Genomic DNA, 108409 nt, shown 5'->3' with positions numbered 1-108409 from the left:
TGCGGCAGCGCAAGCGTCCGCGGCGGAGCCCGCGGAGCATGGCGCGGAGCCGCAAGGCGCTCGCCCTGGCGCGGCCACGGGCGGCAGCACAGCCTCATCCGGTAACTGGCTGGGCCAGATGATGAAATGGATGGGCGTCGACTATGAGAATCAATTGTCGAAGCAATTGAAGGTCCCGCCCTCTCAAGGGGCTGTTCAGCCTCAGGAGCAGGATGCTTCAATGGTGGTCAGCGGCAATGGCAACGACAGCGGGGTTGCAGACGAGCCAATCGCTGCACGCAGTCCACAGGGCTCTGCGGATGCGCTAACACGCCAACAGCCGGCAGAAGGTCGCCAGGAGACGCGTCAAAGCTCGAATGCCCAGCAAGCGGCAGGGCAACAGTCGGACCAGGCTGAAGCAGCTGCGCCTCTCGACAAAGAGCAGAGAACGGTCCATACCGAGCGATCCCGCGAGTTGCCAGTGACACCGCAACAGCTGTCACCGGACAGGGTGAGCGCGGATGATGCCAAGCCTGCAGCGCAGGAATCGCTAAAGAGTACGCTGCTTGCCATTGCCGCATCCAGCGACGCACCGCCTGCTTTGCGCGAGACCGCGCAACAGCTCGTCCAGCAGATAACGGGACAGCAGCTGCTGTTATCCCCGGAACGAAACGGAGCCGTTTTCTCCCATCTGACGATGTTTGTGCCGCTTACCGGCCCGGATGGGAATCAGACCGCTTCCGTTCATATTCAGACGAGAAGAGGGCGGCAAGGCCAGCTGGACGCTGAGAATTGCCGTTTGTTGTTCGATTTGTCGATGAAGACTTTAGGACCTACCTTGGTTGACGTGAATGTCATGGACAAAATCGTCAGCTTGACGTTATGGAACGATCATCCTGCAATAGCTGCGCTTGTAGATTCCTCCCGCAATGAAATAACGGCAAGTCTTAATCAGGCGGGCTATCAGCTCCTATCCCTTCGCGCTACTCCAACAAGAGCGGATAGCGATGAGGGAGAAGGGGTTAAACGGATCATGCCGGATCCGGCTCAATTCGTGAACACGCGTTATAAAGGAGTCGACATACGGGCATGAGTTCGGAACAGAAGAACGGTAAAGAGAAGAGGACGGTTAAAAAGGCCGTAGCGTTGAAATATGAGCCCGGCGTGCACAAAGCGCCGGTCGTAACCGCTAAAGGGAGAGGTTATTTGGCGGAGCAAATATTGGAGCAGGCGGCAGAGCATCAAGTGCCAGTGCAGCAGGACTCTTCGCTTGTGGAAGTATTGTCCAAGCTGGATGTCGATCAATCGATACCGCCCGAGCTTTATACGCTGGTCGCCGAGATCCTGAGCTTTGTTTATCGTTCCGATCAGAGAGCGAGGGATTTGGATGAGTGAGGACCGCAGAAGGCATACCGGGCTGGCCGGCGAAACGGCCGCTTGCCAATATCTCGAGAACGGCGGATATACTGTCATTGAGAGGAATTGGCGCTGCCGATCCGGAGAAATCGATATTATCGCAACCATCGATGATACGCTTGTTTTTGTCGAAGTAAGAACAAGAAGAGCGGGAGGTCGATTCGGGACGGCGGCCGAATCCGTAGACCGGCGCAAGCAGCAGCAGGTGGCGCTTGTCGCCCAGGTGTATTTGCGAATGAGACATTTAACCTATCCTCCCATGCGGTTTGACGTCATTGCTGTCACCATGAACCGCGATGACTCCATCGGCGAAATTAAACATGTAAAAGCGGCTTTCTAACCGGTAGAAAGCCGCTTTTTGCTTTTATATATCAAGTCTCCGGTATTGAATCGCTTCCGCCACATGCACATCCTCCACGCAGTCACTGCCTTCCACATCCGCGATGGTTCTCGCCAGCCGTAAAATACGGTCATACGCTCGCATGCTTATATTCAGCACCGTAAGCGCATGATCAAGCAGCTCAAATGCTTCCTTCTTCATTAAAATAGAGCGCCTCAGCGATGTTCCGGACAGCCGTGCTCCAGGTTTGAGCCCGAGCTCTTCATCCCGTCTTTCTTTTCTTGTCCGTGCCTCAAGCACAAGCTGCCTCATCCGGGAAGAACTCATTTCGGCAGGGATTTCCGCATTGCCTTCCCGTTCAATCGGCCTGGGAACCTCGAGCTGGATATCGATCCGGTCAAGAAGGGGGCCGGACATCTTGCTTTTGTATTTGGCAATTGCGGAATCACTGCAACTGCATCGTTTCTCGGCCGTTTCATGGCCAGCATACCCGCATGGGCAAGGATTAAAGGATACAGCCAGCATAAGCCTGGCCGGAAAATGAAATACGGCTCTTGACCTTGCTATGGTGACGATCCCGTCCTCCAATGGTTGACGCAATACTTCAAGTACGGTTCGGGAGAACTCCGGAAGCTCGTCCAGATAAAGCACGCCATGATGGGCGAGGGTGACCTCGCCGGGCTTCGGCACCGAACCGCCGCCTATGAGCCCTCCGGCCGATATCGTGTGATGCGGCGAGCGGAAGGGAGCAATCCTGATCAGACCTTTAGCATCGGTAGACAGCTTGCCTGCCGCGCTGTAAATCTTGGTCACTTCCAGCGCTTCTTCTTCGGTAAGAGGAGGCAGGATGCCGGGGAGTCGGCGGATCATCATGGTTTTGCCGGTTCCGGGGGGGCCCGCGAACAAGATGTTGTGTTTCCCGGCTGCGGCAATTAACAATGCGCGCTTGGCCTGCTGCTGCCCGTATACATCGCTGTAATCCCCTATATCAACCGCATGCTCTTCAGCCGCGGCGGCAGAAGCAAGCTGCCTGCTGGCAGCGGCGTCAAACCGGATGTCGGACCAAGCTTCAGAGCCCTTATGCTGGGTTAGAAGCTCTTTGAGATGGGTTACCGCATACAACTCCATCTCCGTTATCCAAGCGGCTTCCTTGGCATTTGCCAGAGGCAGCAGCACCTTGCGTATGCCGGACCGCTTGGCTTGCTCGATCATGGCCAAAACGCCGGGCACGGGACGGATATCGCCATTCAAGGACAATTCTCCGATCAGCATCGATTGCTCGAATGGCTTCGCTTCAAGTTGACCGCTCGCGGTCAGAATACCCGCCGCGATCGCAAGATCGAAGGCGGTGCCTTCCTTGCGCAAATCCGCCGGAGCCAGATTGACGGTAATGCGTTCCAGCGGGAAAGCGAATCCGCTGTTCTTAATCGCTGCGCGGACCCTTTCTACAGATTCCCTGACGGCGGGGTCGGGCAGGCCAACGACGCTGACCTGCGGCAAACCGTTGGCTATATCGACTTCCACGGAAATTTCTTTACCTTCAACTCCAAGAACGCTGCTGCTATGCATTAAACTGAACACAAAAAAAAGCACCTCCAAAAATAGGATGAAGGTGCTTCCTTACGTCCGAATCTCGTTATATAAAGTTATCGTTAAAGCCATCATAGTGTAAAAAAGACAAGTCTGTCAATATTGGAAAAACAAGTATGAATTCTTCAAGAAATTAGGGCATACTACAGGAGTCCGTCGGTGATTTAATCTCATTTTGAGATCAAATCCATATCAAAAAACCGAAACCCGAAGGGTCGAAATATGGCATAAATAATGCTACAATGATTAAGGTTTGTGTACATATGACTGAAGTTGAGTCTGTGAAATGGAGGATTTCTAACAATGAATATCCATGAGTATCAAGGCAAAGAGGTCCTGAAACAGTACGGCGTTGCTGTTCCAGAAGGAAAGGTAGCTTTCTCCGTTGACGAAGCGGTAGAAGCTGCGCAAGCACTGGGTACCCCAGTGGTAGTAGTAAAAGCGCAAATTCACGCTGGCGGCCGCGGTAAAGCGGGCGGCGTTAAAGTAGCGAAAAACATCGATGAAGTTCGTGCGTATGCCAGCGAAATTCTTGGCAAAGTGCTCGTTACTCATCAAACAGGCCCGGAAGGTAAAGAAGTTAAACGTCTTCTTATCGAGCAAGGCTGCGACATCAAGAAAGAATACTATGTAGGCGTTGTTATCGACCGTGGCACTGGCCGCGTAACCATGATGGCTTCCGAAGAAGGCGGCACGGAGATTGAAGAAGTAGCAGCTCATTCGCCTGAGAAAATCATCAAAGAAGTCATTGACCCGGCAATCGGTCTGCAAGTATTCCAAGCGCGCAAGCTTGCTTACGCAATCAACATTCCTGGCGAGCTTGTTAACAAAGCGGTTAAATTCATGATCGCTCTGTACAATGCATTCGTTGATAAAGATTGCTCTATCGCTGAGATCAACCCGCTTGTTGTTACCGGCGACGGCAACGTTATGGCGCTTGACGCGAAGCTGAATTTCGACTCCAACGCTCTGTACCGTCACAAAGATATCGTGGCGCTGCGCGACCTGGAAGAAGAAGATGCGAAAGAAATCGAAGCATCGAAATATGACCTGAGCTACATCGCGCTTGATGGCAACATCGGCTGTATGGTTAACGGCGCTGGTCTTGCGATGGCTACAATGGACATCATCAAATACTACGGCGGCGACCCTGCCAACTTCCTTGACGTAGGGGGCGGCGCTACAAAAGAGAAAGTAACTGAAGCGTTCAAAATCATTCTGTCCGACGAGAACGTAAAAGGTATCTTCGTTAATATCTTCGGCGGCATTATGCGTTGCGACGTTATCGCTGATGGCGTTATCGCAGCTGCGAAAGAGCTTGGCCTGGACCGTCCGCTCGTTGTAAGACTGGAAGGTACTAACGTTGAGCTTGGCAAAAAAATGTTGAACGAATCGGGATTAAACATTGTTGCGGCTGACTCGATGGCAGACGGCGCACAAAAAATCGTTAATCTCGTCAAATAGTACGAATTTATTAACGGGGATGTGAAATTCGATGAGTATTTTGGTTAACAAAGATACAAAAGTAATCACTCAAGGGATTACAGGCGCAACTGGCTTGTTCCATGCGAAAGGCGCATTGGACTACGGTACGCAAATGGTAGGCGGCGTAACTCCTGGTAAAGGCGGCACTAACGTCGATATCACACTGGAAAACGGGAACGTTGTATCTCTTCCAGTATTCAATACAGTTGAACAAGCGGTAGCAGCTACTGGGGCAACAGCATCGGTTATCTATGTGCCGCCTGCGTTCGCAGCAGACTCGATCATGGAAGCGGTAGATGCTGGCCTTGATCTGGTTATCTGTATTACGGAAGGTATTCCAGTACTTGATATGGTTAAAGTAAAACGCTACATGGAAGGCAGCAAAACGACTCTGATCGGTCCTAACTGCCCAGGCGTTATTACTCCTGACGAGTGCAAAATCGGCATTATGCCGGGTTACATCCACACGAAAGGCCATGTAGGCGTTGTTTCCCGCTCGGGAACTCTGACTTACGAAGCGGTTCACCAGCTTTCCACTCGCGGTATCGGTCAATCGTCCGCAGTAGGTATCGGCGGCGACCCGGTTAAAGGCTCCGAGTTTATCGATATCTTGAGCCGTTTCAACGATGATCCGGACACTTACGCGGTAATCATGATCGGCGAGATCGGCGGTACAGCAGAGGAAGAAGCTGCTGAGTGGATCAAAGCGAACATGAAGAAGCCGGTTGTCGGCTTCATCGGCGGCGCTACAGCTCCTCCGGGCAAACGCATGGGTCATGCGGGCGCTATTATTTCCGGCGGCAAAGGTACGGCTGCCGAGAAAATCGCTACTTTGGAAGCGTGCGGAATCAAAGTTGCTCCAACGCCTTCCGACATGGGCTCGACGCTCGTATCGGTGCTTGAAGAAAAAGGCCTGCTTGAGAAATGCACCACTGGCGTTGCTCAAGCCTAATCGTTTAATAGCATATTAATGAAGCAGTAAAGGTAAGCAACCTTTCAATGCCCGTTTTGGGCTTGAAAGGTTGCTTTTTTTTTCATAAAATTTCGGGTTGACTTGCATTCTTTTGCCATGTAACGCACAATAGGAAAGAATGCAGGCTGACCTCCCCAGAGGAGAGGGCGGCAAGAATGACGCTAAACGTTGATAAATGTAAGCAGATGGTTATCATGCTCCACGAATGTTCGGGCATAGGATGGCATACCGTTCAGAAAGCGGTTGCCCATAAAGCTTGGGAGCGCCTGGATGGCAATAGCGCTTTCGATTGGACGGCAATCGGTTTTGGACGGGCGCAAGCAGAGGCTGCGGCCAGACGATGGCAAGATCCTTTTGATTGGCCAGAGTCGCCTTATCTCCGGGCTCGGGCGCTTGGTGCAGCAGTGATCACTCCGTATGACGAGGCATATCCAGAAGAGCTTCGACGGATACCGCAGCCGCCATGGGTGCTGTATGCTCTTGGGAACGTTGAGCTCTTGAAGAGACCTTCGATTGCAATGGTAGGGACCAGAAATCCCAGCGCCTATGGCAGGCATACCGCGTTAGCGCTGTCTGAGGAGCTTTCTAGGCGTGGTTTGACCGTCGTGAGCGGTCTTGCCAGGGGGATTGACAGCAAAGCGCATGAAGCGGCTTTGCGGGGCCATGGAAGCACGATTGCCGTACTGGCTAGTCCGGTTGATCTTTGTTATCCGCCCGAGAACCGATCGCTCTACCAGGAAATTATACGGGAAGGGCTAATTCTGTCGGAGTCTCCGGTTGGCTCGCCGCTTCATCCGGGAATGTTTCCGCTACGCAACCGGATCATAGCGGGTTTATCGCTGGGGACGATCGTTGTGGAAGCAGCGAAGGGAAGCGGATCGCTTATTACGGCAGACCAGGCGCTCGAAATGGGGCGTGATGTATTTGCCGTACCCGGACCGATCTCATCGCCCAAGAGCGAGGGGCCTAACAGTCTGATCCGCGAAGGAGCGAAGCTGGTCAGCAGCGCCGACCATATTCTCGAGGAATACAGCTGGCTTGAAGAGAAGCTTGCGGCACTGACAAAGCCTAAACAAGCGGCCGTCGCCGCGGCAAGCATGAATGCCGAGGAGCAGAAAATAATCGATTTACTGCGCGATCGTCCGCTTACAATTAACGAATTGCACCAGCTTACGATGATCCCTTTTGGACATTTAAGCGCACTTCTGATAAATTTATGTATAAAACGGAAAATCGAACAACAGCCAGGGGCAGTTTATATAGCGTTGTAACATGTAGGGAGAGAGGGGGCGCCTAATGTGGCAGATTCATTAGTAATCGTAGAATCACCGGCCAAAGCAAAAACGATCGGCAAATATTTGGGCAGCAAATATATCGTTAAAGCATCGATGGGCCATATTCGCGATTTGCCAAAAAGTCAGACTGGCGTCGAAGTGGAAAACGGCTTCCAGCCGAAATATATTACGATCCGAGGCAAGGGCAGCGTATTAAAAGAGTTGAAGGACGCCAGCAAAAAGGTTAAACACGTCTTTCTCGCAGCCGACCCCGATCGCGAAGGAGAAGCGATCGCATGGCATCTGGCTCATTATCTGGAGCTGAACGAGTCGGATACCTGCCGTGTCGTATTTAACGAAATAACGAAGCAAGCCGTTAAAGATGCTTTCAAAACGCCTCGCAAGATCAATATGGATCTTGTGAATGCCCAGCAGGCCAGACGTATTCTTGACCGCCTTGTCGGTTACAAGATTAGTCCGCTCTTGTGGAAGAAGGTTAAGAAGGGCTTGTCCGCGGGACGCGTACAATCCGTATGCGTGAAGCTGATTATCGACCGGGAGAACGAGATTGACGCATTTGTTCCGGAGGAGTACTGGTCCATCACGGCAAAGCTTACCCAGCAAGGCGTTCCGTTTGAAGCAAAATACCATTCCATTAAGGGCGAGAAGCGGGAGCTCCACAACGAAGAGGAGATGCAGGCGATTCTTGCAGCCTTGTCTGGCAATCAGTTCAAGGTAGCCGAAGTAAAAGAGAAAGAACGTCTTCGCAACCCGGCTCCGCCGTTCATTACGAGCTCCTTGCAGCAGGAGGCAGCACGAAAGCTTGGATTCCGTGCTTCCAAGACGATGTCCGTGGCCCAGCAGCTGTATGAAGGCGTTGAGCTAGGCAAGGAAGGGACTGTCGGTCTCATTACCTATATGAGAACGGACTCGACAAGGATCTCACCGGTTGCCCAGGAAGAAGCGAAGGAATATATTGAAGGAAAATACGGCCCGTCGTTCTATCCGGAACAGCCGCGCGTCTACACGAAGAAAAACAGCAATGCGCAGGACGCCCATGAAGCGATCCGGCCGACATCGACGCTCCGCGACCCGGAATCGATGAAGCCGTTCCTTTCGCGGGATCAGCTTCGCTTGTATAAGCTGGTATGGGAACGTTTCGTATCCAGCCAGATGGCTTCCGCCGTGCTTGATACGATGACGGTAGACCTTGCTTCCGGCGACGTCACTTTCCGTGCGAGCGGTTCGAAGATCAAGTTTGCCGGCTTCATGAAGGTTTACGTGGAGGGCAATGACGACGGCACGGAGGAAGAACATAAATTCCTGCCGCCTTTTGCAATCGGTGATGTCGTGAACTCGGATTCCATCGAACCGAAGCAGCATTTCACTCAACCGCCGCCGCGTTATTCCGAAGCAAGATTGGTTAAGACGCTGGAGGAGCTTGGCATAGGACGTCCAAGTACGTACGCGCCGACGCTGGAAACGATCCAGAAACGCGGATACGTAGCGATCGAAGAGAAGAAATTCATTCCAACCGAGCTGGGCGACCTGGTCAATCAGATGATGGAGGAATTTTTCCCGGAAATTCTGGATTCCGAGTTTACGGCGAAGATGGAGACGGATCTTGACCATGTAGAGGATGGGGTGGAGGACTGGGTTAAAGTCCTTTCTAACTTCTACGAATCTTTCGAGAAGCGGCTTGAAGTCGCCGAGGAAGAAATGAAGGAAGTCGAGATTCAAGATGAGGTTTCGGATGAAATCTGCGAGAAATGCGGCCGCCATATGGTGTTCAAGATGGGGCGCTTCGGCAAGTTCCTTGCCTGCTCCGGCTTCCCGGACTGCCGTAACACGAAGCCAATCGTCAAGGATATCGGCGTAACTTGCCCGAAATGCGGCGAGGGCAAAATCATCGAGCGACGCAGCAAAAAAGGACGGATCTTCTACGGCTGCGATACTTATCCGACCTGCGACTACGTGTCCTGGGATAAGCCGACAAACAAGCCTTGTCCGAATTGCGATTCGATGCTTGTCGAGAAACGCAACCGCAGCGGCGCGAAGCTGCAATGTCCGAATTGCGATTATTCGGAAGAAATCACCGAAGACGAGCAAGAACAAGCCTAAACTAAAGAAACAGATGCGGCCACACGACAGTCCTCCCTTACGCAGGGAGGACAGCTGTGTTTTCACTGCCGTGTTAGCATATATTGGAGGTCTTTACATTGTCAGTTCAACAACCAGTCATCGTAATCGGAGCAGGTCTAGCAGGAAGCGAGGCAGCTTGGCAGATCGCATCCCAAGGTGTACCCGTCATTTTGTACGAGATGCGTCCAGAGACCAAAACGCCTGCCCATCATACTAAAAACTTTGCGGAGCTCGTGTGCAGCAACAGCTTGCGCGCCAATGGCCTTGCTAACGCCGTAGGCGTGCTGAAAGAAGAAATGCGCCGCCTGAACTCTCTTATTCTCGGCAGCGCGGATCGTCACGCCGTACCTGCAGGCGGAGCGCTTGCCGTTGACCGCGACGGTTTTTCCGGGGAAGTAACGCGTCTTCTTCATGAACATCCGCTTGTAGAGGTTCGCACGGAAGAAGTAACGGACATTCCGGAAGACAGCATTGTTGTCATCGCAACAGGCCCCCTTACTGCGCCTGCTCTGTCCGAGAAGATCCGTACCTTGCTTGGCGAAGAATATTTCTACTTCTATGATGCGGCAGCTCCGATCATCGAGAAAGACTCCATTGATATGAGCAAGGTCTATCTGGCATCCCGTTACGACAAAGGCGAAGCGGCATATCTGAATTGCCCGATGACTGAAGAAGAATTTGAGATTTTCCACGAGGCGCTGACGACAGCGGAGACCGCTGCGTTAAAAGATTTCGAGAAGGAAGTTTATTTCGAAGGCTGCATGCCGATCGAAGTAATGGCGAGCCGCGGCAAGCAAACCGTGCTCTTCGGACCTATGAAGCCGGTTGGTCTTGTTAACCCGCATACCGGTAAACTTCCGCATGCCGTGATCCAGCTTCGCCAGGATAATGCGGCCGGAACCCTCTATAACATGGTAGGCTTCCAAACGCATTTGAAATGGGGCGAGCAGAAAAGGGTATTCTCCTTGATCCCGGGCCTTGAGAATGCGGAATTCGTGCGATTTGGGGTTATGCACCGCAATACCTTTATTAACTCGCCGCGGGTCATGGAGCCGACTTATCAGCTCAAAAACCGCAGCACCCTATTCTTTGCTGGTCAGATGACGGGCGTAGAAGGTTATGTGGAGTCCGCTGCTTCCGGCCTGATTGCCGGCTTTAACGCAGCGAGACTGGCACGCGGTCTTGAACCTCTCGTACTGCCGGAGGATACAACGCTGGGCAGCATGGCGCATTACATTACAACGGCGGACTTCAAGCATTTCCAACCGATGAACGCGAATTTTGGCTTGTTCCCGCCGCTTGAGAACCGGATCCGCAACAAGAAGGAAAAGAACGAAGCGATTGCGAACCGTGCGCTGGATAGCCTGGAGCGCTTCAAGAAGGAACATTTCGATCATCTGAACGTATAAACAGTCGAATGCTGCACCGCTTGAGGGGCAGCACAACCGTATATATTTGAACTTAATAATCTGCGGGCTATAGGAGGGCGAAGAGATGGAGATGGAATTTCACGCCACCACGATTTGCGCGGTGCGTCACGAAGGTAAAGGAGCAATTGCCGGAGATGGACAGGTAACCTTTGGAAACAGCGTCGTGATGAAAAATAAAGCGAAAAAAGTTCGTCGTTTGTACCGCGGGCAAGTCATTGCGGGCTTTGCCGGTTCGGTTGCCGATGCGATTACGTTATTCGAGAAGTTTGAGGCAAAGCTGGAGGAGCATCACGGAAACCTTCAGCGTGCGGCCGTTGAGCTGGCAAAGGACTGGCGTACCGACCGCATTCTCCGCAAGCTCGAGGCGCTTATGCTGGTTATGGATCAGACCGGATTGCTTCTAATTTCCGGTAACGGGGAAATTATCGAGCCGGATGACGGCATCTTGGCTATCGGCTCGGGCGGCAACTATGCTCTCTCCGCCGCAAGAGCGCTGCAGAAGCATGCTCCCCATATGGAAGCAAAAGATATCGCAAAAGCAGCGCTGGAAACGGCTGCCGACATATGCGTTTATACGAATCATAATATTATTGTAGAAGAAATTGGTTGAAGCGGAGGAGATATCATATGGTAAATCAAGCTTTTACCCCTCGTCAAATCGTAGCAGAGCTCGATAAATATATTGTGGGACAAAAGCCCGCAAAACGATCTGTCGCCATTGCACTCCGTAACCGCTATCGCAGAAGCATGCTCGACGAGACGCTTCGCGATGAGATTGTTCCAAAAAACATTCTGATGATTGGACCTACCGGCGTAGGCAAAACGGAAATTGCGCGACGTCTGGCGAAATTGGTCAAGGCTCCTTTTATTAAAGTAGAAGCGACCAAATTCACCGAGGTAGGTTATGTCGGCCGTGATGTAGAATCGATGGTGCGGGACCTGGTAGAGACGGCAATCCGGATGGTAAAGGTAGAAAAGACGGAGGCTGTTCAGGATAAAGCGGAGAAGCTCGCTAATGAGCGGCTCGTTACGCTGCTTGTCCCTTCTAAAGTAAAAGAGAAGCAATCCAAAAACCCGTTCGAAATGCTGTTTGGCAATCAGCAAAACAATAAGGAAACGGTCGAAGAGCCTGAGCACGATAACGTTATTATCACCAAACGCTCGCAGGCGCGTGATGACTTGGCCGCTGGCAAACTCGAGAACGAAATCGTAGAGGTTGAGATTGAGGATAATACCCCGACGATGCTTGATATGCTTGGCGGTCAAGGACCGGATGGCCTAGGCGGAATGAACATGCAGGAAATGCTGGGACAATTCATGCCGAAGAAGACCAAGAAGCGCAAACTGCCTGTTAAAGAAGCCCGCAAAGTACTCATTCAGGAAGAAGCCAACAAGCTTATCAATATGGATGACGTCATTGCCGAGTCGGTCTCCCGCGCGGAGCAGTCCGGTATCATTTTCATCGACGAGATTGATAAAATCGCAAGTCCGTCGAGAGGCAATGGTCCCGATGTGTCCCGCGAAGGCGTTCAGCGCGATATTCTTCCAATCGTGGAAGGATCCACGGTCGTGACGAAATACGGGCCGGTAAAAACGGACCATGTTCTGTTTATTGCAGCCGGTGCTTTCCATGTAGCGAAGCCGTCCGATCTGATTCCCGAGCTTCAGGGACGTTTCCCGATCCGGGTGGAATTAACGTCGCTTAGCCTGGAGGATTTCGTCAGCATTCTGACCGAACCGAAAAACGCTTTAACGAAACAATACGCAGCCCTTCTGCAAACGGAAGGTATTACGATTGAATTTTCTGACGATGCCATTAAAGAGATCGCTTCGATCGCAGCCGATTTAAATCGCAATACCGAAAATATAGGTGCCCGCAGACTTCATACCATATTGGAGAAGCTGCTTGAGGATCTCTCCTTCGAAGCACCGGATATTACCCTTGACCATATGGTCATAACTCCCGAATACGTGCGTGAAAAAGTGGGAGGCATTGCGAAAAATCGCGATTTGAGTCAATATATATTGTAGTGAAATGTAGTTGGGATGAGCTTTGGGAGGCTTTGGAATGACTTTACTTACAAAAACAAGAACGTTGAACCGGCTGCTGCAGCGAGCAGCCGGCAAAGCGCTCAATTTCAGAGAGATGGCTGAGGTATTGTGCAGTACCATACAGACCAACGTGTTTGTGGTCAGCCGTAAAGGAAAGGTTCTAGGCTGCGCAGCCGTGAATCCTTATGATCATGACACGCTTCGTTCAATGTCTGTAGAAGAGCTGCGCTTTCCGCAAGTGAGTAACAGCCTATTTCTGGACATGCAGGAACCCGTAACAAACGTTGCTCCGGATACGGGGGTCTATGAGACTTTCCCGGCGCTTGGCGAACAAGAAATCATGACTGTAGTACCAATTACAGGAGGAGGAGACCGTCTCGGTACGCTTGTTCTGACACGCACGAACGGCTCCTTTGATGATGACGATCTTGTGCTGGCCGAATACGGTTCGACAATTGTCGGCATGGAAATTTTGCGTGAACGCGCAGAAGAGGTTGAACAGGAAGCGCGCAGCCGTGCGGTTGTTTCGGTTGCGATTGGCTCGCTATCCTTCAGCGAGCTCGAAGCGGTCGAGCATATTTTCGAGCAGCTGGAAGGGAAAGAAGGCCTGCTTGTTGCTTCTAAAATTGCGGATCGGGTAGGTATTACAAGGTCCGTTATCGTTAATGCCCTGCGCAAGCTGGAAAGCGCCGGCGTTATTGAAACTAGGTCGCTGGGGATGAAAGGGACCTACATCAAAATTTTAAATACCCAGCTGCTTCAGGAATTGGAAAAAATTAAGCAATAATTTCCTGGGACTACCATCCTATCGGAAATTCATCGAAAAGCCCTATCTTGAAATTAAAGATAGGGCTTTTTTCTTATTGTAATATTTTGGACAATTGTTGAATATTATCATGTCGGCAAAACTCGACAGTATCGTCTCATTTTTTTCATAATTTAATGTCGAACAAAGAAGGAATGGTTCGCAATCTGTTGAATACTTTACTAAGATCTTCTAATTGAAAGTGGTGACACAGGAACGTGAATCTATTGAATGGCACATCATTTGGGCGATTGGAAGGCGCGCTCAAGGCTGCAGAATTGCGACAAGGGGTCGTAGCCAATAACATCGCAAATGTCGACACTCCAAACTTCAAACGTTCGGAAGTTTTGTTTGAAGAGCTTCTCAGTCAAGAGATGGGAGGACAAACCGTCCTTCAGGGCAAGCGGACGAACGAGGGTCATATTCCGATAGGCAGGACCAGCGGAATAGTCCCAACCGCACAGACACAGACCGATAACTTGTCCGAAATGAATAACAATGAGAACAACGTCGACATCGACCGCGAGATGTCTTTGCTCGCTAAAAATCAACTCAGCTACAATTTTTATATTCAGCAAATCAATCATGACGTGAAGATGATGAAGACAGCCATTGAAGGGAGATAACAGGAAGTGAGAATTTCTAGCAGCTTCGACGCCAGTGCTTCCGCACTAACCGCACAGCGTTTGCGAATGGACGTTATTTCCTCAAACATCGCGAATGCTGAAACAACCCGCGCCGGTTACGTGAATGGCCAATTCGTTCCGTATAAACGGAAAATGGTCGTACTTGAACCAATGACGCAAAACTCCTCTTTCTCCGATCTGCTGAACAAGCAGCTTGAAGGGACTTCCGGAGCACAAGGTGTAAAGGCAACTAGAATTATCGAGGATCAGTCGCCTACCAAGCTTGTCTATAATCCAACTCACCCGGACGCGGATGCGGACGGATATGTCCATATGCCTAACGTTGATGTGGCGAAAGAAATGGTTGACATGATTTCGGCTTCTCGTTCATACGAGGCCAATGTAACAGCTCTGAATGCGTCTAAAGCCATGTTTACAAAGGCGCTGGAGATTGGGAAGTAAAGTAAAATAACGATGACGGAGGGACGGGCATGATTCAACCGTTGCAACTTAATCCCGCACAAGCCGTTAACAAGCTGCTTGAAACTGCGAAGCCGCAGCAGCAGGCAACACCTGCTGAGTCGATGAATTCTTTCGGGCAATACTTGGAGAGCGCACTTAATAGCGTGGATGCACAGGAAAAAGAGGTACATAAGTTAAACGATAAATACTTAATTGGCGAGGTTGATGTTTCACAGGTCCTCATCGCAACTCAGAAAGCAGAGCTTAGCTTACAGCTGACAACACAAATTCGCAATAAAGTCATTGATGCGTATCAAGAAATTATGCGAATGTCGGTGTAATGGGGCTTTCGAACTAGACAGAAGCTGGGTGAGGTGACAACGTGAACGAAAGAATCGCCCAATACCGCCAAAGACTTACGCAGTTTTGGGGGCAGATGGGCAAAAAACAAAAAATAGGGCTGGGGGCATCCATTGGTGCATTGTTGTTAACAATCGTGATTTTGACTTACATATTCACAAGAACGGATTACGAAGTAGCATTTCAAAACCTTGACACCACAGATGCGGCAGCAATAATGACTTATTTGGACGGAAACGGTATTCCTTATAAATTAAGCGCGGACGGTCAGAGCATCTCGGTACCTAGCGCGGTAGCGACGAGAACCCGGGTTGACGTTGGTTCACAGGGTCTTGTGCAGAACGGATCGATCGGATTCGAAGCTTTTGAAGGCGGAAGTGCTTTCGGACAAACCGAGAATGAATTTAACGTGAAGTACATTAACGCTCTAAACGGAGAGGTGCAGCAATTACTGAACCGGATGCAAGGCGTGCAGAGCTCGAAAGTACTCATCAACCTTCCGAAGGAATCGGTATTCCTGACTCCGGAAGAGAAGGAACAGGCATCCGCCTCCATCATGATGAACTTTACGCCGGGTTACCGTCCAAGCCAGCAAGAGGTTGACGGTTATTACAATCTGGTGAAGACGGCGGTTCCGAAGCTTGCGATTCAGGATATCACGATCTCTAGTCCGCAAGGCGAGCTGGTTTCCTCCGAAATCGACGGCAACAAGATTGGCGCTGCAACCGATGCTGCGGAAAGCCACTTCATGATTCAACGGAAGTACGAAGCCGAAGTGAAGAAAAATATCCAGCAGTTCCTGGCTCCGATGCTTGGAGACAATCTCGTTATCAGCGTTGCAAGCAGCTTTAACTTCGACAAGAAGGTGACTCAGGAGAATCTGGTCAGACCGCTTGAGAACAACAACAATAACGGCATTATCGTAAGCGAACAACAAGACAACAGCACAACAACCAATGGTTCGGCTAATGCAGGCGGTGTCGCCGGTACGGGAGAAACGGATGTACCCGGTTATACGGCAACGGATAATACGAACGGCTCTTCCGAGCAAAACTCGCGGGTAACCAACTATGATTACGACCGCATTAACAATCAGATTGAATCCGCACCGTACCAGCTGAAGGATTTGTCGATCAGCATCGGTGTTGAACAGAGCAAGCTCACGGATCAATCCCGGCAAGAGTTAACGAATTTCCTTAGCTCACTTGTCCGCGCGCAGCTGGCTGATTCCGGTCAAGATGTTAATGATGACGCAATGATTGCGAAAAAGGTTACAATTCTCGGTCAGAATTTCGCGGCAACGGATGCGGGAACTTCTTCCAGCGGTCTGTCGATGCAATGGGCGATTGGACTTGGCGCAGCGGCGCTTGCTTTGATCGGCGGTCTTGCCATTATGCTTGTCCGCAGACGCAGAAAACAAGCTGAAGAAGCGGCAGCAGCCGAAGCAGCCGCGTTGATGGAAACACCGGCTAAACCGGAATTCCCTACAATTGATTTTGAAACAGTTAACAATGACAGTCAGGCAAGAAAAAATCTCGAAACACTCGCCAAACGCAAGCCGGAAGAGTTCGTCAACTTGCTCCGCACCTGGCTTGTGGATGAATAGAGGTGGCTCCCGTGGCAAAACCGCTTAATGGATTAACCGGTCGGCAAAAGGCGGCGATTCTGCTTATTACGCTCGGGCCAGAAGTATCCGCCCAAATTTTCAAACATTTGAGAGAAGAAGAGATCGAACAGCTTACTCTCGAAATTGCCAATGTCCGCAAAGTAGACAGTGCGGAGAGAGAACAGATATTGAGCGATTTTCATCAAATCTGTCTGGCGCAGGAATATATTTCGCAAGGCGGTATCTCGTACGCGAAAGAGATTTTGGAGAAGGCGCTTGGCGAACAGAAGGCTGTTGAAGTCATTAACCGTTTGACGGCTACGCTTCAAGTCAGACCGTTCGACTTTGCCCGCAAGGCTGAACCGACGCAAATCCTTAACTTTATCCAAAACGAGAACTCGCAGACAATCGCGCTCGTCCTATCGTATCTGCAGTCCGAGCAATCCTCGCATATTTTATCGTCCTTGCCGCAAGAGAAGCAGGCGGACGTTGCCCGCAGAATTGCCTTGATGGACAGTACTTCGCCTGAGGTTATCAGTCAGGTTGAACGCGTTCTCGAGCAAAAACTCTCTGCTACGGTAACACAGGACTATACGAATGCAGGCGGCATCGATTCGATCGTTCAAATTTTGAACGGCGTAGACCGCGGTACGGAACGAACCATTCTGGATGCTCTCGAAATCGAAGATCCGGAATTGGCGGAAGAAATCAAAAAACGCATGTTCGTCTTCGAAGATATCGTCAATATCGACAACCGTTCGATTCAGCGCATTATCCGCGACGTGGAGAATGCCGATCTTCAGCTCGCCCTCAAGGTGGCAAGCGAGGAAGTGCGGGAAGCGATCTTCCGCAACATGTCGAAGCGGATGTCCGATACGTTCAAGGAAGAAATGGAATTTATGGGTCCTGTCCGGCTGCGTGACGTTGAAGAGGCTCAGACCCGTATCGTCGCTACGATTCGCAGGCTAGAAGAAGCCGGTGAGATCATCATCGCCCGCGGCGGAGGAGATGATATCATTGTCTAATTTGATAAAGTCTTCAAGCGTAATCGCGCTTGATCAGCTGAAACAGCTCTATTGGCTTAACAAACATGCTGCTGAGCAAGTAGCGGTGACCGAAGAGATTATTGAAGAGGCAGGCCCGGATGAAGAGACCATCTCCATTCGCGACCAGATCATCTCGGATGCACAAATTTTTGCAGAAGAACGTATTCGCGAAGCAGGCGAACAAAGCGAGCAAATGCTGGCAAAAGCCGAAGCCGATATCGATGCCTGGTGGCTTGAGAAACGGCTGGAAGATGAAAGGCATTTCGAAGCTTCCCGTCAAGCAGGCTTTGAGCAGGGTTATGCTGAAGGCCAAGCGCATGCCGAGCAGACTATGCGGCAGGAATGGGAAAGCCGTCTGGAAGAAGCCAATGCCGTTCTGAAATCCGCTTACGAGATGCGAGAGCAGATTATTCAAGAGGCTGAGCCTTTTCTGGTAGAGCTTAGCGTCTCTATCTCGGAAAAAGTAATCGGCAGACAGCTGTCGGAAGCGCCTGAAATGGCACTTGAACTAATCCGCAAAGCATTGTCGAGGCGAAGGGAACAAGGCGTTATCGCCCTATGCGTTGCTCCGGGGCAGCTAGCTTTTGTCCAGGCGGCAAGGGAAGAGCTTAATCTTGTTATCGACTCGCAGGCTGAGCTTCAGATTATTCCCGACGCAACGGTCAAAGATTTCGGCTGCGTCATCCGTTCCGCTTACGGAAGCATAGATGCGCGGATTGATACGCAATTGTCCGAGATCAAGCGCGAGCTTGTACAGCTTGCCAACCAAAGCCATGAAGAACGGAGCATCCCGGATGAACGGTATTAAACTGGACAGCTCCAAATATATGGACCAGCTTCGTCATCTTGACCCTATACGCGTGAACGGCAAGGTCACGCAGGTTATCGGTCTTACCGTGGAATCGGAAGGACCGGATGCAAGCATCGGCGATGTCTGCCTGATCTACCCGGCAAAAGGTGCCAAACCGATTAAAGCCGAGGTCGTAGGCTTCCGTGATAATAAAGTCATTCTAATGCCTTTGGGCGAATTGCATGCGATAAGCCCGGGCTGCGACGTTGTCGGGACCGGAAAGCCGTTATCGGTGCAGGTTGGTTCCGAATTGCTTGGCAAGGTGCTTGACGGTTTGGGGCAGCCGCTTGACGGATCTTTTTTGCCGAGCCGCATGCAGCATTACTCGACCCACAATGAGCCTAGCAATCCGCTTGCGCGTCCCCGGGTACAGGAGACTTTGAGCATTGGCGTCCGCGCGATTGACGGTTTGCTTACCGTTGGCAGAGGCCAGCGCGTAGGTATTTTTGCAGGCTCGGGCGTCGGCAAAAGTACGCTGCTTGGCATGATCGCCCGCAATACTTCCGCTGACGTCAACGTCATTGCATTAATTGGCGAACGCGGCCGCGAGGTGCTCGAATTTATCGAGAAGGATCTTGGTCCTGAAGGACTTGCCCGCTCGGTTGTAATTGTAGCAACCTCCGATCAGCCTGCTCTAATCCGGATTAAGGGAGCTCTTATCGCAACTTCCATTGCGGAATATTTCCGCGACCGCGGATTAAACGTCATGCTGATGATGGACTCGGTTACCCGTTACGCCATGGCGCAGCGCGAAGTTGGCCTTGCCATCGGCGAGCCGCCTGCCACTAGAGGCTACACGCCTTCCGTATTCGCAACACTCCCCAAGCTTCTGGAACGGGCGGGAACAGGGCCTAACGGCTCGATTACCGCATTCTATACCGTTTTGGTTGACGGCGACGACATGAACGAACCGATCGCCGACGCGGTGCGCGGCATATTGGACGGTCACATCGTGCTTAACAGGCAGCTAGCGAATAAAGGGCATTTTCCTGCTATCGATGTTCTGGCGTCTGTCAGCCGCGTCATGAAGGAAATCGTGACGGAAGAGCATCAGGAAGCAGCAAATCAGTTAAAGATGTTACTCTCTGTTTATAGAGATTCGGAAGACCTCATCAATATAGGGGCGTACCAGAGGGGTACAAACGAAAAAATTGATACGGCCATCGAAAATATTGACGCAATCTATCAATTTACAAGGCAAAAGACAAACGAAAAGGTCACTTTGGCCGATTCAAAGGAAAGATTAATTCAGGAATTCCACGGGAGATGACGACGGGTAAATGGCAGCCTTTCGATACGCTTATCAAAAAATCGTAGACTTGAAGTCAAGCGAGAAGACGCAGGCTGAGTGGCAGCTATCTTCCGCAATTGGTGTTCTGCAGGCGGAAGAACTAAGTCTTTCGGAGCTGCGGACGAAACGGGCAGAATGGGAAACCAAGCAGCACGAGAGCTCGAGTGAAGCTGTTTCTCTCGCTGAGCTGCAGCTGATGCAGCATTATCTGGAATATTTGGATTCCTGCATATCAAGCAAGCTTACGGATGTCAGGCAGGCTGAACGAAAGGTTGAATACAACCGGACAAACCTCGCGGACCGAATGAAGGATGAGAAGGTTTGGCTTAAAGCGAAAGAGCATGCCAAAGACCGGTTCCGGCATGTAATGCAGATCAAGGAACAGAACGAGCTGGATGAAATGGCTACCAACCGCTTCAAGGTATCCCTTCCATCATGATCTGCGGCGCAAGGTAAAGGGAGTGAATGACAGTGTCGGATATGGAAATGGAGAAGCAGGGGTACAGCGGCTTCGAACGGTTGATGTTTTTTATGACGCCGATCTTGTTTACGATAGTCCTTTTGGGCGCGTTATATATTTTGTTTAATACGGAAACCCGTAATCAAATGCTGGAGATCGGCAACTCGATTCCCTATCTGAAGGATGTACTTCCCGATCCAAAGACAGCTGACGGAAAAGCTAACGACGACCAGCTGAAATCGGCCAACATGAGCCGTAAGATCGATGAGCTCCAGGCGCAGCTGCAGGAGAAGGAAGCCGAGCTTGCCCAAACCAACCAGACGAAGGCAACCCAAGAGCAGGAATTAAAAAGCATGCAGGATCAGATTGATTCGCTTAAGTCTTCTAATGAAAAAAAAGCAGCGGACGACGCCGCTTATCAGGCGAAAATCCAAGAGCTTGCGAGCATGTACAGCAAAATTACCCCAAGTAAAGCTGCTCCGATTCTGCAAAGCATGACCATGGATGAAATGGTGCTTGTCTTGGATTCCATGAGACCGGACGACAGAGTTCGGATTCTGGAAAAAATGAACCCTCAAACGGCGGCCGACGCAACGATGGCGCTGAAGGATACCGTAACGGCGAAGGATAGACAGATTGCCGCGCTGCAGGCTGAGCTGAAAAAAGCCAAGCCGACGGAAACCAAGCAGCCTTCCTCGCAGCTGAGCAGCAATCAATTGAGCGCTACATTCGCAGCAATGGATGCCAAAAGCGCAGGGGAACTGTTAATTAAAATGGCGGATATCAGCCCAAGTAAAGTTATCCGCATTCTGAATACCGTGGATGACAAGACTCGTTCCGGAATTTTGGCGGAAATGTCCGGCATTAATCAAACGATTACCGCTCAGCTGATGTCTAAGCTCATGGCAGGCAGCTAAGAGAGAGGAGGTGAATCAATTAATGGAGATGATCATTCCTCAAGCCGCAACGCCGGCACCAGCCGCGACTGCAAACAACGCATCGACTCAAGCGAAATCCGGCGGAAATGACAAATTTCAAAAGACGCTTGCGACTCAGATGAAAGGCGACAAAGGCGCTTCGGATAAAACCGGCGCAGCTTCGTCTGCGGCGGATAAGGCTGACAACGCGCAGCAAGCCGCTTCCGGCAAGGAAGCGCAAGCAACAAAGGATGTATCGGTAAACAATCAGACTGCAACAGGCGGAGCGGCAGCTGCGGCTGACACTGCTGCCGTAACGGACTCGGATGTTCTGACCGATGCAACGGCTGACCTGATGGAAATCATCGATCAATTGCTCGCGGATCTGGAAAAGATCAAGTCGGATTTGTCCGCCCCATCGGCTGATAGCCAAGATCAGGATACGTCGGAGCCAGCTTCCATGCTGGATCAACTGCAGGCTTTGCTTGCACTGCTAGGGATTCCGATGCCGGTACAGCTTCAGACTCCAAAGGGCGACGCTTCCAATCAGCCGCCCGCAGGGGATCAGAATTCGAATCAGCAGCTGGCCGCAATCGTAAGTAAGGTTCAGGATTCCTTGCTGCAGCTTCAAACGGCAATGCAGGAAGGGACCATGAAGCAAATCGGACTTCAGGAGCCGGTTCAACTGATTGGACAACAGCTTGAGGCTTTGCAGCAATTCGTCCAAAAGCAGAAGGACTTGAGCGTTCGCACCGAGACGCCGGTCGTATCCGCAGAGCAAGCGCCGGAAATCACGGTTACAGCTGCTGCCCCTGCAATATCCGTTCATTTGCAGCGATTAACAGAACGCGCGGTACATCCGGTTGCGCTAGCGGCGACAACCGATCAGCAAGTTACGAAGGAAGAGACGGAAGCGTCCGGCGAAACGGACGAGCAGGTACCTACCGTAACAGCCGGCCAATCGTTTGCTGATGTCATTCGTCAAACGGCGCCCCATGCAGCAAAGCTAACCCCCGTTGTCCAAGCGTCCGTTCCGGTTACCGATTTCGCGGATAACATGAAGGATTTCATTCAAAAGCTGGACATCAAGCATGGCAACGGCATGTCGGAAGCGACTATTCAGCTATTTCCCAAAGAGCTTGGACAGGTTGATGTGCGCATAACGATGCATAACGGACAACTTACGGCATTGTTCCATGCCGATAACGCAAGCGCTAAGGATGCGCTTGACAATCAAATGGCGCAGTTAAGAGTTGCTTTGCAGCAGCAAGGCTTGTCGGTCGACAAGCTTGAAGTAACGTACGGCCAATCGGCCGCGCATTTATCCAACGGCCAGCATGGTCAAGGAACCGGTCAACAGGCTTTTTCCAATCAAAATAAATCCAAAGGCGACGGGTTGCAGGAGGATTTTGAGTCTGATGTTGCCGAGCAGCAGGCGATACAGGATTTAGGCTACGGACGAGCCGTCAATGTGACGGCATAATCAAAAGCTCCTTAGACGGTACGCGTGTAGGATGGAGGTGAGTTTATGGCGACAGTATCTTCGAAAGTCATGTGGCCGAATTACAGCACTTCGAACGTAAAGGCCGCTGGCAAGGATACCGACAAAAATGCGTTAGGCAAGGATGCGTTTCTGGAATTGCTCGTGACCCAGCTGAAAAACCAGGATCCGCTGCAGCCGCAGGATAACGCAGCGTTCATTACGCAGATGGCTCAGTTTACTTCCGTTGAGCAGCTGATGAATATGTCGGATCAGCTTTCCCTGCTTAATCAAAATCTGGGCACGGCATCTTCGATTATCGGAAAAACCGTTTCCTGGTACGAGCTGGATGACGCAGGCCAGACCAAGCTGATGTACGACACGGTCAATTCCATCGTTTCTCAGGACGGTACTTTGTATGCCAAATTTACGGATGAAACGATGATTAAGCTTAGCGATGTCGTGACGGTATCCGATAAAGCACCGGAAGCTAATCAATCCGGCGACGGTAGTGAAGAGACCACCGGGAGCACGGAGGGAACGGCGGATACAAATTCAAGTTCAAGCGAACAGGAAGATGGTTCCGCATGAATGACGGAGTGAAAATCAGCCATCTGTTTCCTGTCGGCACGCCGCCACTGACCGGTGCCAAGAATGCGGCAACGCGTCCGCAGCAAGCCGGCGGCTTCAAAGATATGCTTGATGCCAAGGTGCTTAAATTCAGCCAGCACGCGGAAGTGCGGATGAAGCAGCGAGGAATTCAGCTGCAGCCGGAATCGTTGACCAAGATTATGAACGCGGTGGATGAAGCCGAGTCTAAAGGCGCAAAAGATTCTTTAATTGTAATGAAAGACATTGCGATGATCGTAAATGTCCCCAGCCGGACGGTAGTGACGGCGATGGACGGCAAGCAAATGCAAAGCAATGTGTTTACGAATATCGACAGCGCGGTGATCTTGAGCTAGGGCTGGACCGCTAAGGGGGCCCTTTGGCTGCCGACCGACTGAAGCAGCCATTACGCAAGAGATCCGGAAGTCCATTTCTTTTTAGGAGGAGTTATATAAATGCTTAGATCCATGTATTCCGGCGTATCGGGTATGCGCGGTTTCCAGACAAAGCTTGACGTAATCGGCAACAACATCGCTAACGTTAATACGGTAGGATTCAAGGGCGGCCGCGTTATGTTCAGCGATATTCTGAGCCAGACCACTTCAGGTGTTACCGCGTCTCTCGAAGGGGAGCAGGGCGGCGTCAACGCGAAGCAGATTGGTCTTGGCGTAACCATCTCTTCGATCGATACGATCCATACGCCGGGCAGCGCGATGACGACAAACGTGCCAACCGACCTTCGCATTGACGGAGACGGCTTCTTCGCGGTATCGGCCGGAGGGGATTCTCCTACTTATCTGACGCGCGCGGGCAACTTCACCTTGGATGGCAACAGACAGCTCGTTAATGCCGACGGCATGTTTGTTCTTTCCTCCGACGGCGAGCCAATCGTGCTCGGAGAGGATGTAACCTCCTTCTCGATCGGTCAAGACGGATCGATTCTGGCGGTAACGGCGGACGGTACGGAAGCCGTCGCGCAGCTTGGGGTCGTAAAAGTGGTTAACCCGAGCGGTCTGGAAAAAGTAGGCGGCAACCTGTACCGGGTAACGGCCAATGCCAATCCGGACGGCCAGTTCGAGATTGTAACGGCGGATGATGCTGAACTTGGCACGGGTGCCATTATCGCGGGCCAGCTGGAAATGTCGAACGTCGACCTGACGAACGAATTCACCGAGATGATCGTTGCGCAGCGCGGCTTCCAGGCGAATTCACGCATCATCACCACATCCGATGAGATTTTGCAAGAGGTCGTTAACCTGAAACGTTAATAGCTTCGCGCAATAGCCATCGGTCATGACTGAAGGGGGCTGTTATCAGCCCCCGAATCAGCGAGGGGGGAGCTTATGATTACCGTAACTCGATTGAATGGCTCAAAGCTGATGATTAACGCTCTTCTTATCGAATTGATAGAAGAAACTCCGGATACGATCATAACGCTCACTACGGGCAAGAAGTTTATCGTAACGGAGAGCGCAGCCGAGCTGGTACAGCTAATTCAGAGTTATATTCGTTCAATCGGCGTTCTTGCAGCGACCCAGAAGATCGAACATACGGAGGGTCCATAGAGATGAAAAAAATGTTGCCATGGCTAGTCACAACCTTGCTAGCAATTACGCTGATCGCAATTGTATCCATCATCATGTACAAATCATTTTTTAACGACACGGATAAGCCCGATCCGGAAAAGGCACCCGTTACGGTGAAGCATCTTTCCGCGGACGAGCTGGTATCCGTTACATCCGAGCTGAAGGATTTCAAACGCAACCTGAAAGATTCGGACTATGTCGTAGTAATGAGCTTTGCGTTCCAGCTGGACAGCAAGAAGACAAAGGAAGAGTTCGACAAGATCCTTGAAATTGAAGTAAGGCCAATCATTAACCGTACCGTTGCCGATTTGACGGCAGCTGAGCTTAACGGCTCGCAAGGCGAGGATATGCTGGAATCGAAGCTTCTGAACTTGATTAATCCGATTCTGCCGGAAGGCAAAAAGCTGGTTAAAGTGGAAATTACGAATTTTATCATGCAGCAGTTATAAGCTTGTTGCCGACATTCCTTGAAGGGGGTGAGAGAATTGGTTGATGTACTATCGCAGAATGAGATAGACGCGCTGCTGGCTGCTTTGTCATCGGGTGAGATGGATGCGGATGAGCTGAAAAAAGAAGAGGTTACGCGAAAAGTTAGAGTCTATGATTTCAAGCGCGCTACTCGATTCTCGAAGGATCACATACGAAGCTTAACACGCATACACGAAAACTTCGCGCGATATTTGACAACCTATTTCTCAGCGCAGCTTCGTACGTTCGTTCAGATCAATGTCGTGCAGGTCGAGCAGCTGCCGTACGATGAATTTATCCGCTCGATACCGAAGATGACGATTCTGAACATATTTGAAGCGGAGCCGCTGGAAGGGCGCATGGTGCTCGAGGTTCATCCTAACGTTGCTTATGCGATGCTGGACAGAATGCTCGGCGGGCAGGGGATGGCGCCTTCCAAGATCAACAATCTGACGGAGATCGAGACCATTATTATGGAACGGATTTTCGCCAGGGCGTTTGAAAGCTTGCAGGAAGCATGGAAGACGATCATAGATATATCACCTCGTCTGGAGGCGCTGGAGACGAATCCGCAATTCATGCAGATTGTCTCGCCAAACGAAACGATCGCATTGATCTCGCTTAGCACGAAGATCGGAGATACGACGGGGATGATCAATTTATGTATCCCTCATGTCGTTATCGAACCGATTATGCCGCGGTTGTCTGCTCACCACTGGTTTGTCTCCCAGAAAAAAGAGAGAATTCCAGAGGAAGTCGAAATGCTGGAGCAGCGCGTAAGCAAAGCGAAGCTCCCAATCGTTGCCGAGCTTGGCGAATCGGTCATTACGATTAAGGAATTTTTGGGTCTCGCGGTAGGTGACGTCATTTCGTTAAATAAACCGATAGATGACGGCCTCCGCATCAAGGTTGGCGAGAAGCTGAAGTTTATCGGAAGTCCGGGCTCCGTCAAGGATCGGATAGCCGTGCAAGTGGATCAAGTTGTCAGCGAAGGAGCGGAAGAAGAAAATGACGAGTAAAGATTATTTATCGCAAGAGGAAATAGACGCGTTGCTTAATCAGACAGCCAGCGAGCTCGCCTCATCGCAATCGCAGGCTTCCGAATATCAGCTGTCGGACTTTTTGTCTTCCATCGAGCAGGATGCTCTGGGGGAAATCGGCAATATCACGTTTGGCAGCGCGGCAACGGCTTTATCTACCTTGCTAGGCAAGAAAGTCGATATTACGACGCCTCAGGTTACCTTCATTAAACGCGAGGATCTTGCGAACGAGTTTCCCAAGCCTCATGTGGCGGTCAGCGTACAGTACGTAGACGGCTTCCAGGGGATTAATTCGCTAGTGATCAAAACAAAGGACGCGCAGGTCATTGCCGACCTTATGCTCGGCGGAGAAGGGGATGTAACGCTTCAGGAGCTGAACGAGATTCATATCAGCGCCGTTCAGGAAGCGATGAACCAGATGATGGGTTCCTCCGCGACATCGATGTCTACGATTTTTAACCGCTTCGTTAATATTTCGCCTCCGGGTATCGACATTCTCGATGTAGACAGCGGCGGCGGAATGGGACAGCTCCCGCCTGAAGACGTGTTTATCAAAATCTCTTTCCGATTGACGATTGGAGATTTAATAGATTCCACCATCATGCAGCTTCTGCCCGTACCGTTTGCGAAGCAGATGGTTGCGATTCTGATGGGGGACGTTGAGGAAGAGATTGCGGCTACTCCGGCTCCTGCGCCTGCGCCAACACCGGCACCGGCGGCAGCGGTAACGCCAGCTCCTGCACCGGCTCCGCAGCCGGCTTACCAGGATTCGTACCAGCAAGCTCCGGCGGCAGCGGCATCGCAATACAATCAGCCGTATAATCCTTATCAGCAAAGCGCGGCGTTCGACATTCCGATGCAGCCAATGGGTCCTCAGACCTATGGTCACGCGGCAAACCGAAACGTTAATGTTCAGCCTGTACAGTTCGCCAACTTCAATCAAGCGCCATATGTGCAAGCAGATGAGACAAACCTCAATTTACTTCTCGACATACCGCTTAAAGTTACCGTAGAATTAGGTAGGACCCAAAAGCAAATTAAGGATATTCTGGAATTGTCCCAAGGCTCCATTATCGAGCTGGACAAGCTGGCCGGCGAACCTGTCGACATCCTGGTGAACAACAAGCTGATTGCCAAGGGTGAGGTTGTCGTCATTGATGAGAACTTTGGTGTACGGGTAACGGATATCGTAAGCCAATGGGACCGCATTCAAAAATTGCAATAATACTCTAGGAGGAAAAAAAGATGGCAAACCGCATTCTAATCGTAGACGACGCAGCATTCATGCGCATGATGATCCGAGACATTCTGACAAAGAACGGCTACGAGGTCGTCGGGGAAGCGCAAGACGGCGCACAGGCGGTAGAGAAGTACAAGGAGCTTAAGCCTGACCTGATTACGATGGACATCACGATGCCGGAGATGGATGGCATTTCCGCGCTGAAAGAAATCAAAAAGCTGGACGGCAATGCGAAAGTGATTATGTGCTCCGCGATGGGCCAGCAAGCGATGGTTATCGACGCGATCCAAGCCGGCGCAAAAGACTTTATCGTTAAACCATTCCAAGCTGATCGCGTAATCGAAGCGATTAAGAAAACGCTTGGCTAAGCTATGCTTACATATGCTACGAGATTAATTTCCTTGACTGCGGTTGGCGTTGCTGTACAGCCCGCCTTCGCCGCGGCAGCGGGTAGCGGGAATGACGAGAGTCCAATGGCTGGCAGTACCGGCAGCTACGCGGGCAGCGTGATCTGGGTCATTGTCTCTCTATTTATAGTTATCGGCTTAATTGTATTACTTATTAAATTTTTGTCTCAGCGTAATCGCATGTGGGGAACTAACCGTGCGGTTCGCTCTCTCGGAGGGGTTGCGCTGGGGCAGAACAATTCTCTTCAGGTTGTAGAGCTGTCAGGCCGGTTGTATGTGGTGGGTGTAGGAGAGAACGTGACGCTCCTCGACAAGATTGACGATGAGAAGCAAGTGCAGGCCATTCTTGCTTCGCTAGACAGACAATCCCATGCAGCCGGATGGTCGGCAAACACAATCTCTGATTTTCTTAAGAGGTTCCGTAAAGAAGAGTCGCGCAAGGGAGAGGACCTGACGGAAGAGCAGTGGAACATGCAGGAATCCTCCTTCCAAAGCTTGCTGAATCAAAACCTCAGTAAGCAGGCTGACCGCAGAGAGCAGCTGGAGTCGCTTCTGAAGGAATCCAAACATGATGGGGATGACAATGAAAAATAAATGGTGGATTTCGATCGTCACCGTACTGCTGGGGGTTATGCTGCTGCAATCGCATGCGTTTGCGGCCGATCCGCTGCCAAATGTCGATATCAGCATCGGTGATGGAAGCGAAGAGCCGGGAACCAGCGCTTTGTCGCTCCTGCTTCTAATAACGGTATTAAGCATTGCGCCGGCAATCCTGGTACTTATGACAAGCTTTACCCGGATCGTCATCGTACTTGGATTCGTACGGACATCGCTTGGCACGCAGCAAATGCCGCCGAACCAGGTTCTAATCGGGCTGGCGATGTTCCTGACCTTTTTCATTATGGCTCCGACCTTCTCCCAGGTAAACGAAGTGGCTTTGCAGCCTTATCTCAAGGGTGAAATCACGCAGACCGTGGCGCTGGAGAAAGCGGCGGATCCGATGAAAAAGTTTATGATCTCGCATACGAGGGAGAAGGATCTGCTTCTGTTCCTCAACTATACGAAAACGGAGAAGCCGGAGAAATATCAGGATATCCCGATTACCGTTCTGGTGCCCGCCTACGCGATAAGCGAACTGAAAACCGCATTCCAGATGGGCTTTATGATATTCATTCCTTTCCTGGTCATCGATATGATCGTCTCAAGCACGTTAATGGCGATGGGGATGATGATGCTGCCGCCGGTCATGATATCCCTGCCGTTTAAGCTTCTGTTGTTCGTGCTGGTGGACGGGTGGTACCTGATCGTCAAATCATTGCTGTTAAGCTTCAACACGTAATTATGACAGGGAGGAACGTTCAATGAGTGCTGATTTCATCATCGGATTGGCCGGACAAGCCATCAGTACCGTATTGAAAGCCAGCGCGCCGATGCTCGTTCTCGCTCTAGTCGTCGGATTGATCGTCAGTATTTTTCAAGCGACTACCCAAATTCAAGAGCAGACGTTAGCTTTTGTGCCAAAAATCGTAGCGGTCTTTGTATCCCTGATTATATTCGGGCCTTGGATTCTGAATGTAATCGTCGATTTCACTTACAATCTGCTGAACAACTTGTATAAATACATCGGATAGGTTGTGAACGGAAATCATGGATCAGATCGTGGAGTACTTCCCTATTTTTTTGCTTATTTTTTGTCGAATGACATCGTTTTTCGTCGTAGCTCCGCTGTTTAACATGCGTGGCATACCAAGCACCTTCAAGATCGGACTTGGCTTTTTTCTCTCCCTTATTGTCTTTATGACCTATGGGCTGAAAGAGAAGACGGTACCGATGGATGCAGAGTACATTCTGTACATATTCCGGGAAGTCCTCATCGGACTTCTGATGGGGTACATCGTTTATCTCTTTATGACGGTTGTGCAAACAGCCGGCGCACTGATGGATATGCAAATCGGTTTCGCCATGTCAAACGTTATTGATCCGATGACGGGTGTCTCGGCTCCGCTGCTCGGCAACTTCAAGTACATGCTGCTTATCATGGTGTTTCTGGCCGTTAACGGGCATCATTATCTGCTCACCGGATTGATGGACAGCTACAAATGGATGCCTTTGTCCAACGAATTGTTCAGCAGGATTTACGATGGAAGCATAACCGATTTCCTGTCGCGGGCGGTAGGGAACGCGTTCCTGCTGGCCATGCAGGTTGCGGCTCCGCTTGTCATAGCGATGTTCCTGACGGACGTAGGCCTTGGCTTCCTGGCAAAGACGGCTCCTCAATATAACGTGTTTGTTATCGGGATTCCGCTTAAGCTGCTCCTGGGACTAGGATTATTGATCCTGGTGCTCCCCGGTATATCCGCGATATTCGAGCGGCTGTTTGCCATCATGTTTGACAACCTGGAGCAATTGTTTGGCATTGTGCAACAAACCGAAAGCAAATAAGGAGGCTGCAACGTTGAGATCTTACTATCTAGAGCTAGACTTGCAGCTGTTTAGTCAGGAAAAGACGGAAAAAGCAACGCCGAAGAAAACGCAGGAAGCCCGCAAGAAAGGGCAGATCGCCAAATCCAACGATTTGCCAAGCTCCATGATTTTGCTCTTTACCTTTGCTACCTTTGCGGCTTTAGGCAGCTACTATAAGACGAGGATTATGAGCGTGTTCCAGGAGCTCTTTGATAATTGGCTGACGATGGATGTCACGACGGCGAACATTATGCCGCTGTTTAACAAGCTTGCGGTCGACATGCTAATGTTCCTTGCGCCGATTTTCGCTATCGTAGTGATCGTGGCGATTTTGGGAAACGTCATGCAGTTCGGATTTCTACTTACGGGCGAATCGCTTAAGCCGAAGTTCACCAAGCTGAATCCAATTAACGGGTTTAAGCAGATATTCTCGATGCGAACGGTAGTTGAGTTTCTAAAAAGCATATTAAAGCTCTTAATCATCGGCATCCTGGTCTATCGGGCGATTTGGGGCGATTGGGACAAGATTTTAATGTTATCGAGTCTATCGGTCCAGCAAATCTTTGCCTTTACTGCCGGATTAACGGTCAAGCTTGGATTAGAGACCGGAGCGGTGCTTGTTATACTGGCTTTCGCCGATTATATGTATCAGCGTTACGAGCATGCCAAGAGTCTGAGAATGTCCAAGCAGGACATCAAGGACGAATACAAGAAGTCGGAGGGCGATCCTCTCATTAAAGGCAAAATCCGCGAAAGGCAGCGCCGGATGGCGATGCAGCGGATGATGCAGGAGGTGCCTAAGGCCGACGTGGTTATTACGAACCCAACCCACTTTGCCATTGCGTTGCAGTATGATGCTTCCAAGATGGAGGCTCCGGTCATAATCGCAAAAGGGATGGATCACTTGGCGCTCCGCATTCGCGAAGTTGCCAAGGAACATGGCGTTGTCATGATGGAAAATAAGCCGCTGGCCAGAGCGCTTTACGAACGGGCCGATATCGGCGATTCGATTCCTGCCGATTTGTTCCAAGCCGTGGCGGAAGTATTGGCGGCTGTTTATAAAATGAAAGGCCGGGTTCGATCATCATAATTGAGAGGGAGGAGACAACATCATGAAAGTGAAAGATATTGCTATCTTAGCTGGGATTATCGGCATCGTACTCATGATGGTCATCCCTATACCAACACTGCTGCTGGATATTTTGCTCATCCTGAACATTTCGATCGCGCTCATGATTCTGCTGATTGCGATGAATACGAAGGAAGCTCTCGATTTCTCTATCTTCCCTGCAATCCTGCTAGTGACGACCTTATTCCGGCTTGCGCTAAACGTATCGACAACACGCAATATTTTGTCGCACGGCCATGCCGGCGAGGTTGTACAGACGTTTGGGTCCTGGGTAGGCGGAGGGCAAATCGCGATTGGCTTCGTCGTATTTCTCATCCTAGTCGTTGTACAGTTCATCGTTATTACGAAAGGTTCGGAGCGGGTAGCGGAGGTTGCGGCCAGATTTACACTCGACGCGATGCCCGGCAAGCAAATGAGCATTGATGCCGACCTGAACGCGGGACTGATCAATGAACAGCAGGCGCGTGAGCGCCGATCGAAAATCGAAAGAGAAGCGGACTTTTACGGCTCCATGGACGGTGCAAGCAAATTCGTCAAGGGTGATGCCATTGCTTCCATCATTATCTTGCTTATCAACCTTATTGGCGGTTTCATTATCGGGATGGCCATTCACGGAGACAGCTTTAGCGATGCTCTGCAAACCTACTCGATTCTTACGATCGGTGACGGTCTGGTCAGCCAGATTCCAGCCCTGCTTATCTCCACAGCAGCTGGCCTGATCGTAACCCGTGCCGCTTCGGACGGCAACTTCGCGCAGGACGTTACAACGCAGCTCCTTAAATACCCGAAGCTGCTTTATATTGTGGCTGGAACAATCACTTTGCTCGGCGTATTCACGCCAATCGGCATTTTGCGTACGATCCCTTTTGCCGCCTTGCTCTTGTTCGGTGCCTGGAGGATGCAGCAATCCATTGCCAAGCAAATGCAGCAGGAAGAGCTTTTGGAGGAGGAGCAACAGATCGAAGAGGTGCGAAGTCCCGAAAGTGTCATCAGCTTGCTGCAGGTTGATCCGATCGAATTCGAATTTGGCTATGGTCTTATACCGCTGGCGGATACGCAGCAGGGAGGAGACTTGCTTGACCGGATTATTATGATTCGCAGGCAATGCGCCCTTGAGCTTGGACTTGTAGTGCCGGTCATCCGGATACGCGATAACATACAGCTCAAGCCGAATGAATATGTCATCAAGATTAAGGGGAATATCGTTGCTCGCGGCGAATTGCTGCTAAACCATTATCTTGCGATGAGCCCAGGCTTCGAAGACGAGTCCGTAATCGGAATCGAAACGACCGAACCGGCGTTTGGACTTCCGGCGCTCTGGATCGATGAAGCCATGAAGGAGAGAGCGGAAATCTCCGGATATACCGTTGTGGATCCGCCTTCCGTCGTGGCAACGCATTTGACGGAAATTATTAAGCGTCATGCGCATGAGCTGATTGGCCGCCAAGAGACCAAGGCTCTGGTAGAGAATGTGAAAGAGTCTTACCCGGCGCTTATCGAAGAACTTATTCCTTCCATTTTATCGATAGGCGATTTGCAGAAGGTACTAGCCAAGCTTTTGCGTGAGAAAGTGTCGATCCGGGATCTGGTCACGATCTTCGAATCGCTGGCGGATCAAGCCCATTATACGAAGGACCCGGACATTCTTACGGAATATGCCCGGCAAGCGTTGTCGAGGCAAATTACGCAGCAGTTCACTTCAACGGGTAATATGTTAAGGGTTATTACCGTAGGTCCTGCGCTTGAGAAGAAAATCGCGGAGTCGGTTCAGCAGACCGACCAGGGAAGCTATATTGCGCTTGACCCTGTAGCAACGCAGCAAATCTATCAGAAGCTCAACGAGCAAGTGTCGCGCCAAATTCAATCCGGCCAGCATCCCGTTGTACTGACTTCGCCTACCATTCGCATGTATCTGAGACAGATTGTGGAACGGACCATGCAGGATGTACCGGTACTGTCGTATAGCGAGCTCGAGCCTAACATCGAAGTTCAAAGCGTAGGGGTGGTGAATTTATGAGAGTAAAACGTTATGTGGTGAACGCCTTGCCGGAAGCCCTGCCGATGATTCGGAGCGAGCTTGGTAAAGATGCCGTCATCCTGAATACGAAGGAAGTCCGGATCGGCGGATTCATGGGAATGTTCCGGAAGAAAAAGATGGAGGTTATAGCCGCAATCGAGTCGGGAGCAGCCGCGCCAACTGCAGCAACCCAGCCGAAAAAAGCGGCAGCAGAGGTCCAGCAGGTTGTTCGTGCGATTCAAGAGTCGAAAAGGCAAGCGGCTACGGCTACGGCGGTTCTTGAGCCTCCGGCTCCCGCGCCTGTGACGGTCGTTCAGCCGCCTCCGCCGGTTATGCCGGCTTCCCCTCCGTTGCAGACGATAAACCGGATTAACGATGATCTGTTAGAGGAAATCCGGTTTATCAAGCAATCTTTGAAGCAGCTGTCGATGCATAAGCCGGACATGGAACGGCCGCTCGCCATTCAATCCTTGTATGGGCGGTTGGTCCAACAGGAAGTGGAGCCGGAACTGATAGACCGGTTAATAGACGCGGTTAACGAGAAACTTGCAGACCTGAAGGAAATGCCGGACGGGGCTGAGACGTGGCGGATTGCCAGGGAGCTGCTGTTGGAATGGCTGATTCCGTACAGTCATCAATCCATTAGCGAATCGGCAAGAATCGTTCATTTTGTTGGACCGACAGGTGTGGGCAAGACCACTACAATCGCAAAACTGGCAGCGGGACAATCGATCAAGTTTGGACGGCAGATTGGGTTAATCACTTCGGATACTTACCGGATTGCGGCGGTCGATCAGCTGCGAACCTACGCGAATATTCTGAACGTGCCGATGGAAGTGGTGTTCTCGCCGATGGATTTGCCTAAAGCCTTCAAGCAGCTGGAAGACCGTGAACTGATTTACATGGATACGGCAGGCCGGAATTTCCGCAATGAGCTGCACGTTTCCGAAGTAAACAGTCTCCTTCAGTCCAGCGAGAAGAGCGAGACCGTGTTGGTGCTGAGCTTGACCGGCAAAACCAAAGACATGATGGCGGTGGCGGACAATTTTGTGAAATATGGAGTTCGCAAGGTGCTGTTCACTAAGCTGGATGAAACGTCGGTGTACGGATCGATCCTAAACCTGGCCCTGCAAAATGAATTGCAGCCGGTGTTTGTTGCCAGCGGCCAGACCGTGCCGGACGATATTGCCCCATTTAACGCGGAGCGATATATCGATGCGCTGCTGGGGGCTCCTGCCGATGAATGATCAAGCGGAGGCGCTTCGCAACATGGTGAAGATGAGGATGGGCCAGGAGACTGCCCGTCCTACCCGTATCGTAACGATCACGAGCGGGAAGGGGGGAGTAGGCAAATCCAACTTCAGCCTGAACTTTGCTATTTCGCTGCAACGCCTGGGGAAAAAAGTTCTCGTATTTGACGCGGATATCGGCATGGCCAATATCGATGTCCTTATGGGAGTAAGCTCTTCCTATCACCTCTATCATCTGTTCAAGCAGGATAAGACCATCTGGGATATTATCCAGATTGGCCCGACAGGGGTACATTTTATAGCGGGCGGTTCAGGGTTTCAGGATCTTCTTGACTTAACCGCGGAGCAGCTGGACTGGTTCTCTGAACAGATTGGCAAGCTGCAGGGGGAATACGATTTTATTCTCTTTGACACGGGAGCGGGCTTGTCGAAGGAAACCGTCAAGTTTATCTCTGCGGCGGAAGAAACCTTTGTGGTGACAACGCCGGAGCCAACAGCGATTACCGATGCCTACGCTCTGGTAAAGATGGTCAAGTCGATGGGCATCAACGCCGCGTTTAAGCTCGTTATTAACCGCGCGACAGACCGCAAGGAGGGCATCCAGACTGCGGACAAAATTAATCTTGTTGCCAGAAGATTTCTTCATGCCGAACTTCCGACATTGGGCGTAATCCTGGATGATCCGAATGTCACGAAAGCCGTAAAGCGGCAAACGCCGTTTACCGTTGCTTTCCCGGGAAGCGACGCCTCAAGAGGAATTGACGAAATTGCACGCCGATATTTGGAGATGTCCATTCCGGAGCAAACCGCTGCAGCTGGAGTAAGAGGATTCATACATAAGATGTTTAGGTTTAACCGGTAGTCATACATACATAAGAGGGGGAACAGGATGGCTCCTTATCGCGTGCTGGTCGTGGACGATTCGCCTTTCATGAGAAAAATATTCAGCGATCTGATCGTTCAGGACCCCCAATTTACGATTGTGGCAACGGCTTGTAACGGCATTGAAGCCATTGAAGCCGTTAAAAAGTGGAAGCCCGATGCTGTCACGTTGGATCTTGAGATGCCCGAGCTTAACGGGCTCGATGCCTTGCAGCGGATCATGATCGAACAGCCGACACCCGTGATCATGTTATCCGGCATCAGTGAAGAGAACACGAGAGAAACCATTAAGGCACTGCAGCTCGGGGCATTCGACTTTATCCGCAAGCCGATGGGCGCTTTCTCCAATGATATTGTCCGGGTCGGGGAGCTGTTGCTTGAGAAGCTGAGAATCGCGGTCCTGACAAAAAGGTATTCTACCGCTGTTATGGACACGGATAAGAAGAAGGCTTCCATTAATCGGGACATGCCCGAGCAGTCACGGCTTGCACAGCCAGCGAAATCGGCGGAAGAAGGGAACAACCGTAAGCGTGGGCTGCTGCAGCCGGAGCAGCAGGCAGAAGCAAGAGACGCATCTGCTCCGGCATTAGAGAAGAAAACCAAACCAACAGGCGGTCTGAGGAATCCGGTCAAGCCATTAACCGATGGCGGCGGCAGACCGTACGGGTCAGCCCCTGGTATACCAATCGCTCCGGTCGCGGCGGCACTGGAGGAGAACAAAGAACGGAAACGGTTCAGGCACACGGACGGCTTTGACCAATTAATTGCGATCGGAACTTCAACCGGCGGTCCACGCGCTCTGCATGAAGTGATCACTTCGCTTCCGGCCCAGCTGGCAGCGCCCGTATTGATCGTTCAGCATATGCCTCCCAAGTTTACAAAGTCGCTAGCCCAGCGTCTGGACAGCTTTAGCGAGCTTGAAGTTGTGGAGGCTTCTCAAGGTGACCGATTGAAGGCCGGGGTTGTCTATATCGCCCCTGGCGGTCATCACATGGAACTGGCGAAGGACCAGAGCGGCTATTACGTTCAGCTTACGCAGAAGCCGCCGCGCAACGGACATCGTCCTTCGGTTGACGTTCTATTCGAGTCATTGACCCCATTCGACGAGCTGAAACGTCACGCCGTCATCATGACGGGAATGGGAAGCGACGGAGCAAAAGGAATGAAGGCTCTCGTCGACAGCGGCGCGGAATCGGCGATTGCCGAATCCGAACAGACCTGCGTCGTTTACGGTATGCCGCGCAGCGCGATAGAGACCGGCTGCGTGAAGACGGTACTGCCGCTGCAGCAGATTGCCGCCGAGCTGCAGCATGCGGTTTTGAAAGGATAATAGATGATATAAAGTCCTATCAGGAGGTGCGACAAAATGGATATGAACGCCTACTTATCGATGTTTATCGACGAATCCAATGATCACCTGCAAGCTTTGAACGAAAATTTGCTTCGCCTGGAGAGCGAGCCGGAGGATCTATCGATCGTCCAGTCAATTTTCCGCTCTGCCCACACCCTAAAAGGGATGTCCGCAACGATGGGGTATGAAGATCTGGCCTCGCTGACGCATGAGATGGAAAACGTGCTTGATCTTGTACGAAACAGCAAGCTGAAGATGGATGAATTTATTTTCGATACCTTGTTCAAGGGGCTGGATGCTCTCGAGTCCATGGTTCAGGATATCGTAGGAGGCGGGACGGGCAAAGCGGATGTAACCGCGATTGTGGCTTCGCTGCAGTCCATTGTCAAAGGAGACTACAAAACGGCGGTAGCTTCCACGGCTGCATCGTCTGCTCCGTCCGCATCCGTGCAGCAAACCGGCGGAATTCTGGATGAGTTCCAGACCTCGGTGATCCAGCAATCTATCGATAGCGGGCATAACGTCTACTACATCGAGGTAGAAATCCGGGAAGATTGCGTCTTAAAAGGCGTGCGTGCTTATATGGTATTCGATCTGCTGGGCAAGAATGGCGACATCGTAAAATCCGAGCCTTCCGTAACCGATTTGGAGCAGGAGAAATTCGACCGTTCCTTCTCCGTGTTTACGATCTCAACCCTGTCCCAGCAAGAGCTGGAAGCTCAAATCGCGGCAATCTCCGAGATCGAGAAAGTCACTGTAGCGTTGCTGGATCTTGAGTCGCTCGCCATGCTGAATAATGCGGCGGCCAAGGAGCAGGCTCCGGCAGCGGCACCTGCGCAAGCCGAGCCTCAATCGGAAGCCGCGAAGGAAGAAGCGGGCAAGCAGGTTAGCGCAGCACGCACGCAGGCGGCAGCATCCTCTGCGCCTGCCGCCGTATCCAGAACGATCCGCGTCGATATCGATCGTCTGGATGCTCTGATGAACCTGTTCAGCGAGCTGCTGATCGACCGTGTAAGGCTGGAGCAGCTGTCCAGCGAGATCCGCCGCAACGATCTGACGGAAACCGTCGAGCATATGACCCGAGTCAGCTCCGATCTGCAAAATATCGTCCTGAAGCTGAGGATGGTTCCGGTAGATTCGGTATTTAACCGGTTCCCGCGCATGATCCGCGACTTGGCTAAATCGCTCGACAAGAAAATTGATCTGGTTATTACTGGCGCAGATACAGAGCTTGACCGCACAGTCATTGACGAGATTGGCGACCCGCTGGTTCACTTGCTCCGCAACTCGGTGGACCATGGCATTGAAACCACCCAGGAACGTATCGCAGCGGGCAAGCCGGAGACAGGAACGATTAACCTGCGCGCTTATCATAGCGGCAATCATGTCTTTATCGAGGTTGAAGAAGACGGAAGAGGCATCAACCGCGAGAAAGTTCTAAAAACGGCGATCAAGAACGGCGTTGTCACCGAGGATCAGGCGAAGCAGCTGTCTGACGAAGATATCAACATGTTGATATTTGCTCCAGGGTTCAGCACGGCCGATAAAATCTCCGACATTTCCGGCCGCGGAGTTGGCCTTGATGTCGTTAGATCCAAGATCACTTCCCTTGGCGGCAATGTAACGGTAGATTCCGCGCTTGGGCGCGGAACGAAATTTGCCGTTCAATTGCCTCTGACTCTATCTATTATTTCCGCGATGCTTATCAAGCTAGGTTCCGAGAAATACGCGATTCCGCTTACGTCTATCGTGGAAACCGGCATTATCCAGAAGGATCAGATCCTGAACGTACACGGTAACCGGATGATTCATTTCCGAAACGCCGTTATTCCTTTGGTTTCTTTAAGCAAAGTACTCGATTCGCCCGACTTTAACGAGCAAAGCGAGTCGGAGACCGAAATTGTCGTTATCCGTAAAGGCGATAAATGGGCGGCGATTACCGTTGACGAGTTTATTGGACAAAGCGAGATTGTGTTGAAATCGCTAGGCAAATATTTAACCAATATTGAAGCTATATCCGGTGCGACCATTCTTGGCGATGGCCAGGTGGCGCTCATCATTGATCCTAACGCACTTATCAAATAGGGAGGGCTTAACGATGGGAGAAGAATTAAAAGTTATCGTATTTTCGCTGGCGCATGAGGAATATGGCATTGAGGTGGATAAAGTCCGTACAATCGAACGTTTATCCCCAATTACGCGCGTGCCGAAAACGCCTTCCTTCATTAAAGGAGTTATTAATCTGCGCGGTATCGTTGTTCCCGTAATCGACCTTCGCGGCCGTTTTGGCTTGGAGGAGTCGGCAACAACGGAGAACAGCCGGATCATTGTCGTTGCGGTAAACGAAATGGAAGTTGGCTTTATCGTTGATTCTGCCAATGACGTCGTGGATATCGACGCGGACACGATCGATTCGCCGCCTGAAATTGTCGGCGGCATTAAAGCGAAATATTTGAGAGGCATTGCGAAGTTCGGAGATAACCGGCTGCTTATTATGCTGAATCTATCCGAAGTGCTGAACAAAAGCGAGATCATTCAGCTTGAGCAGTTAGAGGTGTAGGTGTGGACGCCTTTAACCGGTTTAAAGCGTTTGAAATGGATGTTCTGAAGGAAGTTGGCAATATCGGGGCGGGTAATGCGGCAACCGCATTATCCCGCCTTCTGGACAAGCCTGTAGACATGGCGGTTCCGAAGGTCAGCCTGCTGCCCTTTGAAGAAGTAGCGGATCGAGTCGGCGGTTCGGAGCAGGTTGTCATTGCCGTATATCTTCGGGTAGAAGGGGAAGCGCCCGGCAATATGTTTTTCATCATCCAGGAGGATGCCGCGAAGCGTTTGTTGGGACAGCTCCTGTCCCTGGATTGCGATTCAACAGGCAGCTACTCGGAGATGGAAATGTCAGCCCTTTGCGAGATCGGCAACATTTTGGCGGGATCGTATTTGTCGTCCCTTGCCGACTTCACGCATTTATCCATGGCGCCTTCCGTGCCTTCCGTTGCCAGGGATATGGCAGGACCAATCTTAACCTACGGACTCATGCAATACGGCGAGATGGGGGATTCCGCCCTGCTTATCGAAACTACGTTCCTAGAAGACAGGGAAGAGCTGGAGGGGCATTTCTTCCTTATTCCGGATCCGGATTCCTTCACTAAAATATTTCAATCCTTGGGAGTACTGACCGAATGATCCAACAAGATGTGATCAAGGTCGGCATGGCAGATTTAAAATGGGCTGCGGACGGAGCACATCTGAGGACAACAGGACTAGGCTCTTGTGTCGGACTGACGTTATACGATCCTGTTGCACGAATTGCGGGTATGGCGCATGTTATGCTGCCATCCTCGGAAATTGCCAGAGAGTCGACCATGAATATTGCCAAATATGCGGATACGGCAATTCCCGAGCTTATTGGGCAGATGAAAGCAGAAGGCGCCGTTATCGGACGTCTAGCAGCAAAAATGGCCGGTGGAGCGCAAATGTTCGCCTTCTCGGGCCAATCGGATTCGATGCGGATCGGACCCCGGAATGTTGAATCCTGTTTGGAGATTCTCGCGAACTATTCCATTCCCTTGATGGGACAAGATACAGGCGGGAATTACGGCCGCACGATTGAAATCGACAGCAGCAGCGGTGTATTGACTATTAGAAGCGTGCAGTTTGGAATAAAGGAGATTTGAAATGGTTGGAAATTGGCGATGGAATGTGGGCCTCGGGATTGTTGGCGCGGTATTAACCTTATTATTTTCGATTGGTAAAAACCCGCTGTCTGTCATGCTGATGCGCAGCATGTATGCTTTCATCGCCTTTGCTGCGATTGCATTTGTAATGCGGTTTCTACTTGCCTTTATTCTTCGTCCGCCAGTGATGCATCTAGCTGAGACTGTCGGAGAAGAAGGAAAAGGAACACAGCTGGATCTCCAAACCCCTGATGAGAGCGAAGACTTGAATCAACTGCTCAAATCACAGATGGACGGCCATAAGACTCAGGATGTACAGCATCAGGAACAACAAAGTCAGTTTAAGCCGTTAACGCCGCCAAAGCTGGTATCAACACAGAATAAAGAGCCTGAGGAATTGGCTAAGGCCATTCGTCATCTGACTGGAGGGTGAGTGACATGATCGCGACTGCGAATTTGGATTTGTGGCGAGCGTGGAAAGAGGAAGGCGATCTTGAAGCCAAGAAGCGTCTCATCGAGCAATTCTTGCCTTTGGTCGATTATGTAACGAACCGTATGGCGATTGGATTGCCCAAAAATGTTCTTAAGGATGATCTCGCCAGCAACGGAGTCATGGGGCTTATCGATGCAATCGAGAAATTCGACTACTGTCGCGGCTTACAATTTGAAACCTATGCATCCTGGAGAATCCGCGGTTCGATTATCGACGGGCTTCGCCAGGGTGATTGGGTGCCGCGTTCGGTACGCGAGAAGGCGAAGCGCATTGAAGAAGCTTATCAAAGCCTGGAGCAGAAATACTTGCGTTCCGTATCCGACGCGGAGATCAGCGAATATTTAAATGTCAGCGAGAAGGAATTTACCACAATGCTTCACGAGATTGCGATTACCACGGTATGCTCGCTGGAAGATCCGATCCGTGAAGAAGAGTCGGAGACAAGACTTTCGCTGCTTATTGACGAACGGGCTAAAAATCCCGATCACAAAGCGCATGAGTTTTTCCTCAAGGACTCTCTTGTTAACGGCATTGAGAAATTAACGGAGAAGGAACGCACCGTTATCTCGCTCTTTTATTATGAAGAATTATCGTTAAGCGAGATCGCGGAAGTAATGTCTTTATCCCCATCGAGGATTTCCCAGCTACATTCGAAAGCTATATTACGGCTGCGCGGAGCATTAGCGAAGCATAAAGATCAATTACTGCAGCATTAGAAGGGAGTAGGCAAGGTGGAAGACCATTTATTGGAATCTTACTTGCGTATCCAGATATCAGCTGACAAGCTGTCTGCTTTACTGACCTTTAACCGGATCACCGAGGATTTCGACTGTACTCCCGGTCAATTGGAACGATTTGTACGCAGCAAGGGCGTTGTATATGGGATACGAACAAGTCTGTTAAATGAAATTTGCACCAATACGCTTGCGTATTGCAAAGAGCAAACCTTAATCGCTGTTGGTAATCCGGCTTCGCCAGGTAAGGACGGATCTATCCGTTTTGCTTATGACATGCAGGATCAGAACCAGCGTCCTGCAGAGCTGGAAGACGGCAAAGTGGATTTCAAAGAAGTTTCCCGGCTAAAAAACGTAAAGCGCGGTCAATTAATCGCAGAACGGGTCGATGCTCTTTTTGGTTCGCCCGGCATGATGGTAACCGGCGACGAGATTCCTGCCAAGCAAGGCAAACAGGCTAGATTCAAAATAGGGAAAAACGTTGTGGTCAACGAGACTCAAACGGCCATGTATGCCTTGATTGACGGTCTTATTACGATTACTGACAAAGAGAAAGTAAACGTTTTTCCGGTGTATGAAGTTAACGGAGACGTTGATTATAGAGTCGGCAACATCGATTTTGTCGGAACGGTTGTCATTCGCGGCAATATCCTCAGCGGGTTCCGGGTAAAGGCTTCCGGCGATATCCGCGTTATAGGCGGCGTGGAGGGCGCCGAGCTGGAGTCCGAGGGGTCGATAGAAATCACAGGCGGAATCATGGCAGGCAACAAAGGCTATGTCAAAGCTCAAAAAAACGTAAAAAGCTCCTTCATCCAAGACAGCAATGTTATTGCCGGCGAGGATGTTTTGGTGTCTCAGAGCATTATGCATTCTCATGTTCGCGCCGGCCGGAATGTTATTTGCCAAGGATCAAAAGGGTTAATTGTAGGCGGTTCCATACAGGCGGTAGAGCAAGTGTCGGCACGCGTGATAGGCAATACGATGTCAACAGCGACCTCTATTGAAGTCGGGGTACAGCCAGAATCCCGTTCCGAGCTGCAGGAGCTGCGCCTCACGCTTCGCAAGCATATGGATGCGATGGACAAGACGGAAAAAGCATTAGCGATCCTTGACCAGCAAGCTGCAATGGATCAGTTAAACGATCAGAAGATGGCCATGCGGATCAAGCTGGGAGCAACACGGCGCCAGACAACTGCGGAGATCGACCAGATCAGAGAACGTATTCTGGAGATTGAGAGAACGCTTGAGGACACCGATAAGGCAAAGGTGGATATCAGCCATACGGTTTACGGCGGTATAAAAATTGTAATCGGACGTTACACGCGATTTATCAAAGATCCGGTGCAGCGTGTTTCTTTCCGGTATACGGACGGGGATATCGTACAATTACCTTTCTCGTAGGGAGGAGCTCGTAAATGCCGTTTAAGCCAATTGATTTGCAATGGTCAATCCCGCGTACTCCGGAAGCGGGCGGAATGCAAAGCCAGTCGAATCATAAGGCGAATGCAGAGCTTTCCCGCTTGGCTGAACTGGCATCCAAGCAAACCGAACAATTGCGCAGCAAGAATACCGGCGTTGAACAGACGGGCGGAACGAACGTTGGCAATAATCGGGACCGTCAGAGCGGCAATCCTTATCTCGCAAAGCGAAAGCAGAAGCGGGAACAGGAGGAGACCGGGAATGCGGAGGATAAGGCCGAACATCCCTATAAAGGGCATCACGTGGATATTTCGCTATAGGAACAGCAATGTTTGTAGAGGGTGTGAATGATGTCAAACTGGACTTATATTGTACTGCTGGGAGCGGTTGTTGCCGTAGCTTCGTTATTTCTGCCAAGAAAGCAGCAGGGACGAGAAGCTAAGGACACGCGCAATATGGAAATCGCGCTTGAGCAATTTATGGAGAACACGGAGCTGGACCATCAAGAATTGGTAAAGCTTGTTTCCGCATTGCGGGAAGAGGGAAAACAGCAAACGGAAGCAGGCAAACAGCGGTTGGCGGAGCTTGAAAACAAATGTCTGCTGCTTGAGCAGCAGCTTGCTTTCCTTCAACAGCAGCGTCAAAACGATCTATTGATGGCAGCGCAAACGAAGGCAGACACCGGAACGGCTAAGACAGCACCACTGGCAGAGGAGCTGCCGCCCGTTGAGCAAGAGCCCGAGCAGCCAGCATCGGGCATTCAGCTACGTTATCCTGATCTATTTGATTTATATAATCAAGGCAAGTCTATCGAAGCTATTGCAAAAAAGCTGAGCATGAACAAAGGCGAGGTTCAGCTTATCTTGCAGCTGGCCAAGCAGGAGGAGAAGGCTTATGTTTAAGAACCGCTCCTTTGTCGCAGGATTAGGTGTCGGCATTATTGCCGGCGCTATTTTGCTGCAGCTGATGCAGATCGGGGACGAAAGCCAGCAGAAGCTTTCGAACGGATTTAACGATGGAGAGCCCAAGCTGTACACGCAGGCGGAGCTGGATGAGAAGCTTGCGGAGGAGCGGGATAAAGCTAGCCGGAATGCGGCTGAAACGGCCAAGCCGGCCGCGGAGAAGCCGGAGGAATCACCTGCTGTAAAGGCATCGGAACCGCCGGTTGAAAGCAGTAAGAGCGACGATAAGAAGGAAGGGTCTGCCGACAAGCCAACCGAAGCAGCGGTTAAGCGGCAGGTTCGCATTACAGGCGGAATGAACCTAACGGACACGGCGGAGCTGCTGTCCGAGCAGAAGCTGATCTCGGACAAGGACGCTTTTATCAAAGCGATGAAAAATAAACCTGTCCGCGCCGGCTATTTCATTTTTGAAGGGAATCCGACGGTTGCAGACATCATTCGCATTCTGACAAGCCAGCCGCTTACCAAATCCGAATTCGAGCAGCAAATGAAGGGTTAGAGACAAACTGCAAAATTTCGACAATCATCTGTTGCACCGTCTAGGCAGATATGTTATATTAATTGACGGTGTTAAAAACACACGCCTATTAATTCCGATAATGGTGCTTCCGGTCGCCGGAAGTTTTAGCGGAAGATGCGATGGGCGGAGGTAATCACTAAAAACCATAACAGGAGGTGTGTTGAATATGGCGGTTATTTCCATGAAACAGCTTCTCGAAGCTGGGGTACACTTCGGTCACCAAACTCGTCGTTGGAACCCTAAGATGGATCGTTATATCTTCACAGAAAGAAACGGAATTTACATTATCGACCTGCAAAAAACAGTTAAGAAAGTCGAAGAGGCTTACAACTTCGTACGTTCTGTAGCTGCTGAGGGCGGCACTATGCTGTTCGTAGGTACGAAAAAACAAGCTCAAGACTCGGTGAAAGAAGAAGCTGAACGTTGCGGCAACTTCTACATCAACCAACGTTGGTTGGGTGGTACGCTGACTAACTTCCAAACGATCCAAAAACGTATTGACCGTCTGCGTCAACTCGAAAAATGGTCGGAAGACGGTACTTTCGAAGTACTGCCTAAAAAAGAAGTTATCATTCTTAACAAAGAAAAAGACCGTCTGGAAAAATTCCTCGGCGGCATCAAAGGGATGAAAGGCCTGCCTAGCGCGCTGTTCATCATCGATCCTCGCAAAGAGCGTATCGCTGTTGCTGAAGCACGCAAGCTCGGTATTCCAATCGTAGGTATCGTTGATACAAACTGCGATCCGGACGAAATCGACTATGTAATTCCAGGCAATGACGACGCGATTCGCGCAGTTAAATTGCTGACGTCCAAAATGGCTGACGCTATCGTGGAAGCTAACCAAGGCGAGCAAACAACTGCTTAATCCGATATAATTGCTACAACAAAGGGTGGTCAGAAGGTGAAAGCCTCTCACCGCCCTTTTTTTGAACGTAAAAACTAAAAATGGAATTTCCAGGAGGGCTAATCATGGCGGTATCCGCAAGCGCAGTAAAAGAACTTCGTGAAAGAACTGGAGCAGGTATGCTCGATTGCAAGAAAGCATTGGACGAAACAAACGGCGACATCACAAAAGCAATTGAATTGCTTCGTGAAAAAGGTCTGTCCGCGGCAGCTAACAAAGCTGGCCGTGTTGCAACTGAAGGCGTAGTTGAATCGTATATCCATGCAGGCGGCCGTATCGGCGTTCTGGTTGAAATCAACTGCGAAACTGACTTCGTAGCTAAAACGGATCAATTCCGTACTTTCGCTCGCGACATCGCAATGCACATTGCCGCAGCGAACCCTAAGTTCGTAAAACGCGAAGAAGTTCCGGCTGAAGAAATCGAAAAAGAGCGCGGGATTCTGAAAGCTCAAGCTCTGAACGAAGGCAAACCGGAAAAAATCGTTGAGAAAATGGTTGACGGCCGTATCTCGAAATACTACGAAGAATACTGCTTGATGGAGCAATCCTTCGTTAAAGATCCGGACAAAACAATCTCGGCTCTTCTGAACGAGAAAATCAGCGCTATCGGTGAAAACATCTCGATTCGTCGTTTCGTTCGTTACGAACTGGGCGAAGGCTTGGAGAAAAAAGTGGATAACTTCGTTGAAGAAGTTATGGCTCAAGCAAAACTGTAAACCGAACGCACAGGCGGGGCGGGGCGTTCGCCCCGCTCTTTTTTTCTAAATAATAGGATGTTACCTCGCCCGCGAGGTACAAGATGGAGGTAGGGACGATGGGACAGCCTGTTTTCAAAAGAATTGTTCTGAAAGTTAGCGGTGAATCTTTGTCGGGAGATCAAGGCTACGGCATTGAAGCTTCGGTCATTTCGGAAATCGCTGAACAAGTTAAAGAAGTAGTAGCACTTGGTGTTGAAGTCGCTATCGTTGTAGGCGGCGGCAACATCTGGCGCGGTATCGCGGGTACGGCTAAGGGTATCGACCGTGCGACAGCAGACTATATGGGCATGCTGGCAACCGTAATGAACTCTCTGGCCTTGCAAGATGCGTTGGAGCAAATTGAAGTGCCTACTCGCGTTCAAACTTCGATCGCCATGCAACAAATCGCGGAGCCTTACATTAGACGCCGCGCAATCCGTCATCTGGAGAAAGGCCGCGTTGTGATTTTCGCAGCCGGTACGGGCAATCCGTTCTTCTCGACGGATACGACTGCAGCTCTTCGCGCAGCCGAGATTGAAGCGGAAGTCATCCTGATGGCTAAGAACAAAGTAGACGGCGTATATTCCGCCGATCCGTTCAAAGATGCTACAGCAGAGAAATACGAAGAATTGACATACATGGAAGTACTGAACAAGAACCTTGGTGTTATGGATTCGACGGCATCGTCGCTTTGCATGGATAACAATATTCCGCTCGTCGTGTTCGCGATTACCGAAAAAGGGAATATTAAGAAAGTCGTGCTTGGTGAGAAGATTGGTACTATTGTGAGAGGAAGTGCGAAATAATGCCGCAAGCAATTAAGAAAAATGCAGAAGAGCGTATGGAGAAAGCAATCGGTGCTTTGAAACGTGATCTGGCTACACTTCGTGCAGGACGGGCGACGCCTGCTTTGCTCGACCGTGTTCAAGTTGAATATTACGGGGCGCCTACGCCCGTTGCGCAATTAGCGAATATTAATGTTCCGGATTCCCGCACGCTGTTCATTCAGCCTTGGGACAAATCGTCGATCGCAGCGATCGAGAAAGCGATTATGAAATCCGATCTTGGCCTTACTCCATCCAACGATGGTTCGGCGATCCGCATCACTTTGCCGCCGCTTACGGAAGAGCGTCGTACCGAGCTTGTTAAAACAACGAAGAAGTTTGGCGAAGAAGCGAAAGTTGCAATCCGCAACATCCGCCGCGACGCTAACGACGACATTAAGAAGCTTGAGAAAACAACGATTTCCGAAGACGAGTCCCGTCGTCATCAAGAAGACATCCAAAAAGCAACGGACCGTTTCATCGCGGAAGTTGATAAAGTTTTGGTAGCTAAAGAGAAAGAGATTATGGAAGTATAATTGCGCCTACAGCCCCTCCGACAGGTGGGGTTTGGTTTTTTGAATTCCGGGTGGGAGGAACAAACATGATCAGTCGACTTTGGGCTAAACTTGGCAAATCGTCCTCGAATGCGGCTGAACCGTTGGCAGCTGACAATGTCCCGAAGCATATCGCCATTATTATGGACGGCAACGGACGTTGGGCGAAGAAACGTGGACTTCCACGAATCGCCGGCCATCATACCGGTATGAAAACGGTGAAGCGGATCGTGATGGAGGCAGATCGTCTTGGTGTCAAATATTTGACATTGTACGCTTTTTCCACGGAAAACTGGAAGCGGCCCAAAGACGAAGTTGAGTTCCTGATGAAGCTTCCCCAGCAATTTTTGGAAATTGAGCTGGCAGAGCTCATTGAAAAAAACGTTCAAGTTCGGATGATGGGGCATAAGGAAAACCTGCCGTCGTTTACGCTCAGCGCCGTTGAGGAAGCTATTACGAAAACGGCTCATAATACTGGACTCGTACTCAATTTTGCTCTTAATTACGGCGGTCGCAGGGAAATGCTTGAAGCGATCAAAGAAATTGCTGCCGATGTACAGGACGGACGTTTATCGACCGAGCAGATTGACGAACAGCTGCTCTCCAGCCGATTGTTAAGCGGAGACATTCCTGATCCCGATCTGTTGATCCGTACGAGCGGTGAACTCCGGCTGAGCAACTTCATGCTGTGGCAGTTAGCTTATAGCGAGATGTGGTTTACGAACGTTTATTGGCCGGAGTTTAATGAGGCTCATCTGCAGGAAGCCATTCAAGAATATCAGCGGCGTGCACGGCGATACGGCGGATTATAGCATCGATAACGGAGAGTGACCATCACTTGAAACAGAGAATCATTTGGGGACTGCTTGCCGGCGCAGCATTTGTTGCTCTGCTATTAGCCGGCGGATGGTTTTATGCAGCTGCGCTAGTCTTGCTTGCTTTGCTTGGATTTAACGAATATACGAAGATGAACGGGCACTCGTGGAATGAACCGGCGTCCCTGCTTGGTTATGCAGGCGTGCTTATGTTCGTTTTGCCATGGAAGCTTATAGGCGTGGATTCACCTTCGTCGATTACCGTACTATGGGTGCTGGCTTTCTTGCTGCTGGCGGTGACGGTATTCACCAAAAACAAAATAACCATCGACGGCGCCTCGCTTATGTTGTTAGGCGCTTTATATGTAGGTTACGGCTTTAGCTCGATGAATGCCGTTCGCGATCTTGATCACCACGGCATTTTCTGGTCGTTTCTTATTATTACATGCAACGTTGCGTCCGATGCAGGCGCTTATTTCGTCGGGCGGGCGATGGGTAAGCATAAGCTGTGGCCGTCTATAAGCCCTAACAAGACAATTGAAGGTTCTGTCGGCGGAGTTGTCCTTGCGGTGATCGCAGCGCTTATATTCGCGATCTGCGCTCCTCATGTTATCGACATCGGGACATCCCTGCTGATCGGCTTTATCGTTGCGGTAGCCGGTCAACTAGGCGATCTCATTCAATCGGCTTACAAACGCGTTCGCAACATCAAGGATTCCGGCTCTATTTTGCCGGGCCACGGTGGTGTTCTCGACCGTTTCGACAGTTGGATTATCGTGTTCCCTTTGTTGATCCTGACAGATTTGATCCCTACATAAAACAAAGTGATAGCGGAGTTATCCATTTGTGGATAACCCTTAACATGGAGCTTATGACATGTTAATAACGTTTTTCCCTTCTCTCCATCTTTTTTTTCTTTGGCATTCCGACTTGGAAGGAGTGCCGTGAATAGCTCTGCTCGAAGAGGCTGCGGGAGCGGAGCAAAAGTGTTATGGAAGAGAAGCGATAGCGCTCGCCTTTGTCCGTGAATTTCAACCGCTAAGCGGATTGAGATCAAGAAATTCTCGGACAACAGCGATCGAAGCCATGACACTTTTGCGCAGCGGTATTCCGGTAGCAGTAACTTACGAGCATTAGAGCAACAAGAGTAGTTTCAGGAGGAATCCATGAAAAAAATCACCATTTTAGGCTCTACCGGCTCCATCGGCACCCAGACGTTAGACGTCATTGCCAATGATCCGGACCGCTATCAGGTTGTCGGCTTATCGGCGGGCAATAACCTCCAGCTGCTGATTGAGCAGGCCAAGCAGTGCCGGCCTTCGGTCGTTTGCTTGGCTAACAAGGAGCTAGCGGAGCAGGCAAGGCGTGAATTGCCTGAGGGCACGCGAGTCCTCTATGGCGAGGAGGGGCTTGTAGAAATCGCGGCGAATAATGATGCCGATGTTGTCGTTACGGCGATTGTTGGCAGCCGTGGACTTCCTGCAACTCTTGCCGCTATTGACGCGGGCAAGACGATTGCGCTGGCGAACAAAGAAACCCTTGTGACCGCCGGTCATATCGTAATGGAGCGCGCCAGACAAAAAGGCGTCTCGATCATTCCGGTGGACAGCGAGCACTCGGCGATTTTCCAATGTTTGAACGGCGAAGATCTTAAGGCTTTGCAGCAGCTCACCCTGACGGCATCGGGCGGTTCGTTCCGCGATCGTACGCGTGAACAGCTGCAAGGCGTATCGGTAGCCGAAGCATTGAACCATCCGAACTGGTCCATGGGAGCGAAGATTACGATCGATTCCGCCACGATGGTGAACAAAGGGCTGGAGGTTATCGAAGCAAGATGGCTGTTTGACGTGACCTATGATCAGATCAAGGTATTGATCCATCCGGAGAGCATCATCCATTCTTTTGTGGAATTCAGCGACAACAGCGTAATCGCTCAGCTGGGCTTGCCGGATATGCGGGTTCCCATCCAGTATGCGCTCACTTATCCGGACCGCCGTCCAACTCCGACAGGCCGGCTTGATCTGGCGGCTATCGGGAAGCTGCATTTCCGCGAGATGGATTTTGCCAGATACCCCTGTCTCAAGCTTGCCTTTGACTGCGGCCGTGCCGGAGATTCGGCGCCAACGGTGTTTAATGCAGCCAATGAAGTTGCGGTAGCCCGTTTCTTGAACGGGGAGATTGATTTCTTGGGGATTGAGCGAGTGTTGGAGCGCGTTCTCGAGCGCCACTCGGTAACAGCAGTAAATGATTTGCAGGCTATTGCGGAGATTGATGCTTGGGCTCGCGGAGAGGCTGCGGTCATCTAGCTTTTGCCGTAACCTGCGGTTCTCTTGTATCGTACGGGAGAATAATGATAATCTATGTACAGGCCGTTACGAACAGGAGGCTCGCTATGGAGATGATTCGGGTCATATTTATGACCGTGCTCGTATTTTTTGTCATTGTCACCATCCATGAATGGGGACACTATTTTTTCGCGAAACGCGCCGGGATTTTGGTCCGGGAATTCGCTATCGGCTTCGGGCCGAAGTTATTCTCGATCAAACGCGGTGAAACTCGCTTTACGCTGAGGCTTGTGCCCGCAGGCGGTTTTGTCCGCATGGCAGGCGAAGATCCGGAGATTGTAGAGGTTACTGTCGGCCAAACGGTAGCCGTTCGGGTGAAGAATAACCAGGTTACCCGGATTTATCTCGATCGCCTGGATGAGCGGAGCGGTGTTATTCGCGGGGAAGTGACCGGTATCGACTTGGAGAAGGATTTGTTCGTTACCCTCGACGTTGAAGGGGAGAACGACCGTTTCTCCGTTCATCCTACGGCGCTTCTCATTTCTAGAGGGAAAGAGACGCAGATTGCTCCAATTGACCGTCAATTCGGAAGCAAGTCGGTTGGCGCTCGCGCCATGTCCATCTTTGCAGGCCCTCTTATGAACTTTGTGCTTGCGTTTGTTTTGTTTATGGCATACATACAACTCGCCGGTACGCCGCAAGGCTTGCTGGTCGATGAAGTAACCAAAGGAATGCCGGCCGAGCAGGCACAACTGCAAAAAGGTGATTTGATCGATACCGTAAACGGCGTCAAGATCGGCACCGATTATGACAAAATGATTGATATTATCGGCGCTTCCGCAGGCAAGCCGATTCAATTGAACGTTATCCGCAATGGAGCGCTCGAGCCGATTAAGCTGACTCCGGTTGCGGATGATCAAGGCGTTGGCAAGGTTGGCCTCAGAGCGGCTTATCAGTTCCGCAGCGCCACAGTGGGCGAGACGATCACGGGTGCAGCGAAGCTGATGAAGACGATGACAATCAGTATTTTCGAAGGCTTCAAGAAGATTATCATTGGAGACTTTAAGCTGGATGACCTGGGCGGACCAGTGCGTACAGCGGAAATGACCAGTGAAATTGCCCGCAAAGGCATTACGGACCTGACGTCATGGACGGCTTTGTTAAGCCTGTATCTGGGTATATTCAACTTGCTGCCGATTCCCGCGCTTGATGGCAGCAGGCTCATCTTCCTCGGTCTCGAGGCAGTTCGCGGGCGTCCGGTTAATCCAAGCCGGGAGAGCATGGTCCACTTCATCGGTTTTGCCTTAATTATGCTGCTGATGCTTGTGGTGACTTACAATGATATTTTGCGATTGGTACGAGGGGAGCCATAAGTCGGTTATGTCCAAGGATAAACAGTTTGTTACCGAAATTACGCCACAAGGCGAGGATTTTTCTAGATGGTATATCGATGTAATTAAGAAAGCGGAGCTCATGGATTATTCGCCGGTACGCGGCTGTATCGTTTTCCGGCCGGAAGGCTATGAGCTCTGGGAAAATATTCAGCGCGACCTGGACCGCCGGTTCAAGGAAACGGGCCACCGCAACGCTTACTTCCCGCTCTTTATTCCGGAGAGCTTCTTCCAAAAGGAGAAGGAGCATGTCGAAGGCTTTAATCCGGAGCTGCCATGGGTAACGGAAGCAGCGGGCGAGAAGCTGGAAGAGCGTCTGGCTATTCGTCCAACCTCGGAAACGATGTTCGGCCATATGTATGCGAAATGGATTCAATCGTACCGCGACCTGCCGCTCCTTATTAACCAATGGGCAAACGTTGTGCGCTGGGAGAAGCGTACTCTGCCGTTCCTACGCACAAGCGAATTCCTGTGGCAGGAAGGCCATACGGCTCACGAGACCGAAGATGAAGCTCGCGAAGAAACGATGAGAATGCTGACGGTCTACCGCGAATTCGTGGAAGAGTTCCTGGCAATCCCGGTTATTGAAGGGGAGAAGACGCCGTCCGAGCGTTTTGCTGGTGCGGTTAACACGTATTCCATCGAAGCGATGATGAAAGACGGCAAAGCGGTGCAAGCCGGTACGTCTCATTATCTGGGCACAAAATTTGCCGTTGCGTTTGACATCAAATATCTCGACCGCGAGAATACTCTTCAATTCGCGCATACCACATCTTGGGGCGTGAGTACGCGTCTGATTGGTGCTATGATTATGGTTCATGGCGACGACCGCGGTCTGGCATTGCCTCCGAAGGTTGCGCCAACTCAAGTGATTATGATCCCGATTGGTCCGGCTAAAACCCGCGATCAAGTGGTTGGCCGGGTAGACGAGCTTTATGCGGAGCTGAAAAAAGCCGGCGTACGCGTAAAAGTTGACGACCGTTCCGACGTAAGTCCGGGCTGGAAGTTCAACGAATACGAGATGCGTGGTGTTCCGCTTCGTCTTGAGCTTGGTCCTCGCGATATGGAAAATGGGCAAGTTGTTCTTGTATCGCGCATTAGCGGCGAGAAACGGATCGTCCGCCAGGATAACCTGATCGCGGAAGTGGGAACGATGCTTGCTGATATTCAACGCGATATGTTTGAAAAAGCGAAAAAATTCCGTGAAGATAATTTCTACGACGTAGAGACGCTTGACGAGATGAAAGCTTCGATGGAAGAAAAACGTGGATTTGTACTGGCTGGTTGGTGCGGTTCCGCTGCTTGCGAGAAGCAAGTAAAGGAAGAGACTGGAGCAACAAGCCGCAACATTCCGTTTGAACCGGAGAAGAAGAAAAGCAAATGTCTCGTATGCGGTGATCATGCGGAGCACACGGTCGTATTTGCACGTGCCTACTAAAAGCATCGATCGGATTGGATCGTACAGGAGTGATTGATTGCCATGAGCCAAACCGGAGACAACCGGCAGCGCTTTGAGCTGCTTATGCAGCAAGCGGGGCTGCCGCTCGAAATTATAAATTCCTATTACAAAGACGGTTACATCGAGCAAGTCATTGTAGGGAAAAGCAACAGAAAATGGACGTTTTGCATTCGCAAAACGTCTTTAGTTCCTTATAAAGCGTTTATGGCTTTAACCCAAGCCGTAAACATGAAGTTCTCTCATATAGCCGAAACTTCTTTTAAGCTTCTTTATGATGATGCCGTTCCATCGGCAGACATCGCCCGGGAATATTGGCCTTTGTTCCTGGAATGGGTACAGCAGGAAAACGCTTCGGTTAACGGCTGGTTAAGCAAAGCCGGCATGGAGCCGACAGACGAGATGATTGCCGTATCGATGCTGGATGGCATGGGGCTGGAGCTGGCCAAGAAGAAGAAGATCGACGAAGCGATCAGCAGCTTTTACGAACGTACCTTCAGTCGGAATTACCGGGTTAAGCTGGAGGTTGGCGAGCAGGTCAGACAAGATGCTTACGAGGAGTTCCAGCAGAAGCGGGATCAAGCGGAGAGGGAAGCCGTCATTCAGATTATGGAGAGCGTTGCTGAGTCGAATGAGGCAGAAGGCGATGAAGAGCCTGTCAAACTGGCAATGGGTTATGACATTCGCGATGAACCTACTCCGCTTATGAATATCCGTGAAGAAGAGAAGAAGGTTACGGTTCAGGGGGCTGTATTTGGCCTAGAGGTGAAGGAGCTCCGCAACGGAATGACCTTGTTCACCTTTAACGTAACGGACTTTACGGATTCCATGGCGATGAAGATGTTTGCCAAGAATAAGGAAGACGTAAAAATCCTGAGTCTGCTGTCGAATGGCAAATGGGTGAAGGCGCGAGGCAAGGTCGATTACGACCGCTTCATGCAGGAGCCTGAACTTGTGATGATCCCTAATGATCTTCAGGAAATCTCTTCGCCGCCGGACCGCAAAGACAATGCGGAGGAAAAACGCGTTGAATTCCATCTTCATTCCACCATGAGCGCGATGGACGCGGTTACTCCGATTGGCGAGTACGTGAAGATGGCCGCCAAGTGGGGACATAAGGCGATTGCGATTACGGATCACAGCAATATTCATTGTTACCCGGAAGCATTCAAGGCTGCAAAGAAAAATAATATCCAAGTTTTATTCGGCCTTGAAGCCAATGTTGTAAATGACGCGGTACCGATGGTTCTGAACCCAAGAGAAGACCAGCTTGCTTCTGCCGTCTATGTCGTATTTGATATTGAGACCACGGGCTTATCCATTATTAATAATAAAATCATTGAGCTTGCTGGCGTAAAAATGCAAAACGGCAAAGAGATTGACCGGTTCTCCACCTTTATAAACCCGCATGAGAAAATCCCTTACCATATTCAGCAGTTGACGAATATCAATGATGATATGGTCAAGGATGCGCCGGAGCTTGAACCGAAGCTTCGCGAATTTATCGATTTTATAGGGGATTGCATTCTGGTCGCCCATAACGCAAGGTTTGATATCGGATTTATTCAAGCCAATCTCAAGTCTATCGGCTTGCCGGAATTAACGAATCCGGTGCTTGATACGCTGGAGCTCGCAAGATTCCTTCATCCGACGCTTAAGAACCATCGACTTAATACATTATCGGCGAAATACAAAGTTTCTCTTGAGAATCATCACCGTGCCGTAGACGACTCCGTTGCTCTCGGCGGTGTAATGTATGGCCTCATTAATGACGCGGCAGAACGCAATATTACGGGACTTCATCAATTAAACGATTATGTCGGTCTGGACATTTCCAATTCCCGGCCGTTCCATTGCAATATTTACGCGTTAAACGCGGTTGGCAAAAAAAATCTGTTCAAGATGGTGTCGATTTCTCATACCGAGCATTTTAAACGGGTTGCTTGCATACCGAAGAGTAAGCTTGTCGACATGCGTGAAGGCATTCTTGTTATTTCCGGCTGCGAGAAGGGTGAATTTTTCGAGACGGTGCTCAATAAATCTTATGAAGAAGCTCTTGAGGTTGCCCGGTTCTACGATGTGCTGGAGATCCAGCCGATTGACTTTTACATGCATCTTGTTGATAAAGGACTTGTAGGCAGCCGCGCCGAGATTGAGCAGGCCATGCGCCGCATTTGCGAGATCGGAGATGAACTTGGCAAGCCTGTTATCGCAACGGGCAATGTCCATTATTTGAATCCAAGGGACAAGCTGTATCGCGATATCGCCATTCATGGCATTACCGGATTCAGCCCGCTGAAGGACATCCGAAAGCCGGATGCCCATTTGCGGACGACCGACGAGATGCTTCGCGAGTTTGCTTTCCTCGGAGAAGCGCGTGCCTACGAAGTCGTAGTCAAGAACACGATCGAACTTGCTGACCGGTTTGAGCCGTTCGAAATGTTCCCGGACCAGCTGTTTACCCCGATTATTGAGGGCGCGGAAGAAGAAATCCGGAGTACATGCTATAACACAGCGAAATCAATGTACGGCGAAGATCTCCCGCAGGTTGTTATCGACCGGCTCGAGAAGGAGCTAGTACCGATTATCAAATTCGGTTTCTCCGCCAACTACTTGATTTCGGAGAAGCTCGTTAAGAAGTCCAATGCCGATGGTTATCTCGTAGGCTCGAGGGGTTCGGTAGGTTCTTCCGTCGTTGCGACGTTCCTTGGCATTTCCGAGGTTAATCCGCTGCCGGCGCATTATTTGTGCAAGAATCCGGAATGCCGGCATAGCGAATGGTTCCTGGACGGCAGCGTCCCAAGCGGATTTGATTTGCCGGACAAGAACTGTCCGAATTGCAATTTGCCAATGAAGGGAGAAGGACAGGATATCCCGTTCGAAACCTTCCTTGGCTTCAAGGGCGATAAAGTTCCCGATATCGACCTTAACTTCTCCGGTGAATACCAACCGACGGCGCATAACTTTACGAAGATCATGTTCGGCGACAAATGCGTATTCCGTGCCGGCACAATCGGTACGGTAGCCGAAAAAACCGGTTATGGATTTGCCCGCAAGTATGCCGAGGATCATAGTAAAACTTGGCGCAGCGCGGAATTGTCCCGCCTTGCATCAGGCGTAACCGGCGTAAAGCGGAGTACGGGCCAGCATCCGGGCGGTATCGTTGTTGTTCCGAATTATATGGAAGTCGAAGATATTACTCCCGTGCAATATCCGGCGGACGACGTGAACGCCGAATGGAAGACGACTCATTTCGATTATCACGCCTTCGAAGCCAACTTGCTGAAGCTTGATATCCTCGGTCACGATGATCCGACCATGATGCGGATGCTGCAGGATTTGACGGGCGTTGATCCAACAACGATTCCGATGAATGACCCTAAAGTCATGAGCATGTTCAACTCGACCAAAGCATTAGGCGTAACACCGGAGCAAATCCGAACACCGGTTGCAACGTACGGCGTGCCGGAGATGGGGACGAAGTTCGTACGCCAGATGCTTCAGGAGACGCAGCCGTCGTCGTTTGCCGATTTGCTTCAGATTTCGGGACTATCGCATGGTACCGGGGTTTGGCTCGGCAATGCGCAGGAACTGATCAAGAAAGGCACTTGCAACATCAAGACCGTAATCGGCTGCCGTGACGATATCATGCTGTATCTCATCTATAAAGCGGGTATGGATGCCGGACTTGCCTTCAAGATCACGGAAAGCGTGCGTAAAGGCAGGGGTCTTACGCCGGAATGGATCGAAGAGATGAAGCGCTGCAAGGTGCCGGCGTGGTACATTGATTCTTGTCTGCGGATTGAATACATGTTCCCTAAGGCGCATGCCGCCGCTTACGTTATTTCCGCGGTTCGAACCGCCTACTTCAAGCTGTATTACCCGATTCAATACTATGCAACGTATTTCTCGGTTCGCGCGGAAGATTTCGACCTCGAGCTGCTCTGTCAAGGCTATGATGCCATTCAGAAGAAGATCATCGAAATCGAGGACAAGGGCTTTAACGCCACGACCAAAGAGAAGAACAGTATTTCCTTGTTGGAAATGGCCCTTGAGATGACAGCCCGCGGCTTTTCCTTCAAACCGATCGATTTATATCGTTCGGATGCAACGAAGTTTATCGTTGACGGCGAATCGCTCATTCCTCCGTTCTCGGCCATTGGCGGTATCGGGGACAATGCGGCGCGCAACATCGCGGCTGCCAAGGATGCCGGAGAGTTCCTGTCCATCGAAGATTTCCAGCAGAGATCCAAGGCAAGTAAGACGATTATCGAGGTATTGACGGGCATGGGATGCTTCCGCGGATTGCCGGAATCCAACCAGCTGTCCTTGTTCTAGGCGCTGCGTGTTAGAAAACATTTCTTGTCACCCCTATGCGGTTATGATATAATTTTTGTGGCAATGATGTGGATAGAGACTTGAAGCAGAGAGTGGGGAAACCCACTCTTTACGTTTTGTAAACGGCTTTTTTCGCATACGAATCGGCCGTTTGCAGGCGTACGAAGAAACAGGAGGTTACACCGATTGAGCACATCCAAAATCAAAACCGTCGTTGAGGCTATGGTTACTCCTTTCCTCAACAGCAATGGATTTGAACTTGTTGATATTGAGTACGTCAAGGAAGGCAGCAACTTCTTCCTTCGGGTGTTCGTGGACAAGGAAGGCGGCATCGATATTGACGAATGCGGCAGAATAAGCGAATTTTTGAGCGAAGAACTGGATAAGAACGATCCGGTCTCCGATGCTTACTTCCTGGAAGTGTCATCCCCGGGTGCGGAACGGCCGCTTAAGAAGCCGGAAGATGTTCGCAAGGCAGTCGGCAAGCATGTCTACATAACGACTTACGAGCCGATTGACGGTTCCAAGGAATTTGAAGGGCAGCTTACCGCGTTTGACGGCGAACAGGCTACCGTGAAAATCGGCAAAAAAGAGCATGTCATTCCTTACGCCAAGGTCGCGAGCGCCCGTCTTGCGATTGTGTTCTAATAGCGGTTTATTTTTGAAAGGGGGAACTCCATTCCAATGAGCATGGATTTTATTGAAGCATTGTCGGAAATCGAGAGGGATAAAGGGATTGCGAAGGAAGTGCTGTTAGAAGCGATTGAAGCGGCTTTGATATCGAGCTACAAGCGCAACTTCAACACAGCGCAAAATGTACGCGTGGACATTAACCGCCATAGCGGCGTTATTAAAGTATACGCTCGCAAGACGGTTGTAGACGAAGTGCTCGACCCTCGTCTAGAAATTACAGTTGACGCAGCGCGTGAGATTAACCCTCACTATACGCTGGACGACATCGCGGATATCGAAGTTACGCCTCGCGACTTCGGCCGTATTGCCGCCCAAACAGCCAAGCAGGTTGTTACGCAGCGTATTCGCGAAGCGGAACGCGGTTTGATCTACAACGCGTTTATCGATAAGGAAGAGGATATCGTTAACGGTATCGTTCAGCGCCAGGATACTCGCAACTTGTTTGTTGACCTTGGCAAGGTTGAAGCCGTTCTTCCTCTTACCGAGCTGATGCCTACGGACAAATTCAAGCATGGCGACCGAGTGAAGTCGTATATCACAAAGGTAGAGAATACGACCAAAGGGCCTCAAATTATTTTGTCCCGTACTCATCCCGGCCTTTTGAAGCGTCTCTTCGAGCTTGAAGTTCCGGAAATTTACGACGGCGTAGTCGAGATCCGTTCCGTTGCCCGCGAGGCAGGCTTCCGTTCGAAGATTGCCGTTTATTCGCGTAACGAAGAGGTTGATCCGGTTGGATCCTGCGTAGGCCCTAAAGGAATGCGCGTGCAAACCATCGTCAACGAGCTTACCGGCGAGAAGATCGATATCGTCCGCTGGTCGGAGAGCGTAGAGGAATATGTGGCGAATGCGCTTAGCCCTTCGAAAGTGCTGGAGGTTATCGTATTCGAGCAAGAGAAAATGGCCCGCGTAATCGTACCCGATTATCAGCTGTCTCTCGCGATTGGCATTAAAGGTCAGAACGCGCGCCTTGCCGCGAAGCTGACTGGCTGGAAAATCGATATTAAGAGCGAAACGCAAGCGGAGCAGGAGTACGGCCGTCCGAAAACAACGGCAGGCACCATGCACCAGGATTCCGTTTCTATCGATTAACAGCAGGCTTACATCTTGGGTCCATTAACGGGCAAAGGAGGGGTGTGCGGTGAGACCGAGAAAAGTGCCGCTTCGCAAGTGCGTGGCATGCCAAGAAATGAAGCCAAAAAGAGAACTCATCCGGGTTGTTCGGACACCAAACGAAGAAGTGCTTATAGACCTGACGGGGAAAAAAGCCGGTCGCGGCGCCTATTTATGTGGACAGGTCAGCTGCTTCAAGCTGGCTAAGAAGTCCAAGGCGCTTGACCGGGCATTGAAGCAGGCAGTCGACGCATCGATTTACGACCAGCTTGAACAGGATTTCATAGCGGTTGAGGACGAGTTTCTGGCAGGCAAGGAGCGGGAAAGCGATGAAGATGAATAAAGGCTTGTCTTCGCTCGGAATGGCCATGAGAGCCGGAAAGCTTATTACCGGAGATGAAATTGTGCTCAAGGCGGTTCGTAAAGGTGAAGCGCAGCTCGTGATCATAGCGGGCGACGCTTCTCCAAACACGAAGAAGAAGTTTCGCGACAAATGCAACACCTACGGGGTACAGCTCGCCGAAGCATTTGACCGCGATCAGCTTGGAAAGGCCATTGGAAAGCCGGAACGAGTCGTACTGGCGGTAACTGACGCAAAGTTCGGAAAAATGATTGCAGGTCATCTGAGTCAAAATTCGGAGGTGGATAATATTGAGCAAACAACAGGACAACAGCAAGGACAATAAAGATAAAACACGCGTATACGAATACGCGAAATCGCTAAACATGAGCAGTAAAGAAATTATAACGATTCTTAAACGGCTTAATCTGCCCGTTAATAATCATATGAGTGTCATGGAAAACGAAATGGTTCAAAAAGTGGAAGGCTTCTTCCGCGATATCAAGCAAAATGCGGCTGCGAAGCGTGCCCAGGAATCGGGCAGTGCTACCGTATCGGCGGCACCTCAGCCACAGGCACAGACCGCAAGCAAGCAGCAAAATCAAACGGTACAAAAAAATCTATCTCAGGACAGACAGGGGCCTATGAATTCTATTAAAACGACATCTGAAACCAACCAATCGCAACAAGAACAACGTCCGCAAAGTCAGCAAGGAAACGAAAGTCAAACGAACGCTAGCCAGGCTAACGCCGGCACAAGCGATAATAGCGCAAGCAGCAATAACAGACCGCAGAACAGCGGCAACCGTCAAGGTTCTTATCAAGGCCAAGGCGGTCAAGGCGGCAATCGTCCGCAAGGCGGCGGCGGATACAATCGTCCGCAAGGTCAAGGCGGCAATCGTCCGCAAGGCGGCGGCGGTTATAACCGTCCGCAAGGCCAAGGCGGTCAAGGCGGCAATCGTCCGCAAGGTCAAGGTGGCGGCGGATACAACCGTCCGCAAGGTCAAGGCGGCCAAGGCGGCCAAGGCGGCAATCGTCCGCAAGGCGGCGGCGGATTTAACCGTCCGCAAGGTCAAGGCGGCGCACCGGGCGGCAACCGTCCGCAAGGCGGCGGCGCACCAGGCGGTAACCGTCCGCAAGGTCAAGGCGGCGGACAAAACCGTTCGTTCGATTCGTCCCGTCCGGCACCAACTTCGCGCGGTACTGCGGCAGGCGAAACCAACAACCGTAAAGGCAACAATGCGGTAAACAAAAACAGAACGGGTGGCAACAACGGAAGCCAAAAGCGTTTCGACGACGGCAAGCCGAACTTTAGAACGAATCCTAACGGTCGCGGCAAAGGCGGCAGAAACAACCGTAACCATTCGCAGCAGCCTCCACGCGAGAAAATCGACAATACGCCTAAGAAAATCATTGTGCGCGGTACGATGACAGTAGGCGATTTGGCTAAGCTGCTTCATAAGGATGCGTCCGAAGTTATCAAGAAGCTTATTTCTCTCGGCGTAATGGCTACTATCAACCAAGAACTTGACATGGATACCATTCTTTTGATCGCTCAAGAATTTGGCGTAGAGGTTGAAGTGAAAATTCCGGTTGAAGAAGATACCTTCGAAACCGTGGAAGAAGTGGATGACGAAGCGGATTTGACGACTCGTCCACCGGTTGTAACGATTATGGGTCACGTTGACCATGGTAAAACAACCCTTCTCGACGCTATCCGTCATACAAACGTAACGGGCGGCGAAGCAGGCGGTATCACCCAGCATATCGGTGCTTACCAAGTTGAGATCAATCACAAGAAAATCACGTTCCTCGATACACCGGGTCACGAAGCGTTTACGCTTATGCGCGCACGCGGTGCTCAAGTAACGGATATTACGATCATCGTTGTTGCAGCCGATGACGGCGTTATGCCTCAGACGGTTGAAGCAGTCAACCATGCGAAAGCGGCTGGCGTGCCTATTATCGTAGCGGTTAACAAAATCGATAAACCGGACGCAGATCCCGACAAAATCAAACAGGCGCTTACGGAATACGAACTCGTTCCGGAAGAGTGGGGCGGCGATACCATCTTCGTTAACGTATCGGCTAAGCAACGCCTTGGTCTGGAAGAGCTGCTCGAGATGATTCTGCTCGTGGCTGAAGTTAATGATTACAAAGCGAATTCCGACAAACGCGCACGTGGTACGGTTATTGAAGCCGAACTGGATAAAGGTAAAGGTCCGGTAGCACGCGTTCTCGTACAACACGGCTCGCTTAAAATTGGCGATGCTTTCGTTGCCGGCAACTGCTTCGGTCGTGTCCGCGCAATGGTCAACGATAAAGGCCGCCGTATCAAAGAAGCTGGTCCTTCTACTCCGGTTGAGATTACCGGCTTGACAGAAGTACCGCTTGCAGGCGATCCGTTTATGGTATTTGAAGACGAGCGCAAAGCAAGAGCAATTGCTGACCGTCGTTCGATCAAACAACGTCAGTCGGAGCTTGGCGCGAATTCTCGCGTTACGCTTGACGATCTGTTCAAGCATATTCAAGAAGGCGAGATCAAAGATCTTAACATCATTATCAAGTCTGACGTTCAAGGCTCGACAGAGGCCCTCAAAGGCTCCCTTGCGAAAATTGAAATCGAAGGCGTTCGCATCAAGATCATTCACAGCGGCGTAGGCGCGATCACGGAATCCGATATCAACTTGGCTGCGGCATCCAACGCTATCGTAATCGGATTTAACGTTCGTCCAGAGCCGCAAGCTGATCTTGCTGCTCAACAGGAGAAAGTAGATGTTCGTCTCCACCGCGTTATTTACAATGTCATCGAAGAAATCGAGCAAGCCATGAAAGGCATGCTGGATCCAATCTTCAAAGAAGTTGTTCAAGGCCAAGCGGAAGTCCGCAACATCTTCAAACTCAGCAAAGTTGGCGCTATTGCCGGTTGTATGGTTATCAGCGGCAAAATTACGCGTAACTCCGAAGTTCGCGTCATCCGCGGCGGCATCGTCGTATTCGAAGGCAAATTGGATACCGTTAAACGCTTCAAGGATGATGTTAAAGAAGTTGCTCAAGGCTACGAGTGCGGTATTACGATCGAGCGGTTTAGCGACTTCAAAGAAGGGGATATTATTGAAGCCTTCGTAATGGAGTCCGTAGAGAGGTGATTAACGCATGGCTAAAATTCGTGTAGGACGGGTCGGCGAACAGATTAAAAAAGAGCTGAGCCAAATTATCCAGACCGAGTTGAAGGATCCTCGTATCGGATTTATTACGGTAACGGGTGTTGAGGCGACTAGCGACCTTTCCCAGGCGCGTGTCTACCTCAGCGTACTCGGCAGCGAAGAACAGAAGGAAGAAACCCTTAAAGCGCTTGGCAAAGCAAACGGATATCTCCGTTCTGAGCTTGGCAAGCGGATGCGTCTCCGTCATACGCCGGAGCTGCTGTTCAAGTTCGACAGCAGCATCGAGTATGGCAGCCGTATCGAAGGGCTGCTTGAAGAAATCAACCGTGGGAACAAAGGCCAATGACGGCCGGCGTTGACTACGGGCTACAGCTTGAAGCTGCACTTGCATTTATGCGGGAAGGAGACGACTTCTTGGTCGTCTCCCACGTGCAGCCCGATGGAGATGCGATCAGCTCTACATCGGTTATTGGCTGGATGCTTGATCAATTGGGGAAAACAAAAACGCTGATCAATGAAGGAGAATCTCCTTCACGGCTTAACTACTTAAGAGGCTTTGATCAAATCGTCAACTATCGCAAAGATAAGCCGGGGCAAACGTACACGCATGTCATTGCGGTCGATTGCGCCGATTTTCGGCGTATTGGCGAGGTTTCAGCCTTGTTTGCGCAGGATGCGAAAATACTTAATATCGACCATCACCCGACCAACGACGGGTTTGGCGCGGTTAATGTCATTCGTCCCGACGCTGCGGCCACAGTCGAGATCCTGTTCGATCTGATTGATTTGTCCGGTTTGAGCATTGATGTGGAATGCGCGACGGCCATCTATACCGGATTGCTTACGGATACCGGAGGTTTCCGTTATTCCAATACAAGTCCAAAAGTGATGGATGTTGCTTCCCGAATGCTCTCTCATGGTGCGCCGGGGCATCAGCTTGCCGATCATTTGCTTGAGAAAATGACGATGGCTAAGCTGAAGCTTCTTCAGCGCTGCTTGGCGAGACTGACCTTTACGGATGATCAACAAATCGGCTGGCTGTATGTCGGCAAGGATGATATGAAAGAGGTAGGCGCTGTGCCGGATGATCTGGAAGGGATCGTCAATTACGCGCTTAATATTGACGGTGTGGAAGTCGGGATTCTTTTCAAGGAAACCGAAGATGGCGGAGTTAAGGCAAGCCTTCGATCTGCGGGAAAAGCGAATGTAGCGGCCATTGCTCAAGCGTTGGGCGGCGGCGGACATGTCCGCGCAGCCGGTTGCCGGATGCAAGGGACGCTTACGGAAGCGATGCAGGAACTTGTTGAAGCGGTCAGAAAGGCGTTGAATGAATAGATGGACGGAATTATTGCCGTATGGAAGCCTGCCGGTTGGACTTCGCATGATGTAGTGGCGAAAGTACGGCGAATCGTTCGCATGAAGCGTATCGGGCATGCGGGAACTCTTGATCCGATGGTTACCGGAGTATTGCCGCTATGCCTCGGAAGATCCACAAGGGTGGTTGAATATTTGCAAGAGAGGCCTAAAGCCTACGAAGCCGTTATTCAGCTAGGTACGGCTACGGATACGGAAGACTTGACGGGGACAATCCTTGAAGAGCAGACTGGTATTAAGGTTACGAGAGAACAGGTGCTGCAGGTGCTGCAAAGCTTTGTTGGAGAGATCGATCAGGTTCCGCCGATGTTCTCCGCCGTGAAGGTAGACGGGAAACGGCTCTATGAGCTCGCAAGGGAAGGCAAGACCGTTGAACGTAAATCACGCAAAGTGACAATCCATCAGATTGATCTTCTTGACGCGGTTCTTGACGCGGATAAGCCCCGATTCACCTTTTCCGTCATCTGCTCCAAAGGTACGTATATCCGTACGTTATGCGTAGATATCGGCCGTGCGCTGGGCGTTCCGGCTGCGATGGCTGAGCTTACCCGGACGATGTCCGGAGGCATTACGAGAGAGCAATGCGTCACGATTGAAGAGCTGGAGGAGCTGCAGGCTGCAGGGAAGCTGGAGGAGAAATTGCTTCCGGCTGATATCGCGATTGATCATCTTCAGCGGGTTCAAGCAAATGCAGCGGTTACCGAGATGGCGCTTCGAGGGCAGAAAATACCGTACAATCGGATGGCCGCTTCCTTCGATTCCAGCAGTCTCGTACGCCTATATGGCGAGAATGATGCTTTTATCGGAATTTTTGAGGCCGATGATCAAGCATTGGCGCTTAAGCCGGTGAAAGTATTCTCCTAACCGGGATTATATAGAGGAATTGCAGGTGTATCAGCATGGAAATTATAACCCTTAATTACCCTTTATCCGAATGCCCGGCTTTGCTTCAGAACAAGAAGCTTGCCGTGGCAATCGGACATTTTGACGGTGTTCACCGCGGCCATCGGAACGTAATTACCCAGGCGGTACAAATAGCGAAGGATACAGGGGCTTTGTCTGCCGTTATGACCTTCCTGCCGCATCCGAAAGAGGTTCTCGGACAAGGCGATCAATATTTCAGCTGCTTGACGCCGCCTGAAGAGAAGAGGGCTCTATTTGCCGAGCTTGGCGTCGATATCATGCTTGTCGTGAATTTCGATCTGACCTTTGCGGCAATCAGTCCGCAGCAGTTTGTGGATGAAGTGCTGCGTCCTCTGCATGCCGCGCATGTTATTGTCGGTTTTGATTTTACCTTTGGCGCTAAAGGCATGGGCAATCCGGAACTTATGAGGACGCTGGGCAGTCCCGATATTACCGTCGATATTGTTGAGCCTCTTTACGAGAATGGCGAGAAGGTAAGCAGCACGTATATCCGTGCCGCACTGGAGAAGGGTGACATTGCGCTGGCAACGACTCTTCTTGGCCGTCCTTATGAAGTGGAAGGCATTGTTGTGCACGGTGATGCCCGCGGTAGAACGATCGGTTTCCCGACAGCCAATGTAGGTTTGTCCAAGCCTTACGTAACGCCTTGTCTAGGGGTATTCGCCATCAAGGCCAAGGTGGCAGGAAAAACTTATTACGGCGTGCTTAATCACGGAATGAAGCCGACGTTTAACAAAGAAGAGATCCGTCCCGTATTAGAGGCGCATCTGTTCGATTTCCATCAAGAGATTTACGGAGAACCAATCACGCTGGAGTTCCATTCCTTTATCCGTGCGGAGAAAAGGTTTGGTTCCGTGCATGAATTAATCGAGCAGATTGGGGAAGACGCGAAGCAAACCAAGCAATTCTTTGGTTTGTCCTAAGCGGCGGCATTTACTTGCCTTCTTCATTGTGCTATACTAGGTAACGTTGTGGGCGAGAGCGGCTTGTCCGTTATCTACCGCATTTGAACCTTAGCTTGGAAATCAGCTCTCACCGGCGGTTTCGAGGCTAATGGCGATTAACTGAAATAGGAGGTGAACAAGGATGGCAATTACACAAGATCGTAAAACACAACTGATCGAGACTCACAAAACACACGCGAGCGACACGGGTTCCCCGGAAGTTCAAGTGGCTATCCTGACGGAAAACATCGTGAACTTGACGCAACACTTGCGGGAGCACAAGAAAGATCATCATTCCCGCCGTGGTCTGCTCAAGATGGTAGGTCAACGCCGTAAGCTGTTGGCATACCTGAAAAACAAAGATGTTAAACGTTACAGCGCATTGATCGAAAAACTCGGCCTTCGCCGCTAGAACATGTTTCATGAAAAGCAACCTGGTTGTCTTGCCGTCCGGGCTACCGGAACCGGCAGAATCGGGTTGCTTTTTGTAATATCACAACATTCAGCAGGATATATCAGCCCTGTTCACGAATGTAATGAAAACCAATGGTTACATAACTACGACTTTAAGCACATGCTTGCTCATGAAGCAAGTGTGGCTTCATTACTTTTTTTAGGAGGGAATACGTTTGCAACGAGTAGAGATGTTATTAGGCGGCAGACCGCTTGTTCTGGAAACAGGCCGTTTGGCGAAGCAAGCTAATGCAGCAGTAACGGTACGCTACGGGGATACCGTCGTTCTTTGTACGGTAACGGCTTCGGCTGAACCGAAAGACCTCGATTTCTTCCCGCTTACTGTTAACTATGAAGAACGTTTATATGCGGTTGGCAAAATCCCTGGCGGATTTATCAAGCGCGAAGGACGTCCTAGCGAGAAAGCGATCCTGAGCAGCCGTTTGACTGACCGTCCGATTCGTCCGCTGTTTCCGGAAGGCTTCCGTAACGATGTACAAGTAGCTAATATCGTAATGAGCGTAGACCAGAACTGCACGCCGGAAATCGCGGCAATGATTGGTACTTCCGCGGCATTGAGCATTTCCGACGTACCATTTAACGGTCCAATCGGCGGTGTAAATGTAGGTCGAATCAATGGTCAATTCATCATTAACCCGACGGTGGAGCAAGAAGCGGAGACCGAAATCTTCGTGACGGTTGCCGGCACAAAAGACGCAATCATGATGGTAGAAGCAGAGGGTAATGAAGTTGCGGAAGACGTGATGCTGGAAGCGATTATGTTCGGGCATGACGAGATCAAGAAAATCGTCGCTACGATCGAAGAATTGCAAGCCGCTGCGGGCAAACCAAAAATGGAAGTAAAACTTCACGCGGTTAACGCTGAAGTGAATGCCGCCGTTCGTGCTTTTGCTTCGGACAGGCTGGTTGAAGCGATCCGTATTCCGGAGAAGCATGCACGTCAAGATGCGATTGACGCTGTTAACGGTGACACCGTTGCTCATTTTGAAGAAGTGTATGCCGAAACTCCAGAGCTTCTTGCCGATGTGAAGGAAGTACTGTATGACATCGTCAAAGAAGAAGTACGCCGATTGATTACGCATGATAAAGTCCGTCCTGACGGCCGCGCTCTCGAAGAGATCCGTCCAATTGAGTGTGATGTTGCTCTGCTGCCGCGTACGCATGGCTCCGGCTTGTTTACACGTGGACAAACACAGGCGCTCAGTATCTGTACGCTTGGTGCGCTTGGCGATGTTCAAATCCTGGACGGCATTAGCCCGGAAGAGACGAAACGCTTCATGCATCATTACAACTTCCCGCCATTCAGCGTGGGCGAAGCCCGTCCTCTGCGTCCTCCTGGCCGCCGCGAGATTGGTCACGGCGCACTTGGCGAACGCGCGCTCTCGAAGGTTATTCCATCCGAAACGGAATTCCCTTACACCATCCGTCTGGTTTCCGAAGTTCTCGAATCGAACGGTTCGACTTCGCAGGCAAGTATTTGCGCGAGCACGCTCGCTATGATGGATGCAGGCGTACCAATTAAAGCCCCGGTAGCCGGTATTGCAATGGGTCTGATCAAAGACGGAGACCACTTCTCGATCCTGTCCGATATTCAAGGGATGGAAGATCATCTTGGCGACATGGACTTTAAAGTTGCAGGTACTGCCCAAGGTGTTACAGCTATTCAAATGGATATCAAAATTAACGGAATCGACCGTGCGATCTTGTCGCAGGCACTGGAACAAGCCCGTATTGGCCGTATGCACATTCTCGGTAAAATGACGGCTGTTATGTCCGAGTCGCGTTCGAGCCTGTCGCAATACGCTCCGAAGATCCTTACCCTTCGTATCAACCCTGATAAGATCCGCGACGTTATCGGCTCCGGCGGTAAAATCATCAATAAAATTATTGAAGAAACCGGCGTAAAAATCGATATCGAGCAGGATGGTATGGTCTTTATCGCTTCTTCGAACGAAGAGATGAATCAAAAAGCGAAGGCCATCATCGAGGGTATCGTAAAAGAAGTCGTTATTGGCGAGGTCTATCTCGGAACAGTTAAACGTATTGAGAAATTCGGTGCGTTTGTTGAAATTCTGCCGAACAAAGACGGTCTCGTTCATATCTCGCAGCTGTCCACTGAGCGCGTAGCGAAGGTAGAAGACGTTGTTGCGATTGGCGACCAAATTACGGTTAAAGTTACGGAAATCGATCAGCAGGGCCGTATCAATCTGTCCCGCAAAGCTGTTCTGACTCCACAAGTTCCGGCGCAGTAATTCTACTGCGCTTCTATAAGCAAGGCAGCAAAGAGCCAGATTTGATCTGTCTCTTTTTGTTTTGCCAGAACAAAGAGACAGATCCGTGACTGTCTTCTTTTTGTTTTGCCTTTTATGCGCATAATCTCGTCCAGCTCCACATACCTATTAGACAAGCGCAGGCGTATGGATAAGCTATGCCTGCATTAGCCATAATAGGTGGCCTATATCGATAGGTAGGAGCTGGAATGATGCGTATGCGGAATAAAATCATCGGGCTTTGCGCTTCCTTTATCGTACTGTTTGTTTTTATCCGGCTGAATGTCGGGGGTGTCATGGATTATATTCAAGCAGTAAAAGGGCAGGAAGCTATTGTTACGGGGACAGAATCCGCTATTTCCGATGAGGAAAAGGCGAAGCTGCGGGAAACAATAGAAGCAGAGGCCCAGCAGCGCTATGTTGAACCCATTGATGCGCGGATTGACCGGGTGTGGAAAGCGATTCCCGGTTATAACGGGCTGGAAGTCGATGTCGAAAAAACGTATCAACAAACGCTTGCAAGCGGTAAAACGACGCCTATTCAGTATGTATACAAAGAGATTCCTCCGAAAATTTCTTTGAAGGATTTGGGACCATGGCCGATCTATAAGGGCAATCCGAACAAGAAAATGATTGCGATCATGGTTAACGTCGCTTGGGGGAACGAATATCTCCCGGCTATTTTGAACACCTTCGAAAAAGAAAACGTGAAGGCAACCTTTTTCCTGGACGGCTCCTGGCTAAAGAAATATCCGGATGTTGCGAAGCAGATTCAGGATCGGGGACATGAAATTTCGAATCATGCGTATTCGCACCCCGACATGAAAACGTTAAATAGACAATCCCAGTATACGCAAATTTCCCGTACCGAGGATTTGATAAAGGGAACGCTAGGCGCGCAGAACAAATGGTTCGCTCCGCCTTCCGGTTCGTACAACCAGACCACCGTTCAGGTTGCCAGCGAACAAGGTTTAATGACGGTTATGTGGACGATTGATACGGTGGATTGGCGCAAGCCGTCCCCGGATTGGATCATTCAGAAAATTTCCTCCAAGCTGGAGCCCGGAGCATTGATTCTTATGCATCCGACCGCCTCTTCTAGAGATGCGCTGACAGGCATGATACGGGAAGCGAAGCGTCAAGGATACGCGCTGGGTACGGTGAGCGAAACGCTGTCGCCAAACCGGCTGCCTTCTGCGGTTGAGTAGATTCCCTAAATTTGTTATAGTGAAATCATTCATCTTCGGCTCATGCTTACGAAGCATGAATCATGCGGCAATTCATTAAGCTAATGCTTGCGAAGCATGAATCACCACATACGGTTGTTAATCAACCTCTGTATGGCAATTCATTAAGCTAATGCTTACGAAGCATGAATCACCGCATACGGTTGTTAACCAACCTCTGTATGGCAATTCATTTTAGGAGGATACCAAGTGAATAAATATACGCTCAGCAATGGCCTCCGCGTCGTTGTGGAATATTTGCCGACATTTCGGTCGGTTTCCTTCGGCATTTGGGTAAAGACCGGTTCCCGGAATGAAACTCCCGAGAACAACGGGGTTTCCCATTTTGTCGAGCACATGCTGTTTAAAGGCACCAACGGCCGCACAGCAAAAGACATTGCCGATCTGTTTGACGGGATTGGCGGCAACGTAAATGCTTTTACGTCCAAAGAATACACTTGCTATTTCGCGAAGGTGTTGGATGAGCATCTGCCGCTTGCGGTAGACGCACTTTCGGATATGTTCTTCGAATCCAAGCTGGATGCGGAAGAACTGGCGAAAGAGAAAAACGTAATCCTTGAAGAAATTTCCATGTACGAAGATACGCCGGATGACAAGGTTCATGATGAGGCTTCCCGTGCAGCCTATGGCGATCATCCGCTTGCATACTCGATTCTTGGTCTGGAAGAACGCCTAGCAGCCATGAATTCCGAATCGCTGCGCGGTTATATGAATGATACATATACGATTGAAAATACGGTGATCAGCGTTGCCGGCAACGTGGAGGAAACCAAGCTTCTGGCACTCCTCGAGCAATACTTCGGCCGCTTCCAGAACAAAGGGAAGAGTGGCATTGTAACGGCCCCAACCTTCCACGGCGAATACGTTTATTACAAGAAGAAGACGGAGCAGAACCATCTCTGTCTTACATTCCCCGGCTGTTCTAATTCAGACCCGCAGCTCTATGCCATGATTTTGTTGAATAATGCGCTTGGCGGGGGAATGAGCTCGAGACTGTTCCAGGAAATCCGCGAGAAGCGGGGCTTGGCTTATTCGGTCTATTCGTATCATACGTCTTATGCAGACAGCGGATTGTTCACGGTCTATGCGGGAACAGCGCCCAAGCAGACGAAGGAAGTGCTTGATCTGACCCTAGAGCAGATGGAAGAGCTTTCGGTGAAAGGACTTAGCGACGAAGAGCTTCATCGCGGGAAAGAGCAGCTGAAAGGCAGTTTGATCCTAAGCCTTGAGAGCACAAGCAGCCGGATGAACCGTCTGGGCAAAAACGAGTTAATGATCGGAAGACACTTTACGCTGGACGAAATGCTGCAACGCATCGACAACGTTACGATGAAGGATGTACGGGAAGTAACAGAGCGCATGCTGTCCGTGCCGTTTGCCGTTGCCATGGTTGGAACAAACGATAAAGCTGCAGCTCAGATCGGGAGGGATCGTTTTGTTTCAAATTCTGTTTAAACGGCTGCCGGGTAATGAAGATATCGCGCTGCCTAGCAAAATGTCGGAATGGGCTGCAGGCTTTGACCTGCAGGCTGCGGTAACCGAGCCTGTCGTGTTGGCGCCAGGGGAGCGCAAGCTGGTACCGACTGGTCTTGCCATGGCGATGCCGCCGCAAGTGGAAGCTCAAGTCCGTCCCAGAAGCGGACTCGCATTCAAGCATGGCATTACCTGCTTGAATTCGCCGGGTACCATTGATGCGGATTACCGCGGTGAAGTTAAGGTATTGCTCATTAACCTCGGCCAAGAACCATTCACGATCAACCGCGGCGAGCGTATCGCCCAAATGGTTATCCAGCAGCTGCCGGAAATTGCGATCGCCGAAGCGGATGAGCTTCCAGACACTGTCCGCGGAACAGGCGGCTTCGGACATACCGGCGTGTAAAATCCGGTCTGCACGCAATAGAACCATACTAGCACCAAAACCAGGTTAACCTAGGTTTTGGTGCTTTTTTGCGTTCCGAAATATTGGCTTTCACCATTCTGGGCGCAGGGCATAAGATGGTCTATAACTAGTGCGCAGAAAGGAGTGAAGCCTACATGCTAACAGGCGTTCAAATACTGCTGCTAGGAGGCGATGCGAGACAGCTTGAAGTTATTCGCAAGTTTACCGAGCTGGATGCGACGGTAACGGTGTCCGGCTTTGACGGACTGCATTCTTCCTTGGACGGCGCAGTGCAAGCCGAATTCGACGAGAGCTTGTTTGATGATATTGATGCACTGTTGCTGCCTGCAGTAGGCACGGACGACAACGGCTTTATTCATGCTGTATTCAGTGACCGCCAGATGCAGTTGGAGGATCGACATATCGCTAGGCTTCCTAAGCATTGCAAGGTGTATGCCGGCATGGCTAGGCCTTATCTAAGGGAGTTATGCGAGAAGCATCAGATTGGTCTTATCGAGCTGTTTGACCGGGATGATGTTGCGATCTACAACTCCATTCCGACGGCGGAAGGGGCCATCATGATGGCCATTCAGAATACGGATATTACGATACATGGATCAACAAGCATGGTATTGGGATTTGGCAGAACCGGGTTTACCATGGCTCGGACCTTGCAGAGCTTAGGCGCGAAAGTGCTGATTGGCGTAAGGCGGAGCGAGCATTTCGCAAGGGCCGCCGAGATGGGTTTTACGCCGTTTTACACAAGTCAACTACTCCAAAATACGGGTAATATTGACTTGCTTTTTAATACAATTCCGACTATGATAGTCACAGCGCAAATTATAGCAAATTTGCCTTCGAGAACCGTTATTATTGACCTTGCTTCAAAGCCTGGCGGAACTGATTTCCGCTTCGCGGAGAAGAGAGGCATTAAAGCGATTCTCGCGCCCGGACTTCCCGGTATCGTCGCACCTAAAACAGCTGGACGAATCATAGCGGATTGCTTGACTCAGTTGATTACGGACGATTCGATAAAGCGGGGGAATGGGTAATGGATTGGACAGGGAAAACAGTCGGGTATGCGCTGTCTGGCTCGCACTGTACTTTGGCTGAAATAATGCCTCAAATTAAACGGTTTGTGGATGCTGGCGCAAATGTGGTGCCGATCGTATCGCAGACCATTATGACAACAGACACGCGATTCGGATCGTCTGAGGAATGGCAGACGCAGCTGAAGGCGATAACCGGCAACGAAATTATTTCGACGATTGTGCAGGCTGAACCGCTTGGTCCGGCGAAGCTTTTCGATGTGCTTCTGATCGCGCCATGCACGGGCAGCACAACCAGCAGACTCGCTAACGCGATTACCGATAGTGCCGTGCTCATGGCGGCGAAGGCTCAAATGCGCAATTTAAGGCCTCTGGTGCTCGCAATCTCGACAAATGATGGTCTCGGGTTAAACGCTGCTAATATCGCAAAGCTGTTAGTGGCTAAAAATATTTATTTCGTACCGTTTGGCCAGGATAACCCGGTACAAAAGCCAAACTCGCTTGTCGCGAGAATGGATCTGGCTTTGGAAGCATGCGAAGCAGCTTTGCAGGGGAAACAACTGCAGCCGTTACTGATTGAGCGGTTTAACTATTAAAATGCTCTTATAGGTGTATCATCTATTACAAGCAGGCGGCGACGTATTCGGGATGCTGGCGATTCAGCCGGCAAGCTTGGATTCGATTACGCCGCTTGTTTTGCCTTCATTCGTTCAAATTGAAATGGTTCGACTAGTGCCACAAAAACAACTACGATCGGGAAGATGTCTGCCTTCGGTTAGTTTTATCCGTTCAGGCATCTTTGTATCGGTTACGGAGGAAAGACAGCAATGCGCATCCTGGTACAAAAATTCGGGGGCACTTCACTTTCGACCGATCATGCTAGAAGCTATTGTCTTCAACATATTGCAAGAGAGCTCGCAAATGGCTATAGCGTAGTAGTCGTTGTCTCGGCGATGGGACGATCAGGGGATCCGTACGCCACGGATACTTTGCTTCAGCTCATCCGCAACAACGGCGACAAGCTGCCGGCGCGGGAGCGGGATATGCTGCTGGGCTGCGGAGAGATTATTTCGGCCGCGGCGTTATGCAGCTTGCTTTGCTCTGAAGGTATACCATCCGTCGTTTTAAACGGCGGTCAAGCAGGAATTATTACGGATGATCAATACGGCCATGCCCGGATTAAAGAGCTGCGTCCCGAAAGGATATTGCAGCAATTGCGGGATTCGAAGGTCGTAATTGTAACCGGTTTTCAAGGAAGCACCGAAAGCGGCGATATGACGACGCTGGGCCGAGGCGGAAGCGACACTTCGGCGACGGCGCTTGGTGCCGCGCTTCGTGCGGAAATGGTCGATATTTATACGGACGTTAACGGAATATTGACGGCGGATCCCCGCATCGTGGAAAATGCAAAGCCGCTTCAAGTTGTTAGCTATGCGGAGATCTGCAATATGGCCCGCCAAGGAGCCAAGGTCATTCATCCTCGCGCCGTGGAAATTGCGCAGCAGGCTAGAATTCCCGTGCGGGTAAGATCGACCTTCTCCATGGAAGAAGGGACTCTCGTCTCCGATGCGGCATTCACCCCGGTAACGGACCGCCAGGCAACGGGGATTGCGCATGTATCGGGAGTAACGCAGATTACGGTTAAAGCAATCGAGGGAAGAAGCGACGTTCAGCTTCAAGTATTCCAGACGATGGCAAAGCATCATATCAGCGTTGATTTTATCAACGTGACGCCAAGCGGAGCGGTGTATACCGTATTCGACCAGGACGCAGACAGGGCCGTATCGGTTCTTCAGGAATGCGGATATGATCCTATAGCTGTTCGCGGCTGCGCGAAAGTGTCAGTCATCGGCGGCGGTATGAACGGCGTGCCGGGCGTTATGGCCCGCATCGTGGAAGCCTTAACCGAGGAAGGTATTACAATCATGCAATCCGCCGACTCCAATACAACGATCTGGGTACTGGTGAAGGCTGAGGATATGGTGAAGGCCGTCAGGGCGCTTCATGCGAAGTTTGAACTTCATATATAGTATTTTGATCCGCTAACGAAGTGAAGTACTTTTCAGGAGGTCATAACAATGGATTTTGGTAGATTAATTACTGCAATGGTCACGCCTTTTGATGAAAACGGTCAAATTGACTGGGACACGACCGGTCGCTTGATCGATTATTTAATTGAAGAACAGCAAAGCGACACGCTTGTTGTATCCGGCACTACGGGTGAGTCCCCAACATTGACGGAAGAAGAGAAAGCGGAATTGTTCCGTTATGCCGTAAAGCATGCTGCCGGCCGATGCAAAATTATTGCCGGTACGGGCAGCAACAATACGGCGCATTCGATTCATCTGACAAAGGTTGCGGAAGATGCCGGTGTAGACGGGGTGCTTTTGGTTGCTCCGTACTATAACAAGCCGAATCAAGAAGGTTTGTATCAACATTTCAAAGCAATCGCTGAATCTACCAAATTACCTGTCATGCTCTATAACGTTCCGGGCCGTACAGGTATTAATATCTCCGTAGAAACCACACTCCGCCTTGCGGAACTGGATAACGTGGTAGCAACAAAAGATTGTGCGTCCTCCGATCAATTGTCGCAGATTATTGCCGCAGCTCCGGATAACTTCCGGGTATACAGCGGAGATGACAGCGCTACGCTGCCTACTCTTGCGATCGGCGGTTACGGTATCGTAAGTGTGGCCAGCCACATTATCGGCGCAAAAATGAAGCAGCTTATCGAAGCATACCTGAGCGGCGACGTGAAGCAGGCAGCCAAGCTGCACGCGGAATGCTATCCGGTGTTCAAAGGCTTGTTCGAATGTCCTCATCCGGTTCCTAATCCGGTTGCTGTCAAATACGCGCTTGAACTGCGCGGCATGCCCGTAGGCGGTGTTAGACTTCCGCTTGTGGCAGCCAGCGAAGCCGAGGCGGCTTTTATTAGCAAGCTGGTCTAATCTCATTCTAGTTTGACCCCGATAAGCAGGGCGGAGCGTGTTCTCCGGCCTGCTTATTTGCGTTCAAGAATAGACAAGCAGGCGGTTGTTTCACCTTGTTTTCCGTCTTTTTCATCATGTATAATGAGGTCAAGTGAAATGGACGGAAAATTCATACAATTGGCTGGAACGGAGAATGGCTTCATTCGAAGGAGGTAAGCACTTGTCGAAGAAAATGCAGGAGAAGCTGCTCGTATTTGCCCTTGGCGGGGTTGGCGAGATTGGCAAGAATATGTATGTCGTTCAGTATTCGAACGATATTGTTGTCGTGGATGCGGGACTTAAGTTCCCCGAAGAAGATATGCTGGGGATCGATATTGTTATTCCGGATATTTCTTATTTAACGGAAAATCGGGATAAGGTCAAAGCCATTTTGATAACTCACGGTCACGAAGACCATATCGGCGGTCTGTCCTATGTATTGAAGCAGCTAAATGTACCCGTTTACGGAACTAAGCTGACATTAGGCCTGATTGAAGGGAAGCTGAAGGAAGCCGGTCTTCTTGGCGAGACGAAGCGGATCGTCATCGATGCGGATTCCGAGGTGCAGCTCGGGACGATCCGGGCAAGCTTTTTTAAGACGAATCATAGTATTCCGGACTCTATAGGCGTTGCGCTTGATACACCGGAAGGGACTATCGTTCATACCGGCGACTTCAAATTTGACTATACGCCTGTGAATGGGCAATACGCGGATTTAAAGCGGATGGCGGAGATCGGCAAAAAAGGCGTGCTGGCCCTCCTGTCGGACAGCACGAATGCGGAAAGACCCGGATTTACGCCGTCGGAGAAAAACGTCGGGGAAGAGCTTGAAGATATTTTTCATAAATCGTCTCAACGCGTGGTTGTGGCCACCTTTGCTTCAAACGTTCATCGGATTCAACAGGTAATCAACGCCGCAATCGCAACTAAGCGGTTTGTGGCGGTTGTTGGGCGCAGTATGGTTAACGTTGTTACGATTGCATCGGATCTTGGTTATCTGCACATCCCGGACGGTATGATCATTGAGCCCGAGGAAGTAAACAAGCTGGCTGCCGATCGTGTTGTAATCCTGTGCACCGGCAGTCAAGGCGAGCCAATGTCAGCCTTAACGAGAATGGCGCGGTCGACTCATCGCAAGGTTGATATTTTGCCGGGGGATACCGTTATCATTGCCGCTACGCCAATACCGGGGAATGAGCGTTATGTCGGCAGAACGGTCGATGAGCTGTTCCGCTTGGGCGCCCACGTCATTTACGGTCCCGGTTCCATATCGGGAGTTCATGTGTCGGGTCACGGAAGCCAGGAAGAATTAAAGCTGATGCTCAACCTAATCAAACCGAAATATTTTATACCGATCCATGGGGAGTACCGGATGCTAAGGCAGCACGCTCAGCTTGGAGAAGCCGTAGGGATTGAGCGGAGCCGTATTTTTGTCGTTGAAAACGGGGAAACCGTTGAGTTCCAAGGCGGTCTTGCCCGTAAAGGACCCAAGGTGCCAGCCGGCAATATACTGATTGACGGGCTTGGCGTTGGGGATGTCGGCAATATTGTGCTGAGGGACCGCAAGCTACTGTCCCAGGACGGCATACTTGTTGTGGTTGTTACTTTGAGCAAGCAGGATGGAGGATCGATTGTTTCCGGTCCGGATATCATCTCCCGAGGCTTTGTATATGTGCGTGAATCAGAGGGGCTTCTGGATGAGGCGACCAAGATTGTTACTTCAACGCTCAATAAATTGATGCATGACAAAGTAAACGAATGGGCTTCACTCAAAACGAACGTAAAAGACGCCCTCGGGCGCTTCTTATATGAACAGACGAGACGACGGCCAATGATTCTGCCGATAATCATGGAAGTATAATATCGCATTTGAAAGAACGTTCCGATAAGGAGGGGGTGAGCTCCTCGAGGGACGTTCTTTTTTGCTGGCGAAACCGTATAAATTCGCCATTCCACCTCATACTATGACGAGCGTTTACGTTAATGAGGGGGAGCAAACATGAATTACATGAATGAAGATCAGCCTCAGCAGCCGGATCCGGCAGAGAGCGAGAAGAAGAAGCAGAACTCAATCGTGGAAACGATACAGCAATTAGGGCAGACGACTACCCCGGCATCGGAATCCAATATTTTCTGTATGACGATTATCGGGCAGGTGGAAGGCCATATCGTCCTGCCGCCGCAAAATAAAACAACCAAGTATGAGCATCTCATTCCCCAGCTTGTCGCCGCGGAGCAAAATCCGAAGATCGAAGGTATTCTGATCGTTCTCAATACGGTTGGCGGGGATGTGGAAGCGGGACTTGCCATTGCCGAAATGATTTCATCCTTGTCCAAGCCGACGGTTACGCTGGTGCTAGGAGGAGGCCATTCCATCGGCGTTCCGATTGCGGTGGCGGGCAACATGTCTTTTATTGCCGCGACGGCCACCATGACGATTCATCCGATCCGTCTGAACGGGCTTGTTATCGGCGTGCCTCAAACGTTCGAATATTTGGATAAAATGCAGGAGCGCATCTTGAAGTTTGTAACCATGCACTCCAATGTGACGGAAGAAAAATTCAAAGAGCTGATGTTCAAGACCGGCGAGTTGACCAGAGATATCGGGACAACCGTTATCGGTTCGGACGCTGTAAAGTATGGACTGATTGACGCCGTAGGCGGGTTAGGGGATGCGCTCAGGGAGCTTAACAACCGGATAGCCGAGCGTAAGCCGGCAGCAGCGCAGACTGGGGTGTATAACTAATGACGCTCTATACGATTATGCCGCTTGAGAACGTCCTCGACGGCCTGAACGGGGAACAGGAACCTTCCCAGGAAGTATGGGTTAACGGCGTCTTTATGCAGGTTTTGCCCGTAGCCCCGGGAATGGGGAAGATCGTGCGTCTCATTCACTGCGGCCTCGATGATTACTTGAAGCCGGAGCTGGCTCCGGGTAGTTTCGTCATGTTCGGACAACCTCCCGTGTCGTAAAAATACGCACAAAGGTTCTTATGTCCAATAGGAACCTTTGCCTGGATATGGTATAATGCTAGGCAGAGGTGACGGAACATTGGCTAAAAAAAGACGAAAGAAAAAATCGATTACAACGCAATTAAAATATGAAGTATACGGTATTTTGCTTATTACGGTATCGGTTATTGCTTTATCAGGAGAGGCTACGGTCGGACGCTCCTTGTCCAAGCTGTTTGGCTTGTTCCTGGGCAAGTTTTATTTTGTATTGGCACTGGTCGGCATCTACGTCGGACTGGTCGTCATGGTCAAAAGGGCTTGGCCGCGCGGTTGGACCAATCGTCGGACAGGCCTTCTTGTGTTTGTTCTGGCTCTTACGTTATCCAGCAGCATAGCCGAAATCGACCGCAAGCTGCTTCCGACTTCCGATCTTACGGGTGGAGCTATTCTTCACCAGCTGGGTCAGGATATGAAGGACGAGCTGCTGGCATTTGACGGTACCGACGACAGGCCAATCAGCCAGCGGGCGATAAGCGGCGGCTATATTGGGGCTATTGAATATTCGATGCTGTTTACGCTGTTTGGCTATTTCGGCTCCAAGCTGATTGCAGGCGTCATGTACGCCATAGCGATTATGTTGTTAACGGGCAAATCTTATGTTGAGCTTGCCCGAATCGGCCGGGACAAGAGTATCCGGCTGTTTAAGCTGCTTGCCGCCAAATGGTCGAAAGGGGCGGCGCTCCGGAACGTTGCCAAATCGAACAAAGCCGTTAAACCGCCGGTATTCGCGCAATCCGATGCGATTGACGACGATGACGACGATGATGATTATGCGGCAGCACTGCCGCCGCGGCGCAAGAAGTCCCTGTTCTTCTCCTGGAGACATCAAGAGCAGAACAATCCGCAGGAAGCGCAGAATGCCGCCGATGATTGGTCGATGAACGAAGAGCATTACAACAGTGGACATGATAACGGAGCGAAGCCGCATTGGGCCAATACCCAGGCTTGGGATGATGACGAGAAGTGGGACCGAAACGGCGAGGATGATTCCGGTCCCGGTCATAAAGAGCAGGAGGACGGGCTTCCTCCTTGGGAAGAGCAGCCAGTCCGTGCGAATCCGACATCTGCTTCTCCTGCATATAGCGAGTTTGAGGAAGACGAGGAACCGGCCATTATTACGAGAATCGTTCCGCGTGCAGATACATATGACGAAGATAATGAACAAGAGGAGTACCCTGCACCTGCTGCAGCGTTGAATGCGGATTCGGAGCGATATACCGAAGATGAGGATCAAGACGAAATCGAACCTTCTGCCCGGAACGAAGCATACGACGGCCAAGAAGTACAGGAAGATATAGCGGAAACGGATAATTCCGCAACAACGGGTATCCATCAACCGGCATCGGACGCGCCAATTAAGAAGCCTTACTTGCTGCCTCCTTTTTCCCTGCTTGCCAAGCCCAGCTTGATGGCAAGAGGCGGAGACGGAGCGGATGCCATGGATTCGAAGCGCAAGCTGGAAGCCACATTGGAGAGCTTTGGCGTTAAGGCTAAGGTGCTTGATGTCGTACGCGGTCCTGCGGTTACCCGCTATGAGGTGCAGCCGGCTTCCGGCGTGAAGGTCAGCCGAATTGTAAGCCTTACAGACGATATCGCTTTGGCTTTAGCGGCAAAGGATATACGGATGGAGGCGCCTATCCCGGGCAAGTCGGCTATCGGTATCGAAGTTCCTAATATGGAAGTATCGATGGTGACCATGCGGGAAGTCATGGAAACCGCCACCTTCCAAAATGCTCCGTCCAAGCTGTCGATCGCTTTCGGCCGGGATATTTCCGGTCAGCCGATAATCGGCAATCTGGCGAGAATGCCCCATCTGCTGGTAGCGGGAGCTACGGGTTCGGGGAAATCGGTATGTATTAACGGCATCATCACAAGTATTTTGTACAAGGCTGCTCCGGATGAAGTAAAGTTTCTAATGGTTGACCCCAAGATGGTCGAATTAAATGTCTATAACGGCATTCCGCATTTGCTTGCACCGGTTGTAACAGATCCGAGACGCGCGGCGCTTGCCCTGAAAAAGATTGTTGTGGAGATGGAGAAGCGTTACGAGCTGTTCTCCAAATCAAGCACGCGAAATATCGAAGGCTATAATGCCCTGATGGCGGAGAATCCCAAAGCCGTACTCCCTTACATTGTCGTTATTGTCGACGAGCTTGCGGATTTGATGATGGTCGCCTCTAACGACGTCGAGGATTCCATTGCAAGGCTTGCACAGATGGCCCGCGCTGCGGGTATTCATCTCATTATCGCTACGCAGCGGCCGTCGGTAGACGTTATTACCGGGGTTATTAAAGCGAATATTCCGTCCAGGATTGCCTTTGGCGTATCATCGCAAGTCGACTCCCGTACCATTCTGGATATGGTTGGCGCAGAGAAGCTGCTTGGCAGAGGAGATATGCTGTATCTGCCGGTCGGCATGTCGAAGCCGATTCGCGTCCAGGGCGCCTTCTTGTCCGACCAGGAGGTCGAGGCCCTTGTCGACTACGCAAGAGGCCAGGCTGAAGCGGAGTATAAGGAGGATCTTGTGCCTGAAGTAGAGGAAGATTCGGCGGATCCGGAGGAAATCCTGGATGAGCTGTACGATCAAGCCGTGCAGATCGTTCTTGAAGCGAAGCAGGCATCCGTGTCGCTTCTGCAGCGGCGGATGCGGGTTGGTTATACTCGCGCGGCGAGGCTTGTGGACCAGATGGAAGCGCGGGGGATCGTTGGCCCTTACGAGGGCAGCAAACCGCGGGAGGTCTTGATGTCGATGGAGCAATACCAGGCCAGCCGCATTCCTTCCTAATTGCGTAAGCCTTACGCAATTGGCAATGATGAATAGAAGCAGGATTCCCTTCTCATACTAGAGTTAGGTAACGCAGCTAATCGCGGACTAACTTGCAAGAGAAAGGCAGAATCCTACATGAAAAATCGATTACTTGTCGTGACTATCATCATTGTGTCGGTATTGTTCGGAATGCATTCCTTCCAGCGATATACGCAGGATGATGCGAAAGCAACGTTCAGCAATGCTACTTTAACGGTAGGTTCCTCCGGTTCGGATGTATACGAGCTGCAGGGTAGGCTTAAATATTTGGGCTATTACAATGGCGCAATCGACGGAAGCTTCGGTACCAAAACCAAAAATGCGGTGACCTGGTTCCAATGGAAGTTCGGAATGAAATCCGATGGCGTAGTCGGGGCAAAAACGAAGCTCAAGCTATGGGAAGCTACGAAGAATTGGCAACCATCAGCAGCCGATACAGGCAATGCGGGCGGCGGCTCCGACAATAGCAATAACAGCGGTTCGAATTCCGGATCGTCGGGTGGCAGCACGCCATCGAAATCCAATAATCTCGGGCTTTCGGAAAGCGACTTGAAGATTATGGCGAATGCGGTATACGGGGAATCACGCGGTGAACCGTACGAAGGTCAGGTAGCGGTAGCTGCGGTTATCCTGAATCGTTTGAAGTCGCCAAGCTTCCCGAACACGATCTCGGGAGTCATTTTCCAGCCTCTCGCGTTTACAGCCGTTGCGGACGGTCAGATCTGGCTTACGCCAAACGAAACGGCACGCAAAGCCGTGCAGGACGCCATCAACGGATGGGATCCGACAGGCGGCTGCACGTACTATTTTAATCCTGAGACGGCAACGTCCAAATGGATCTGGTCCAGACCTCAAGTCAAGACCATCGGCAAGCATATATTCTGTATGTAACGATTATCAGAAGCAGCCTTTCTGCCTTGGGCAGGCAGGTTGCTTCTTCCATTTCGTATCGGTTAGAATGGTATAGGAAGCAAGAAAATGGAATACATTACTATATTCCATTTTACTCGGAAGGAGCAAACGGAAGTGACATTATTCGAAAGAGGGCAAATAGGCCGGATCAGGCTGCATGTAATGCCAACAAAACGTTTCAAGACGTTTGCGATATCGCTGTTCGCAGGACTGCCATTATCTGAAAACGCTGTAACCAAAACCGCGCTAGCCCCGTTTGTATTGCGTCGAGGCACGGTATCCACGCCCGAGACCAAGGCTTTCCGCGAAAGGCTGGATGATTTGTACGGCGCCGGATTCGGCTTTGATGTATATAAAAGAGGCGATTCTCAAATCGTTCAATTCCGCATGGACGTTATCAACGATCATTTCGTATCGTCCGATGTGCCGTTATTAAGTTCGTCCTTGCGATTCCTTGGCGAAGTAGTAACGGAGCCGGTAACGGAAGACGGCGTGTTCCGCCGCAAGTATGTAGATGCGGAGAAGCAGACGTTGACGAAACGGCTGGAATCCATTGTGAACGATAAAATCCGATATGCGGCTGAGCGCTGCATGGAAGAGATGTGTGCCGGTGAGCCTTACCGTCTTCATCCGCTCGGCAAGCTGGAGGAAATCGGCTCCATTACGCCGGAATCTTTATATAGTCAATACAAAACGTGGCTAAGCGAAGCCGCATTTGATTTATACGTCGTTGGCGATACAACAATGGAGGAGGTTGCCGCGCTTGCAAAAGAAGCTTTCCGCATTGAGGATGGCAGTCCTGCAAGCTATTCAACTCCTTCTATTGCCCATGAAGTCCGCAACGTCAAAACCGTTGTGGAACGCATGGACGTCAACCAGGGCAAGCTGAATATGGGACTGCGCACGAATGTCGGCTATGGCGACGAAGACTACGCCGCTTCCTTAATGTATAACGGCATTCTGGGCGGTTATCCGCATTCCAAGCTGTTTTTGAACGTCCGGGAAAAAGAAAGCCTTGCTTATTACGCTGCATCCAGATTGGATGGACATAAAGGCTTGCTCACGATTCAATCGGGCATCGAGATTGCTAACTATGAGAAGGCCGTCACCATTATCAAGGAGCAGCTGGAGAGCATGCGTCAAGGCAATCTCTCCGACCTCGAGATGAATCAGACAAAAGCGATGATAGCGAATCATTTGCGGGAGCTGCAGGATTCCGCTTACGAGATGATCGCTTATGACTTTAATGCCGTGCTATCGGGCAAAGAACGAACGGCACAGCAGCTGCTTGACCAGATTGAAGCGGTAACGGCAGAGGACATCGTGCGGGTTGCGGCATTGGCGCAGCTTGATACGATTTACTTCTTGCGCGACCAGAAGGAGGCATGACGGCAATGGAGACACTCGACTATAAAGGCGTTCAGGAAACGCTATACCGCGAAGTGCTGGATAACGGCCTCGAAGTGATCGTCTTGCCGAAGGAAGGCTTCCAGAAGACTTACGCTACCTTTGCGACCAAGTACGGCTCCGTCGATAACAAGTTTGCCGTAGGCGATCAGGAGCCGGTACGCGTGCCGGACGGGATTGCCCATTTTCTGGAGCATAAAATGTTCGAAGAGCCAACCGGCGACATCTTCGCGACCTTTGCTTCGCAAGGGGCATCGGCGAACGCGTTCACAAGCTTCGACCGTACGGTGTATTTGTTCTCGGCAACGGAGCAGATCCCGGCCAATCTCGAAACCTTGATCGATTTTGTCCAGCATCCTTATTTCACCGATCAGAACGTGGATAAGGAAAAAGGCATCATCGCTCAAGAGATCAATATGTATAAAGACAATCCGGATTGGCGAGTATATTTCGGCCTGATAGACGCCATGTATCACACGCATCCGATTCACATCGATATTGCCGGTACCGTGGAGTCGATCTATCAGATCGATAAGGAAACGCTGTACCGCTGTTATGAAACGTTTTACCATCCGTCCAATATGCTGCTGTTTGTGGTGGGCGGGGTGAAGGCGGAGGAAGTGTTCGAGCTTGTCCGCAGCAATCAAGCCCGCAAGACGTTCAAACCGCAGGGGGAAATCAAACGTTTCTTCGAGAATGAGCCGGAAAGCGTTAAGGTGCCGAGGAAAGTAACGAAGCTTCCGGTATCTCTTCCGAAAGTCATGTTTGGCTTCAAGGAGAAGAAAATAGGGCTTAAGGGCGAGGCGCTGCTAAGCCACGAAGTGACTTCCAAGCTGATGCTTGACGCTTTGTTTGGCGCTAGCTCGGCTTTGTATCAGGATTTGTATGAGCAAAATTTAATCTCCGATTCCTTCGGAACGGAATTTAACGTAAGCACGGATTATGCTTTTTCGGTTATTGGCGGCGACTCGCCAAATCCGGATGAACTGCTTAGCCGAATCCGCACGGCCGTTGAAGAAGCGCTGCGCACGGGCATTGAACCTGCCGCCTTCGAACGGTCGAAGCGGAAGAAAATCGGCGGATATTTGCGGATGCTGAACTCCCCTGAAGCGATTGCCGGCGAATTTACTCGTTACCGGTTCCGCGACAGCGACATGTTTGATCTCTTGTCCCTGTACGAGAATTGCACGCTGGATCAAGTGAATGAACGGATCCGCGAGCATTTCGACTTCCAGCAGTTAGCGATTTCCATTGTCGAGAAGCCGGACGGACAGCCGGTTTAATGAAGCCTTTTAAACAAATGACGGTGTTAATAACCGGGGGAAGCCGCGGCATCGGCGCTGCTATCGCGCAGCGCTTTGCCGCGGAGGGACTTAACATCGTCATTCATTACAGGGAATCGCATGAAGCGGCTAACGAAACAGCCAGAGCTTGCATGCGCCTGGGCGCCAATGTCATGACCATCTCGGCCGACCTTCGTTCGAAGGAACAGCTCACGAGGATGAAAGAGAAGCTGGAGGCTCATGGCATGCTGCCCGATATCCTCGTCAATAACGGGGGAATCTCCCATTACGGCATGCTGATCGATGTGACGGAGCAGGAATGGGATGATGTAATGGCCGTCAATCTGAAGGGCATGTTTTTGTCCAGTCAGCTTTTTATGCCGAATATGATCTCGAACCGGTTCGGCCGGATTATTAACGTGTCGTCCATTTGGGGGATGTCTGGCGCTTCCTGCGAAGTGCTGTACTCCACGACCAAAGGAGGCATGAATGCCTTCACGAAGGCGCTTGCCAAGGAACTTGCTCCTTCCGGAGTTACCGTTAACGCGGTAGCGCCCGGAGCTGTCGATACAAAGATGATGAGCGGTTTTAACGATGAAGAGAAGGCGGCTCTTGAGCAGGAAATTCCGCTGGGCCGTTTTGGACAACCTGATGAAGTCGCTTCGCTGGTGTATTTCTTGTCCTTGCCGGAATCATCGTATATAACCGGGCAAATTATCAGTCCGAACGGCGGCTGGCATACTTAACACCCTTGATTTCGTATAATTTGTTTCGTCTCTACGCAGAATAACATTTGTTGAGTGCTACACTCTTCTTAAAATGTACTTATCCAGGAGGCGAAATAAAATGTCTAACGTTCTTTCAAGTTTCGACAATTGGAAAGAATTTTTGTCGGACCGCGTAGCACAAGCTAAAAGCAACGGGATGTCTGAGGAAACCATTCATAATTTGGCTTACGAGATTGGTTCCTTTCTCGATGAGAAGGTTGATCCTAAAAATGAGCAACAGCGTGTACTGAAGCAGCTATGGGATGCGGGCGACGAGCATGAGCGTAAAACGGTAGCCGGTCTTATGGTCAAGCTGGTCGAACAAACTTAATTGCTCGCATCTGCAGAAAAGCCTCCCAATTTGGAGGCTTTTCTGCAATGTCTGCGAATAGGTTGCAGGAATGTGACGAAAATTGTAGAATAAATTTTTATAAGCGAGTCAATCAAATGGGATTGGTGACAACAAGGGACGGTGTGAAATGGGATCAAAGCAGCAATACTACATGGAATACAAAATACATAAGAACCGACCGGGTCTACTTGGCGATATTGCATCGCTGCTCGGTATGCTTGAAGTGAACATTATGACGATTAATGGCGTAGAGGACCGTACGCGCGGCATGCTGCTTCAGACGGATGACGAAGAAAAAATCGTTCTGCTGGGCAAAATGCTCCAGAAGGTTGACAACATTACGGTAAACAAGCTTCGTACGCCTACGATCGTTGACATATTGGCCGTCCGTCACGGACGTTATATCGAACGTGACTCGGATGACCGCAAAACCTTCCGTTTTACAAGAGACGAGCTGGGCATTTTGGTCGATTTTCTCGGGGAAGTGTTTAAACGGGACGGCAATCAGGTTATTGGTTTGCGTGGCATGCCGCGTGTCGGCAAGACGGAGTCCATTATTGCGGGGAGCGTATGCTCGAACAAGCGTTGGACCTTTGTTTCGTCGACGTTGCTGAGACAAACCGTTCGCAGCCAGCTGTCCGAGGATGAAATGAATGATAACAACATCTTTATCATTGACGGTATCGTAAGCACAATCCGTTCCAACGAAAAGCACTATTCGCTGCTGCAGGAAATTATGGCCATGCCTTCGACGAAGGTCATTGAGCATCCGGATATCTTTATCAAGGAGTCGCAATACGATTACAGCCATTTTGATATGATTATCGAGCTGCGTAATACACCGGACGAAGAGATTACATACGAATCGTTTACGGCCAATTATTCGGATAATGAATTCTAGCAGAGAGGAGTAGACACCATGTCGGATTTAGGAGCGTTGCTGCGTAAAGCAAGGGAAGAGCGCGGATTAACGCTTGATGATGTTCAGGAAATAACCAAAATACGGAAGCGCTACTTAGAAGCAATCGAGAGCGGTGACCATAGCGTTTTGCCGGGAACGTTCTATTTACGCGCATTCGTGAAAAACTACTGTGATGCCGTTGGACTGGATTCGGATGAAGTTCTTCGGCTGTATCAGCATGAGATTCCTGCTTCCGTTACGGATCAGGTTGTAGAAGCAGTACCGGCGAGACAGCCAAAGCGTGTTAGAACCCGTTCTTCGGAACGGATAAGCAAGCTTGGCTTCAACATCATGATGTGGTCGTTCCTGATCCTCATCGTTGTTGTAGTCTGGGTTTATTTCGTTAATCAGAAAGCCGATAATCCAAAGGAAATCGACAATACGAATATTACGGATCAGGCTTCGCCGGCTCCGCCAAGCCAATCGCCAGATTCGTCGAACGCCGGCGGAACAACGACGCCTACGGCAACGCCTACGCCAACTCCAAGCCAATCGCCGACTACCGTGACGTTCTCGTCCAAGGTAGGCAAGGTTGATCACTATGATGTCTCGCCTGCTGGCGTGGTGCATAAAGTGGAAATCAAGATCTCCGGCGGGCCAAGCTGGACGGAAGTGCGCTCGGGCAGTTCTTCCGGCAAAGCGATTATTTCGGAGACGGCTCCCGACGGCTCAGCCTTTACGTACGACCTGGATCAACCGCTATACATTAATGTCGGGCGTGCCGACCTGAGTACCATTACAGTCGACGGCGTGCAAATTAACGACGGAGACCGTGCAGGCTCTAAGAAAATTCAGCTGAATCCCGTGCAGGGTGCCGGAGGAACCGAAGGGACATCGACTCAAAGTCCGGACAATTCATCCACGCCTGGGACACAGTAGGTACGAAGAGTCAGTAAGGATTGAATTAGATACAAAGGGAGAGTTGTCAAACAATGAGTTCTGAAAGTTCATTTGATATCGTTTCGAAGATGGATATGCAAGAGTTGAACAATGCGATTCAGCAAGCGGAGCGGGAGATTGAAACACGCTTCGACTTCAAGGGAAGCAAAAGCAGCATTAAGCTGGAGAAAGAAGAGCTCGTTGTCGTTTCCGATGATGACTTCAAGCTGGAAAGCGTTCTTGATATTTTGAAATCGAAGATGGTCAAGCGCGGCGTACCGATTAAAAACCTGGAATACGGCAAGGTGGAATCGGCCTCGGCGAGCACCGTCCGTCAGCGTATTAAGCTGAAATCGGGGATCGACCAAGATAATTCCAAAAAAATTAATATTCTGATCCGGGATTCGAAGATTAAGGTGAAAAGCCAGATTCAAGGCGACCAAATCCGCGTAACCGGTAAAAGCCGCGATGATTTGCAGGCGGTTATGGCTCTTCTCCGCGCAGCGGATTTGACCGTCGAACTGCAGTTCACGAATTACCGTTAATAAGCCTTTTCCGGCCCTTCGCTGCCTCGTCAATTCGGGCAAGAAGGGCTTTCGCTCTATGACGTTCGATATTTTGACATAGGAAATGGCATGTATTATACTTGGTTAGATAGTTTTGGAAACGATCCGGGGGACATACATATGAAAGTACAAGCAATCATGCATCAATGCAGGAACACGGCTAGACGGTCCGGGGGTGTGAACGAATGAACCTGGCAAATAGGATTACGCTGGCCAGAATTATTTTAGTGCCGATCATTATGGTATTTCTGCTCGTCAATATCGATATCAAGCCTCTTGCTTTCGGCGATGATTACTCCATTACATACAATCAGATTATAGCGGCTATAATCTTTATCATAGCGGCAAGCACCGACGGTCTCGATGGTTATATCGCCAGGAAGAACAAGATCGTAACCAACCTCGGCAAGCTTCTTGATCCACTGGCGGACAAGCTGCTTGTGGCGGCTGTACTGATCTCGCTCGTCCAAATGGATAAGCTGGCGGCATGGATGGCCATCATTATTATCAGCCGCGAATTCGCGGTTACGGGTCTGCGTCAGATTGCCTTGCTGGAAGGTAGCGTAATGGCGGCGAGCAAATGGGGCAAATGGAAAACAGCCGTACAAATTACGATGATCATTTCGCTTCTGCTTAACAACTTCCCGTTTACGTTTATCGATTTTCCGTTTGACGATATCGTAAGCTGGATTGCCGTTATTATTACGGTATATTCCGGATTCGACTATTTCTTCAAGAACAAACATTTGATACCTGTGCAATAATCAGGATCATATAAGCAACAATAAAGCATCTTTCCATTCGTGGAGAGATGCTTTTGCTTCCTAATGCTGCAGGATTCGAAGGGGGAAATCGCATGAAAGCTGAAATTATCGCAGTGGGCACCGAGCTTTTACTCGGTCAAATCGTCAATACGAACGCGCAATTCTTGTCCAGAAAACTCGCATCGCTTGGCATCGACGTTTACTTCCAGACAGTCGTCGGCGATAATCCGAATCGGATTCGCCAAGCGATCGAGATTGCCCGCCAGCGTGCCGACCTGCTTGTGTTTACCGGCGGGCTTGGTCCTACGCAGGATGATCTGACGAAGGACGTTCTTGCGGCCTATCTGAACCGCGGCCTTTCCCTTCATCAGCCTTCCATGGATAAAATCGAGCAAATGTTCGCCTCTCGCGGCATCCACATGGTAGAGAGCAACCGCAGACAGGCGCTGATGATTGACGGTAGCACCCCGATTGATAATGAAGCCGGGCTTGCCGTCGGCAACGGCCTGTCCGAAGACGGGACTCATTATTTGCTCCTACCCGGGCCTCCTCGCGAGATGAAGCCGATGATGGAAGGGCCGGCGTCGGATTGGCTCCGGTCTATTCTGGGGGCAGAAGAACCGCTTTATTCGAGACTGCTTATGTTTGCAGGGATCGGGGAATCGACGCTGGAAGCAAAGCTGATTGATCTGATCGAAGCCCAATCGGACCCTACTATCGCGCCGTATGCGAAGGAAGGCGAGGTTGCCATTCGGGTATCTACGAAAGCGGCGAACGAATCCGATGCGATAGTCAAGCTGGATCAAACCGTCGATGCGATCAAGCAGCGGGTGGGCGAGTACTTATTCGCGCAGGACGAGATTACGCTGGAAGAGCAGGTCGTGCAGCTGCTTCGGACATCGAGAAGAAAGCTTTCGACAGCCGAAAGCATCAGCGGAGGCTTGCTTGCCGAGCTTATTACCGGCATTCCCGGCAGCAGCGGGGAATATTCCGGCGGCGTTGTTACTTATACGAACGAGATGAAGCATAAGCTGCTTGGCATCCCGATGGCGCAGCTTGAAGGAGACGGGGCGCCGGGAGCGATCAGCGAATCCACGGCAGCAATGATGGCCGAACGCGTCAGACAGATCGGAGATTCCGATTTTGGCGTGTCGCTCACGGGGGTAGCCGGCCCGGCTCAAGCGGAAGGCAAGCCCGTTGGCTTGGTCTATTACGCGGTTGCCGAGAGGGGCAAGCCGACAGCCGTATTCACCGGTCATTTCTCCGGTACCCGCGCCATCATCCGCATCCGTGCGGTAAAGGCGGCCATATATCAATTGTGGCTGAGACTGCGCGAACAATAAATTGTCGGATTAGCCCGAATAATACTTGCCTGTTTGTACCATTTCCGCTATAATTGGTCTCATGCGGAAGAACCGTGGCGAAGATTACTTTGCTGCGGTTTTTTTATGTCTATTTTTAGAAGCATAACGAATCGCGCATAGTTGCCCAACAGGGCAAAAGCCGTTTCGCCATGCGTCTGGAAAGGACGTGGAAATAAAAAGACGAATGTATGTTCGAAAAAAAGCTTGGCATTTGAGCGGAAACAAGGTATCATACAATTATAAATAACGAAGGATGTGAGTAGCTTGTCGGATCGTCGTGCTGCTTTGGAGATGGCTTTACGTCAAATTGAGAAGCAATTTGGTAAAGGCTCCATCATGAAATTAGGGGAATCCACACATATGCAAGTTGAAACCGTACCAAGCGGTTCAATTGCTTTAGATATTGCTCTTGGAATCGGCGGTATGCCAAGAGGCCGTATTATCGAATGCTACGGACCGGAATCTTCCGGTAAAACAACCGTTGCGCTTCACGCTATTGCGGAAGTACAACGAATCGGCGGACAAGCTGCATTTATCGATGCGGAGCATGCGCTTGATCCATTGTACGCGAGCAAGCTGGGCGTAAATATCGACGAACTGCTGTTGTCGCAGCCGGATACGGGCGAACAGGCGCTTGAGATCGCAGAAGCGCTTGTACGAAGCGGCGCGGTCGACATTATCGTTATCGACTCGGTAGCAGCACTTGTACCGAAAGCAGAGATTGAAGGCGATATGGGGGATTCCCATGTCGGTCTGCAAGCACGTCTGATGTCGCAGGCTCTGCGTAAATTGGGTGGCGCGATCAGCAAGTCGAAGACAATCGCCATCTTTATTAACCAGTTGCGCGAGAAAGTCGGCGTTATGTTCGGTAACCCGGAAACTACGCCTGGCGGCCGTGCACTGAAGTTCTATTCCAGCGTGCGTCTGGAAGTACGCCGGATTGAGACAATCAAGCAAGGCAACGATATGGTTGGTAACCGTACGCGGATTAAAGTCGTGAAGAACAAAGTAGCTCCTCCGTTCAAGCAAGCGGAGATTGATATCATGTACGGCGAAGGCATTTCGAGAGAAGGCAGCCTTGTAGATATTGGCGTAGAGATGGATATCGTTCAGAAGAGCGGAGCTTGGTTCTCCTACAATGGCGACCGTCTTGGCCAAGGCCGCGAGAATGCCAAGCAGTTCCTGAAGGATCATCCGGAAGTGGCTGCTGTAATCGAGAGACAAATCCGCGAGCAAAGCAATTTGTCCGCTTCCGCGCAGCCTGCGAACTTCTCGCAGGATGATGACGATGACTTTGATGAGTCGGAACTTGACGATTAATAGGAATAATTAAGGAAGAAGCAGCGCCGTCCTTTCGAGGGCGGCGCTGCTTCTTTGCAATGAACGGGGTGTAACCAGGATGTTAATCGAGATTTCTGCGGTCGAGCAGGACAGCAAGGATCGTAAACGATACCATGTGTATTCAAACGGCGTGGAAGAGCCGTTGTTATCCGTCCACGAGGATCTTCTTATAAAATATACGCTGTTTAAAGGGAAGGAGCTTACAAGGGAAGCTATTGCCGAGATTGCCGAAGAGGACGAAAGATACCGGGCTTATTCGCTTGCTGTCACCTATCTTGGCGTAAAAGCAAGAACCCGCAAACAGATCGAACAATATTTGCTCCGCAAGGAATTTGAACCCGAACCAATTGCTTACGCGCTTGAACGTTTAGAATCGGAACATATTGTTGATGATGGAGAGTATGCGCGGCATTTTGCGCTGCAGCGTATCCGTTACAGTCAGAAGGGTCGCCGCTGGATCAAGCAGGAGCTGCACCAGCGCGGAGTATCGAAGCAGGCGGCTTCCGACGCGCTTGATTCCATCGATAAGGAAGACGAACTCGCATCCGCCGTGCATGCGGCGAAGAAGAAATGGCGCTCTCTCAAAGGAGAGAACAGAGAGAAACGGCAGAAGCTGATGGCCTTTTTAATGCGTAGGGGCTTTCCTTCGGATGTCGTTAAACAAGCGGCAAAAGCGGCTATAGATGAAGCGGAAATCGAGCAGGCGGATGAGGATGAAGGGCTTTTGCTTGACAATTGATTTTGCCAAAAGATAAAATAAAATTGTATTCCTTTTATATCAAATCAATTTTCCTTCCAAAAGTTGATTTGAAACGATTATTTTCGTCAATAAGTTAGAGAATCAATCGGTATGGAAACCGGCTAAAAACCTAATATCATCCCAAGCTTGCCTTGGTGAATGCAACGAGGAGGTGAACAAGATGGACCCTATTTGGACGGTGTTGATCTGTCTCGTTGTTGGCGTTATTTTCTTTGGGATTGGTTATTTTATTCGTAAGTCGATTGCCGAGGCCAAGATTTCCAGCGCTGAGCAAGCTGCTGTTCAAATCGTAGAGAATGCGAAGAAGGAAGCAGAAGCCCAGAAGAAAGAAACGGTGCTCGAAGCAAAAGATGAAATCCACAAACTCCGTACGGAGGCTGAAAAAGACATCCGTGAGCGGCGTAACGAGTCCTTGCGTCAAGAAAGACGCTTGCTCCAGAAAGAGGAGTCGCTGGATAAAAAGATAGAAGCGCTTGAACGCAAAGAAGAATTAGTGGCCAACAAAGAGAAACGGATCGATGAAACACAAGAACAAATTGAATCCATTTACAAGCAGCAGCTTAGTGAATTGGAGCGCATCTCCAGCTTGACCATGGAGGATGCGAAATCGATTATTTTGTCGAATGTGGAGCAGGAAGTGCGTCACGAAACAGCACAGATGATCAAAGAGATCGAGCAGCAAGCGAAAGAAGAAGCCGATCGAAAGGCGCGGGACATTATTTCACTCGCTATTCAACGATGTGCGGCGGATCACGTAGCAGAGACGACTGTATCGGTCGTTACCCTGCCTAACGAAGAAATGAAAGGCCGTATTATTGGACGTGAGGGCCGTAATATCCGTGCACTCGAAACATTGACTGGTATCGATTTGATTATCGACGATACACCGGAAGCGGTCATTCTGTCTGGCTTTGACCCGATTAGACGCGAAATTGCTCGGACTTCACTTGAGAAGCTTGTTGCAGATGGTCGTATACATCCGGCACGCATTGAAGAGATGGTCGAGAAGTCCCGTAAGGAAGTGGACGAGCGGATTCGCGAATACGGCGAGCAAGCTACTTTCGAAGTTGGGGTTCATGGTTTGCACCCTGATTTGATTAAAATTCTGGGACGTCTCAAGTACCGGACAAGCTACGGTCAGAACGTACTGAAGCACTCGATGGAGGTTGCTTATTTGACCGGCCTTATGGCTGCAGAGCTTGGCGAGGATATCACGCTTGCTAAGCGCGCAGGTCTTCTGCACGATATCGGCAAGGCGCTTGACCACGAGGTTGAGGGCTCGCACGTTGAGATCGGCGTAGAGCTGGCGAAGAAGTACAAGGAGCATCCTGTTGTCATCAACAGTATCGCTTCCCACCATGGCGATGTTGAAGCGACTTCCGTTATCGCAATGCTGGTGGGAGCAGCAGACGCCTTGTCTGCCGCACGTCCAGGCGCACGGCGCGAGACGCTTGAAACGTACATCAAACGCCTGGAGAAGCTGGAAGATATCTCGGAGTCGTTCGACGGCGTAGAGAAGTCTTTCGCCATTCAAGCGGGACGCGAAGTCCGTGTTATGGTTCAACCTGAGAAGATTGACGATACGGAAGCATTCCGGCTTGCACGCGATATTACGAAGAAAATCGAGAGTGAACTCGATTATCCGGGACATATTAAAGTTACGGTTATTCGTGAGACCCGTGCAGTTGAATACGCGAAGTAGATCGCAAGCAAATAGCAAGAACGAAAAGTGGCTGCTTGTCAGCCACTTTTTTGCATACTAAAGGAGTGGCAGAGTGAACGTATTATTTATTGGAGATATCGTAGGAAGCGTTGGACGCAAAGCACTAAAGCAGGTGCTTCCGGCACTCAGAAGCAAATACAACCCGCATATTATTATCGTGAACGGCGAGAACGCCGCAGCTGGCCGCGGCATTACGGCTGCGATTGCGCGCGAGTTTTTCGAATGGGGCGTTCACGGCATTACGATGGGCAATCATACTTGGGACAATAAAGATATCTTTGAATGGATTGACGATGAGCCGCGCATTGTGCGTCCGGCCAACTTCCCGGAAGGCACTCCAGGCCAAGGACACGCGCTTATTAAAGCCAATGGCAAGCAACTGGCGATTATTAATTTGCAAGGCCGGACATTCCTGCCTCCGATTGACTGCCCGTTCCGGAAAGCAGAAGAGCTGGTTGCGCTGGCAAAAGAGAAAACGAAAAACATACTGGTGGATTTCCATGCGGAAGCGACCTCCGAGAAAATTGCAATGGGCTGGCATTTGGCCGGTCAGGCGTCAATCGTTGTGGGAACGCATACGCATGTGCAAACGAACGATGACCGGATTCTGCCGGGCGGCACCGCTTATTTAACGGATGTAGGCATGACAGGGCCTCGCGATGGCGTTCTGGGCATGGAACGCAACGCTGTACTGCACAAATTCTTGACTCAGCTGCCAACACGCTTTGTGGTGGATGAAGGGGATTGGCATTTGCATGCGGTGTCGGTTCAGATTGACGACGCAACGGGGCAAGCGACCAAAATCCAGAAAATTCGCCTTACCGAAGACGACTGGCTGCTCATGCAGTAGTTATATGAATATTCTAAAAGTTTAGCCAATTCAGAATTGATATGAAAGTTATTGCGGGCGTAGCAGGAATTTTTTAACCTCTCTCGAATACTATCTAAATAGTGGAATCCATCCATCATTCCCGAGGAGGTCCTTTTTCATGGAAGTATTAAAAGTTTCAGCAAAGTCCAATCCAAATTCCGTTGCAGGTGCGCTGGCCGGAGTTTTGCGTGAACGCGGCGCCGCTGAATTGCAAGCCATCGGGGCGGGTGCACTCAATCAAGCGATCAAGGCAGTAGCGATTGCTCGCGGATTCGTAGCTCCGAGCGGGGTGGATTTGATTTGTGTACCGGCATTTACTGACATTGTTATTGATGGAGAAGACCGAACAGCGATAAAACTGATTGTTGAACCTAGGTAACATCTAACCAAGCAAGGCTGGATTTTACCGGGTATTGAAACCTGTTTACGAAGTAGACAGGTTTTTTGCTTTGTTGAAGCTGGCGGAGTAAGCGGAGAGGTGATCGAAGGTGTCCTTTGGCGTTGCGGATTTTCATTGCGATGTATTGAGCAAACTGCTTGTGCATCCCCATCTGACTTTTCAAAAAAGTGAACCGGGTATGCTGGACGTAACATATGAACGGTTAAAGGAATCGGGTGCCGTCCTTCAAACCTTTGCGGTGTACATACCGGAGAAGCTGAACGGCTCTATCGAGCCTATATTAGAGTGCATCGACCATTTCTACCAGAAGGTCCTGACTTGTCCGGATATGATGCTGATCCGCAATCAATCCGATCTGACAGCAAGCCTCGCTTCCGGCAAAATAGGCGCTTTGCTCTCGCTGGAAGGCGTTGACGGTCTTCAGGGCAGCATACCGATTCTAAGGCTCCTGCACCGCCTTGGCGTTCGTGCGGCAGGATTGACTTGGAACCATGCGAACTGGGCCGCAGACGGCGTTATGGAGCCGCGTGGAGGCGGTCTGACAGCCAAGGGGAAGGCGTTTGTCGCCGAATGCGACAAACTGGGCATACTGGTGGATGTATCCCACCTGTCGGAACGAGCATTCTGGGATGTCGCGGATTTGGCCGAGAGAACAATTATTGCCTCCCATTCCAATGCGAAAGCGATTCTCAATCATCCCCGCAATCTGACGGATGACCAGATAAAGGCTATTATCGCGCTGCAGGGACTCATCGGCATAACCTACGTGCCATGGTTTGTGGCGGAAGGGGAGCAGGTATCGGTTGACCATGTGTTACGGCACGTCGATCATGTCGGCGGACTAGGCGGGGAGCATCATATCATGCTTGGCTCCGACTTTGACGGAATCGACAAATATGTGAACGGACTGACCCATCCCGGAGAAGTGTACAGGCTGCGCGAAGCGCTGCTCAAAAACTACACGGTGGAGCAGACCAAGCGGTTTCTGTCGGGTAATGCGCTTTCATTTTTGAACGAAAATCTGCCGGAATAGCAAGCGACTCGCAACAGATCTGAATACGGTATATAAACAATCGAAAATGATTATCATTCATTAAACGTTTACATCTTGCATTTTTCAAACCGCACCTTTACACTTGGTTTGACTGTTCATTCATTATATAAATTATTGTTGGATATTGCCCTTAGTAATGTACGCGGCTTAAGCCATCAAAAAGAGGAGATGGGCGTTTTGATTAGTCAATTGTCTTGGAAGATCGGAGGGCAACAAGGGGAAGGCGTCGAAAGTACGGACCGTATTTTTTCCACGGCGCTTAACCGGCTTGGGTATTATCTTTACGGATATCGTCATTTCTCGTCTCGAATCAAAGGCGGACATACAAATAATAAAATTCGAATCAGCACATACCCGATCCGGGCGATCTCCGATGATCTGGACATCCTCGTGGCGTTCGACCAAGAAAGCATAGATTTGAATGCAAAAGAGCTTCGCAGCGGCGGTGTTATCGTGGCAGATGCGAAGTTTAATCCCGTTGTACCGGAAGGTATAGACGCGCGACTGTTCGCTGTTCCGATTACGGCGATGGCGGAAGAGCTTGGTACTTCCCTGATGAAGAACATGGTTGCTTCAGGCGCATCCTGGGCTTTGCTCGGTTTGCCTCTTGAGGTATTTAATAAAGCGGTAGAAGAAGAGTTCGGACGCAAAGGCGCGGCTGTCGTCGAGAAAAATATCGAGGCGGTAAAACGCGGCGCCGAGTTCGTGTTGGAGCAAGCGGGCGGACCGCTTAACGAGTTCAAGCTGGATGAAGCGGACGGCCGTCAGAAGCTGTTTATGATCGGCAACGAAGCGATTGGCCTCGGCTCTCTGGCTGCAGGCTGCCGTCTGATGTCCGCTTATCCAATCACGCCGGCATCCGAAATCATGGAATACCTCATTAAGAAGCTGCCGGCGCTTGGCGGTACCGTCGTTCAGACGGAGGACGAAATCGCGGCGGTAACGATGGCGATTGGCGCCAACTATGCGGGCGTGCGCACAATGACGGCTTCCGCGGGTCCCGGTCTGTCCTTGATGATGGAGGCTATCGGTCTTGCCGGCATGACGGAAACTCCGCTTGTTATCGTGGATACGCAGCGCGGCGGCCCATCGACGGGTCTGCCCACCAAGCAGGAGCAATCCGACCTTAACGCAATGGTATACGGTACGCACGGAGAGATCCCGAAGATCGTTATCGCTCCCGCGTCTATCGAAGACTGCTTCTATGATATGATTGAAGCCTTCAACCTTTCGGAGCAATATCAAGTGCCGGTTATCGTGATGACCGACCTTCAGCTGTCGCTTGGCAAGCAATCCTGCGAGCCGTTTGATTTCCAATCGATTCAAATCAATCGCGGCAAGCTTATTGAGGAAGCGCCGGAACTGGAAGCCCAGCAGCTGTTCAAGCGTTACGAATTGACGGAAGACGGCGTATCGCCGCGCGTACTGCCTGGCGCTAAGCACGGTATTCACCACGTTACCGGAGTGGAGCATGACGAAACGGGCCGTCCTTCCGAGAGCGCGGTTAACCGCCAGAATATGATGGATAAACGACTCAACAAGCTGAACGGCTTGCAAATTCGCGACGGTCTTCGCATCGATGCGGCTAACGAAACGCCGGATCTTCTGATTATCGGCATGGGTTCTACGGGCGGAACGATCGATCAAGCCCGCGAATGGCTCGCTAAAGACGGAATTACGTCGAATCATATTACGATCCGTCAAATTCATCCGTTCCCGACGGAGCAGCTGATTCCTCACCTGCAGCAAGCGAAGAAGGTGGTTGTAATCGAGAATAACGCAACCGCGCAGCTCGCCGGCCAAATTAAGATGCATGCAGGCTTCGCGGAGAAGATCCGCAGCCTGCTGAAATATGACGGTAATCCGTTCCTGCCATCCGAAGTTTATAAAGCGTGCAAGGAGTTGGACTAATCATGGCAACATTTAAAGAGTTTCGAAATAATGTGAAGCCGAACTGGTGCCCGGGCTGCGGAGACTTCTCCATCCAAGCCGCTATTCAGCGCGCTGCGGCAAACGTGGGCCTTGAGCCGGAAGAGCTTGCGGTGATTTCGGGTATCGGCTGTTCCGGCCGTATTTCCGGTTATATCAATGCTTACGGCCTTCACGGGATTCACGGTCGCGCATTGCCTATCGCGCAAGGCGTTAAGCTTGCCAACCGCGAGCTGACCGTTATCGCATCGGGCGGCGACGGAGACGGGTTCGCGATCGGGATGGGCCATACCGTTCATGCCATTCGCCGCAACCTGAATATTACGTATATCGTAATGGATAACCAGATCTATGGTCTGACTAAAGGCCAGACATCGCCCCGCAGCGCGGAAGGATTCAAAACGAAGTCGACGCCTGAAGGATCGATCGAGTCAACGCTGTCGCCGCTTGAGATTGCGATGTCGGCCGGCGCTACGTTTGTTGCCCAATCGTTCTCGAGCGATTTGAAGCAGCTGACGGCTCTGATCGAAGCGGGCATCAAGCATGAGGGCTTCTCTCTGATCAACGTGTTCAGCCCATGCGTGACGTTTAACAAAATCAACACCTACGACTGGTTCAAACAAAACATCGTGAACCTGGAGCAGTTCCCGGATTACGATCCTTCGAACCGCATTATGGCGATGAACAAGATCATGGAAACCGAGGGCATGCTGACGGGTCTGATCTATCAGAACACGCAGCGCAAATCGTACGAGGACATGATCAGCGGTTTTGGCGCTGACGCGCTTGCGAAGCAGGAACTTTCCCTGTCGGAAGAACAGTTCAATAAACTTGTAGCCGAATTTAAATAAGTGTATGATGGGCATACGGCATTTTTATCAACTGCCGTATGTCTTTTTTTTTTACCATACATAGATACAAAGGAGTAGAAACATATGGAACAAAAAATGGTGCCCGTAGGCGTATCGGCAAGACATATTCACCTCTCTGCGGAGCATGTCGCTATATTATTCGGAGAAGGCAGCGAACTTACGGAAGCAAAACCATTGTCCCAGCCGGGGCAATACGCGGCAAACGAGACGGTTGCGGTGATCGGTCCAAAGGGCTCTTTTCCGAAAGTAAGAATTTTGGGTCCCGTACGCAAAGCTACCCAGCTGGAAGTATCGCGCACGGATGCTTTTGCCCTGGGCATTAATCCGCCTGTCAGAGAATCCGGCAATATCCAAGGATCCGCAGGCATCACGCTCAAAGGTCCAGCCGGCGAAGTTACTATCGGAGAAGGCGTTATCGTGGCGGCGCGCCACATTCATTTCCATACAAGCGATGCGGAAAAATGGGGAATTGCAGATAAGCAGCACCTGAAGGTCCGCTTCCAAGGCGAGCGCGGAGTTGTATTTGAGCAGGTTATTGCCCGCGTATCTCCGGATTTCGCGCTGGATATGCATATCGATACGGATGAAGCGAATGCAGCTGGCATCAAAAACGGCGATACGGCTGAAATCATCGAATAGGAGCCTGTCATAGGCGGATATAAAAGGCTGGCAAGCGGTCCCGTACCGTTGTCGGCCTTTTTTTGAATTCTAAGGACTGAAACGCGCCCCCGCCTGAGGACGGCGACAGCCGTTCACCATACGTTGCCTGCATGAAATGGATATCCTTGCTATAGTTGTGCTATAATTTTTTAATGGGCAAAGATATGTTTGAATAAAAAGGAAATCCGCAATATTTCATGTAGAGGGAAGTGTGAACAACCATGTCAAAGGGGAACACGGCAGCTCAATCCGACAAGGTTAAAGACTATTCCAAATACTTTGACTTCTCGGATGCTAAAGTGCTAAGCGAGGAAGACGGGGTAACGACCTACCGCATTAAGGGCAGGAACGTACAAATTAACTCCACTCCGAACTATAAAGACGAAAAGAAACGCGGAAAAGAAGATATAGAGGTACATTACGATTTCTCGATTCCGGAGGAGCTGCAAAGCATCGGCAAAGGGAAATTCTACTTGATACAAACGTACGGCTGCCAAATGAACGAACATGACACGGAAGTGATGAAGGGCATGTTCGAAGAGATGGGTTATACCGGAACCGAAGACCGCATGCAGGCGGACGTCATTCTTCTGAATACTTGCGCGATCCGCGAGAATGCCGAGGATAAGGTGTTCGGTGAGCTTGGGCATCTCAAAACCTTGAAGCTGCAAAAGCCGGACCTTCTGCTGGGCGTATGCGGCTGCATGTCGCAGGAAGAGTCGGTGGTGGGCAAAATTCTTCAGAAGCATGCTTTTGTGGATATGATCTTCGGCACGCATAACATTCACCGTCTGCCGCATCTGCTGCAAAACGCGTATTTCAGCAAAGAAATGGTTGTTGAGGTATGGTCCAAGGAAGGCGACATTATCGAGAATATGCCGAAGAAACGGGACGGCATGCGTGCGTGGGTGAACATTATGTACGGCTGCGACAAGTTCTGTACGTACTGCATCGTACCTTACACGCGCGGCAAAGAGAGAAGCCGAAGGCCGGAGGATGTCATTGCGGAAGTGCGCGAGCTGGCACGCCAGGGCTTCAAAGAGATTACTTTGCTAGGTCAAAATGTTAACGCCTACGGGAAGGATTTTGAAGACGTCACTTATCGCTTTGGCGATTTGATGCATGACATTTCAAAGATCGATATTCCGCGTATCCGCTTCACGACAAGCCATCCTCGGGATTTCGACGATCATCTGATCGAGGTGCTGGCGCAAGGCGGCAATCTGGTTGAGCATATTCATCTGCCGATTCAATCGGGCAGCACGGAAGTGCTGAAGCGGATGAGCCGGAAATATTCCAGGGAGCAAATTTTTGAGCTTGCAGCGAAAATTAAACGGGCGATTCCGAATGTGTCTCTCTCAACGGACATTATCGTAGGGTTCCCGGGCGAGACGGACGAACAGTTCGAGGATACGATGACCTTGGTCCGCCAGGTTGGCTTTGATTTTGCCTATACCTTCATCTATTCGCCGCGCGAAGGCACGCCGGCTGCAGGTATGGAAGATAACGTGCCGATGGAAGTGAAGAAGAATCGCCTGAAGCGGCTGAATGAGCTGATGGCCGAGCTTGGCCGCAGAAGCAATGAGCGGATGGAAGGCGAGATTGTCGAAGTGCTCGTGGAAGGCGAGAGCAAGAACAATCCGAATATTCTGGCCGGCCGGACGCGCACGAATAAGCTGGTGCACCTGGAAGGTCCAATAGAATGGATCGGACAATTTATACATGTTCGTGTAACGGAAGCAAAAACATGGTATATTAAAGCAGAACCCTTGGCGAACTCCGCCAGCAACGTATCCTAGAAGCGACTCAAATTAGTGGGAGAGATGATAGATGTCCGAACAACAGACTGCAGTTAATTCGCACCACCATCATGACCATGACCATGAACATGGTTGCAATGTTCCGAAATTCAATACCCGCGATTTCCTGGTCCGTGAAGATATTATGCACAAGGCGAAGGAACTGGCGGATCTCATCTTTACATCCGAGGAAGTCCAGCAGTACCGGCGTGCCGAGAAGCAGATTCAAGGCAATGATCGCGTTCAATCGCTGATCGCCCTTATTAAGAAGAAGCAAAAAGAAGTCGTTGCATTCGAAACAACGTTCAAAAACGAGCAAATGGTGAAGAAGATCGAAGGCGAAATGGAGACTCTTCAGGACGAGCTGGACGGCATTCCGATCGTATCGGAGTTCCAGCAAAGCCAATCGGACATCAACTATTTGCTGCAGCTTGTTATTTCGATCGTGCGCGATACGGTATCCGAGAAAATCAATGTCGAGGACGCTACGGTAGAAGCGCCGGCTGAATGCGACTAGAATAAAGAGAGAGGCGGTCTGAATCAGAACGCTTCTCTTTATTTTTCCCTATTGTTTTTGGCGGAGACGCTCATAATATAGACGGGATTGTGCCAAAATGAATTGTCGGAACATTTGTGCCTACAAACCAATTAGAAGAGGAGAAATACGACATGAATCCATTTACATACTATAATCCGACCCGCCTTCACTTTGGTGAAGGACAATTGAAGCAGCTACCCGCCGAAGCGGCAAAGCTGGGCAAACGCGTTCTGCTTGTTTACGGCGGAGGAAGCATTAAGCGAAACGGTCTATACGAGCAGGTACTGGCTAAGCTGGATGAAGCGGGTTGCACGGTTACCGAATTAAGCGGCGTTGAACCTAACCCTCGTCTGTCGACCGTGCACCGCGGCGCCGAGCTATGCCGCTCCGAGTCGATTGACTGGGTGCTGGCCGTCGGCGGAGGCAGCACGATTGACTGTGCGAAAGCCATTATTATTTCGGCGAAATACGAGGGCAGCTTCTGGGATGTCGTAACGCGCAAAGCGAAGCCGGAGGCAGCACTTCCGCTTGGCACCGTGCTTACGCTTGCGGCAACGGGCTCCGAGATGAACTCCGGTTCGGTTATTACCAATCAAGATACGCTTGAGAAGCATGGCTGGGGCAACGTACTGGCTTATCCGACGTTCTCCATCCTTGATCCGGCATTTACGGCTAGCGCGCCAAAAGACCATACGGTATATGGCATGGTGGATATGATGGCTCACGTATTGGAGCAATATTTCCATCATGATGCGAATACTCCGGTGCAAGACGGCTTCTGCGAAACGATTCTGCGCACCGTCATTGCGACAGCTCCTGGTCTTGTGAACGATTTGACGAACGTGAAGCTGCGCGAGACCATTCTGTATTGCGGTACGATGGCGCTGAACGGAACGTTGTCGATGGGCGTTATCGGAGACTGGGCGAACCATGACATGGAGCATGCGGTGTCCGCGGTGTACGATATTCCTCACGGCGGCGGCCTCGCCATTTTGTTCCCGAACTGGATGAACTATGTGGTGGAAGATAACGTTGGACGCTTCAAGCAGTTCGCGGTAAACGTATTCGGCGTTAACGCCGAAGGCAAGGGCGATCTTGAAGTAGCCCGTGAAGGGATTGCGAAGCTGCGCGAGTTCTGGAATTCGATTGGCGCTCCGTCGCGCCTCGCGGATTACGAGATCGACGACAGCAGGCTGGAAGAGATGGCGGAGAAAACAACCGGAAGCGGTACCCGCGGCAACTTCCGCAAGCTGACGAAGGAAGATGTCGTGGCGATTTATCGCTTGTCTCTTTAAGAATATAGGCAGATCAGGCGAGAGCCTGGTCTGCTTTTTTATTTTCCGCGGGATGGAGGAATTTCCTAAATGGCTGTCGTATTCCGTATCCATAGTGCAGATCGAAAGGGGAAGTGGCATGATTCGATATCCGCAGCTTCAAAAAGGAGCCGTAATCGGGATAACTGCGCCATCATCGGGAATTGGAACGGAGCTTCACCCGATGTTGAAGCTTGCCATCGGTCGGATGGAGGACAAAGGCTATCGGATGGTACACGGGGATACGGTGTGGACGCAGCATAAAGCGAAGTCGGCGCCGGCTCCCGCAAGGGCAGCCGAATTTAACCGAATGATGCGGGATGATTCGATCGGCATGATTTTTCCGCCGTGGGGCGGAGAGTTATTGATTGAGATATTGGAGCATTTGCAATGGGAACAGCTCCCTGCAAAATGGATCATGGGTTATTCCGATATTAGCGTGCTGCTGCTGGCCGTAACGTTAACAACGGGGCTTGCTACCGCTCATGGAGCCAATCTCATTGACCAGCGGGGTGAATATGCCGACCAGACGACGGGAATGTGGGAAGAGGTGCTCTCCTTAAAAGCCGGAGAATCCATAACGCAATATTCATCGCCGTATTATCAGAAGGAATGGGATCATGATCATCCCAGCCCGTGTATTTTTCATTTGACGGAACCAACCAGCTGGAAATTAATAGCCAAAGACGAAACTGTTCAGATCAACGGGCGCTTGTTAGGGGGATGCATCGATGTTATCCGGCATTTAATCGGTACTCCTTACGGGCAAGTGAAGGATTTCCAGAACCGTTATATTAACGGCGAACCAATTATCTGGTATTTGGAGAATTGCGAACTGAATACGGTGGATATGCGCAGATCGTTAGTCCAGATGAAGCTGGCAGGCTGGTTCGACAACTGCGCCGGACTTTTATTCGGCAGAAGCGCGGTTCATCTTCCCGTTGATCAATACACCGAGGAGGATTTGTTCTCGGAGCTATACGAGGAGCTAAAGCTGCCCATCGTGTACGACATAGATTGCGGCCATGTTCCTCCACAAATTACTTTTGTTAACGGAGCCTACGCGGAGATTGAAGCGGGTAACGGAAAAGGAAAGGTAAGGCAGGTTTTCATTCCTTAACGGGGTTAAATAGTGATCATGCAAAAGCGGCTGTGCAGGATTGTACCTGGCGCAGCCGCTTTTGATTTAAGTATTTTATTATATCGTTGTATGAAGCTGGCTCTCGTTATGCCCGGAACGGATTGACGATTGAATTCTTAGAATGTATGGTTTGAGAGACAGCACGATAACGGCCGCAACAAAGGATTTGATCGCGTCACCGGGCAAGTAAGGATAACAGCCAGCTGTCATCGCTTTGCCCCAATTCAGACCCGTTACATGCATAAGCCATGGTACGCCGGGTACGTAAGTAAGGAAAGAGCCAAACAGCTCAAATACGATAAATAAAGCGATAAATCCGACTATGCGGTTACGCATAAGAGCTTCGCTGCGGAAGAGAGCTTGCGTTGCAAAACCGATCAGCAGAGCGCAGAAAGGGAAAGCAAAGATAAATCCGCCAGTTGCTCCTGTTAGAGTCTCAAGGCCACCTCTGCCGCTTAATAGAGGAAGGCCGGTTGCCGTAAGGGCTATGACGATCCAAAGCGAAATAAAGCTTTTGCGAGGGCCCAGAATGGCGCCGGCAAGCGTGACTGCAAGCGTCTGAAGGGTAATGGGCACATAGGAACCCACTTTGATCTGAATGGCGCTCATTACGATAAAGAGAGCGGCGAATAAGGCGATAAATACGGTGCTTCGAATATTACTGCTGTTGCGCATGGCGGATCGACTCCTTTAGTGATTGCGTTTTGAATGTTAACCGTTTATAGTTTATTAAGGTTAACAAATCGGATTTTAGCACAGCTTTTTCATTTGGGGAAGAGGTTGAAGGAATGTTTTCGGAAAAAAATTTGGCTGAGCTGACCAATGTGTCGGTCAAGCCGCTTACATACGGGGAGCAAATGAAGGCCCAGCCTTTTCTGTTGCGCAATGTAACGGTAACGATTGCTGCAGGGGAATGGATTAACCTGATTGGCAGAAACGGAAGCGGGAAAAGCACGCTGGCGAGGCTTATCGCCGGTTTTGGCGCTTTTCAGGTGGAAGGCAGGGTTGAGAAGGATCAATCGCGGTTCATGACGGGTCAGATTCCTATGGTGCTGCAGCAGCCGGATGCTTCCATGGTGGGGTCGACTCCCTGGGAAGATGTTGTGATGATGCTGGAGCAGCATGGCGTAGAAGGAAATAGGATAGCGGGTCTTTCTGAGAATGCCCTGCGTCAGACCGGTCTTCATGCCCGCATGCATCAACCGGTGGAAACGTTGTCCGGCGGACAGAAGCAGCTGACGGCGATTGCGGGCTGCCTAGCCGTGCAGACGCCGATGCTGATTCTGGATGAAGTAACGGCGATGCTGGACCCGGAAGCTTGTATCTATGTGATGGAAAAGGTTAGAGAGCTGAACAACCGAGGGGTAACGGTCATCTGGATTACGCAAAAGCTGGAGGAGCTTGCTTCCGGCGACCGCGTCCTGGCGCTGGAGCAAGGAGAGCTCCGGTTCGACGGAAAAGCAGAACGGCTGTTTGAACGGCGTTATTCCGGGGAAGGCAGTCCATGCGAGGAGCTGGGCTTTTCCGCTCCTTACGTTATTCAAACGGCTTGGGAGCTGGAGAAGCTTGGGATAAAGCTGCAGCCGCTGCCTATGACGCCCGAAATGCTTGCTAAGGCGGTGACTGCGGAATGAAGGACGATTGGAAGCTGAAGCAGGTATCGGTTGCCGCGGCCCATAATCCGGACAAGCTGCTGTTAAACGGAATCAACCTGATCTTCCGTAAAGGAGCGATTACTTTGCTTGTTGGTCACAACGGCTCGGGCAAATCAACGCTGCTGGAGACAATGGCGGGTTTGCGGCGTTTAACCGGCGGGCAAATCGATCAGGGCAACGAATCGCTTTGGAACAACAGAGGAAAAAAGCAGCGGTTGAATAAGGCGATTGTGATGAGAACGGGCATTGCTCTCCAGCAATCCGAATCGCAATGGTTTGCATCGACGGTACGGGAGGAATTCGATTATTCCTTGAAGCCTTACGGACTGCATGCGGAAGAGAAGGAAAGCCGAATAGAAAAAGCGATGGAGCAGGCGGGACTGCCGAGGGAGCTGCTGGAGCGCGATCCTTGGACGTTAAGCGGAGGGCAGCAGCGGAGGCTTGCCATGGCCTGCCTGATGGCATGCGAGCCGGAATGGCTGCTGCTCGACGAGCCGACGGCGGGGTTAGACGCCGACGGTATCCGCCGCTTGTGCGCGATGCTAGACGCGCATAGGGCGGCGGGGCGCGGAGCGGTCGTAGCCACGCACGACCTCGATGCGCTGCTGCCGCTCGCGGACGAGGTCGCCGTGCTTGCCGGCGGCTCCGTCCGCGAAGCGGCTTCGGCGGCGTCGTGGGCGGAGAACCGCGCCCACGACGCTGCCG

106 protein-coding genes and 1 pseudogene are annotated in these 108409 nt (G+C 50.7%); 105 read left to right on the top strand and 2 right to left on the bottom strand.

The features are described 5' to 3' along the window. The 3 genes and pseudogenes from PGL01S_RS30870 to PGL01S_RS17385 all read left to right on the top strand — a co-directional run. A pseudogene (locus tag PGL01S_RS30870) lies at positions 1-1072 on the top strand (flagellar hook-length control protein FliK); the annotation flags it as partial. Continuing rightward, complete coding sequence (locus tag PGL01S_RS17390) at positions 1069-1374, top strand: EscU/YscU/HrcU family type III secretion system export apparatus switch protein (protein ID WP_127495846.1); 306 nt, start codon at positions 1069-1071, stop codon at positions 1372-1374. The pseudogene PGL01S_RS30870 and the gene PGL01S_RS17390, both read left to right, overlap by 4 nt. Beyond that, a complete protein-coding gene (locus PGL01S_RS17385; RefSeq protein WP_127495845.1) occupies positions 1367-1735 on the top strand; it encodes a YraN family protein in 369 nt (122 codons plus the stop codon). The genes PGL01S_RS17390 and PGL01S_RS17385 overlap by 8 nt, the downstream gene beginning before the upstream one ends. Positions 1736-1759: 24 nt before the next feature. Here the strand turns inward: PGL01S_RS17385 and PGL01S_RS17380 are convergent, their stop codons facing one another. Beyond that, entirely contained in the window at positions 1760-3316 is a 1557-nt protein-coding gene (locus tag PGL01S_RS17380) for a YifB family Mg chelatase-like AAA ATPase (RefSeq protein WP_127495844.1), read from the bottom strand. Positions 3317-3628: 312 nt separating this feature from the next. Here PGL01S_RS17380 and sucC point away from each other — a divergent pair, with 312 nt between their 5' ends. From sucC to PGL01S_RS16880, 100 genes are all read left to right on the top strand, one after another. Further along, complete coding sequence (gene sucC / locus PGL01S_RS17375) at positions 3629-4789, top strand: ADP-forming succinate--CoA ligase subunit beta (protein ID WP_127495843.1); 1161 nt, start codon at positions 3629-3631, stop codon at positions 4787-4789. Positions 4790-4820: 31 nt separating this feature from the next. Continuing rightward, positions 4821-5762 (top strand): succinate--CoA ligase subunit alpha, encoded by a 942-nt coding sequence (sucD, locus tag PGL01S_RS17370; protein WP_127495842.1) that lies wholly within the window; start codon positions 4821-4823, stop codon positions 5760-5762. Positions 5763-5938: 176 nt separating this feature from the next. Beyond that, the gene (gene dprA / locus PGL01S_RS17365) at positions 5939-7054 is read left to right on the top strand and encodes a DNA-processing protein DprA (RefSeq protein ID WP_127495841.1); all 1116 of its coding nucleotides are present in this window, start codon (positions 5939-5941) and stop codon (positions 7052-7054) included. A 27-nt stretch (positions 7055-7081) separates the two neighbouring features. Next, positions 7082-9178, top strand: coding sequence for a type I DNA topoisomerase (topA, locus tag PGL01S_RS17360; protein ID WP_127495840.1), 2097 nt, complete (start codon positions 7082-7084; stop codon positions 9176-9178). Positions 9179-9276: 98 nt separating this feature from the next. After that, positions 9277-10608 (top strand): FADH(2)-oxidizing methylenetetrahydrofolate--tRNA-(uracil(54)-C(5))-methyltransferase TrmFO, encoded by a 1332-nt coding sequence (gene trmFO / locus PGL01S_RS17355; RefSeq protein ID WP_127495839.1) that lies wholly within the window; start codon positions 9277-9279, stop codon positions 10606-10608. 85 nt (positions 10609-10693) lie between these two features. Then, on the top strand, positions 10694-11239 hold the full coding sequence (gene hslV / locus PGL01S_RS17350) for an ATP-dependent protease subunit HslV (protein ID WP_127495838.1): 546 nt from the start codon (positions 10694-10696) through the stop codon (positions 11237-11239). A gap of 17 nt (positions 11240-11256) precedes the next feature. Beyond that, the gene (gene hslU / locus PGL01S_RS17345; protein ID WP_127495837.1) at positions 11257-12660 is read left to right on the top strand and encodes an ATP-dependent protease ATPase subunit HslU; all 1404 of its coding nucleotides are present in this window, start codon (positions 11257-11259) and stop codon (positions 12658-12660) included. Positions 12661-12697: 37 nt separating this feature from the next. Continuing rightward, complete coding sequence (codY, locus tag PGL01S_RS17340) at positions 12698-13468, top strand: GTP-sensing pleiotropic transcriptional regulator CodY (RefSeq protein ID WP_127495836.1); 771 nt, start codon at positions 12698-12700, stop codon at positions 13466-13468. A 236-nt stretch (positions 13469-13704) separates the two neighbouring features. After that, positions 13705-14112: a flagellar basal body rod protein FlgB gene (gene flgB / locus PGL01S_RS17335; RefSeq protein WP_127495835.1), complete on the top strand. Its 408-nt coding sequence runs from the start codon at positions 13705-13707 to the stop codon at positions 14110-14112. A gap of 6 nt (positions 14113-14118) precedes the next feature. Continuing rightward, positions 14119-14574, top strand: a complete 456-nt coding sequence (gene flgC, locus PGL01S_RS17330) for a flagellar basal body rod protein FlgC (protein ID WP_015845034.1) — start codon at positions 14119-14121, stop codon at positions 14572-14574. A gap of 29 nt (positions 14575-14603) precedes the next feature. Beyond that, positions 14604-14915 (top strand): flagellar hook-basal body complex protein FliE, encoded by a 312-nt coding sequence (fliE, locus tag PGL01S_RS17325; RefSeq protein WP_127495834.1) that lies wholly within the window; start codon positions 14604-14606, stop codon positions 14913-14915. Positions 14916-14956: 41 nt separating this feature from the next. Beyond that, complete coding sequence (gene fliF, locus PGL01S_RS17320) at positions 14957-16540, top strand: flagellar basal-body MS-ring/collar protein FliF (protein ID WP_127495833.1); 1584 nt, start codon at positions 14957-14959, stop codon at positions 16538-16540. An 11-nt stretch (positions 16541-16551) separates the two neighbouring features. Continuing rightward, positions 16552-17565 carry a flagellar motor switch protein FliG gene (gene fliG, locus PGL01S_RS17315; protein ID WP_015845031.1) on the top strand — a complete coding sequence of 338 codons (1014 nt, stop codon included), beginning with the start codon at positions 16552-16554 and terminating at the stop codon, positions 17563-17565. Further along, positions 17558-18394: a FliH/SctL family protein gene (locus PGL01S_RS17310; protein ID WP_127495832.1), complete on the top strand. Its 837-nt coding sequence runs from the start codon at positions 17558-17560 to the stop codon at positions 18392-18394. Before fliG ends, PGL01S_RS17310 begins: the two co-directional genes overlap by 8 nt. Next, on the top strand, positions 18381-19706 hold the full coding sequence (gene fliI, locus PGL01S_RS17305) for a flagellar protein export ATPase FliI (RefSeq protein ID WP_127495831.1): 1326 nt from the start codon (positions 18381-18383) through the stop codon (positions 19704-19706). The genes PGL01S_RS17310 and fliI overlap by 14 nt, the downstream gene beginning before the upstream one ends. A 10-nt stretch (positions 19707-19716) precedes the next feature. Then, the gene (gene fliJ, locus PGL01S_RS17300) at positions 19717-20166 is read left to right on the top strand and encodes a flagellar export protein FliJ (protein WP_127495830.1); all 450 of its coding nucleotides are present in this window, start codon (positions 19717-19719) and stop codon (positions 20164-20166) included. Between the two features lie 41 nt (positions 20167-20207). After that, a complete protein-coding gene (locus tag PGL01S_RS17295) occupies positions 20208-21104 on the top strand; it encodes a MotE family protein (protein WP_244935635.1) in 897 nt (298 codons plus the stop codon). A gap of 22 nt (positions 21105-21126) precedes the next feature. After that, entirely contained in the window at positions 21127-22587 is a 1461-nt protein-coding gene (locus tag PGL01S_RS17290; RefSeq protein WP_127495828.1) for a flagellar hook-length control protein FliK, read from the top strand. Between the two features lie 45 nt (positions 22588-22632). Next, a complete protein-coding gene (locus PGL01S_RS17285; RefSeq protein ID WP_127495827.1) occupies positions 22633-23175 on the top strand; it encodes a flagellar hook capping FlgD N-terminal domain-containing protein in 543 nt (180 codons plus the stop codon). Continuing rightward, positions 23172-23549 carry a TIGR02530 family flagellar biosynthesis protein gene (locus tag PGL01S_RS17280; protein ID WP_127495826.1) on the top strand — a complete coding sequence of 126 codons (378 nt, stop codon included), beginning with the start codon at positions 23172-23174 and terminating at the stop codon, positions 23547-23549. Before PGL01S_RS17285 ends, PGL01S_RS17280 begins: the two co-directional genes overlap by 4 nt. 99 nt (positions 23550-23648) lie before the next feature. Further along, a complete protein-coding gene (gene flgG / locus PGL01S_RS17275) occupies positions 23649-24461 on the top strand; it encodes a flagellar basal body rod protein FlgG (protein WP_127495825.1) in 813 nt (270 codons plus the stop codon). 75 nt (positions 24462-24536) lie between these two features. After that, on the top strand, positions 24537-24758 hold the full coding sequence (locus tag PGL01S_RS17270; RefSeq protein ID WP_127495824.1) for a flagellar FlbD family protein: 222 nt from the start codon (positions 24537-24539) through the stop codon (positions 24756-24758). 2 nt (positions 24759-24760) lie between these two features. Next, on the top strand, positions 24761-25228 hold the full coding sequence (locus PGL01S_RS17265) for a flagellar basal body-associated FliL family protein (RefSeq protein WP_127495823.1): 468 nt from the start codon (positions 24761-24763) through the stop codon (positions 25226-25228). Between the two features lie 36 nt (positions 25229-25264). Next, positions 25265-26266, top strand: coding sequence for a flagellar motor switch protein FliM (gene fliM / locus PGL01S_RS17260; RefSeq protein WP_127495822.1), 1002 nt, complete (start codon positions 25265-25267; stop codon positions 26264-26266). Then, complete coding sequence (gene fliY, locus PGL01S_RS17255; RefSeq protein WP_127495821.1) at positions 26256-27512, top strand: flagellar motor switch phosphatase FliY; 1257 nt, start codon at positions 26256-26258, stop codon at positions 27510-27512. The genes fliM and fliY overlap by 11 nt, the downstream gene beginning before the upstream one ends. Positions 27513-27532: 20 nt before the next feature. After that, positions 27533-27895, top strand: coding sequence for a response regulator (locus tag PGL01S_RS17250; RefSeq protein ID WP_015845017.1), 363 nt, complete (start codon positions 27533-27535; stop codon positions 27893-27895). 33 nt (positions 27896-27928) lie between these two features. Further along, positions 27929-28528, top strand: a complete 600-nt coding sequence (locus tag PGL01S_RS17245) for a flagellar biosynthetic protein FliO (RefSeq protein ID WP_164775499.1) — start codon at positions 27929-27931, stop codon at positions 28526-28528. Between the two features lie 37 nt (positions 28529-28565). Next, a complete protein-coding gene (gene fliP / locus PGL01S_RS17240) occupies positions 28566-29273 on the top strand; it encodes a flagellar type III secretion system pore protein FliP (protein ID WP_373312715.1) in 708 nt (235 codons plus the stop codon). Between the two features lie 22 nt (positions 29274-29295). After that, on the top strand, positions 29296-29565 hold the full coding sequence (gene fliQ, locus PGL01S_RS17235) for a flagellar biosynthesis protein FliQ (RefSeq protein ID WP_127495819.1): 270 nt from the start codon (positions 29296-29298) through the stop codon (positions 29563-29565). Positions 29566-29581: 16 nt separating this feature from the next. Beyond that, positions 29582-30376 (top strand): flagellar biosynthetic protein FliR, encoded by a 795-nt coding sequence (gene fliR, locus PGL01S_RS17230; RefSeq protein WP_127495818.1) that lies wholly within the window; start codon positions 29582-29584, stop codon positions 30374-30376. A gap of 13 nt (positions 30377-30389) precedes the next feature. Continuing rightward, positions 30390-31487 carry a flagellar biosynthesis protein FlhB gene (gene flhB / locus PGL01S_RS17225; protein WP_127495817.1) on the top strand — a complete coding sequence of 366 codons (1098 nt, stop codon included), beginning with the start codon at positions 30390-30392 and terminating at the stop codon, positions 31485-31487. Between the two features lie 22 nt (positions 31488-31509). Continuing rightward, positions 31510-33543: a flagellar biosynthesis protein FlhA gene (flhA, locus tag PGL01S_RS17220; protein ID WP_127495816.1), complete on the top strand. Its 2034-nt coding sequence runs from the start codon at positions 31510-31512 to the stop codon at positions 33541-33543. Then, positions 33540-34790, top strand: coding sequence for a flagellar biosynthesis GTPase FlhF (flhF, locus tag PGL01S_RS17215; protein WP_127495815.1), 1251 nt, complete (start codon positions 33540-33542; stop codon positions 34788-34790). The genes flhA and flhF overlap by 4 nt, the downstream gene beginning before the upstream one ends. Continuing rightward, entirely contained in the window at positions 34783-35655 is an 873-nt protein-coding gene (locus PGL01S_RS17210) for a MinD/ParA family protein (protein WP_127495814.1), read from the top strand. Before flhF ends, PGL01S_RS17210 begins: the two co-directional genes overlap by 8 nt. Positions 35656-35682: 27 nt before the next feature. Continuing rightward, positions 35683-37005: a protein-glutamate methylesterase/protein-glutamine glutaminase gene (locus tag PGL01S_RS17205; protein ID WP_127495813.1), complete on the top strand. Its 1323-nt coding sequence runs from the start codon at positions 35683-35685 to the stop codon at positions 37003-37005. A gap of 36 nt (positions 37006-37041) precedes the next feature. Then, entirely contained in the window at positions 37042-39111 is a 2070-nt protein-coding gene (locus tag PGL01S_RS17200) for a chemotaxis protein CheA (protein ID WP_127495812.1), read from the top strand. Between the two features lie 13 nt (positions 39112-39124). Then, positions 39125-39586 (top strand): chemotaxis protein CheW, encoded by a 462-nt coding sequence (locus PGL01S_RS17195; protein ID WP_127495811.1) that lies wholly within the window; start codon positions 39125-39127, stop codon positions 39584-39586. 35 nt (positions 39587-39621) lie between these two features. Then, positions 39622-40209, top strand: a complete 588-nt coding sequence (locus PGL01S_RS17190; protein WP_127495848.1) for a chemotaxis protein CheC — start codon at positions 39622-39624, stop codon at positions 40207-40209. Further along, positions 40206-40700, top strand: a complete 495-nt coding sequence (locus tag PGL01S_RS17185) for a chemotaxis protein CheD (RefSeq protein ID WP_127495810.1) — start codon at positions 40206-40208, stop codon at positions 40698-40700. Before PGL01S_RS17190 ends, PGL01S_RS17185 begins: the two co-directional genes overlap by 4 nt. A 1-nt stretch (position 40701) precedes the next feature. After that, on the top strand, positions 40702-41133 hold the full coding sequence (locus PGL01S_RS17180; RefSeq protein ID WP_127495809.1) for a hypothetical protein: 432 nt from the start codon (positions 40702-40704) through the stop codon (positions 41131-41133). A 5-nt stretch (positions 41134-41138) separates the two neighbouring features. Continuing rightward, complete coding sequence (locus PGL01S_RS17175; protein WP_127495808.1) at positions 41139-41909, top strand: FliA/WhiG family RNA polymerase sigma factor; 771 nt, start codon at positions 41139-41141, stop codon at positions 41907-41909. Positions 41910-41924: 15 nt separating this feature from the next. Then, positions 41925-43328 (top strand): flagellar assembly protein A, encoded by a 1404-nt coding sequence (locus PGL01S_RS17170; protein ID WP_127495807.1) that lies wholly within the window; start codon positions 41925-41927, stop codon positions 43326-43328. A 14-nt stretch (positions 43329-43342) separates the two neighbouring features. Next, positions 43343-43666, top strand: coding sequence for a hypothetical protein (locus PGL01S_RS17165; protein ID WP_127495806.1), 324 nt, complete (start codon positions 43343-43345; stop codon positions 43664-43666). Positions 43667-43693: 27 nt separating this feature from the next. Continuing rightward, a complete protein-coding gene (locus PGL01S_RS17160; RefSeq protein ID WP_127495805.1) occupies positions 43694-44248 on the top strand; it encodes a DUF6115 domain-containing protein in 555 nt (184 codons plus the stop codon). Next, positions 44241-44807 (top strand): hypothetical protein, encoded by a 567-nt coding sequence (locus PGL01S_RS17155; RefSeq protein ID WP_127495804.1) that lies wholly within the window; start codon positions 44241-44243, stop codon positions 44805-44807. The genes PGL01S_RS17160 and PGL01S_RS17155 overlap by 8 nt, the downstream gene beginning before the upstream one ends. Positions 44808-44994: 187 nt before the next feature. Continuing rightward, positions 44995-45693, top strand: a complete 699-nt coding sequence (gene rpsB / locus PGL01S_RS17150; protein ID WP_015844998.1) for a 30S ribosomal protein S2 — start codon at positions 44995-44997, stop codon at positions 45691-45693. A 104-nt stretch (positions 45694-45797) separates the two neighbouring features. Beyond that, positions 45798-46448 carry a translation elongation factor Ts gene (gene tsf / locus PGL01S_RS17145; RefSeq protein WP_127495803.1) on the top strand — a complete coding sequence of 217 codons (651 nt, stop codon included), beginning with the start codon at positions 45798-45800 and terminating at the stop codon, positions 46446-46448. Positions 46449-46546: 98 nt separating this feature from the next. Further along, positions 46547-47275, top strand: coding sequence for a UMP kinase (gene pyrH / locus PGL01S_RS17140; RefSeq protein ID WP_127495802.1), 729 nt, complete (start codon positions 46547-46549; stop codon positions 47273-47275). Then, entirely contained in the window at positions 47275-47829 is a 555-nt protein-coding gene (frr, locus tag PGL01S_RS17135) for a ribosome recycling factor (protein WP_127495801.1), read from the top strand. Before pyrH ends, frr begins: the two co-directional genes overlap by 1 nt. Positions 47830-47894: 65 nt before the next feature. Then, positions 47895-48659: an undecaprenyl pyrophosphate synthase gene (uppS, locus tag PGL01S_RS17130; protein ID WP_127495800.1), complete on the top strand. Its 765-nt coding sequence runs from the start codon at positions 47895-47897 to the stop codon at positions 48657-48659. Between the two features lie 26 nt (positions 48660-48685). Beyond that, a complete protein-coding gene (locus tag PGL01S_RS17125; RefSeq protein WP_127495799.1) occupies positions 48686-49480 on the top strand; it encodes a phosphatidate cytidylyltransferase in 795 nt (264 codons plus the stop codon). Positions 49481-49828: 348 nt separating this feature from the next. Then, positions 49829-50968 (top strand): 1-deoxy-D-xylulose-5-phosphate reductoisomerase, encoded by a 1140-nt coding sequence (locus tag PGL01S_RS17120; RefSeq protein ID WP_127495798.1) that lies wholly within the window; start codon positions 49829-49831, stop codon positions 50966-50968. Positions 50969-51054: 86 nt separating this feature from the next. After that, entirely contained in the window at positions 51055-52320 is a 1266-nt protein-coding gene (gene rseP / locus PGL01S_RS17115; RefSeq protein ID WP_127495797.1) for an RIP metalloprotease RseP, read from the top strand. 7 nt (positions 52321-52327) lie between these two features. Then, a complete protein-coding gene (gene proS / locus PGL01S_RS17110) occupies positions 52328-53776 on the top strand; it encodes a proline--tRNA ligase (protein WP_127495796.1) in 1449 nt (482 codons plus the stop codon). A 42-nt stretch (positions 53777-53818) separates the two neighbouring features. Next, positions 53819-58132, top strand: a complete 4314-nt coding sequence (locus PGL01S_RS17105; protein ID WP_127495795.1) for a PolC-type DNA polymerase III — start codon at positions 53819-53821, stop codon at positions 58130-58132. A 186-nt stretch (positions 58133-58318) separates the two neighbouring features. Further along, positions 58319-58780 carry a ribosome maturation factor RimP gene (gene rimP / locus PGL01S_RS17100; RefSeq protein ID WP_127495794.1) on the top strand — a complete coding sequence of 154 codons (462 nt, stop codon included), beginning with the start codon at positions 58319-58321 and terminating at the stop codon, positions 58778-58780. A 36-nt stretch (positions 58781-58816) separates the two neighbouring features. Beyond that, positions 58817-59914 (top strand): transcription termination factor NusA, encoded by a 1098-nt coding sequence (gene nusA / locus PGL01S_RS17095; RefSeq protein ID WP_127495793.1) that lies wholly within the window; start codon positions 58817-58819, stop codon positions 59912-59914. A 49-nt stretch (positions 59915-59963) separates the two neighbouring features. Next, entirely contained in the window at positions 59964-60278 is a 315-nt protein-coding gene (gene rnpM / locus PGL01S_RS17090) for an RNase P modulator RnpM (protein WP_091181683.1), read from the top strand. After that, positions 60271-60621, top strand: a complete 351-nt coding sequence (locus tag PGL01S_RS17085) for a L7Ae/L30e/S12e/Gadd45 family ribosomal protein (protein WP_091183487.1) — start codon at positions 60271-60273, stop codon at positions 60619-60621. Before rnpM ends, PGL01S_RS17085 begins: the two co-directional genes overlap by 8 nt. Next, on the top strand, positions 60587-63424 hold the full coding sequence (gene infB, locus PGL01S_RS17080) for a translation initiation factor IF-2 (protein ID WP_127495792.1): 2838 nt from the start codon (positions 60587-60589) through the stop codon (positions 63422-63424). The genes PGL01S_RS17085 and infB overlap by 35 nt, the downstream gene beginning before the upstream one ends. A 7-nt stretch (positions 63425-63431) precedes the next feature. Next, entirely contained in the window at positions 63432-63788 is a 357-nt protein-coding gene (rbfA, locus tag PGL01S_RS17075; RefSeq protein WP_015844983.1) for a 30S ribosome-binding factor RbfA, read from the top strand. Then, positions 63785-64777, top strand: coding sequence for a DHH family phosphoesterase (locus PGL01S_RS17070; protein ID WP_127495791.1), 993 nt, complete (start codon positions 63785-63787; stop codon positions 64775-64777). The genes rbfA and PGL01S_RS17070 overlap by 4 nt, the downstream gene beginning before the upstream one ends. Continuing rightward, the gene (gene truB, locus PGL01S_RS17065) at positions 64778-65680 is read left to right on the top strand and encodes a tRNA pseudouridine(55) synthase TruB (RefSeq protein WP_127495790.1); all 903 of its coding nucleotides are present in this window, start codon (positions 64778-64780) and stop codon (positions 65678-65680) included. A gap of 35 nt (positions 65681-65715) precedes the next feature. After that, the gene (locus PGL01S_RS17060; RefSeq protein WP_127495789.1) at positions 65716-66663 is read left to right on the top strand and encodes a bifunctional riboflavin kinase/FAD synthetase; all 948 of its coding nucleotides are present in this window, start codon (positions 65716-65718) and stop codon (positions 66661-66663) included. 163 nt (positions 66664-66826) lie between these two features. Then, positions 66827-67096, top strand: a complete 270-nt coding sequence (gene rpsO / locus PGL01S_RS17055; protein WP_127495788.1) for a 30S ribosomal protein S15 — start codon at positions 66827-66829, stop codon at positions 67094-67096. A gap of 232 nt (positions 67097-67328) precedes the next feature. Further along, complete coding sequence (gene pnp, locus PGL01S_RS17050) at positions 67329-69410, top strand: polyribonucleotide nucleotidyltransferase (RefSeq protein ID WP_127495847.1); 2082 nt, start codon at positions 67329-67331, stop codon at positions 69408-69410. Between the two features lie 227 nt (positions 69411-69637). Next, complete coding sequence (locus PGL01S_RS17045; RefSeq protein ID WP_127495787.1) at positions 69638-70636, top strand: polysaccharide deacetylase family protein; 999 nt, start codon at positions 69638-69640, stop codon at positions 70634-70636. A gap of 228 nt (positions 70637-70864) precedes the next feature. Beyond that, complete coding sequence (locus PGL01S_RS17040; RefSeq protein WP_127495786.1) at positions 70865-72130, top strand: M16 family metallopeptidase; 1266 nt, start codon at positions 70865-70867, stop codon at positions 72128-72130. Continuing rightward, entirely contained in the window at positions 72111-72554 is a 444-nt protein-coding gene (gene dut / locus PGL01S_RS17035) for a dUTP diphosphatase (protein WP_127495785.1), read from the top strand. Before PGL01S_RS17040 ends, dut begins: the two co-directional genes overlap by 20 nt. A 155-nt stretch (positions 72555-72709) precedes the next feature. Continuing rightward, positions 72710-73606 carry a dipicolinate synthase subunit DpsA gene (dpsA, locus tag PGL01S_RS17030; RefSeq protein WP_127495784.1) on the top strand — a complete coding sequence of 299 codons (897 nt, stop codon included), beginning with the start codon at positions 72710-72712 and terminating at the stop codon, positions 73604-73606. After that, positions 73606-74199, top strand: a complete 594-nt coding sequence (locus PGL01S_RS17025) for a dipicolinate synthase subunit B (RefSeq protein WP_127495783.1) — start codon at positions 73606-73608, stop codon at positions 74197-74199. The genes dpsA and PGL01S_RS17025 overlap by 1 nt, the downstream gene beginning before the upstream one ends. Positions 74200-74430: 231 nt before the next feature. Further along, positions 74431-75633 (top strand): aspartate kinase, encoded by a 1203-nt coding sequence (gene dapG / locus PGL01S_RS17020; RefSeq protein WP_127495782.1) that lies wholly within the window; start codon positions 74431-74433, stop codon positions 75631-75633. A 48-nt stretch (positions 75634-75681) separates the two neighbouring features. Further along, positions 75682-76554: a 4-hydroxy-tetrahydrodipicolinate synthase gene (dapA, locus tag PGL01S_RS17015; RefSeq protein ID WP_127495781.1), complete on the top strand. Its 873-nt coding sequence runs from the start codon at positions 75682-75684 to the stop codon at positions 76552-76554. Positions 76555-76756: 202 nt separating this feature from the next. Next, on the top strand, positions 76757-78436 hold the full coding sequence (locus PGL01S_RS17010) for a ribonuclease J (RefSeq protein ID WP_127495780.1): 1680 nt from the start codon (positions 76757-76759) through the stop codon (positions 78434-78436). 138 nt (positions 78437-78574) lie between these two features. Then, positions 78575-79321: a ClpP family protease gene (locus PGL01S_RS17005; protein ID WP_127495779.1), complete on the top strand. Its 747-nt coding sequence runs from the start codon at positions 78575-78577 to the stop codon at positions 79319-79321. Next, on the top strand, positions 79321-79548 hold the full coding sequence (locus tag PGL01S_RS17000; protein WP_127495778.1) for a YlzJ-like family protein: 228 nt from the start codon (positions 79321-79323) through the stop codon (positions 79546-79548). Before PGL01S_RS17005 ends, PGL01S_RS17000 begins: the two co-directional genes overlap by 1 nt. Positions 79549-79627: 79 nt before the next feature. Beyond that, positions 79628-82372, top strand: coding sequence for an FtsK/SpoIIIE family DNA translocase (locus PGL01S_RS16995; protein ID WP_127495777.1), 2745 nt, complete (start codon positions 79628-79630; stop codon positions 82370-82372). Between the two features lie 117 nt (positions 82373-82489). Beyond that, a complete protein-coding gene (gene sleB, locus PGL01S_RS16990; protein WP_127495776.1) occupies positions 82490-83284 on the top strand; it encodes a spore cortex-lytic enzyme in 795 nt (264 codons plus the stop codon). Positions 83285-83371: 87 nt separating this feature from the next. Beyond that, the gene (gene yfmF / locus PGL01S_RS16985) at positions 83372-84694 is read left to right on the top strand and encodes an EF-P 5-aminopentanol modification-associated protein YfmF (protein WP_127495775.1); all 1323 of its coding nucleotides are present in this window, start codon (positions 83372-83374) and stop codon (positions 84692-84694) included. A 5-nt stretch (positions 84695-84699) separates the two neighbouring features. Next, positions 84700-85995: an EF-P 5-aminopentanol modification-associated protein YfmH gene (gene yfmH / locus PGL01S_RS16980; protein WP_127495774.1), complete on the top strand. Its 1296-nt coding sequence runs from the start codon at positions 84700-84702 to the stop codon at positions 85993-85995. A gap of 17 nt (positions 85996-86012) precedes the next feature. After that, entirely contained in the window at positions 86013-86741 is a 729-nt protein-coding gene (gene ymfI / locus PGL01S_RS16975) for an elongation factor P 5-aminopentanone reductase (protein WP_236013169.1), read from the top strand. A 100-nt stretch (positions 86742-86841) separates the two neighbouring features. Beyond that, positions 86842-87093, top strand: a complete 252-nt coding sequence (locus PGL01S_RS16970; RefSeq protein ID WP_127495772.1) for a DUF3243 domain-containing protein — start codon at positions 86842-86844, stop codon at positions 87091-87093. A 148-nt stretch (positions 87094-87241) separates the two neighbouring features. Then, a complete protein-coding gene (locus tag PGL01S_RS16965) occupies positions 87242-88015 on the top strand; it encodes a DUF3388 domain-containing protein (protein WP_127495771.1) in 774 nt (257 codons plus the stop codon). Between the two features lie 18 nt (positions 88016-88033). After that, complete coding sequence (locus PGL01S_RS16960; RefSeq protein WP_127495770.1) at positions 88034-88954, top strand: helix-turn-helix domain-containing protein; 921 nt, start codon at positions 88034-88036, stop codon at positions 88952-88954. A 53-nt stretch (positions 88955-89007) separates the two neighbouring features. Beyond that, positions 89008-89499 (top strand): YajQ family cyclic di-GMP-binding protein, encoded by a 492-nt coding sequence (locus PGL01S_RS16955; protein ID WP_127495769.1) that lies wholly within the window; start codon positions 89008-89010, stop codon positions 89497-89499. A 206-nt stretch (positions 89500-89705) separates the two neighbouring features. Further along, the gene (pgsA, locus tag PGL01S_RS16950; protein ID WP_127495768.1) at positions 89706-90284 is read left to right on the top strand and encodes a CDP-diacylglycerol--glycerol-3-phosphate 3-phosphatidyltransferase; all 579 of its coding nucleotides are present in this window, start codon (positions 89706-89708) and stop codon (positions 90282-90284) included. A gap of 92 nt (positions 90285-90376) precedes the next feature. Beyond that, positions 90377-91627, top strand: a complete 1251-nt coding sequence (locus PGL01S_RS16945; RefSeq protein WP_127495767.1) for a competence/damage-inducible protein A — start codon at positions 90377-90379, stop codon at positions 91625-91627. Between the two features lie 285 nt (positions 91628-91912). Further along, on the top strand, positions 91913-92968 hold the full coding sequence (recA, locus tag PGL01S_RS16940) for a recombinase RecA (protein WP_127495766.1): 1056 nt from the start codon (positions 91913-91915) through the stop codon (positions 92966-92968). A 79-nt stretch (positions 92969-93047) separates the two neighbouring features. Continuing rightward, positions 93048-93728: a regulatory protein RecX gene (locus PGL01S_RS16935; protein WP_127495765.1), complete on the top strand. Its 681-nt coding sequence runs from the start codon at positions 93048-93050 to the stop codon at positions 93726-93728. Positions 93729-93909: 181 nt separating this feature from the next. After that, positions 93910-95451: a ribonuclease Y gene (gene rny, locus PGL01S_RS16930; RefSeq protein WP_015844954.1), complete on the top strand. Its 1542-nt coding sequence runs from the start codon at positions 93910-93912 to the stop codon at positions 95449-95451. 73 nt (positions 95452-95524) lie between these two features. After that, a complete protein-coding gene (locus PGL01S_RS16925; RefSeq protein ID WP_127495764.1) occupies positions 95525-96322 on the top strand; it encodes a TIGR00282 family metallophosphoesterase in 798 nt (265 codons plus the stop codon). Positions 96323-96461: 139 nt separating this feature from the next. Beyond that, positions 96462-96722, top strand: coding sequence for a stage V sporulation protein S (locus tag PGL01S_RS16920; RefSeq protein ID WP_005550495.1), 261 nt, complete (start codon positions 96462-96464; stop codon positions 96720-96722). 109 nt (positions 96723-96831) lie between these two features. Beyond that, a complete protein-coding gene (locus PGL01S_RS16915; protein ID WP_127495763.1) occupies positions 96832-97776 on the top strand; it encodes a dipeptidase in 945 nt (314 codons plus the stop codon). A 198-nt stretch (positions 97777-97974) separates the two neighbouring features. After that, complete coding sequence (locus PGL01S_RS16910) at positions 97975-99708, top strand: 2-oxoacid:acceptor oxidoreductase subunit alpha (protein WP_127495762.1); 1734 nt, start codon at positions 97975-97977, stop codon at positions 99706-99708. 2 nt (positions 99709-99710) lie between these two features. Continuing rightward, on the top strand, positions 99711-100577 hold the full coding sequence (locus tag PGL01S_RS16905) for a 2-oxoacid:ferredoxin oxidoreductase subunit beta (RefSeq protein WP_015844950.1): 867 nt from the start codon (positions 99711-99713) through the stop codon (positions 100575-100577). 84 nt (positions 100578-100661) lie between these two features. Next, the gene (gene pduL, locus PGL01S_RS16900; RefSeq protein WP_127495761.1) at positions 100662-101237 is read left to right on the top strand and encodes a phosphate propanoyltransferase; all 576 of its coding nucleotides are present in this window, start codon (positions 100662-100664) and stop codon (positions 101235-101237) included. Between the two features lie 242 nt (positions 101238-101479). Then, positions 101480-103057: a tRNA (N6-isopentenyl adenosine(37)-C2)-methylthiotransferase MiaB gene (gene miaB, locus PGL01S_RS16895; RefSeq protein WP_127495760.1), complete on the top strand. Its 1578-nt coding sequence runs from the start codon at positions 101480-101482 to the stop codon at positions 103055-103057. 31 nt (positions 103058-103088) lie between these two features. Beyond that, positions 103089-103574: a YlbF/YmcA family competence regulator gene (locus PGL01S_RS16890; protein WP_127495759.1), complete on the top strand. Its 486-nt coding sequence runs from the start codon at positions 103089-103091 to the stop codon at positions 103572-103574. A gap of 152 nt (positions 103575-103726) precedes the next feature. Continuing rightward, positions 103727-104890 carry an iron-containing alcohol dehydrogenase gene (locus PGL01S_RS16885; RefSeq protein WP_127495758.1) on the top strand — a complete coding sequence of 388 codons (1164 nt, stop codon included), beginning with the start codon at positions 103727-103729 and terminating at the stop codon, positions 104888-104890. A 118-nt stretch (positions 104891-105008) separates the two neighbouring features. Further along, entirely contained in the window at positions 105009-106028 is a 1020-nt protein-coding gene (locus tag PGL01S_RS16880; RefSeq protein WP_127495757.1) for a S66 family peptidase, read from the top strand. Positions 106029-106106: 78 nt separating this feature from the next. Here the strand turns inward: PGL01S_RS16880 and PGL01S_RS16875 are convergent, their stop codons facing one another. Further along, positions 106107-106724 carry a biotin transporter BioY gene (locus tag PGL01S_RS16875; protein WP_127495756.1) on the bottom strand — a complete coding sequence of 206 codons (618 nt, stop codon included), beginning with the start codon at positions 106722-106724 and terminating at the stop codon, positions 106107-106109. Between the two features lie 113 nt (positions 106725-106837). On the opposite strand from PGL01S_RS16875, the gene PGL01S_RS16870 reads away from it, so the two are divergent. Together PGL01S_RS16870 and PGL01S_RS16865 are read left to right on the top strand one after the other, a co-directional pair. Next, complete coding sequence (locus PGL01S_RS16870; protein ID WP_127495755.1) at positions 106838-107683, top strand: ATP-binding cassette domain-containing protein; 846 nt, start codon at positions 106838-106840, stop codon at positions 107681-107683. Next, the coding region (locus PGL01S_RS16865) for an energy-coupling factor ABC transporter ATP-binding protein (RefSeq protein ID WP_164775498.1) at positions 107680-108409 on the top strand (730 nt) is incomplete at its 3' end. The genes PGL01S_RS16870 and PGL01S_RS16865, both read left to right, overlap by 4 nt.

The sequence above is a fragment of the Paenibacillus glycanilyticus NBRC 16618 genome (genome assembly GCF_004000805.1).
Classification (GTDB): domain Bacteria; phylum Bacillota; class Bacilli; order Paenibacillales; family Paenibacillaceae; genus Pristimantibacillus; species Pristimantibacillus glycanilyticus.
This window is presented reverse-complemented; position numbering and strand designations above follow the sequence as displayed.

Excerpts from the sequence above, each read along its gene's own strand:
- PGL01S_RS17155 (WP_127495804.1), top strand. The coding sequence starts at position 44,241 with ATGTTTAAGAACCGCTCCTTTGTCGCAGGATTAGGTGTCGGCATTATT.
- PGL01S_RS16965 (WP_127495771.1), top strand. The coding sequence starts at position 87,242 with ATGGGATCAAAGCAGCAATACTACATGGAATACAAAATACATAAGAAC.
- PGL01S_RS17250 (WP_015845017.1), top strand. The coding sequence starts at position 27,533 with ATGGCAAACCGCATTCTAATCGTAGACGACGCAGCATTCATGCGCATG.
- fliJ (WP_127495830.1), top strand. The coding sequence starts at position 19,717 with ATGGCAGCCTTTCGATACGCTTATCAAAAAATCGTAGACTTGAAGTCA.
- dprA (WP_127495841.1), top strand. The coding sequence starts at position 5,939 with ATGACGCTAAACGTTGATAAATGTAAGCAGATGGTTATCATGCTCCAC.
- PGL01S_RS17200 (WP_127495812.1), top strand. The coding sequence starts at position 37,042 with ATGGATATGAACGCCTACTTATCGATGTTTATCGACGAATCCAATGAT.
- PGL01S_RS17160 (WP_127495805.1), top strand. The coding sequence starts at position 43,694 with ATGATGTCAAACTGGACTTATATTGTACTGCTGGGAGCGGTTGTTGCC.
- fliQ (WP_127495819.1), top strand. The coding sequence starts at position 29,296 with ATGAGTGCTGATTTCATCATCGGATTGGCCGGACAAGCCATCAGTACC.
- tsf (WP_127495803.1), top strand. The coding sequence starts at position 45,798 with ATGGCGGTATCCGCAAGCGCAGTAAAAGAACTTCGTGAAAGAACTGGA.
- pyrH (WP_127495802.1), top strand. The coding sequence starts at position 46,547 with ATGGGACAGCCTGTTTTCAAAAGAATTGTTCTGAAAGTTAGCGGTGAA.
- PGL01S_RS17120 (WP_127495798.1), top strand. The coding sequence starts at position 49,829 with ATGAAAAAAATCACCATTTTAGGCTCTACCGGCTCCATCGGCACCCAG.
- PGL01S_RS16960 (WP_127495770.1), top strand. The coding sequence starts at position 88,034 with ATGTCGGATTTAGGAGCGTTGCTGCGTAAAGCAAGGGAAGAGCGCGGA.
- PGL01S_RS17195 (WP_127495811.1), top strand. The coding sequence starts at position 39,125 with ATGGGAGAAGAATTAAAAGTTATCGTATTTTCGCTGGCGCATGAGGAA.
- hslU (WP_127495837.1), top strand. The coding sequence starts at position 11,257 with ATGGTAAATCAAGCTTTTACCCCTCGTCAAATCGTAGCAGAGCTCGAT.
- flgG (WP_127495825.1), top strand. The coding sequence starts at position 23,649 with ATGCTTAGATCCATGTATTCCGGCGTATCGGGTATGCGCGGTTTCCAG.
- PGL01S_RS16955 (WP_127495769.1), top strand. The coding sequence starts at position 89,008 with ATGAGTTCTGAAAGTTCATTTGATATCGTTTCGAAGATGGATATGCAA.
- fliP (WP_373312715.1), top strand. The coding sequence starts at position 28,566 with ATGCTGCTGCAATCGCATGCGTTTGCGGCCGATCCGCTGCCAAATGTC.
- yfmF (WP_127495775.1), top strand. The coding sequence starts at position 83,372 with ATGGAATACATTACTATATTCCATTTTACTCGGAAGGAGCAAACGGAA.
- sleB (WP_127495776.1), top strand. The coding sequence starts at position 82,490 with ATGAAAAATCGATTACTTGTCGTGACTATCATCATTGTGTCGGTATTG.
- PGL01S_RS17280 (WP_127495826.1), top strand. The coding sequence starts at position 23,172 with ATGAATGACGGAGTGAAAATCAGCCATCTGTTTCCTGTCGGCACGCCG.
- pnp (WP_127495847.1), top strand. The coding sequence starts at position 67,329 with ATGTTATTAGGCGGCAGACCGCTTGTTCTGGAAACAGGCCGTTTGGCG.
- PGL01S_RS17085 (WP_091183487.1), top strand. The coding sequence starts at position 60,271 with ATGAATAAAGGCTTGTCTTCGCTCGGAATGGCCATGAGAGCCGGAAAG.
- PGL01S_RS17025 (WP_127495783.1), top strand. The coding sequence starts at position 73,606 with ATGGATTGGACAGGGAAAACAGTCGGGTATGCGCTGTCTGGCTCGCAC.
- PGL01S_RS17180 (WP_127495809.1), top strand. The coding sequence starts at position 40,702 with ATGGTTGGAAATTGGCGATGGAATGTGGGCCTCGGGATTGTTGGCGCG.
- PGL01S_RS16935 (WP_127495765.1), top strand. The coding sequence starts at position 93,048 with ATGTTAATCGAGATTTCTGCGGTCGAGCAGGACAGCAAGGATCGTAAA.
- hslV (WP_127495838.1), top strand. The coding sequence starts at position 10,694 with ATGGAGATGGAATTTCACGCCACCACGATTTGCGCGGTGCGTCACGAA.
- PGL01S_RS16905 (WP_015844950.1), top strand. The coding sequence starts at position 99,711 with ATGGCAACATTTAAAGAGTTTCGAAATAATGTGAAGCCGAACTGGTGC.
- PGL01S_RS17105 (WP_127495795.1), top strand. The coding sequence starts at position 53,819 with ATGAGCCAAACCGGAGACAACCGGCAGCGCTTTGAGCTGCTTATGCAG.
- flhA (WP_127495816.1), top strand. The coding sequence starts at position 31,510 with ATGAAAGTGAAAGATATTGCTATCTTAGCTGGGATTATCGGCATCGTA.
- fliI (WP_127495831.1), top strand. The coding sequence starts at position 18,381 with ATGAACGGTATTAAACTGGACAGCTCCAAATATATGGACCAGCTTCGT.
- fliE (WP_127495834.1), top strand. The coding sequence starts at position 14,604 with ATGATTCAACCGTTGCAACTTAATCCCGCACAAGCCGTTAACAAGCTG.
- codY (WP_127495836.1), top strand. The coding sequence starts at position 12,698 with ATGACTTTACTTACAAAAACAAGAACGTTGAACCGGCTGCTGCAGCGA.
- uppS (WP_127495800.1), top strand. The coding sequence starts at position 47,895 with ATGATCAGTCGACTTTGGGCTAAACTTGGCAAATCGTCCTCGAATGCG.
- frr (WP_127495801.1), top strand. The coding sequence starts at position 47,275 with ATGCCGCAAGCAATTAAGAAAAATGCAGAAGAGCGTATGGAGAAAGCA.
- PGL01S_RS16890 (WP_127495759.1), top strand. The coding sequence starts at position 103,089 with ATGTCCGAACAACAGACTGCAGTTAATTCGCACCACCATCATGACCAT.
- PGL01S_RS17390 (WP_127495846.1), top strand. The coding sequence starts at position 1,069 with ATGAGTTCGGAACAGAAGAACGGTAAAGAGAAGAGGACGGTTAAAAAG.
- PGL01S_RS17070 (WP_127495791.1), top strand. The coding sequence starts at position 63,785 with ATGACGGCCGGCGTTGACTACGGGCTACAGCTTGAAGCTGCACTTGCA.
- PGL01S_RS17165 (WP_127495806.1), top strand. The coding sequence starts at position 43,343 with ATGCCGTTTAAGCCAATTGATTTGCAATGGTCAATCCCGCGTACTCCG.
- PGL01S_RS17285 (WP_127495827.1), top strand. The coding sequence starts at position 22,633 with ATGGCGACAGTATCTTCGAAAGTCATGTGGCCGAATTACAGCACTTCG.
- fliR (WP_127495818.1), top strand. The coding sequence starts at position 29,582 with ATGGATCAGATCGTGGAGTACTTCCCTATTTTTTTGCTTATTTTTTGT.
- PGL01S_RS17005 (WP_127495779.1), top strand. The coding sequence starts at position 78,575 with ATGAATTACATGAATGAAGATCAGCCTCAGCAGCCGGATCCGGCAGAG.
- PGL01S_RS17060 (WP_127495789.1), top strand. The coding sequence starts at position 65,716 with ATGGAAATTATAACCCTTAATTACCCTTTATCCGAATGCCCGGCTTTG.
- PGL01S_RS16970 (WP_127495772.1), top strand. The coding sequence starts at position 86,842 with ATGTCTAACGTTCTTTCAAGTTTCGACAATTGGAAAGAATTTTTGTCG.
- PGL01S_RS17205 (WP_127495813.1), top strand. The coding sequence starts at position 35,683 with ATGGCTCCTTATCGCGTGCTGGTCGTGGACGATTCGCCTTTCATGAGA.
- PGL01S_RS17045 (WP_127495787.1), top strand. The coding sequence starts at position 69,638 with ATGATGCGTATGCGGAATAAAATCATCGGGCTTTGCGCTTCCTTTATC.
- PGL01S_RS16875 (WP_127495756.1), bottom strand. The coding sequence starts at position 106,724 with ATGCGCAACAGCAGTAATATTCGAAGCACCGTATTTATCGCCTTATTC.
- PGL01S_RS16870 (WP_127495755.1), top strand. The coding sequence starts at position 106,838 with ATGTTTTCGGAAAAAAATTTGGCTGAGCTGACCAATGTGTCGGTCAAG.
- nusA (WP_127495793.1), top strand. The coding sequence starts at position 58,817 with ATGAGCATGGATTTTATTGAAGCATTGTCGGAAATCGAGAGGGATAAA.
- PGL01S_RS16885 (WP_127495758.1), top strand. The coding sequence starts at position 103,727 with ATGAATCCATTTACATACTATAATCCGACCCGCCTTCACTTTGGTGAA.
- rseP (WP_127495797.1), top strand. The coding sequence starts at position 51,055 with ATGGAGATGATTCGGGTCATATTTATGACCGTGCTCGTATTTTTTGTC.
- PGL01S_RS17000 (WP_127495778.1), top strand. The coding sequence starts at position 79,321 with ATGACGCTCTATACGATTATGCCGCTTGAGAACGTCCTCGACGGCCTG.
- PGL01S_RS17210 (WP_127495814.1), top strand. The coding sequence starts at position 34,783 with ATGAATGATCAAGCGGAGGCGCTTCGCAACATGGTGAAGATGAGGATG.
- PGL01S_RS17175 (WP_127495808.1), top strand. The coding sequence starts at position 41,139 with ATGATCGCGACTGCGAATTTGGATTTGTGGCGAGCGTGGAAAGAGGAA.
- pgsA (WP_127495768.1), top strand. The coding sequence starts at position 89,706 with ATGAACCTGGCAAATAGGATTACGCTGGCCAGAATTATTTTAGTGCCG.
- PGL01S_RS17185 (WP_127495810.1), top strand. The coding sequence starts at position 40,206 with ATGATCCAACAAGATGTGATCAAGGTCGGCATGGCAGATTTAAAATGG.
- pduL (WP_127495761.1), top strand. The coding sequence starts at position 100,662 with ATGGAACAAAAAATGGTGCCCGTAGGCGTATCGGCAAGACATATTCAC.
- PGL01S_RS17190 (WP_127495848.1), top strand. The coding sequence starts at position 39,622 with ATGGATGTTCTGAAGGAAGTTGGCAATATCGGGGCGGGTAATGCGGCA.
- dapA (WP_127495781.1), top strand. The coding sequence starts at position 75,682 with ATGGATTTTGGTAGATTAATTACTGCAATGGTCACGCCTTTTGATGAA.
- PGL01S_RS17385 (WP_127495845.1), top strand. The coding sequence starts at position 1,367 with ATGAGTGAGGACCGCAGAAGGCATACCGGGCTGGCCGGCGAAACGGCC.
- rpsB (WP_015844998.1), top strand. The coding sequence starts at position 44,995 with ATGGCGGTTATTTCCATGAAACAGCTTCTCGAAGCTGGGGTACACTTC.
- yfmH (WP_127495774.1), top strand. The coding sequence starts at position 84,700 with ATGGAGACACTCGACTATAAAGGCGTTCAGGAAACGCTATACCGCGAA.
- dpsA (WP_127495784.1), top strand. The coding sequence starts at position 72,710 with ATGCTAACAGGCGTTCAAATACTGCTGCTAGGAGGCGATGCGAGACAG.
- truB (WP_127495790.1), top strand. The coding sequence starts at position 64,778 with ATGGACGGAATTATTGCCGTATGGAAGCCTGCCGGTTGGACTTCGCAT.
- PGL01S_RS16920 (WP_005550495.1), top strand. The coding sequence starts at position 96,462 with ATGGAAGTATTAAAAGTTTCAGCAAAGTCCAATCCAAATTCCGTTGCA.
- sucD (WP_127495842.1), top strand. The coding sequence starts at position 4,821 with ATGAGTATTTTGGTTAACAAAGATACAAAAGTAATCACTCAAGGGATT.
- miaB (WP_127495760.1), top strand. The coding sequence starts at position 101,480 with ATGTCAAAGGGGAACACGGCAGCTCAATCCGACAAGGTTAAAGACTAT.
- sucC (WP_127495843.1), top strand. The coding sequence starts at position 3,629 with ATGAATATCCATGAGTATCAAGGCAAAGAGGTCCTGAAACAGTACGGC.
- rbfA (WP_015844983.1), top strand. The coding sequence starts at position 63,432 with ATGGCTAAAATTCGTGTAGGACGGGTCGGCGAACAGATTAAAAAAGAG.
- proS (WP_127495796.1), top strand. The coding sequence starts at position 52,328 with ATGTCCAAGGATAAACAGTTTGTTACCGAAATTACGCCACAAGGCGAG.
- flhF (WP_127495815.1), top strand. The coding sequence starts at position 33,540 with ATGAGAGTAAAACGTTATGTGGTGAACGCCTTGCCGGAAGCCCTGCCG.
- PGL01S_RS17270 (WP_127495824.1), top strand. The coding sequence starts at position 24,537 with ATGATTACCGTAACTCGATTGAATGGCTCAAAGCTGATGATTAACGCT.
- PGL01S_RS16880 (WP_127495757.1), top strand. The coding sequence starts at position 105,009 with ATGATTCGATATCCGCAGCTTCAAAAAGGAGCCGTAATCGGGATAACT.
- dapG (WP_127495782.1), top strand. The coding sequence starts at position 74,431 with ATGCGCATCCTGGTACAAAAATTCGGGGGCACTTCACTTTCGACCGAT.
- fliY (WP_127495821.1), top strand. The coding sequence starts at position 26,256 with ATGACGAGTAAAGATTATTTATCGCAAGAGGAAATAGACGCGTTGCTT.
- PGL01S_RS17265 (WP_127495823.1), top strand. The coding sequence starts at position 24,761 with ATGAAAAAAATGTTGCCATGGCTAGTCACAACCTTGCTAGCAATTACG.
- rpsO (WP_127495788.1), top strand. The coding sequence starts at position 66,827 with ATGGCAATTACACAAGATCGTAAAACACAACTGATCGAGACTCACAAA.
- PGL01S_RS17295 (WP_244935635.1), top strand. The coding sequence starts at position 20,208 with ATGGAAATGGAGAAGCAGGGGTACAGCGGCTTCGAACGGTTGATGTTT.
- ymfI (WP_236013169.1), top strand. The coding sequence starts at position 86,013 with ATGACGGTGTTAATAACCGGGGGAAGCCGCGGCATCGGCGCTGCTATC.
- rny (WP_015844954.1), top strand. The coding sequence starts at position 93,910 with ATGGACCCTATTTGGACGGTGTTGATCTGTCTCGTTGTTGGCGTTATT.
- PGL01S_RS17290 (WP_127495828.1), top strand. The coding sequence starts at position 21,127 with ATGGAGATGATCATTCCTCAAGCCGCAACGCCGGCACCAGCCGCGACT.
- PGL01S_RS16945 (WP_127495767.1), top strand. The coding sequence starts at position 90,377 with ATGAAAGCTGAAATTATCGCAGTGGGCACCGAGCTTTTACTCGGTCAA.